Raw genomic sequence first — 115,343 nt, 5'->3', positions numbered from 1 at the left:
CATTTTTAGTCGTTTTATAATGGGATGCTTTGATAAATTATCTGGAACAATAAAATTGATAGAAGGTTCAACAGGATCTCCATAAGGATACATCGAAATAGAGTATTCACGAATAAGCAGCAGGTTATTCAAGGTCGGAAATTGTTTCTTTAATTTATAAGGTGTTTCCTCCATGATTCCATAGGTAGTATAATCATGAAAATTTTCTGTCCAGCGCTGAAACCAGCCATCCGTCACATAAGGAGCAAACTCCTTTCTCGATAGTGTAACCTGCCTTATGCTGAATACGTTATAAACAAATCTACCTGATATGATACCGCTTAATAGCTAAAAACATTAATTTTATAGAAGTCCTCAATACCTATTATTACCATGAAACCCCATATCATGAAAGTAAAAACAAAATCAATTTTATTTATATTGTTTATTTTAAATAATATCTACTGCTATTCTCAAGATTATTCAAGTCAGCAATATGAAAAAGCTCTTAAAATAATTCCTGAAGGAAAAATTTTAGCAGAAAAACATAATGATTATTATTCTCTTGCATGGCTGTATACCCAGGAAGGAATAATTTATAATGCCTTAGGTTATACTAAAAGATCCCGCAAATCACTCCAACAAGGACTATGTTTAGTAAATAAGATTAGTCCTAATGAAGCTCATCTCATAAAAGCAACGGTCTATAGAATTCTACCATTAAACATTAAGAAAGAAAATAAAAATGATAACGATTCTATATTATTATATCTTCTCAAGAGCTATGATGAATCAAAAAAAATGTATAAATCTCCTGTTAGAAACATATGCATTGCATTATCTACCATAGAATTGAGTCAACAGTATTATTATAAAAACGATATAAACAATACCGAAAAGTATTTAGTTCAATTTGAGGCTGCTTTGAAATCTGAAAACGATAAGAGCGAATTTATTAAGTATTATATATTAAAAGGAAATATTGAAAATAAAAGAAAAAGATATTCAAAAGCTTTGGAAAACTTTGATAAAGCATTAGAACTTACTACTCATTATAATGTATATCCATTAACCTTAAAGAAAATTTATACAGGAAAAACTGAATCCTTTCTGGGACTTCAAGATTATAAAAACCAGGCCGTCTATTCTGAAAAAGCTCAAAAGATAGCTGATAGCATCTTAAGTACTGAAAAGAATACTTTGAATACTATTATCTCCAAACAGAATAGTACCAATACTTCTCAGCCCTATGTGAAAGATAAAACTAAATTATTGATCATTATTCTTAGTCTTTCAATTTCTATTACTGTTTTTGTACTATAGACTTTTTATACAAAAAAGAAAAAACACAATAATAATCCTGAGCAATTTACTGACAGTGAAAAGAGTACTGAAGAAAAAAATATTTCACTTTATAAAAAGGATATCAGTAACGAAAATCTAACAGGGCTTAAATTACTTGTCCAAAACAAGGACCAATCCTTTCATTTAAAATTTTCCGAAACATTCCCAACATTTAATAAGCAGTTATTACAAATCAATTCCCAGCTTACTTATTCCGATCTGGAATATTGCGCATTAATCAGATTAAATCTGGATAATAAAGTAATAGCAAACTATAAAAGCATCAGTCCCAACTCTGTTATCAGTAAAAAATACAGGTTAAGAAAAAAACTGAATATAAGTAAAGATGAAAATATGTACACCTGGATGTTAAATCTCAAATAAAATTCAACATTTTCATCTCTCCTTCCCCGGTTGTCTATAAAAATGATAGACATCAATAGCGCATACCATCTCTTTTATAATGCTAAAAAATAAACCCTGGAATACCTTTGCATAAGAATCAAATGATCTATTGAAATAATTGTTTAGAACATTCACTATTCTCATCACTTAAGATTTAAACTCTATAGTTATAAGATAGATTATTGTTAAAGAGGTTTCGATTCTATTAACACAAATGTTATTATATGTTTGATGTGGAAGGAAAGATATTTCCCTCATATCCTTCTATTCCAAATCAAAATTACAAGAAAGAATGATACAGTGTACTTCACTCCAATGACATATTATACACAAATAATAGTTTTTATAATAAGCAAATAGACTAGTTAATTATACAATAACAATGTAAAAATTACACGATGAAAAAAAACAATATCTTTTATTCTGCCTACTAGCGATAAAAGGATATACCCAGGTGGCTATCTCCACAAACCCCAGTGATCATGACCCTCATCCCAATGCAATCCTGGATGTTAAATCAACAATTCCGGCTAAAGCTGTTTTACTGCCTTCAGTATCTCAAATAAGAAATGCTGCTAACCCTGTTGGGGATGATACCTTTAAAGGAGCATTGGTATACAGCAAAAATAATGTATCCATATATGAACATGATGGCACACGGTGGCGTAGTACATATGATTATGTAGTAGAAACCAAACCGCAGTATTTGGCCCATTTTTCAATACCTGCTGATACAAAAATTTACTGTACTGCTAATGTGCTAGCAAACTGTAGCGGTGAAGCACCATTACTCATTACTAACACAACTCCTTCAGACTTTAGCGGTACTTTTATTAATTTATCTTTGGCTAATAATGAAATAACAGTGAATGAGGCAGGATTATATAGAATTACTTACAGAGTTAACGCTACTTATAACGGGCCTACTCCTAATATCAACACGAATATTACTGATCTTCAGATAAGGTTACAAAAGGCTCTGGTATCCGCTCCCAGAACATTTACTACAATTGATTCTCAATCCTTCATTCCTGACAATGCAAAATTTGGATATACTCCTGTATTTAATGGTTCCATTGTCACCAAACTGAATGTGGGTGATAAAATCCGCCTGGCAGGTTATCTGCAATCTGCAACCAATGCATCAATATTTACCACTATATATGTATCAGCAACTTTTACTAATAATCCGGAAATTATTTTTGAAAAAGTGGTGCTTTAATTTTTAAAACATAAAAAATGAAAACAAAAATATTCAGCTTTTTTGGAATTGTCCTGTTTGGGCTTACAATTCCTGCCCAGATTTTACTATCTAAAACTGCTGGGAACCCCAATCCTAACGCCTTACTGGACCTAAAAGATCCAGCAAAAGGAGTAATATTTACAAAGGCCTCCGACATCCTTTCTTTCCCTTTACTTAATCTTTCTCAAGAAGATCAGTTTAATGATCTTCCCGCTCTGGAAGGAGCAATTTTATATAATAAAGCAGATAAGCAATATGATAAGTATGATGGAACAACTTGGATTCCTGCATTGCAGCTAGGTGGATTTTTTAATCCGTTTGAAGCACGTACAAAATCAAGTGGAGCACAGACCTGGTCATGTATTTCACTTATACCAGGTCTTAGTTCCTGCTCATTATCACAGTTATTTTTTGGTACCAATAACAGGCAAACTATTCCAATTTCTAATACAACAAATAGAACCCAATTGCTTGTGAATAATTTAAATGTACAGGTGGGAGCTAATTATATTGTTATTCCTACTGCAGGACTTTATTACATTTCAGGGGTAGTTGGTTTTACTGGTACCAGTTTATTAAGTCTTGGCCAGGATGTATCTTATTGGGTAAATCTGGATGTGAGTTATGACAATGGGACAACCTGGACTACTTTGGCTTTCAAGGAAACTCTTCAAAGTGGAGGATTATTTCTTGATCTTGGACAAGCTGGAAATAAAAGTGCCAGTGTGTCTTCCACAATTACCCTACCAGCTAATGCAAGAATAAGGCTAGCTGCCGCAGTTTCTACCAATTCAGCTCTATCCTCGTATTCCAATTCTACAGATCATACAGATACATACATTAATGTGGAAAAAATAAAATAACATTAAACAAAGCAAGACGATGAAAAATTATATATTATTAGCCAGTATACTAGGTTGTACTTTTATAAAAGCACAAGTAATTATGGGCGGAAGTAATTTACAAACTCTATACACCCAATTAGAATTGCAGAATACAACTGGTCAAAAAGTATTGATACAGCCTGCAGCAAGTAATAATACAGCATTACCCAAATACAATACTGCTCAGGCAGATGGGTACGACGATGATCCTTCTATGGAGGGAATGCTTATGTATGATAAAAATGCAGCAATATCAAAAGTTTATGACGGTACTACATGGAAACAGGCATTTATCCCTCAGGGCAAAGCCACCACATGGACCCGTGCAAGAATTGAAAGCTCGTCTGTTACATGTGTAGGCCCTTTGTGTTTAGGAAATGCTAATCTTCCATTATCAATTCCATCTAATGATAACCAATTTTCAGATTATTTATCTATATTTCAACCATCCAATACATTTCGTATACGACAGAAGGGATTGTATAGAATCAATTTCAATTTGTTATTTAACGGAGCTAATATTGGCTTTACACCTGTAAAAGTGAATATAGCTGTAGCCGTAAACGGAGAGCAAAAGGCATACATGTTAGCAAATTCTGCATTCATTAGTTCCAATAGTTTTTCAGCTTCCTTAGACTCAGTTTTATTTCTTGATATAAATAATGATGTCAATTTCAGAATTAGTATTAATACTGCAGGGTTATCTCTTGCTGCTTTTACTTTTGGAGGAACACCTGACAGCAGTGTCAGCTTAGAAAGAATATTATAAAATAATAAGAGAAGTATTTTTAAACTTTACAATGATTGATTAATGAGTCCAGATTATAAGAAAATATTTGAAGATATAATTAAATATCAGCATCCATTAAAAGCTGAAGTTTGCGAAACGCTCCTGAACAAGGAAAGTTTAACGGGAATAGATATAATTACCCTTAACAATCTTATTTTCGGATCACCAAGCAGTCGGGAGACTGTCAAATTTAACCAAAAGCACCGTTCTTATGATAAGCAATCAATAGTACAAATATTAGATTATCAGAAAAAACATAATCTTAACAATACTCAAATTGCCCTAAAATATAAGCTCAGCAGAAATACCGTTGCTAAATGGAAGAAGCTTTGCCTAAATCAAAACATTGAATAATTTTTTTATCGAGTAGTATTCGCTCTTGTGTTTCTATTTTAGCCTTCCCATGTTGGAAGGCTATTTTAGTATAGTTTTTTGAATATTATTCTTGAATATATAAAAACCCAAGAAATAATGAAATATATATTGATGAAGATGAAGCAATTGTTATCATAGCTTCAAAGAAGATGAAAATACTGAGTTAAGAGGTTGATTGGTTAAAGGAATATTGAACACAAAATTATAGATAATAGACTATTCTAAAGCTGTTATCATTTTTGTTGAACGAAAAATTGAAAAACTCGAACACATATTTATATTGTAGAACTCCAATGTAATTAATTGTAAATCAATACACAAAGCACATAAAAAAAGGAGACGTTAAAAAATAAACGTCTCCCTAAGATGAGAGGTAGTCCTGTCGAACTCTTAATACCATTCTTGAGTTTTTTAGACACAATTAAATAACTGATAGTCAACCAGCTAAATTACACTAATTTAAAATTAAATAAGCTTAACAAAGGTATTAATTAAAAATCATAATTGGCAAGGGAGAAACCCCAAAAAAATCCATATTATCGAAAGCGTCTTGAGGGGTTACAATCGAACACTTGACATCAGGCAAAACAAAAACGCAGTAAAATATTACTGCATTTTGTAGAGCACCAAGCATTAATACCACATTATTTGCAATATCGATTTTACCTTGTCTTCTTACATCATAATTTATTTTCAAAAAATGCTTTACATCTTCTCCTATACCATTCCAGCCCAGCCATTCTGTAAATTTAGAAATAAGAGCTTATAAAATTGTTCATATAATTCAGATGTATAAGTGAAATCATCTATATTTTAAATAAAATACTACTCTTTATACGTTCATATTTCATAAACCCTATACTTATGAAATCAGCGTATTTATATGTCAGAGTTAGCACTGATGAACAAATGAGAAAAGGCTATTCTCTTCCCGAACAGGAAGAAAGATTGGTGAAATATTGTGAACTGAATCAAATTGTTGTTAAGGGAATCTTCAGAGAAGACTTTTCAGCAAAGGACTTTAATCGGCCTGAATGGAAAAAAATAATTAAAACTTTAAAAAATAACAAAAAAAGACCTGCAGAGAATATACTATTCATTAAGTGGGATCGATTTAGCCGTAACATTGAATATGCCTATCAAATGCTTGGTATATTAAGAAGCTTAAATACAAAGCCATTCGCTATTGACCAACCAATCGATTTTGATGTTCCTGAAAGTATAGTGATGCTTGCTGTTTATCTTTCAATACCTGAAGCTGAAAACAACAGAAGGGGGCGAAATGCTTCTGATGGAATGCGTAGGGCTCGAAAAATGGGGAGATGGCCAGGAAGGGCCCCAATGGGATATATAAACCAGTCAACACAAGATGGTAGAAAAATCATGAAACTTAAACAGCCACAGGCTGATTTAATTAAATGGGCTTTTGAACAGTTTGCAACCGGTACTTATTCAATGAGTCGGGTGAGAACGATGGCGGTCCAAAAAGGTTTACTATGTAGTAAGAATAATTTTTGGAAGATATTACATAATCCTATTTATTGTGGGATAATTACAGTTAAAGCAACTAAAGATGAAGAGGTTCAATACGTAAAAGGAATTCATAAGCCGATCATAACAGAGAACCTTTTCCGAACAGTCCAGTTATTACACAAAAGTAAACGTAAACAGAATGAGTCAAAACTTCAAACAAAATTTCTATTCCCTCTCAGAGGAATCATAAATTGTCCTTTTTGTGGACGAAAGCTTACAGGAAGTACATCTCAGGGCAAAAGTAAAAAATACAGATATTATCATTGTAGTACATCTAAATGCAAAGGCAGATTTAGAGCAGATTTTTTGGAAAAATCATACGAAAATCTCTTAAAAAAAATCACCCTCATTCCTAGTGTACATGGACTTTTTAACCTCATTCTCGAAGACGAAAATATACTCACAGCAAGAAGGCAAGCATTGAATGAAAAAAAGGTGTCATTGCAGAAATTTCTCAGAATAAGGAGCTCATAGCAAAAGCAAGAAGATACTTATTGGCTGGAAAAATAGACTTTGAAGATTTCAGAGATACTAAAAAAGAGCATAATCTAATTGCTCACAATTTAAACGAGAGATTACAGCATCTTACACAGAAATTGAATTTGGATTTTTATAAAGACAAAGAAATATGGTCAAAAGATGGGATTAATATTTTTCAAGTCTATAACATTCAGGACTTCGTTGGTAAAAGACACATTACAAGTATGTTTACACCTTCTGAAATAAATATATCCCAAAAGGACTTTAAGACAATACAAATCAATCCAATTCTAAAAAAATAATAATGTATGATGGGGTAATCAATACTAGAACTGATAAAGTTCTAAAAACTATCGAAAAAAACATCAACAGAAGTACAAAATATTTTTCTGGACGAATGGTTTCTACTATCCAAGCGATAAAGATCCTGAGAAAAAATGGAATACATACTGATGAAGATGAAGCAATTGTTATATTAGATTTCTTATACATGTTAGCTGCTTCCTTCAAAAAAGATGATGATCTTGAGCTTCAAGATTGATTGGTTAGAGGAATATCGAACAAATAATAATGGATAATACAATATTCTAAAGGTAAATATCTTTTCGTTTAAGTGACCTCACTGGTACAAAATTCGAACTCTTTATTAGAAGATTTAAGAAAACTAAATGCTCTTGATCATATGTTTTCGCCTTAATAAAATCAATTATTTAAACATTCCCTTTTTTGAGATATTATTTGGAAAATGTAGAATTGATATTTGATAAAATGCAAACTTAAATTGAAAACATAGCTTCTTTCAAATTACGCAGTCTGATAAGTCAGTTTGTTAAAAACCGGATAAACTGATATTCTATAAATTATGTGTTTATTAGCCTACGTAGATTACGTATAAAAAAGATTTTATACAAAGAATCATGCAGCAATATATCCAGCTAAAAAACGATAATAGCCGGATCTCATGAGCCGAAATTTTTAATAAAAGAATATATATTGGTAAGCAGAGTAGCAAATTCGTTTTTAGATTACAATTTATTGTATAGTCTCTTCCATTTTGTAACTGTATTGCGGCTTAATTTAAAATGCGATGCTACACTGACATTACTAAGCTTATTAATTTTCTGATATCGAAGAATTTCCAAAATAGCAGACTCGTCATAAGAACGTAGCTTTTGATTAAAACGATATGATCCATTGCTGAAAAGCAAATTATTTAATTTAATTACATCTAACGCAGATAAAATATCCTTTTTTAATAGAGTTTTACAGCTTACCATTTTGTCCGGATATTTTTGTTCAATAAGATCTTCATAGATCTTACTATAATTGGGATACTGTTTCATTCTTGAAATTTTTTTATCCATTTATACAATGTTGTTTTAGGAATTCTATATTCCTCAATGATCTGTGATTTTGTCTTTCTACCTGACGAAACTTGATCCAAAATAAAGTCAATCACTTCCTTCGAATAAATTGCTTTTCGAAAAACTGGCAGATTTGTCTTATCCTGCTTAATATTCGGTCCCTTAGGTGGAGAATACAAAATCAAATGCTGTGAATAGATACGAAAAAAATCGTATTCAGTTAACTTAGAGAACCTTAACAATGTATCGCAATCAATATTTGCAGACTTATATATTTGATGTAAATCAACGTCCATAACATTTAAAAAATTACAAACCCGGGATATTTCTATTCCGCTTTCTTTAATCTTTTGTTCTATCATTTGTCCAATATGGATATTTTTAAAATTCATAAACAGTTTATAAAGGTATATAGGTAATAAAGATTACAAGTCCAGGTGCTGTTTTGTACTATTGACATCCGACCGGATTACACCGTAATTCTATCAATATGTGTATTTCCAGGCTTTAAATTGCATTGCCGCTTACATCTAGTTTTTGATTACAAGAGACAGTATCAAATAAATTAAGATAATTAAACGTCATTCTCATACACAAAGATTGTTTGTCTGTTAGAGAAAATACATGCCGGAAACCTGAGAATCTGTCTCAAATCTTCGCTCTATCAGAAACTCCGGACTTTATGAGGGAAAATGACTGAAAAAATCTAAATAGAGCAAAGCGTTGGTTGTGTTTTTAGAATATTTTAATTGTAACTTTTCTGATGTAAATAGACTTAGTTTTTAATTTAGATTAGCATCATAAATAAAAAGTGGGTTAATATCAATAGTACTTATCTTGAGCTCAGACAGGTATGCACCTAAAACTCTAGAAGACAAATTTATTAGATTAACACAAAAAAAACTTTACTGCATTTATACCGCACACCATAAAACACTGATTTACTGATAGCATAATTTATTAAAAATTAAAAATTCTGAATCCATTTATAAAGATCAATATCACTGGAAAGTTTTAATTTCTTTCGGAGTCTGTATTTTTTCGATTCAGCAGTTCTAATTGATATATGATCATAATCAGAAATCTGTTTGTTGGACAGGTTCAGTTTAAGAAATGCACATAATTTTATATCATTTGGATTAAGTTCCGGATATTTTGAAATAAGGCAATCATAAAAATCAGAATGCGAATCTCTAAACTTAATCATAAAGGAGGGGTCTGATCGTTTAGCGAGCATGATCAGTTCTTCATATGTAGTAGTTAATTTCCGCTTAAGGTTTTCTGATTCTTTTACTTTTTCATTGATCACGGCATCTTTAATCCTTTCCCGGCTTCTGGAAAATTTAAAAACAAAATATACTATAATACCGCCTAAGAAAACAATACTGAGTATGACATACAATAAAACAAAACCATATTTTTTTTATTATCTGTCTGCTCCTTATGCATCCGTTTAATGATCATGTTAATTCCGGCATTTTCCTCTTGCTGTAAGCTATCATTTAGAACAGAGTATTTTGCGAGATATTCACTCTCTAGTTCGGGTAGATTCAGGCCGTTGTACGCCTCAGCAATCAATTTGTAAGATTCCAGTGTGCCTTTACCTAGTTGAGCTTTTGAAGTAATATTTAAAGAACTGAATAAATAGTTTAAAGCTTTATTGTAATCCTTCTTTTCAATATTCAGCTTTCCAAAAGCCCTGAGTACATTGGCCTTACCTTCAATAGGAATTTGTTGGGTAGTGAGAAGTTCATTCGCTTTATTAATGTAAAATTCAGCAGAGTCTATATTATTTAACTTAAAATGCCTTTCAGCTATCGTAATGAATAACGCTGGCGTTGGAGATTTCATACATTTCCGTTCATTGCTATAAACGGAATCCATTAATCCTAAATACTCAAAACTATTTCTCTTCCAATCATAAATACTGTAGAGCCTTTTTTGTTTTTCTTTTTGGTCTTTAATTTTTTGAGCCAGTACAAAAGCATTATCAAAGTATTTAATTGCCTGCTCATGCAACCCCAGAGAATTATAGTTTTTACCATACACAAAATACATATATGCTTCAAGATCATACTCTTTCTTATCCTTCAACTCTTTCTCAGCCATCTCAAGCATTTGAAGGCTCTCCTTATCTTTCTTCATCAGAATCAGCACATTCGCTAAATTAAGACATCCCCGTATCTCACCGTTTTCATAATTTAACCGCTGACATTCTTTTCGCAGTTTTGTTTCCAACAAGACGATTTTGTACAATTCCCCATTTTTTAAAAGTTTACTAAATACGGTGGTTTGCAAACTATCAATTTTCGCAGTGGTAATTTGGGATTTGAAATTACAGATCAGCAAAAGTAGTAGAACAATAAAAACTTTTTTTAAAGGGGCCATAGGTACTAGAAGAAAAATTAAGGTAATGTTTAAAATGTTATTTTACTCACAGTTACTTCAACGTAAACAGTTATTATTACAACACTAAAATTTAAAATGGTGAAAGCTTATATCGCTATTGGTTTTTTGAATTATAAAAAGCTTCCTAAAGAAATTGAGGCAATCAAAGCTTCTTTAACAAAAACTATTGGAATAGGAATCGAAGCTGGATATGCGAAAGGCTTGGGAAAGAATCTAATTTATATCAGACATATGAATACTGAACATTCCACGATACTTTCGGGCTTAGTGATCATAACGTCCTTTATTGCAGTACTGAAGACCTTTCAGCAAAATTAGATACCATTTTATCCCAACTTAGTTCTTTCCTGAATTTAAAAGACAATATTTGAAATAGTGTATGGGGATTTAACGTTTTTAATTCAACTTGTATTTTAAAAAAGGGAGTAGAAAAATTATTCATAGATATGATATATTACAGATTATATTGTTTAGATTTTGTATCGGTAGTTCGGAGTACCATTTGCTAATTATTAGCAGTACATCCACCCGCATTGAATCTTTGATATGCTATCTTACCTAACACAAATTTCACAAAATTCTCTAATATAATAAAGGAAAAATATTACATATTTTGGCACTTTTGTGACATTTTATCAATATTAAATTTACCTTACTATTTATTTATTATCAAAAAAGTAAAATATACAATTAAGATTGCCTCAGTTACTTTAAAAGGCGATTGTACAATCGCCTTTTCTGCTAAGAATACTTCATATTTGCCAATATAAAAACACGATACATCAATACAAGTACATAGCAATTATCATTTTCAATTTGTCATCCATAAGAGCTATATGCTCCCAACAGTTCCTTATAAATTTTATAGCAATAATTTAATTTATCTTCATAATAACATTTATAGTGCAGTATAAATAATATGCAAAAAAGCATTGCTATGATTATAGCTAGGTCCACCAATACCTGCTTTTGTCTCACAATAAATAACATCTCCCGCATTAAGCAGCTTTACATAAGTCCCGGATAGTATAAAAACATTTCCTTGCTGAGGAGCCCCGCCGAAGGTCCAAAAATTATTACCAGCATGAATATAAAGTCCATAATTTGGTGGGTCAGAAGCATTTTCCAGTCTTACTCCGGCTACAATATGATATATTCCTGTTTTGGCTACTGTATAGCTGCTATTAGCAAAGTTCCAAGTACCTGCACCTGCAGTATTGATATTGACTGTCCCAAATATTACTCTGTTAGCGGCACCATTTCCAGGCAGAGTTGCACTACTGGCAGCTTGCTCAGCATTAAAAACATTATTGGGAGTTTTTAAGGTGTTAATAAAGTCATTACTGGTAATCTGTGAAACAACTCCAGTTCCGTCAGAAAGCAACATATTAGAACTTCCAAGCGTAGTTTGTGTCGGTAACGAGCGAAACCTAGCATTGCCATTTACATCCAATGTGTTGGTTGGAGCATTGGTTCCTATACCAAGTTTTCCAAACGTATCTAATGTCATTCTAGAGCCCACCCCTGTTCCTCCGGTGTAGAAATGCATTGCTGATCCTAGAGTAGTTGGAGAATCCTCTTTTGTTACCAAAATAGATCCCAATGCCCAAGTACCATTATTAACATAACCGTTGAAATTGAAATATCCTACAGTTTGCCCAACAGGTATATTAGTATTGCCGTTAACCCTAGCCAAATCAATACTTACTGGATTAGTACCTGTAGAATTGAGTGAAATTTGAGTGAAATTAGACTCAAATTTTCCATTTCCTCTTACTTCAAGCTTTTCAGTGGGTGCTGAAGTGCCCAATCCAACTCTACTATTGGCTGCGTCTACCGAAAAAGTACTTCCGGCTACAGAGAATGCATTAGGCTGATTGGCTGTAAATGCCAGGGTATTGGCTCCCTGTGTTACAATTCTGTTACTGCTAAGTGCACCATCTGCGGTATAAATATTGACAGGAGCTGCGCCTACAGTTCCTCCGTCGGTAGCTCTCCACCCTGCATTACTGTATACAAATTCCAGTGCTTTTCCATTCGGTATGGTAACCGTGTTTAGTGCTGCACCAAACCCTCCAGTAGTGTTATTAAAAATTACCAGCCTTTGGCCGGCATTGGGAGCAGCCGGAACGGAAATCGAAACTGTTGCAGTAGCACTTCCTGTAAGCTGTGCCTGGCTTGTATTAGCCGGGATATTAGCCGTATTACCTGCAACACTTATGACTGTTTCACGGTTGGTAATAGCTCCATTCACATCAAGGGTTGTACCTGGAGTTGTTGTATTAATTCCTACATTGCCTGTTTGTGCAAAAAAAGCTACACTTACTACCGACAATGCGATTGAAAATAAATTTTTTGTGTTCATTTTTTATATTTTTTGTTAAAGGATATTGTATATTACTGCAGCGGGAAACATTAAAATTGAAATAGATTGAATGTATGCTCAGGGCGAAAATATTATATACATTCCCGCATTGCATCTATATTTTCCTGAGTTCTGCTTAGATTACCTATTATAAAAAAGTAGTAAAGTGGGGATCTATTACCATTCTTCTGCTTGTATGAGTTGATAATCAATAAATATCGGCTTAGGATTGGGCACTTCAGCACCCACTGAAAAGCTTGAAGTAAGAGGAAATGGAACCTTTGTCAGAAAAAATAGTGATAAGCAGTATGGTTTATTTATGATATTACCTATTGTGCCTTTGCAAATACCTGGGCTGTCATTGTTCCATAACCCCAGTTAAAGTTGGGATTACCAATATTGTCCCACATATTGAAAACAATATTTGTAGAAGTGAAACTACCTCCTCCTCCTAGCTCTATATAACCATTCAAATCATAGGTAATCGTTTTAACGGTACTAGTAGCATTTGTTTCTATCGCTATATAGGTAGCTCCTGAACTTACCATGCCTGAAGAGGCACCGCCACCAGCAGGAAGAATTGTATATTTCCGAGAACCTGCAGGATCTTCAGCTCCATCTCTCAAAAACCGTACGCCATAATACCCAAAACCACTTGCATTAGTAGGCACCACATTATATGTTCCTACTGGAACAGAATAAGTAACAATCACCCGGCAAGCACTGTGCGGAGGGATGTCAACAGTCAATGACAATCCCAAAGGCACATTATTAATAGTCGTACTAGGTCCAAGCCCGGTTCTTCTTACTGGAGCTGTAGCCACAGTATTGTAAGTATTATGAAGTACATATTGTGCAGGTGACCATTGCTGGTAAGTTCTCCATAAAGGGGAAGCAGGAGTACCATAATTTACATAGAAACCATCGCCTGTTGTGATAGAGCCTCCATTGCTGTACACCATAAGCCCTGTGGCAGGAGAGACAATGGTAGTTCCGTCTGTCTCACTTCCCAAGGAGGCTTTGGGAATCAGCACCCCTCCCTTTTACTAACAGTAGATTCCACATCTAATATAGCTGAGGGGTCAGGGTTGATTGTATTGATGCCTACTTGAGCAAGTGATATGGTTGACAATGTTACAGTTGCCAAAAGTGTAAAAAATGTTTTTTTCATTTGTTTAATGTTTTGTTATTAACTTATTGTTTAATAAACTTTATAAATATGAGGGAATTATGCTTTGGAATATCTACTACAAAAGTATACCTATTATTAAAAAAATCTATACTGCATTTTTACTGCATTATGTATTTTACTGGTTTACAATATATTAAATCAATTACATTAATCTGTAATATCAAGTTTATTTTAATTAAAGCAGTGGTATTTCGCAAATTAAAAGCGGCAATGGAGAATCGCAGTTATAAGGACTATTTTAAACAAAAGGAGGAAATGTTAATTAAAAATAAGGGGCAAACCAAAAATGGGGCAACATGTCATTTCGATATAATAATCAACTTGCTTTCAACAAGTTAATTATAATCATGGGAAAAAGTGGTTTTTTTATATTTTTTCCCATGCATATTAGCATGCTGTATAGCTACAGCCGTTTACCCCGCTCTGACATCAAAATCTCCGAAGGCGGATTTCTGGGAAAATACTAATCACCATTCTGAGCCAGATGCTTATCATTTAGCTTTCGCTTCTTCTTATACATTTTAAGCATTATTGGTCTTGTATCAGCCATTACCAAACTATTATAAAACAAGATCTCTATCATCCATAACCCCCTTTATAACCAAATTTGGGAGGCAGTTAATTGTAATAGAGAAAAGTTCTAAATATTCTGGAACTTTTCTGACATCTTATTTCTATAGTCAAGCGGAGTTAATTTTTCTTTTTTTCTGAATTGCTTTGAAAAGTATGATAAATCTGCAAAACCAAGATGTTCTGAGATTTTGCAAATGTTCCAGTCAGTATGAACCAACAGCCTTTTGGTCTCCAGTAATACACGTTCCCGAATAATATCGCCAGCCGTCTTTCCAATTACATGTTTGGTAACTTCATTCAGACGATGCGGGGTTAAACCGAGCTGCTGAGCATAAAACTCAATTTTTTTTCATTCAGATAATGACAGTCAACCAGTTCCCGGAACTTTCGAAGCCGTAGACTATTTACATTGTCATAAATATAATCGTGGGTACTGATAATAATACGCTGAAACCTGTTGAGTAAAACAAACAGTAAATGACCGACAATAATTGCTGACTTTTCAGATAGCCCTATTTCATATTCCAACATTTCCATGAGCAGTTTCACCTCATTCACCTTATCATCCGTTAATTTAACGAATGGTTGTATAGTACTGTTATTAAGAAAGCTGAGGGAAAAAAGTTTATCCTTATTATTTGAGGTAAGCAACAAAAACTCTTCAGTAAAAGTAATACTGTACCCCTTCACATTTTTTGTTGTTGACATCTGATGAAGTTGGCCAGGTGAAATAAAAAATAAAGTATTGGGCCCAATTTCTGTTTGGTGATAATCAACCCTATTGACAGCACTGCCTGAAGTAAGCCACAGAATCTCATAAAAACTATGCTTATGGGGCCACTGTAGATCAGGAGGGCGATTAAGATCCTCAAATCTTTCAAACATGAATTCATTTCCTATAGAATTTTCAGACTTAAAATCTTCAATATTGTAAATTTTAAACATAGTGTGTTGATAAAATAATAAGTTTGAAAACTTACAATTTTTGTGAGACACCTCAAAATATTCAATTCAAAAAAAAAATTTTGCATTAAAATTTTTGGAAGGTTAAATACCATCGATGTTGAGCTTTATGTTTTATAACTATCATCTAACTTATTTGTCTTTATTAATTTCTTTACAATTTCTACACAACCTGGAAAATCCTTTTCAAAATTTTGGTTCAGTTCTTCTTCAATTGTGGAATAATCATATTTATCATGTTTTGTACTCTTTGTATTAAGATTCTTTTCACTAAAAATACTTTTTGCACTGTTCTTTTTAAAACGTCGATTTTGGTTTTTATCAAAAAGATAAATCTCATTCTTTCCTTATTGAAAAAATTCTTTATATGTGCTTGTGAAATATAATGGTGGTTCTTGGGTATACTCATAAATAATTTTAATATTTTTCCTTTATCCCTGTTCTTATGAGGTTGTTACGTTTTGTGAGACTTCATTTTGATAGGAATTAATAATTTTTTCGTTTAATAATAGCAAAAACGTTCCCCAATGTTGGGTACAAACACTTAATCGCTCCGACCACTTGGAAGCGGCTTCCATGTCAATATTGATTCTAGCATTTTCTTCAAATACCATTGATTCAGGAAGTATATTATCTTTAATATCAAACAATGCTTGGTAAAATGCTCTTTCCAATTCGCTTTCTAAATAAGCTTTTTCATCTATTGGGAACCTATTTACCCAAAGAACTAGGGAATCAAGCATAGGCTGTAACGACTCTTGTATTTCCGTACAGATTCTCTCTATGTGCTGCCTCAAATCTTCACTTTCAAACTTATCCAGTTTCAATTCATCCAACTGTCGCAAATCATAAAAATGATCTACTAAAAACACCAGCCTGCTATAGCTCGCAGAAGCTTTCAATATTTCATTAAACTTGGGGTATAGAAGAGTCCAACTTTCAATTTTGAGATTTTCTATGATATCATCATCAATCTGTTTCGGCATGGAACTAACAACACCCTGTTCTTCAAATGGCTTTTCCATGACCGTACAGAAATGTACTTCATTGCAAAGATGATTCATACTTTTTCCACGTACTGTTTGGATAAAATACAAATTTGGATACCATAATTCTAGCATAAGGTATTTAAGACTCGTGTTTTCCGGCATCCCAATTATGAGGCAAATAATCTCGTAAAGTTCTGCATATCCGGTAAGTGACAAAAGAGGGCTATCACTATCAATGATGAAAACAGGTTTTCCCCCTGTTTTAGCATTGTTGATATATTTCACAGAAAACAGACTGGATGCAGAGGCATCTTTACAAGCTTTAATAATCTTTTTTTCAAAGTCATCTTTCAGTCTCAGGATTCGTTTGAAAGAATGATCTCCATTAACGCTATCATTCACAAAATCTCTCCAAAAGGTAGCTGCCGTTAGAAGTGCATTGGTTTCTATTTGCGTTTCGTGATGTGAGTCGATATTTCCAAAAGTGCTTTCATAGTTAAGATTATATTGTTTCAATTTTTTGATAGCATCAAATAAATTAACTTGAGATTGATACTCTATTTGTTCATTATGGCTATGTCCTTGTTCAGTCTTTAATTTAATTTTTGAATACAGTGTCTCAGCAGATTGTTGCATAAAAATTTCAAAACTGCTCTTAAAATCAGAAAGATTTCCAAAAAACTTTTCATGTTTAGACTTCAGTTTTTTGTTTACTTCTTCTTTCTCATTTTTTTCGTTTGATTGACTCTTTTCTACCCGATATATACCTAATGGATCGGTAATTGACTGCGGCTCCAAAATTTTTTCCGGCCACTGAAATAATGCATTGTGCATAATAGGGACAACAGGTGCATAAGTTTTACTACCTTTATATAACTGTTTGAAAGCTCTGTTATATTCATTGATCTTTTCCCGAGCCAGTATTTCCCATTGATTTAACATCGTACGATATTCATTCCAATCTGCCGGCCTGTTTTTATAATCATAAAGTTTGATAAAACATGAATTCATATTTACCCATTCTTCCAAATGCATATTTTCAATGGAAATTCTCCTGCGTGTTTCATCGTAATCCATAGAAAGCAACTTAAACCGATGCCCGTGCCCTTGGGAGTTGAACTGCTTTTGATCGGGTAAAGCAGTCCTGATAATATCAAGGATGTTTACGGCAAAATCATTTGTTGATCTTTCAAAATTATACTTAATAATATCAATGATAAAGTGTACATCCACCTGCCCTTCATTCATAGATAAATGGATAATGGCAAAATCTTTTTTTATTCTTTGTATAAAGAGGTCAATATGTCTTTCTCTGATTGCATTTAATACCGGAGAATAGGAATACATCCCCAACATTAATTTCGATAAACTTTTGCTATCCATTGTCTTAAATGCAAATTCAAATTGATACTCCGGAATGTCTGGCACAACATCTTTATCATTAGGAATATTTTTCAGCCAAAATAACGCTTCTCCATAAGATCTCCATTCAAAACTATTAATTGGTAATGCGATCGGAAAAGGAAGTTTATTGATTATAGCCAATGCTAATTTGAAAACGTAATCCTTGGGAAGCAATCTTTCATTAATCTTTTTAATCTTTTCTCTAAACTCTTCATCTGCATTTATCATGTCGAGCATGGCGCTTGGGTCGTAGTTGCTGCCAAATCTAACATCTGTAAACATTATCCATGCTCCTTTGCAAAGATCTCTGCATTCATCTATGATTGTACGATTTTGTTCAACGTATTCACGAATGCCCACCCAGATAAATGCTTTAATAATTGCCGTGTATACTGCCCAATTATTTACAACGACCTGCTGACATATATCCTCAATGAAAAGATAGGGGTCAAAAACTTCTTCATAAAATAATTGCACGAGAAATAAATACAGATCTTCTTCTGCGATTAATGGAATGGATCTATAAGCATATCCAAGCTTACTATTAGTGAAATCATCAAAAAGAATTTCAACTAATTTGGCAGACCTTACTATATGTAAGCCCTGTATGTATTTTCGGTCGGATGATCGCCTAATTAAATATTCATTTTCTAATTTTTCCAGAATAAACTGGTAATCTACATTTGCATCCAATTTGGAAACATCAATTTTTGCTCCATGTGAATCCGCCAAACTCACAATTCTTAGAAATGCAATCTGTTGATTACTGTTATAAGAACCCTCATTAACAATTTGTCGAACCTGATGTTGTAATTTATTATATAAAGAGTCCCCTTGAGTAACAGAATAAACAAATTCCAGTAAGGGAACGTTACCTCCCATTTGTATCCATGCTTCTTCAAAATCAGTAAAATGGCAGATCTTGTTTCTTTTGTTCAAATTGGAATAAATCACTTTAGCTTCATCCTCTGAAAGGGATAAATCCACTTCGTGATGTAGAAATTCTATACCTGCAGCCGTCGCTCTGTACCAATCTTCATTTCTTATGGCAATCAGAAATTTAATATGATTGAAATGCGCCGATTCTTTTACAATCTGAAGCCAATCAGTCGTGTTGGGATTAACATTGATAATAAAAACAACAGGAATTTCTAATTTCTTACTGATGGCAGCTATGGCTTGAATCGATTGCTGGGAAATCACAGGATCTTGTTGAATCTTCAATTCAAAAGAAAGCCAATCATTAATATAATGATATACATAACTGTAAAGCAGGGCTGTTTTCCCCTGCCCGGATGCACCTTTAACCACCACGATATTATTCCCGGTTAAATTGCCTTTTATTTTTTGTAGATAGCCTTCCCTGCTAACATCAAGGCCTAATAAAATATGCTCAAACCTCGTCAACGTTGCATGATAAAACTCTTTTTCCAAAAGTTCCGGATTTACGTCATCTGTTGAAGTCTTATGCAAAGGTTTTAAAACCAGACCATATTGATGGTGTGCCGCAATTCTTTCAGTGATATACGTTGCAAAGTCCTGAACCTTGTTATAAAAGTCTTTTGAAGTAATAGGCTGTTGTTTTTCTGCAATGAGTTGTAGCCAGTTCAATAAATAACCTGCTGTTGGTGTTGGGTCTATTTCTGGGAAGTGTTCTTTCATCATTTTTCTCACTTCCTCAGCAACAGTTTCTTCTGAGATTTCCTGAAACTGTATTTTAGACTTGACTAATTTCCACTCTTCTCCGGAAAGTTTGTATTTTTTTAAAACCTCTTTTTCTTTTTTAGAAATATCCCCTGTGTGTTGATTCCAGTTTCTCAAATCAGCGCTTACTTCACTGTAAGATACCAATACAGGGGTTGCTGAAACATATCGCTCTAAAAATCTTTTTATAAACGAGGTTTTCTTGTCGGATAAAATATCCGATAAGGTAATGGTTTTACCAAGATTCTTTAGTTGTATAGCATAAAGAAGTTCTCCCTTAATATCTAATACGTCCAAATCCTCTTCACCTTCTAGGCGGTAAATCAAATCATTTTCAAGCGTGGATAAAATATAATGTAGAGAATATAAAAATTGGGTTCTATAACCCCGTAAAGCAGCTATGGCAGACATTTAATGTAGTTATATTTAGTGTTTTTATTATATGCACAAATATACCAAAAACAAATGTCGAAACAATTGTGGAAAACCATAATCGATAAATAATACTTTACACCAAATGCAATATCCAAGTCTCAATATGATTGATTAATAAATAGATGAAATAATAGAATAAGCAACCATCTTCTCACTTCTGTCTGTCAAGACCTTAAAGTAGTTTCGTATCTTGATAATATTGAAAAATTTAAAAACATACTTTTCAGATACTTTCAGTTGTTTCTAATACTTATTCAATATTCAAAACAACTTATTCAAAAACTATTTTTAAGCAAACCTTATGTTTGCACCAAGCTGTACCTGTATTTGCTCTTCTGAAAAATCTTGAGGTATAGCTAGACAACAAAGTGACTTAGGACGGGAAAGAGCAACATATAAATTCTTTGTTTTTCATTAGGAAGGCCAGTGGGTTTAACAAAGTCGGATAAGGATATTTGCTCACCATTACTCTTTTTACTCAATACTAATAAAACAGAATAAAAAGTCATCTCTTTAACTTTATGGATTGTTGAAATAGGAAATATCATTTTTACTTTCGGGAACAATAGATCTTTAAGATTCTGGGAATAAAACTTAGCGCCTTTCTGTCTCAATTGTAGGTCTACACTAAATCCAAGATTGTTTGCTGCAGGCAATGTGATTTCTGCAAGAAACATTCTTAGCTCATCAATACAAGTCTTACTATTTCCCATTGAAAATGTCTTTGCGCATTAAGAAGGGTCTTTGCTAAGTTATTCTTCCAAGGTTCTTCTGATACAGGTTTTACACCAAGACGCTCAAGATGTGTACCACCTCTTACAAGAATATAATTTAGAGAATTTTCATCAACAAGCCCCTTGTATTATTTAACTTGAACTACTATCATGAAAAAGACCAGATTCACTGAAACCCAAATTGTACCTATTTTAAAGCAGTATGAAAATGGCTTGGCAATAAGATTACAAATATTTTTCTGGATAAATGCTGTTGTACTAAACAAGCAATAAAAACTGATGAAGATTAAGCAATTTTTACCTTATATTTCCTATATATGTTAGTTACTTCCTTCAAAAAGATAATGACATTGAGCTTTAAGATTAATTGGTTAGAGGAATATCGAACACAGAATAATGGATAATGGGATATTCTAAAGGTTAATATCTTTTCGTTTAAGAAAACATCACAAAACTCGAACACATTTTTTCATCATTTAAAAACAATGTAACAGATTGAAAACCAACACATTATAAGCAAAATAAAAGGAGACGTTTAAAAATAAACGTCTCCCTAAGCGGAGAGTGAGGGATTCGAACCCCCGGACCTGTTACAGTCAACAGTTTTCAAGACTGCCGCAATCGACCACTCTGCCAACTCTCCTGAATAACGGCTGTACCGTCGTTTTCAGTGGTGCAAATATAGAAGGATTTTATTTTTCTGCAAAACTTTTACGGGATAAATTTTAACAAAACTTAATAATAGACTTAAAATCAGGAAGATTATTTTTCCCGGACACCATGCCTATTCCCGGTCTACTATGGCAATGAAACTGTTTTTTAAAAGATCTGCCGGATATACGAACTGGTCTCCGCCTTCACCTTTTACCACAATCGCGCCCTGTTCATCATTCAGGCATTTGTCCAGCTGGGTTTTCATTTCATTGAGCCTCCCTTCGGCAACTTCTATGGTATAGGTTCCGGTAACGTGTGTGATTTTTATGACTTTTGTTTCCATGTTATTTTTTCAAATTGATAACTTTAAATTCAAATATTACTTTTAAATATTATTAGAAATCTCATTTTAATATTAATTGTAACTGGCAACTATAATTTTGAATAATCTTCATTTTAAAATAAATTTTAAAAAAATAAATAAAAGATTTTAATAAGAAAATATTACATAAGATTTTGTTTATTAACAAACCTTTCCAAAGTTGACAAAGAAGGAGGTCTAATACCTGTTGTAACCTCTTTACTTTGAATAAAGTTATAAAAATCCTTAATGTTTAATATTTGGGTAAGATTATTTAAAACTAAATATTCATTATAACAAGAAACAAGATATTCTTGCAGGCCACCGCTATAACTTGGTAAGCTTAAAGAATTACTCTTAATTTGAGAAAATTTTATATCTTTCAATTCTTTATTAATTTCTGAAAGCTGTTCTATGAGAAATTTATCACTCGATAATTCTGTGGTTTCTAATTTTGCAACTGTATATTGACCAAAATCTTTAAGATACATTGAGTGTTTTTCTTCCTTTGATTTTTCATAAGTTGCAATAAGTTTTTTCTTAAGAATTGCTTTAAAAGAAAGAATTTTATGAAATCTTAAATCTCTAGGATATTGTAAATGTTCAATTGGACTTGTATCAAAAGAATATGAAGTTTGATCGTCTTTGATTATTACAGTTGCTTTATCAAAAGCAAGACGCAGCCCTAGCTCAAACATAACATTGGGGTTTTTAGCACTAACATCACAAATTATTATGTTACTACTATAAACATTTTGAACAATTCTTTTATGAATTACTCCAACATCATCTGCTTCACTAACTAATTTTGTTTCAAATCCAGCATCTTCAGCAACTTCAGTTATTATAGATAGGACTTCTTCCCAATGAGATGGAGGACAGCCATCAATTTCAGAAATTGGCATAACGATTCCGCAAGTAGGAATTTCTTCCCTATTTTCTAAATTAGGCAAATCATCTATAGAACCTTCTATGATCTTATTTGGATCACTCATGATTAAAGTTTTAGTAATCAAATATAGTATTTAATTTTTTTAATCCCTTTAAACGTGAATAAATTTTAATTCATATTTTGGTGTGTTTATTAAACTTCAGAAATAAATACTTTTTTCTATATTTGTAAAAAACACAGACATGCCTATGACTATGGAAAAACTAAGAAATTTAAGAAAGCAGAAAGGCCTTACCCAGCAATATCTCGCTGATATTATTGCAACAGATGTATCCAACTACAGCCGTAAAGAAAGTGGCGAGGTTAAAATTTACGATGAAGAGTGGGAAAAACTGGCCCAGGCATTAGATGTTAATGTGGAAGATATCAAAGAAAACAGAACAGGACAAATTCAGAATAATGAAAATCCTACTCTAAACGATAACTCAAGTATCAATTATAATCAATACTGTAGTATTCCAGAATATCTTTTAGAAAACCAACAGGAATACATCAAGCTCCTGAAAGAGCAGATAGAAGCCTTAAAAGAAGAAAACAAAAAGATCAGATCCAGAAAATCCGGTCTGTAAAAAGATAAATTATTATAACAAAAACTGCTTCCAAGGAAGTAGTTTTTTTGTTTATAAAAACCTTTACCCCATCTATAACCGTCCGGAGGCACTTACACAAGCCTCTCTATGCCTTTCCCAAAGGGGTTTTACCACTTACATAAGTGGCTATAGGGGGTTGGGTAAGGGGGTATCACCACTTCATGAAAGGCTCCCGGCCCTTCCCAAAGTGTCTGCAGGCCCTTAATAAGAGCACAGAGACCGTTCCCAGACTACCCGGAGATGCTTCAGAACCGTTCAGAAGCTTAAAAAAATCTGCGTAATCTGCGCAATCTGTGAGAAAATAAAAACATAATCACTTTTTTCTTTGTTTCTCACAGATTACGCAGATCGGTTAAAATTACTAAAGCATAAAAAACCGCTCCTTATAAAATAAAAAGCGCACCCGGTGGGTACGCTTTGTGTTATAATAAGCTGAATATTAATGTAACTCAGCAAGGTATTTCTCTGCATCCATAGCTGCCATACATCCGCTTCCTGCCGCTGTAATGGCCTGTCTGTAGATATGGTCCTGTACGTCTCCTGCAGCAAATACACCCGGAAGATTGGTTCTTGTAGAACCTTTTTCCGTAACGATGTATCCGTTTTCATCAAGATCGATCTGGCCTGCGAAAATATCTGTATTCGGTTTGTGCCCGATAGCGATAAAGATTCCTTCAACGTCAACTGTAGAGGTTTCCTGAGTCTGGTTGTTGATGATCACAGCTCTTTCTACAAGGCTGTTTTCTCCTTCAATGCCGATCAGCTCATGATTGAATTTCACTTCGATATTCGGGGTATTCTCTACCCTGTGGATCATTGCTTTGGAAGCTCTGAACACATCTTTTCTTACCAGCATCGTTACCTTTCGGGTCAGTTTTGCAAGATAAGTAGCTTCCTCGGCTGCTGTATCTCCCGCTCCTACTACCACAACGTCTTTTCCTCTGTAGAAGAACCCGTCACAAGTAGCACAAGCCGAAACACCACCTCCTGCATATTTCTTTTCATCATCAAGGCCAAGGTATTTTGCTGTAGCCCCTGTAGAGATAATTACTGTTTTAGCCAGGATCTCTTTGTTTCCTGCGTATAGTTTGTGAACACCGCCGTTTTCTTTGGAGAACTCTGCTTTGGTGATCATTTCGTAATGAACTTTGGTATCGAATCTTTCTGCCTGTTTCTGCAGATCCATCATCATTTCAGGCCCTGTAATTCCTGCCGGATACCCCGGGAAGTTATCCACCTCCGTAGTGGTTGTCAATTGTCCGCCCGGTTCCAGACCTGTATACAATTCCGGTTTCAAATCTGCTCTTGCTGCATAAATTGCTGCTGTGAAGCCAGAAGGCCCGGATCCGACGATCACACAATCTAAAATATTTTGCTCCATAAATTTACTTGTTCAAAGAATTTTAATTCAGTCCGCTAATTTCGTAATTTTTACCGTTTTATTAAAGTATTTTTGATGATACTTGTCAATATGAGATATGCGAATTGTCAATTGTAGGTTGTGAATCCGTGATGGGTGTTTCGGGTACGGGATACGGGGTATTGATCGTGGTTAAATGATGCGGGATTCGGGATACGTGGTTGGTGATAGAAAAGATTAGCCTACATTCTTCACTTTTCATTTTTTCACTCTATATTCTCAAACCCTCTTACACTTAAACTCTCCCACTCTCAGACTCATTACACCTTCATCTTTATCTTATCCACATTAATGATCTTGTAAACCAGTTCCTTGATCAATTCGGCCTCTCCCATATTTACAGCGCCAAGCCCCTTCCCTTTCATATCAAATTCCCTTAAAATAGAGATAACTCTTGTGGCATGTTTCAACGGGTACAGTCTTGCGCTTTCCGCATAGTCTTTGATGAAATAAGGATTCACTCCCATCTGTGATGCGATTACCTGTGGCGGCTGCCCAGCCATGGTCTGATAGATAATCACATTGGAAAAATAACTGTAAAGGTTGGCCAGCATCATCACAAAAGGATTATTCTTAGGATTCTTACCCATAAAATGAGCAATTCTGAACGCTGCATCTGCATTTTTGGTTCCTAAAGCCTTCTGCAATTCAAAAACATTATATTCCTTACTGATGCCGATATGGTTTTCTACAATTGTTCCATCCAGAATTTCTCCTTCTTTAAGGATAATTTTGAGTTTATTCAGTTCGTTGGCGATTCTTGAAAGGTCATTTCCAAGATATTCTGCAAGCAGATGAGAAATATTCGGGGCCGTTTTGATCTTCAGCTGTGCACATTCATCTGCAATCCACTTGGGAAGGTTGCTGTCCCTCACAGATTCACTTAGGAAGAGGGCTTTTGCCTTGTCCAGAGCCTTGGTAGCTTTTTTACGGCTGTCCAGCTTTTTATGTTTGTGGGCAAAAACCAGCACCGTGGAAGGAACAGGATTATCTACATAAGTTTCCAGAATACGGTTTTCTTCCTCATTGAATTTCAGGTCCTGGGCTTCCTTTACAATAATCACCTGCTTGTCCCCCATCATCGGAAACTGCCTTGCCAGGGAGAGAATCTCCTGATAGGAAGTATCTTTTCCGTACACTACCGTCTGGTTGAAAGCCTTTTCATCTTCTTCCAGAAAATCGTGCTCAAGCGCTTTTACAGCTGCATCAATAAAGTAAGGTTCTTCTCCGTGAAAAAAATAAATAGGTAAAACTTCTTTATTTTTAATATTTTTGAGGATTAAATCTAATTCTTTCATCTTATAAATGGAACTTCCAAAACTGAATTTTCAGGAAACTTTTGATTTTAAATTCAAGAAAGACAAAGATAAGTTTTTTATTTATGACTTGGTCCGCAAAACTTACCTTCTCCTTACCCCAGAAGAATGGGTGAGGCAGCACTGGGTACACTATTATCTTACCGTAAAAGCCTATTCCCCTTCTGCACTGATTACCGAAAAAAGATCCTTCTGAACGGGCTTACCAAAAGAATAGACCTCCTGGTAACCGAAAAAACAGAACCCATTATCCTGATAGAATGTAAAGCCCCGCAAATCAAACTGACAGAGAAAACCTTTGAACAGACTGCGAGATACAATTCCATCATCGGGGCCAGAGAAATTATCCTTACCAATGGTCTGCAGCACATTAATGCTTATTACGAAAACGAGCAGTATCAGTTTTATAAACCTGAGTAACTTTCATTACTATAAAAATCATTATAAGAGATCTGCGTCATCTGCTAAATCTGCGAGAGGCTTTTTTATCTCTCGCAGATTTAGCAGATGACGCAGATTTTTTTGAACTGAAAACTTCTTTGTTATCATGCTTTAAGAAATTGAAAGCTTTTATTCCTTTTTTGGGTCAATAAGAAAGAAAACAATACATTTAAAAAAATTTAAAAATGCATATGGAAATTAAAAATATCATCTTCGATTTTGGCGGTGTATTAGTGGATTGGAATCCGAGATATTTTTTCAAAGACTATTTCAAAGACGATGAAAAAATGGAATATTTTCTACAGCATATCGCCCAATCCGAATGGAATGAAGAGCAGGACCGCGGAAGAAGCCTTGCAGAGGGCACCGAGTTCCAGGTCAAAAAGTTTCCAGAATGGGAAAAAGAGCTCAGAGCCTATTATGATAACTGGACAGTGATGCTGAAAAGCGATATTCCACAGAATGTAGATATTCTAAGACGTCTAGCAGCTACCGATTATCATTTATTCGGACTTACCAACTGGTCTGAGGAAACTTTTCCGTATGCCCTGGAAAACTATGATTTCTTCGAGATTTTCGAAGGTAAAATTGTAGTTTCAGGAACAGAAAAACTTATAAAACCGGACCCAAAAATCTGGCACGTTTTGCTGGAAAGATACAACCTTCAGGCGTCGGAATCGCTTTTCATTGATGATAATCCTAAAAATATTGAAATGGCGGGGTCTTTAGGGTTTAAGACCATCAAAATTAATCCGGATACAGATCTGGAACAGGAACTGGCAGGTATGGGAATTAAAGTCTGAAGAATTTCTGACCTAAAGCATACTATTATCCTCAATACAAGTTATTTTCAGTAATTTAGTTGGAAATTTTATGATTTTAATGAACAATCCGTTTAACAATCCACAAAATTACAAAATATGATACGTACCCTTTTACTAGCAGCTTTCCTGATGAGTACAGGAACTGTTTTCAGCCAGAAACTTAAGAGTGTTCCTTATCAGGACGGTTCACAGAAACTGAATGGCCTGGTAACTTCCAACGCAGGAAAAAAACTTCCGGGAGTTCTCATCCTTCCCGCATGGAAAGGGATAGATGATGAAGCCAAAACTGCCGCTGCCGAACTTGAAAAGCAGGGGTATATCGCTTTTATAGCTGATATCTACGGTGAAGGGAATATCCCTGCTGATAATGCCGCCGCCGGTAAAGCTGCAGGGTATTACAAGCAAAACTATGATGCTTACCAGAAACGGATTTCTCTTGCTTTGGAACAGTTAAAGAAAAACGGAGCGATTTCTGATAAAATTGCCGTGATCGGATATTGTTTCGGGGGAACAGGAGCTTTGGAGTCTGCAAGAGGAAGCCTTCCTGTTGTAGGAGTGGTTTCCATTCACGGAAGCATCGGAAAAGATCAGACAAGAAAAAACGGACCTATTTCCACTAAAATATTGGTCGAAAATCCTGCAGATGACCAAGGTGTCACTCCCGAAGATTATAATAACCTCATCAAAGAAATGAACGAAGGTAATGCAGATTGGCAGATCATCACCTATGCCCATTCAAAGCACACTTTCACAGATCCGAAATCACCGGACTATAATGAAGTGATGGCAAAGAGAGCATGGAACCATACGCTGATGTTCCTGAAGGAGATTTTGAAATAATTTTTTAATAAAGCAATATAACAGTGTAACAGTACTTTAACCAGAACTCAAATTGGTAAATTGTTACACTGTTACACTGTTACACTGTTATATTGTTATATTATTTAAGCTTCTTCTCTGTTGACCAAATCCATAGAAAATGCAGGAAGACAAATGGCAATGTACTCGCATGATTCTGAAAACGGATTACTGTAACGTACTCTTGCTCCTTTTTCTATTAAAATACTCTGCTCTTTTTCAAGGATAATAACTTCTCCGTCTATCTCAAACTGCTTTTTTCCTGAAATGATCAGGGTAAACTCATCAAAATCAGGGGTCTGATGCGGTTCGCTCCAATCCGGCGGTGCTACCATATGGGCAATGGAAACATTTGAATTTCCGGTGGAATTTCCCCAGTGCTCTTCTATCAATTTGCCATCTGTAGTAGGCACTACAAAAGGTGATTTCTGGATTTTATATTTTTTCATGACTGGTCTTCCTTTTTAATTTCATAGACGAAGTTGGTTCTTGAAGGCTCTGCATAGTAAGCCACTTCTTCTTCCGCGATCTTCTTGCCGCCGATTCTTTCCATGGCAATCTGGGAACGGAGATTTTCTTTCCCGACATGAAAATGTACCTTATCTACAAACTGAAAGATATAATCAAGCATTATTTTTTTACCTGTGGGTTAATCCCTTTTCCCCAGGATTTTGTTCCGTAGAAAGTATACCCTATGAAAATATGGTTGTCGTCTTCATCATAATTATAAAAACGGGTGCTTCCCAAAACATCACCGGATGATTTCTCAATAATTTTAAAGGCCCCTTCGCTTTCCATAGCGCCCTTAAAAAAAGATTCAAAAACTTCTCTTTTATAACGGTCCGGATTCGGATGCTGTTCCCAAACCCTTGGATCGGATGCTACTTCATATAAAGACTCGAAATCCCCTTGCTGTAAGGGGATTAATTGATAGTCCTGATTTTCCAGAACAGGTTGAATTGAAAATTTCATTATTTAGCTTTTTGTTTTTGCAGCGTCAGCTTCTATTTTCTTAATTTCTTTCAGCTTATCTGAAATTTTGATGACAGCATCCGGTTTAGCAGGTTTCAAAGCAACTTCTGCCTGAGCCAGATCCCATTTGATCACCAGGTTTCCTGAGTTTTCATCAATTGGGTTTAGTGTAATTTCAAACCACTCCTGTTTGTCGGCCAACTTGTTTACCGGCACGGTTACGTCTACCACATCCTGTTTCGGATCATAGGTATAGGCACCCCACTGCTGGAAATCCTTATTTAATATTACTTTCCATTCTTTTTCTGTAGGAACGATGAAAAGCCCGTATGTTCCTGCCTGAACAATTTTCCCTCCGAAATTAACGGATTGTCCGAATGTGATTTTGGTAGATGAATTGGCTCCCGCTCTCCAAACCTGTCCATAAGGAACCAGTTCTCCGAAGATTTTACGTCCTTTTACTCCCGGTCTCCCATAATCTATTGTAATTTTAGACATAGAAAACTGCTGTTCTACTTTCTGACGCGGACTTACTGCCGGTACCGAGTAATCCTGGGCAAAACTTAAAGCCGAAGCTGATAGGCAAAGTGCAAATAGTAACTTTTTCACGTGTAAATTTTTGCCTAAAATTACAAAAATCAAAATAAAATAGCCTTCTCTAATTCCAATAATTTTTGCTTTCTCCAGATCCCTCCCGCATAGCCTACCAGCTCACCGTTTGATCCTATTACGCGATGGCAGGGAATCAGAATAGCAATTTTATTGATCCCGTTGGCAGTTCCTACCGCACGTATTGCTTTTGGATTTCCCAGAAATTCCGACTGCTGTTTGTAAGTCCTTGTCTCTCCCATCGGAATTTCACGAAGAAGCTGCCAGACCTTTTCCTGAAACTGGGTTCCGGTAATGTATAAGGGTACATCAAATTTTATCCTTTTCCCTTCAAAGTATTCCTGCAGTTCTGTTTCCAGTTGCGGAAAATGTTTATTTTCTCCCTGAACAATCTCTGCCTGTAAAGCTTTGGATAATGAAGAAAATTGTTTATCCATATTTTTCCGGTCTGTGAACTCAAGGAGGCAGATTCCTTCATCTACTGCGCAGGCGAACATAGTTCCGAGCGGGGTTTCTATCCTTTTAAGGTCAATGATCCTCTGTACTTTTGTATTTCCGGGTGAAACTCCTACAATATTTTTGAAACGTTCAGTAAAACCGCTCAGGCTTTCGTATCCGGATTCTATTGCTGCTCCCATGATACTTTCGCCGTTTTTTATCTTTTTAAAGGCTCTATTCATTCTCAATTTTCTCTGAAATGCATGAAAAGTAATGCCGTGATTTTTCAGGAACCACCGCCGAACTGTCACCGGTTCAATATTCCTTTGAAGCAGGTCTTCATCCTTGATCTTCAAAGATGCATCGCTCATCAACTCATTGAGAAGTTCCCTGATATAAGCCGGGGTTTCATTGAGTTTTTCAAGGGGTTTACATACTTTGCAGGGTCTGTATCCATTTTTTATGGCTTCGGTGGTATCCATGAAAAATTCTACATTTTCTCTTTTTGGCTTCCGGGCAGTACAGGTTGGCCGACAAAATATCCCTGTCGTTTTTACAGCCATCCAATACGTTCCTTCAAAGGTGGAATCCTTATCCAAAGAGGCCTGGTACATTCTTTCTTCTGTAAGTATCATCACTAAACAAAAATGGGTAAAAAGCTTTGTTCCGCAAGAATTCTGTGACCTGCATCTTCCAAACGATTATAAATATACTGATTTAAAAAATTACCGGAAGAAATTCTTCTGACACCCAATCTTTTTAAAGTTTCAAAATCAGGCAGTTCAGGCATGCACATGACATTGACAGGAATTTCAGTAGCATTCACAATAATTTTAATATCGCTTTCCGAGGTAATACAGGGAACAAAAATACCGTCTACTCCTAATTCTTCAAAAATTTTAATTCTCTGTACTGTTTCATCAACAGGATTTTCAATTCCTAATAAAAACGGGTCTGTTCTTAAATTGATGAAAATCTCTACAGCATTCTTTTTAAGCTCTGAAATAACCGGTTTAAATTTTTTGTAAAGTTCTTCCTGGGTTAACAGCTTTCTAGTTCCGTCAATAACAATACTGTCTTCGATATTAATTCCAGCCACTCCAATTGCTTCCAGTTTTAAAATATTTGAAATTATTTCATCGGTCGTTTTTCCGTATCCTCCCTCCAGATCTACAGACAAAGGAATATCTACAGACTTCACTATTCTTTCCGCCATATAAAAATATTCCTCGAAGCTGATTTCCTCTCCATCTTCGTATCCCAAACTATGCGCTAATGCTGAACTGGAAGTAGCCAAAGCTTTATATCCTAATTTCTGATATATTTTAGCGCTTTGTACATTCCATATATTTCCCAATAATAAAGGCTCATCCTGATGGTGCAATTGTTTAAAAATCTGAATATTAGTCATTTTTTTCTTTTTGATAAAATTAATGACGTACCGATTATCCTGCAACCGAAAAATGGACAAGTATTTTTTTAATCCCTTTTGCAGTACAAAAATAAAGGGTAATTTTAAATTCCGGATTTTAACCACTAATCACTTTATAATGTTCAAAAAAATAAGTCTTATTTTCATATTCTCTGTGGGTTTTTCCAGCTTGCATGCCCAGCAGAATATTCCTTTCCGAATTACAAAATATAACAATATCATCGTAAAAACCTTGGTCAACAAGAAGGACTCCCTGGATCTGATGTTCCAGATTGCCATGAAAGACGCCTCTGTTTCTCCGGAAAGACAACGCAAAGCAGATCATATTGTTTTCGATAAAGATGGAATCAGTGAAAATAATACTGTACAGATTGGAAAATTCACCCTAAATAATGTACGTTTTTTTGATAATGAACTGACAGGACATGAAGCGGATGGAAAAATCGGAACGTCCATGTTTTCAGGAAAAGCTTTTAAGATCGATTATGACAACAACCGGTTTGTGATTTATGATAAACAGCCTGATCTGGAGGGATACCAGCCTATTATGCTGCTTTATGATCATGAACAGTTTTTCATCGCAGGAGATAATGTGATTGATGATCAGCAGGAGGAAGCTTATTTTCTGCTGCAGTCCGGATACGCAGGAGGACTGCTGTACAGCAATGAGTTCGCTGATGCAAAAGGATTGGACAAAAAGCTAAAGATCACGGGTGAAAAAACTCTGAAAAACTCAAGCGGAAAAAGTGTCGTTACCAGGCAAGGTGTACTTCCTCATTTCAAATTAGGAAATATTGTCTTGAAAGATGTATCGGCAGGATTTTTTGCCGGTGACCTGAAAACCCAGACGGTCAATTATTTCGGGGCAGATATGCTGAGAAGGTTCAACTGGGTCTTTGATGCGGAAAGGAAAACGGCTTATATCAAGCCGAGTAAATATTTTTCCGAGCCTTATTATAAGATCAATTAAATAAGGAAGAAAAAATCATAAAAAAATTAATTGGGATCATTCATCAGAAGAAAGATAGAATACACTATTAAAAGTTCATGAATAACAATCTTTAAGTTAAAAAAACAAAAACCCTGCAAGTTTCTTGCAGGGTTTAATATATCATCCGGTTCCGGAATTACATGGTCTCCATTTTGAAGCTCATGCTTTCAATTACTTTCAGGATGGCTTCTACCGTGTCCATAGAAGTTAAACAAGGAACACCGTTTTCCACGCTCATTCTTCTGATCTGGAATCCGTCTCTTTCTACCTGCTTACCTTTTGTCATGGTATTTACCACATACTGTACTTTTCCTTTCTGGATCAGGTCGATAAGGTTCACATCCTCTTCCCCGATCTTGTATCCTATTTTACAAGGAATTCCTTTTTCTTCAAAGAATTTAGCTGTTCCTTCTGTAGCCCAGATTCTGAAACCAACTTCATGGAATCTTGCTGCCAGATCTGCTGCTTCCTGCTTGTGCTTATCTGCCACAGTGAACAAAATTGAACCGTGCATAGGAACTTTTCTTCCTGCTGCAATCAGTCCTTTGTAAAGGGCTTTCTCCAATGTTGTATCTTTCCCCATTACTTCTCCCGTAGACTTCATTTCAGGGCCTAAGGAGATATCTACTTTTGTCAGTTTTGAGAAAGAGAACACAGGGACTTTTACGAAAACTCCTTCTTTATTCGGAACCAATCCGTTTTTGTAGCCTAAATCTTTCAGCTTCTGACCTAAAATTGCTTTGGTTGCCAGGTTCGCCATTGGAACTTCAGTAATTTTAGACAGGAATGGAACTGTTCTTGATGAACGTGGATTTACTTCGATCACATAGACATTTCCTTCGAACAGAACGTACTGGATATTCATTAATCCTATTACATTCAGACCTTTGGCAAGTCGTTGTGTATAGTCTACCAAAGTATCGATCTCTTTCTGTGAAACATTCTGTGTAGGATATACCGCAATAGAGTCTCCTGAGTGAACTCCGGCTCTTTCGATATGCTCCATGATTCCCGGAATTACTACAGTTTCGCCGTCGCAGATCGCATCGATCTCTATTTCTTTTCCTACCATGTATTTGTCGACCAAAACAGGATGCTTAGGACTTGCTTCTACCGCATTTTCCATGTAGTAGGCAAGTTCTGCCTCACCGTATACGATTTCCATAGCGCGTCCTCCCAATACATAGCTTGGACGAACCAGCACCGGATAACCGATCTCGTTGGCAATTTTTATAGCTTCTTCTTTTGAAGTTGATGTTTTTCCTAAAGGCTGAGGAATTCCCATTTCCTGAAGTGCCTTTTCAAATTTATCTCTGTTTTCAGCTCTGTCAAGGTCTTCCAGTGAAGTTCCAAGGATCTGTACACCGTGTGATGCCAATTTGTCCGCAAGGTTGATTGCTGTCTGCCCTCCGAACTGAACCACTACTCCTTTTGGTTTTTCAAGCTCGATAATGTTCATTACATCTTCTTCCGTAAGCGGTTCGAAGTATAGTTTATCTGAGATTGAGAAGTCTGTAGAAACCGTTTCCGGGTTGTTGTTGATGATAATCGCTTCGTATCCCATCTCTTTGATTGCCCAAACTGAATGCACGGTAGCATAATCGAATTCCACTCCCTGACCGATTCTGATAGGTCCTGAACCCAGAACGATGATTTTTTCTTTATTGGAAACAACGCTCTCGTTTTCTTCTTCGTAAGTTCCGTAGAAATATGGGGTTTCACTTTCAAATTCAGCAGCGCAGGTGTCTACCATTTTATAAACCGGCATTACCCCGTTTTCTTTTCTGAAATTGAAAACTTCACGCTGAGATACTTCCCAAAGGTGGGCGATATTTACATCGGCAAACCCTAATTTCTTAGCCTCAGTTAAAATTTCTTTATCAAATTTATTGGCAGCGATTACTTTTTCGAAATCGACTAATTTTTTCAGTTTCCAGATGAAGAATTTATCAATCTTACTCCATTCTACAATCTGTTCCCAGTCGTAACCTCTTCTTAAAGCATCCCCGATGATGAAAAGTCTCTCGTCATCACAAACCTTGATTCTCCTTTCGATTTCCTCTGCGGTAAGGGCCTCAGCCTGTTTTGTTTTTAATCCCAAATGTCTGATTCCTGTTTCAAGGGAACGGATGGCTTTCTGTAAAGATTCTTCAAAGTTTCTTCCGATAGCCATTACTTCTCCCGTTGCTTTCATCTGGGTAGATAGTCTTCTGTCCGCTGTTTCGAATTTATCGAATGGGAATCTCGGGAATTTCGTTACCACATAGTCAAGGGCAGGTTCAAAACATGCATATGTCTTTCCTGTCACCGGGTTCATGATTTCGTCAAGTGTTAAACCTACTGCAATTTTTGCCGCAATTTTAGCAATCGGGTATCCTGTTGCTTTTGATGCTAAAGCTGATGAACGGGAAACCCTAGGATTCACCTCGATGATGTAGTAGTTGAAAGAATGAGGGTCCAACGCCAACTGTACGTTACAACCTCCTTCGATTCCCAGAGCTCTGATGATTTTTAAAGAAGCATTTCTCAATAACTGATACTCCCTGTCTGAAAGGGTCTGAGAAGGTGCTACCACAATCGAATCCCCTGTGTGAACTCCAACCGGGTCTATATTTTCCATGTTACAAACCACAATCGCATTGTCGTTTGCATCACGCATTACTTCATATTCAATTTCTTTGAAACCAGCAATTGATTTTTCGATAAGACACTGTGTAACAGGACTATACTTCAACCCCAGCTCAGCAATTTCCTTAAGTTCTGCTTCGGTAGAGGCAATACCCCCTCCTGTTCCTCCCATCGTAAATGCAGGACGAACAATTACCGGATAACCGATCTCATCAGCGAAACGAAGTGCTCCTTCTACCGTATTCACAATATCGGATTCCGGAACGGGCTCGTTCAGCTCTCTCATCAGCTCACGGAAAAGGTCTCTGTCTTCCGCTCTGTTGATGGCAGAAAGCTTGGTTCCCAATACTTCTACTTTACACTCTTCAAGGATTCCTGATTTTTCCAGTTCTACCGCCATATTCAGACCTGTCTGGCCACCAAGTGTCGGTAAAAGTGCATCCGGACGTTCTTTTCTGATGATGTGGCTTACAAACTGAAGTGAAATCGGCTCGATGTATACTTTATCTGCGATTTCCACATCCGTCATAATGGTTGCCGGGTTTGAGTTGATCAAAATCACCTTATAACCTTCTTCTCTCAAAGACAGGCAAGCCTGTGTTCCTGCATAATCGAATTCAGCTGCCTGCCCAATGATGATGGGTCCTGAACCGATTACTAAAATTGTTTTTATATCTGTACGTTTTGCCATTTTTCTTTTTATTATAGAGTCAAGATTCTAGAGCCAAGAGCCAAGATTCCGGACTTTTTATTTTAAATTATTTTTAAATGAATAAATCATTCTCTGAATTTCAGAAACTTCATTTAGTAAAGTCATTATTTTTTCTTCAGGTAAAAGATTCAGTTCTCTGACCAGAATCAGCTGTGTCTGCAATTCAAATGCTGATCCCAGAGCAACTGCCAGAAAATGATTGAATTCTTTATTTCCATTTCTACCAGAACCTTCAGCAATATTTGAGGGAATAGAAACTGCAGATCTTTTAATCTGAGAAATTAAACCATACTTTTCATCGTCGCTAATCTCCTGACAAATAATGTAAACATTTTTTGCCAGTATAATAGATTTCTGCCAGAAAAGTAATTTCTCAAAATTGTGCATCTGTAATCTTTTAATCTTAATCTCCGCGTCTTGGTTCTTGTATCTTGATTCCTGGTTCTATTTCTTAAATCCTTCCATTAAATCAATGAACTCATCAAATAAATAGTTCGCATCTTCAGGGCCCGGGCTTGCTTCCGGGTGGTACTGTACTGAGAAGCAAGGGTGAATTTTGTGTTTCAGTCCTTCGTTGGTTCTATCGTTCAGTGCGATGTGTGTTTCAATTAAATCTGTCCCTTTCAAACTTTCCTGATCTACTGCATACCCGTGGTTTTGGGAAGTGATTGCCACTTTATTTTTCTCTAAATCCAATACCGGGTGGTTTCCTCCTCTGTGGCCGAATTTTAATTTGAACGTTTTTGCTCCGCAAGCCAAACCGATCAGCTGATGTCCTAAGCAGATCCCGAAAATCGGAACTTTGCCTAAGATTCCGCGAATCATTTCAAGAGCCTGCTGATTGTCTTCAGGGTCACCAGGACCGTTTGACAACATAACTCCATCAGGATCCATCAGTAAAATTTCTTCTGCGGTTACATCCTGGGAAACTACTGTGATATCGCAGTTTCTTTGAGATAATTCTCTGATAATTCCCAACTTGGACCCAAAATCTACCAATACTACTTTAAAACCTCTTCCCGGATTGGCGTAAGGAGTTTTTGTAGAAACCGTTTCTACCTGGTTGGTAGGGAAGTTTGTAGATTTCAGTTCTGCTGTTACTGCATTTTCATCTGCATCTGCATTCACGATTTTTCCTTTTACCACTCCGTAATTACGCAGGATTCTGGTCAGTCTTCTGGTGTCGATTCCTGAAATTCCTGAAAGGTTTTTCTTTTTAAATAATTCATCTAAAGTCATCTGAGTACGGAAATTGGAAGGAAGATCGCAAAGTTCTTTTACAATAAGTCCTTTAATAGCCGGCTCAATACTTTCATAATCATCACGGTTAATACCATAATTCCCGATAAGCGGATAGGTCATGCAAACAATCTGACCGCAGTATGACGGGTCTGAGATCAACTCCTGATACCCTGTCATTCCGGTATTGAAAACTACTTCTCCGGCAGTTTCCGCTTCTGCTCCAAAACCTTCTCCATGAAATACTTCACCGGACTCCAGTATTAATTTTTTCTTCATTTTATTTATTTAGATTTTCTTTTACTTTTTATTCTATTTAACCACCCCGTCAAAAATTCTTGGAATTTTTGCCACCTCTCCGGAGGAGGGGAATTTTTGTCTTTTCAAGATCCGGAATCCGAATCCCGAACCTTATTATTATTTAAAGGTATAGCCTTCTTTTTCCAAAGTTTTTTTCAAAATGGCCATTCTTGCGAAAACACCGTTCTGCATTTGCTTGAATACTCTTGAGCGTTCACATTCCACGAGGTCCGTATCAATCTCAACTCCCCTGTTGATCGGAGCGGGATGCATAATGATGGCTCCGTTTTTCATTGCTTTTTCTCTTTCTTTGGTAAGACCGTATTTTCTATGGTATTCGGAAGCGGAATAGCTCATTTTGGCGTCGTGTCTTTCGTGCTGGATTCTCAGCAGCATTAAAACATCCACCTCTGCTATTAACTGGTCAACCGGTAAGTAGGTTCCGTTGATCAGGGCTCCTTCATCAAACCAGTCTTCCGGTCCGGAGAAATATACTTTAGCGCCTAATCTTCTTAATGCTTCTGCATTTGAATTGGCGACACGACTGTGCTTTACATCGCCTACGATTCCTATTTTCAGTCCTTCAAATTTTCCGAATTCCTGATAGATCGTCAGCAGATCCAGCATGCATTGGGAAGGATGGTTTCCTGTTCCGTCTCCCCGTTGATCACAGGAATGTTGATATTATTCAGTTCTTCAAAATATTTGTCCTTCTTATCTCTGATCACCACGAGGTTTACCCCAAGGCTTTCAATGGTTTTCACGGTGTCATAAAGACTTTCGCCTTTGTTTACAGAGCTGTGTGAAGCATCAAACGGTACTACCTGCAGTCCCAGTTTTCTTTCTGCAATATCAAAGCTTGTCTTTGTTCTCGTACTGTCTTCAAAGAAAAGATTTGAGCAGAAAACTTCTCCTTCAATTTTTGCAGTTTTACCGTTGGCAAAAGCCATTGCTTCGGTCAGTATACTGTTGATTCTCTCGGTGCTAAGTTCTGTAATCGTAAACATAATTCTTAATTTTTGAGCATAAAAAAAGCGAAGACAACATCTTCGCTTAATAATAATAAATATCGTAAAGGGCGCTTTCGCCCGGTAAATCTAATGATATAAATACTCTTTTATTCATTAGGTGCAAAGATACAAAAATTTCGTGAACCTACAAAACTAAAGTTTTAAATAAATTAAAACCTTCTTATTCTTTCCTTATTTTCATTTATAATTGATATTTTTGTTAAAACTCAAACCTATTCTATGGATTTAAAGGACAAAATGATTCTCAGTATTATTCAGGAAGACTCTACTTTATCGGTGAAAGAAATTTCAGAAAAGATTGGTCTTACGTTTACTCCTACTTATGAACGTATCAAACAGCTGGAGAAACAGGGCATTATTGAGAAATATGTTGGCCTTTTAAACCGTGAAAAACTGGGTCTGAATATTGTGGTCTACTGTAATGTACGTCTTAAGGAGCAATCCCAGAAAGTACTGGAAACCTTTGAGAAAAACATTATGAAATATGATGAAGTGCAGGAAATCATCAGTCTTTCGGGAGAATATGACTATATGCTGAAGATCATTGCAAAGGATATTAACTCTTATAATGACTTTGCGGTGAATGTGATCTCAAACATTCCTAATATTGGCCAGTATCACAGTTCTATTGTGCTTCACGAGGTGAAGAAATCTACTAAATTTAAAATTGATCTGGAATAATTAGCTTAATTAAATCATTAAGTTTTTTTAAGCGATTAAGAATAGTTAAGGATTCGCAAGCGAATTTTGATAAGCTACCTTTCCCCAATCTTAGTTTTCCTAAAAGATGCTTCGACTTCGCTCAGCATGACATTTATAATAGTAAAACGTCATTTTTTGTAAGTCATACGGAGTGAGGCCGAAGCATCTGATAAAATTTTTAATCCATCCAGTGATTAAAAACTATCAACCCAATAATTTGTTTTTCAGCTTATTAAACTGATATTCTATTTTATCGAGACAAAGGTTACCTATACTTCCCTGATGGGTGTGGCTAAGGTTACCGGACTCAAATTCAAATTCATTATTTTCAATCTCCTGCCCTACTTTTACGTAAGCATCGCGGAATGAGCTTCCTTTTTTTACTTCTTCATTGATTTTCTCTACGCTGAAAAGGTATTTATATTTTTCATCTTCCAGAATCCCGTCTTTTACCTGGATATTCGGAAGAGTATAATTTAAAATCTCCAGACATTCTTTCAATGAATCAATTGCGGGAAATAGAATTTCCTTCGTAAGCTGTACATCCCTGTGATAACCTGAAGGCAGGTTGTTGGTCAATAAAATCAATTCATTTGGTAAAGACTGAATTCTGTTGCATCGTGCACGAACCTGCTCGAAAATATCCGGATTCTTTTTGTGGGGCATAATGCTGCTTCCCGTGGTAAATTCCTTTGGAAAGCTTATAAAATCGAAGTTCTGACTCAAATATAAGCAAACATCATATGAGAATTTCCCAAGGGTTCCTGCTAAAGTGGCCATAGCCATGGAAAGCATTTTTTCAGATTTTCCACGGGTCATCTGGGCATAGACAGAATTGTAGTTCATCGACTGAAAACCTAAGTTATAGGTTGTACTTTCTCTATCAATCGGGAAAGATGAACCATATCCTGCCGCTGAACCAAGCGGATTTTTATTGATGATATTCTTTACCGAAAACAGCAGTTCAACGTCATCCAGCAATGCTTCTGCATAGGCACCAAACCATAATCCAAAGGAAGACGGCATCGCTATCTGAAAGTGGGTGTAACCCGGAAGCAATACGTTTTTATGCTGATCTGCCAGTTTAATCAGGATCTGGAAAAATTCATCGGTCAAAGCTGTCAATTCACGAATTTCATCCAGCAAATAAAGTTTGATATCCAGCAAAACCTGATCATTACGGGATCTTGCCGTATGAATTTTCTTTCCGGTATCTCCTAATTTTTCAATTAAAATAGCTTCAACCTGGGAGTGGATATCTTCTGCTTCTTTATCAATCTCAAAGCTGCCGTTTTCGATATCATTTAAAATGTCTTCCAAAACAGAGATCATCTGTGCTGACTCTTCAGCGGAGATAATCCCGGTTTCTGCCAGCATTTTGCAATGGGCCATAGAACCTTTGACGTCATATTTCGCCAAACGCTCATCAAAGTCGAGATCTTTCCCGACAGTAAACTGGCTTACTAATATATTGGTGGCAAGGTCATCCTTCTGCCATATTTTTTTCATAATGTTTTCTTTACAATATTGATTTGTCTTAACCCGCCCAGCAGTCCTTATTATTAACTATAAAAAAACATCTCCACATTAAAGTCTTTCATTTTTAATTTAATCTTTTGCATAAATCTTTATTAAAAATATTCAAACTTCATCACCTGCTGAGCATGGTTAAAACATTATTTAGATTAATAGATTTCAGATGTCAGACATCAGATTTTTTAAATCTGTCCGGATTCTGATATCTGGTCTTTATAAAACTTTTTCTAGGATCTTTATATAAATCTCAATTCCTTCTCCGATCTCTTTTATATAGATGTATTCATCTGCAGTGTGAGAGCGCCTGCTGTCGCCGGGACCAATCTTTACTGATGTGCAGGGAATAATGGCCTGATCGGACGATGTTGGTGAACCGTAGGTTGTCCTCCCGATTTCCAAACCTGCCTGCACAAACGGATGATCCATTTCGATTTTTGAGGAATTTAACCTTAAAGACCTCGCTATTAATGTAGATTTCATCTGCCTCTGAATGATTTCAAATACCTCTTTATTGGAGTATTCATCCGTAACCCTTACATCTAAAGTGAAAGTACAGGATTCCGGAACTACATTATGCTGAACTCCGGCATGAATTCCAGACAGGGTAATCTTCACTTCCCCCAGATAATCTGAAACTTTAGGAAATCTGAAAGCCAGGATATTCTGCAGGTCTTCCATACATTTCACAATGGAATTATCATCGTTCGGATGGGCGGCATGAGAAGGAGTTCCTTTCATTTCACCGTCAATTACCAAAAGTCCTTTTTCGGCGATCGCCAGATTCATTTGTGTAGGTTCTCCCACAATGGCGAGCTCTATATTGGGAAGCTGTGGAAATAAAGCTTCAATGCCGTCAAGTCCTGAGATTTCCTCTTCAGCCGTCAGGGCAATAATTAAATTGTATTTTAAATTTTCTTTTTCATAAAAATGTAAAAAAACCTGAGCCATAGAAACCAGCGAAGCTCCTGCATCATTGCTCCCCAATCCGTACAGTTTTCCGTCCTGCTCAACCGGAAGAAAGGGATCCAATGTGTAGGCCTTATTGGGTTTTACAGTATCATGATGGGTATTGAGCAAGATTGACGGCTTAAATACGTCAAAATTTTTATTAACTGCCCAGATGTTATTTTTAAAACGTTTCGTAGGAATATGATGCTTTTTGAAAAAATTCTCAATTTCCACGGATGTATTGTATTCATCTTTGCTGAATGAAGGAATTGCAATCAGTTTTTTAAGCAATTCAACTGCGTTACTCAACAGCTCTTCATTATTGTAAACGGATTTCAGTTCCTGCATGATGGTTTTCTATATGGTTTTTCAATTGGGTTTCTTTAATTAAGAATACCTTGTTTACATTATTCTTTACGGCTCCGATAGCATTTTCAAGCTTGGGAAGAATGCCTTTGTGGAGTTTTCCTGCTTCTTTTAAAAGAGAAAATTCTTCTTCGGAAACAGTTTTTATAACAGATCCGGGATCTTCAACATTCTCCAAAACCCCTTCTTTATCAAAGCAAAACAAAAGTTCAACATCATAAATATCCGAAAGGGATTGTGCAATTACAGAAGCAATGGTATCTGCATTGGTGTTTAAAAGGTTTCCTTTTTTGTCATGGGTGATCGCTGAAAAAACAGGAATCAGATCGATGTCAATCAGCTGTGAAAGCAGTTTTTCATTAATGCTTTGTTTATCAATATCGCCTACATATCCGAAATCTATTTCAGTGTGAATCCTTTTTTTAGCCTGGATCATATTCCCGTCAGCACCGGAAAATCCAATAGCATTACAGTTTTTTGCCTGTAATTTGGCTACTATATTTTTGTTAATGCTTCCTGCATACACCATGGATACGATATCCAGCGTATCTTTATCGGTAATCCTTCTTCCGTTAATCAATTTCTGCTCAACTCCCAGCTTATCAGCCAAAGTTGTCGCTAGTTTTCCGCCACCATGAACAAGAATTTTCCTTTCATTAATTTCAGAAAACTGCTCCAGAAATTCGTTCAATAACTCGTCATCATCGATTAAAGCTCCGCCTATTTTTATGATGTATAATTTTTCTTTCATTTTTATACATTTTTATTGTTAAACCTCATAGGTTTCGAAAACCTATGAGGTTTAGTTATTACTAAGAATTCAATTCATCTAAGATTTCAGAAAATACAGCCTGAGCAGAGAAAATCCGGTTTTTGGCCTGCTGGTAAATAATAGAATGGTCACCGTCCATCACCTCATCACTCAATTCTACATTACGACGTACCGGAAGGCAATGCATTACTTTTGCGGCATTGGTATTTTCCAGTTTCTGAGCAGTCAGCATCCAGTTTTCTTTTACTTCGGGCATGGCTGCATAATTATCGAAGGAAGACCAGTTTTTTACATAAATAAAATCTGCATCTTTCAATGCTTCATCCTGATTATGAATTACTTTAACGTCTTTTGTAAAGTTTTTATCCAGATCATAGCCTTCGGGATTGGTGATTACAAAATCCACATCCATTTCCTGCATCCACTCTGCAAAAGAATTTCCAACGGCCTGGGCAATTGGCTTGATGTGAGGAGCCCATGTAAGAACTACTTTCGGTTTACGTTCTTTATCCCAGTTTTCTGTAATGGTAATACAGTCTGCCAGACTCTGCAAAGGGTGACGTGTAGCTGATTCCAGGGAAACTACAGGTACTTTTGCATGCTGTTCAAACTGGCTCAGGATACTTTCGTTCACATCGTCTTCTTTGGACTTCATTCCTGCAAAGCAACGCACTGCAATGATATCACAGTATTGGTTCAGAACTTCAATGGCATCTTTGATATGTTCTACGGTATCACCGTTCATTACAGCCCCGTCAGCAAATTCAAGATTCCATGCTTCCTGCGCGGCATTTAAAGTAAGGACATTCAATCCTAAATTCTGTGCTGCGATCTGACTGCTTAAACGTGTTCTTAAACTTGAATTCAAAAACACAAGACCTATTGTTTTTCCCTTTCCTTTTTCTGTTTCGGAATGAGGGTTTTCTTTAATTTGTAAAGCTTTTTTTATGATTTCCTGTAAGTTTTCTACATCGCTTACAGAGGTAAATTTTTTCATTTGATGATTTTTTTCTGATTAATTGCGGTAATCTTAACCACAAAAGACACAAAGTTTTTAATCTATTTTTTAACACTTTAGAACACTTAAATTTTATAAGTTTATTATTTTGAAAACAGTAAGTTAATATAAGTTGAAAATCAAAGATTTTCAAAAACTTAAGTGTTCTTCTTAGGTGTTTAGTAGTTTCTTAACATCGCTAAAGTGTTCAAATCTTTTGTGACTTTTGTGGTTAAATCTCCTCTAAAACTTTTTTCAAAGCCCCTACAAAAAGATCTGTTTCTTCTTTTCCGATATTAAGGGCCGGAAGAATCCTTAAAACACTTTTGTCATTGGAGTTTCCTGTAAAAATGTGATGATTGTACAACAGGCTTTTCCTCACTTCTGCACAATCCTGATCAAGTTCTATCCCGATCATCAGCCCTTTCCTTCGGATGGATTTGATATGGGGAAAGTCTTTAATTTCATCTTCAATATAATCACCCATTTTCTGAGCATTAGCGGTAAGATTTTCTTCTTTCATCACATCCAGAACAGCAATCGCCGCAGCACAGGCTAAATGATTCCCTCCGAAAGTGGTTCCCAGCAGACCATTACTTGCCTGAAACTTCGGATGGATCAGAACCCCACCAATTGGGAAACCATTTCCCATCCCTTTGGCAATCGTAATCATATCCGGTTCGATTCCGAATTCCTGATGGGCAAAGAAATATCCGCTTCTTCCATACCCCGACTGCACTTCATCCAGAATCAAAGCAGTGTCATATTTTTCACACAGTTCTTTAATTTTAGATAAAAATTCTGCTGACGGAATCATAATTCCGCCTACTCCCTGGATTCCTTCGATGATAACGGATGAAATTTCAGTTCCTTGTTTTTCAAAAATCTCTTCCAATTGTTGGATATCATTCCATTCAGATTTAATAAATCTTTCAGAAAAGTTTACCGGGGCAACAATTTTCGGATTGTCCGTCACAGAAACAGCCGCGGAAGTTCTCCCGTGAAATGATCCTGAGAAATACAGCACTCTATTTTTTCCGTTGTGGAAAGATGCCAGCTTTAATGCATTTTCATTGGCTTCAGCACCGGAATTGCACAGGAAAAGATTATAATCTTCGTAGCCTGAAATTTTGCCTAATTTTTCAGCAAGTTCAGTCTGCAATTCATTCTGCACAGAATTGGAATAGAAAGAAATTTTTTCTAACTGATCTTTTAATTTATTTTGATAGTACGGATGATTGTGTCCGATGGAAATCACTGCGTGACCACCATAAAAATCAAGATATTTTTCTCCTTTATCGTCCCAAAGGAAAGATCCCTGGGCTTTTACAGGATTTATGTTGAATAATGGGTATACGTTGAATAAATTCATTTTTTTATTTTTTTATTTTTCTTTTGTCTTGAAACAAAAGAAACAAAAGTTCAAGACCTGGAAACTTCCGCTAAAAATTATTTCTGTTCTCTAAAAATTCTAAAACTTGCGCGATTTCAATATGACTTCTTCGATTCAATAATTGTCTCGCGCTTCAAACACTAGAATTTTCTTAACGTTCACAGAATTAATTTTCTTAACGCTCCATTTTCCTATGTCAAAATAATTCAGATTATAAAATTCACTATTGACTTATTGACAATTCACTTTATTTAATCATTCACTTTTAAAATGCTACCGGTTTCAGGTTCAGGCCCAGGTTTTCTTCCCAGCCCATCGCAATATTCATGTTCTGCACTGCCTGTCCGGAGGCTCCTTTCAACAAATTGTCAATCGCTGAGTGAATAACTGCTGCATTTCCGTTCTTTTCTATGTGAATCACACAGCGATTGGTATTGACAACCTGTTTTAAATCAATTGCATTTTCGCTTACCTTTACAAAAGGCTCATTTTCATAAAAATCCTGATACAACTGACAGATATCTGAAAAAATTAAATCCGTTTTTATCGTCGAACTTGTAAAAATTCCCCTTGTAAAATCTCCCTCCATGGAACAAAATTCAGACTGACATCTTTATGGTTGAAAGCAACCAGTTGTTGTAAAATTTCATCCACATGCTGATGTGTCAGGGTTTTATAAGCCGAAATATTATCGTTCCTCCAGGTAAAATGGGTCGTTGGCTGTAAAGACTGCCCCGCACCCGTTGAACCTGTTATTCCTGTCGTATGAACCTCGTCCAGCAAACCTTTTTCCGCCAGTGGAAGCAATGCCAGCTGAATTGCTGTTGCGAAGCATCCGGGATTGGCAATGCTTTTTGCGCCTGCCAGATTATTTTTATTGATTTCAGGAAGTCCGTAGATAAAATTTCTGTTTCCGAAATTTCCATCCAGACGAAAATCATTGCCAAGATCAATCACTAGGGTTTCATCTTTCACTGGGTTTTGAGTGAGCCAGTTTTGACTTTCTTTGTGAGGAAGGCAAAGGAAAAGGATATCCACCTCTTCGGTTGTATCGGTTAGAACCTGCTCACAAACCGCCGTTAAATCCGGGTACAAATCTGAAATTTTTGCCCCCGAATTGGAACGGCTATATAAAAAACTCAATGTTACATTGGGATGAAAAGCCAGCACACGGACCAATTCGCTTCCTGTGTAGCCGTTAGCGCCTACAATTCCTACTTTTTTCATTTCTGATTTTTTTGACTGATGGAATTCATTCCCATCTCAGGTTAAATTGTTCTTTCGGAACTCTTTATTTTGAATTGATCTGGTGATAGATGTTTAAAGAATTGCTTACAATTTTTGTATATCCTTTTACATCTTCTCCCGTCCATGCTCTGTTGGCTTCACCATAGCTTCCGAATTTATCGGACATCAGGTCGTGTCTGGATTCAATTCCGTTTAAAACAAACCTGTATGGATGAAGGGTTACGAATACTTTTCCGCTTACCATTTCCTGAGAATCCGTTAAAAAAGATTCAATATTTCTCATCACCGGATCCAGAAAAAGAGCTTCATGAAGCCAGTTTCCGTACCAATCGGACAGCTGGGACTTCATCATCTGCTGGTATTTGGAAAGAGTATGTTTTTCCAGTAAATGATGCGCTTTGATGATCACCGATGCTGCCGCTGCTTCAAATCCTACTCTTCCTTTAATTCCGACAATAGTGTCTCCTACATGAATATCACGGCCGATTCCGTAAGCGGAAGCCAGCTCTTCAATCTTTTGGATAGCATAAACCGGATGCTTAAAATTTTCACCGTTTACTGCTACAACTTCACCGTTTTTAAATTCAATTTCCAGCTCTGAAGACTGAGTTTCTTTGATCTGTGACGGAAAAGCTTCTTCAGGAAGATAATTTCTTGAGGTTAAAGTTTCTTTTCCTCCTACCGAAGTTCCCCAAAGCCCTTTATTTACAGAATATTGAGCTTTATGGAATTCCATTTCGTAGCCGTGGCTTTTCAGAAATTCAATTTCTTCTTCACGGGACAAGCTCATATCTCGGATTGGCGTGATGATCTCCTTTTCGGGACACATCACCTGAAAAATTAAATCGAAACGAACCTGGTCATTACCGGCTCCGGTACTTCCATGGGCAATGGCATCAGCACCGGTTTCGATGGCATATTTTGCAATTTCCTGCGCCTGAACTGTACGTTCCGCACTTACAGACAACGGATAGGTATTATTTTTCAGCACATTTCCGAAGATCAGATATTTTACGCAAGAGTTGTAATAATCTTCCTGAGCATCAACGCACCTGTATTCTTTCACCCCAAGATTGAAGGCTTTTTTCTCCAGTTCTTTTTCTTCTTCTTTAGAAAAACCTCCGGTATTTACAGTAACTGCATACACTTCATATCCCAGTGTTTCACTAAGATATTTGGCACAGTAAGAGGTATCCAGACCTCCGCTAAATGCTAATACGACTTTCTTTTTCTCCATTGTAATCAATTTCGGACTGCTGAATTTCAGTCCCGTTTATTTTATCATTATTTTCAGGAACGAAAAGCATAGCTGTACACAGACAGTTTTTACGTTCCTTTTTCATTAAAATTTCATAATTCACACAGTTCCTGCAACCATTCCAGAACTCTTCATCCTGAGTGAGCTCGGAGTAAATTACCGGCTTATAACCAAGATCACTGTTGATCTTCATTACCGCAAGTCCTGTTGTTAAACCAAATACTTTTGCATTCGGATATTTTTCCCTGGATAGCTGGAAAACTTTATTTTTGATCAGGGTAGCTACCCCTCTGTTCCTGTAATCCGGAGATACAATAAGTCCCGAATTGGCCACAAACTGGCCATGCGACCAGGTTTCTATATAACAGAATCCTACCCATTTGCCATTTTCAGTAGCAACCACAGCATTGCCATCCGAAATCTTTTTCGTTAAATATTCGATGGAACGTTTTGCGATTCCCGTCCCTCTACGCTGTGCAGAATCATACATTTCCTGCTGTATTTCACTCACATACATCAAATGTTTGTCTGAGGAAATTTCTATTTCCATTTATTTATCTGAATTTTTTGGCAAATTTAAAGCATAATAACTTTAAAAACCAAATTAAAAAGATATTTTTTTTGTTTAAAAAGAATACACAGGTAATTTTATCTTTATAAATAAATATAATTTTGCTAAATTATTATATATTTGCTAAAAACATATAGCTATGGAAAACAAATGTCCTAAATGCAGCGGAAATAAGATCGTAAAAAGTGGTATCATCAATGAGAAGCAGCGCTTTCTTTGCAAGGACTGCAACTACTATTTTACCGTAAAAAAAATAGGAAAACAGATCGATGATTACTATGTAACCAAGGCGCTCCAGCTCTATCTGGAAGGGTTAAGTTTTCGTGAAATAGAAAGAATTATTGGAGTTTCGCATGTAACCATAAGCTCCTGGATCAAGAAATACAACATTACAAGACCACCGCATTCAGAGTTTCACCCTGTCTATAAAATCCTGAAACAGAATGAGCTGATTGAATATATGTCCAAGGAAGAAAATATTAAAAATTCAGGACTCATTATCACCCAATTTGCGGATAAGTATATGCTGATTAAATGGGAACGATTTAAGAAATAATTATAAGGTCAATGGTGAATCTTGCTTCGCAAGTGAATAGTGAATTTCTTAAAATTAAAATCAGTGAAATTAAGATCATTACAGCAACTCTAGTTTGTCAGCTTCCATCTACAAAAACTCTCAAACTCTCAAACTCTCTCACCCGAATCCCGAATCTCGAATCCCGTAACCTGTAACTAAAAACCAGCATCTTGTAAAATAACTATACCATTACCACTAATATATATTAAATTTTTATAAATAAATTATTAATTACAATTTGGCTTTCACAAAAAACAACGCCAAAAATTGATAATTTATGAAGAAATTACTTTCATTTATTGGATTAGCCTTAATAAGCAGTTCTTTATATTCACAGGGATCTCCTGATTACGGAGGCGGATTGAAATTAAACCTGAATCCTGATGGGGATAAATTCATCAGATTCATTTTATGGGACCAGTTCTGGCTCAGAAATACCCAGATGAACCCGGGAAGTATGGTAGCCAACGAACCTACTGACAACTCCTGGAGCCTGGGAAACAGAAGATTACGTGCTTTGGCTTATGCCCAGATTTCTAAAAGATATATGATTCTGGTGCATTTCGGAATCAACAATCAGACATTCATTAATGGTGGCGCTACAGGAACCACAGGCACAGGAGGGTACGGAAACGGGAAGAAACCTCAATTATTTTTCCATGATGCATGGAATGAGTATGCAGTTATTTTACCTGGAGAAGCGGGAAAATTCAGTTTATCTTTAGGGGCAGGGCTTCATTATTATATGGGACTTTCCCGTATGACGATGGCTTCAACACTGAATTTCCTTACTGTTGACTCCCCTATTTTCACATGGCCTCTGATTGACAATTCTGACCAGTTTGCGAGACAACTCGGAATGTTTGCTAAAGGAAAGTATGGCAAACTGGAATACCGTTTCAGCTTAAACAAACCTTTTGCAACAGACCTTATTCCTGTTAATGTAACAGATCCTGCACGAGCTGTAGCTGTAGACAATAACGGGAACCCAAGCTTCTCAAAAGCCGGTTATGTTGAATACCAGTTTTTTGATGAGGAATCGAATACGCTTCCTTTCAAAGTGGGTTCCTATCTGGGCACAAAAAAGTATTCAATGTAGGGGCAGGTTTTTACCACCAGGCAGACGGAACAAGAACTTCCGTGAATTCCAATATTGAAAAACACGATATTACCCTTGTCGCGGTAGATGCTTTTGCGGACATTCCTCTGGGAAATGCAAAACATAAAATGGCTGTTTCCGCTTATGCCGGATATTATAACTACAATTTCGGGCCTAACTACGTAAGAAATCTGGGAACAATGAATATTGCAGCTTCTGATCCCAATTTTACAGGAAGCAAAGCCATTGCAGGCCCCGGAAATCTACAGCCGGTGATTGGAACAGGTAATATCGTTTATGCACAGGCAGGTTTCCTTCTTCCCAACGAAGCAGAAAAGCCAAAAATCAGGATACAGCCTTTTGCAGCATATACGTATAAGGACTTTGAAGCATTCGACAAGCCTTCTTCACAGTTTGATATAGGTGCCAACTGGTTCATAGACGGGCACCACGCAAAAATCACCACACAATACTCTACAAGACCAATATATACAAGCCCTTCGGAAAGTCCTTCCTCAAAAGGGGAATTCATTGTACAGTTCCATATTTATCTTTAAAACCGGGATGAAATTAATATCTTAATCCATTAACATCAAAACCAAACAACATGAGCGAAAATCACCACGAAAACTACGAGAATATGACCGACCGGCAGAAGAACCGCACCATCTGGAGCGTGATCACAGCCTCATCACTCGGTACTCTGATAGAATGGTACGACTTTTATATTTTCGGAAGCTTAGCCATCGTTTTAGCTACCAAATTTTTCCCTGCCGATAATCCTACCGCAGCATTTTTATCTACGCTGGCTACTTTTGCTGCCGGATTTGTGGTCAGACCGTTCGGAGCATTATTCTTCGGAAGGCTCGGCGATATTATCGGAAGAAAATACACATTCCTTGTTACGTTACTGATCATGGGATTCTCTACTTTCCTGATCGGCTGTATTCCCAGCTATAAAACCATTGGCTTTTTAGCACCGGTTTTAGTTTTAATTCTGAGATTATTACAGGGATTAGCCCTTGGGGGCGAATACGGAGGCGCAGCAACCTATGTTGCGGAATACGCACAGCCACACAGACGGGGATACTGGACCTCATGGATACAAACGACTGCAACGGCAGGTCTTTTCATTTCACTGATTGTAATTCTGGTGACCAAATCTACTCTTTCAGCGGAAGAGTTCGATAACTGGGGATGGAGGGTTCCGTTCTGGATCTCAATCCTGATGGTAGGAGTTTCTTATATCATCAGAAAAAACATGAAGGAATCACCGCTTTTTGCAAAGGCCAAAAGTGAAGGAAAAACTTCAAAAAATCCTTTAAAAGAGAGCTTTGGAAATAAATACAACTTCAAATTCGTCCTTCTGGCTTTATTCGGAGCTGCAATGGGACAGGGAGTCATCTGGTACACAGGACAGTTCTATGCCATGAGCTTCCTTCAAAAGGTAATGAACGTGGAATCTGCACAGGTGGATTCATTAATGGCCACTGCCCTTTTCTTAGGAACGCCTTTCTTTGTATTTTTCGGATGGCTTTCGGATAAAATCGGTCGAAAAGCGGTTATGATGACAGGAATGCTTGTTGCCATTTTAGCGTACAGACCTATCTACGACAGCATGTTCAAAAGTGTCAACCTCGAAAGTAAAACCATTGCCGCCAACGGAATCACCGAGAAAAGAACAGCAAAAATTCATGCAGATATTGCGACAGACAGCTTAATAACTTTCCATAAAGAAACACTTTATACAGACGGAACTTTGATCAAGAAAGACAGCATTACCCACTGGTCACCGTCCGGACCTGTGATGAAAGACGGAAAAGCAGAAGAGCCTAAGGTTTCACAGACTGTAAAACTGGCTGATAATACGAAATGGTATCTTGTTTTCCTGGTATTCATTCAGGTAATATTTGTAACCATGGTTTATGGGCCTATTGCCGCTTTCCTTGTGGAAATGTTCCCTGTAAGAATCCGTTACACCTCAATGTCACTGCCTTATCATATCGGAAACGGAGTATTCGGAGGCCTTCTTCCTGCTGTAGCAACTTATCTTGTAACCACCGGAAAAGAGGCAGGCCATGCAACATGGTATCTCGAAGGATTATGGTACCCGATTGGAGTGGCTACGGTCTGTTTAATCATCGGATTGTTTTATCTTAAAAATAAGAACAATAATATCCACGATTAAGCACTGAATCACTTAATTTTTTATTAATTTTAAAACTACTAAAATGAACGGACTAAAAAAATATTAGGCATACTCTGGATTGCTGTTGCCCTGGTGGTAGGATATTTCGGAATCACTGTTTTAGGAATTCCAAAGATCACTTCCGGAAAGCAGGAAGATCTGGTATTCGGGATCATCATATTATTTGTGCTGATGCCGATTATCTCAGGCGGAATGGCCATTTTCGGATACTATTCGCTAAAAGGAGAATATTCGGACGACAAAATTTAATTTATATACGATAATGATAATTGATGAGCAGCAGGTTACTCATCAATTATCATTTATCAATCATCATTTATGAAAAAAGACACGAACAAAAACTGGTTATTCTAAGTATCGGACTGATGATGGCTTTCAGCATTCCTATTTCACTGCTTTTCAACAGTGAGAAAGAAGTTTTCGGCTATCCAATGATCCTGATTTACCTGTTTGCTGTCTGGATGATCTCCATCATTATTTCTTTTGTAATTGTAAAAAAGTATGATGAGTAGTGTCGCTTTATTTGTAGTTGTTTTACTCTATCTGGCCCTTTTATTCCTGGTTGCCCACCTGGCAGAAAAAAGGAAAAGCAAGCGATGGATCAATAATCCCTACATTTATGCATTGTCCCTTGCAGTGTACTGCACAGCCTGGACTTATTATGGAAGCATCGGTGTTGCGGCTACAAGCGGACTGAATTACCTGCCCATCTACATTGGCCCTATCATGATTATTCCGGCATGGATCTATATCAATACAAGGATCGTAAGAATTTCAAGAATCAATAAAATAAGCAGCCTTGCGGATTTTATTTCTTTACGGTACGGGAACAGCAGAAGCTTCAGCGCTATTATCACTATTGTTTGCTTACTGGCTATTGTCCCTTATATCGGGCTTCAGATCAAAGCTATATCTGAGACTTTCCATCTGGTTACCGAAACATCTATGTCCAACAATATACTCACAGACAATGCAACGTTTGTGGTCGTTTTAATTGCCTTATTTTCTTCCTATTACGGAACAAGATATGTGGACGCCTCGGAAAAACGTTTGGGAATTATTTCCGCCATTGCTTTGGAAAGTTTTTTAAAGCTCTTTTTTATTATTATCCTGGGAGTGTTCGTTATTTATTTTGTATTTGACGGCTTCTCAGACATTTATGAAAAAGCCAGCAAATTTGAAGATTTCAAGCAAAAAAACACCTTCAACGGTATTGAGGGTGCCATGAACTGGATGGTTCTGTGCATGATTTCTGCCACAGCAATCTGCATCCTTCCGAGACAATTTCACACCGCAATTATCGAGAACAGACAGGAAAAACATATTAAAACAGCCATTTGGTTTTTTCCGTTATATCTGTTAATCTTTACGATATTTATTTTCCCTATCGCATGGGGCGGCAGGCTTATTTTTGATGGAGAAAAGGTTAATCCCGAGTTCTACTCTATCCTGATCCCGCAACATTTTGATAATACCTTAATTACCGTTTTTGTTTTCCTTGGTGGTTTGAGCTCATGCATCTCCATGATTATTATTTCAGCCATTACTTTATCCATCATGCTTTCCAACAACCTCATCATTCCTTACGGCTTATTGGGAAAATTCAAATCCGATAATGAGGTACAGAATACCAGAAACATTACAAACATCAGGAAATTCAGCATTTTTGCCCTGATCATCATGGCTTTCGTATTCTACAAATATTTTATTCTGAAAACATCACTGGATTCCGTAGGTCTGATCTCTTTTGTGGTGATTGCACAGCTTGCTCCTTCTTTTTTCGGGGCCATATTCTGGAGAAGGGGAGCTATAAAGGCGCCGTAGCAGGACTTCTTGCAGGGCTGGCCATCTGCTATTTCGGCCTGATTATTCCGCAATATTATTTCTCGTACAACCAGGAATTCAAAGGGATCATCCGTGATATGTATGACGTTTTCGCTTTTTTCAACATTCCCTTTTTAAGCAGGATTTCACAAATATTTTTTTGGTCAATTTTTGTTAATTCCGCTTTGTTTGCCATTATTTCTGTGAGCATAAAAGGAAATTACCGGGAAAGAAATTTTGCAGAATTATATGTGGATATCGACAAGTATATTCAAAATCATGAAAATGCATTTATCTGGCGCGGAACGGCTTATGTTTCGGATATCAGGAATATTCTGGAGAGATTTTTAGGTAAAAATAAAACGGAACAGGCTTTAAGAATCTTCAATTTAAAGTATAATATTGATTCCCAGACTGAAACAGCAGATTCAAGGTTTATTAAATTCTCGGAAAACCTTCTGGCAGGAAGAATAGGAACAGCATCAGCAAAAATTCTCATTGAAGGGGTAACGAAGGAAGACAAAATCTCCCTGAAGGAAGTTTTAAATATTTTAGAAGAATCCAAAGAAAATATTACCCTTAATAAAAAACTGACTGAACAATCTGAAGAGCTGCAAAAGCTATCTGATGACCTGAGAACAGCCAATCAAAATCTGATCATTAAAGACCGCCAGAAAGATGACTTCTTGGATTCCGTAGCTCATGAATTAAGAACTCCCATTACAGCAATTCGCTCTGCGGGAGAAATTCTGGCAGATGACGACGATATTCCGTTTGACATTAAACAGGAGTTTCTGAACAATATCATCACGGAATCTGACAGGCTGAGCGAAATCATCAATGATATCCTTTATCTTGATAAGCTGGAGCATGGCGAAATTGCTTTACACATCAAAGAAAACAACATTCTTGAAACCTACAAAAAAGCCGTCAATCCACTACTCCACCTGATACAGCAGAAAAACATCCATTTAAGCGAAGTCAACCTCCTGAACAAATCCGTATTGGAATACGATGAAGCCAGAATGATACAGCTTTTCCAGAATATCCTTGGTAATGCTTTAAAATTTACAGATGACCAGGGAACTATACAAACCAAGCTGTCTGAAAAAGAAGACCACCTCGTGATCACCGTTTTCAATACAGGGAGGCACATCCCGGAAGAGGATCTTGATATGATTTTTGATAAATTTTATCAGTCGAAAAACCAGAATATTTTAAAACCTACAGGAAGCGGGCTGGGACTGGCTATTTCCAAAAAGATCGTACAGGCACACAGCGGAAGAATAAAAGCAGAAAACAGCGGCCTGGGCGTAACTTTTACAATAAGCATTCCTTACAACATAACAAAAGAGATCAGAAATGAAGTTGAACAAAACCAATAACCATCTATGAGAAAGATTATTATTGCCGATGACGAACACAAAATATTAATGTCGCTGGAATACAGCTTTAAAAAAAACGGCTACGACGTTTATATTGCAAGAGACGGAACAGAAGTCCTGGATTTCCTGAAAACCATGACTCCCGATGTAATCCTTCTGGACATCATGATGCCCAACCTGGATGGATACAGCACCCTGGAAGCCATCAAAGAAGATATCCGGCTGAAGGACACAAAAGTCATTTTCCTGAGTGCAAAAAATAACCCGAAAGATATTGAAAAAGGTATGGAAATGGGTGCCGATGCCTATGTCACAAAGCCCTATTCCATAAAGAAACTGCAGCAGCAGATTGAGGAGATGTTTGAGTAGATGGGAGAAAGAATCAAGAGGTGAGATTTCAGATGTCAGACGTCAGATATCAGATAATAGGCTATGGATAATTTGATATTGATATTAGATAAAAAATAAACACACTGTCATTGCGAGCGAAGCGAAGCAATCTCTTAATCATCTTAACTTCTGAATACATCTTAATGTTTAATTTTAAAACATTTAGGTTTTTATTAAGCTTTTAAGACATCAGGTTAAGCCTTGCTTTAAAAGGCCATTTTCACTCACATTGACAAAACATGAAACACAAAAATTGATATGGACACCGATATACTTTTTAAACAAAGCATAGAAGACAAAGAAAACTTCTGGAAAGAACACGCCAAAGAAATTCAATGGTTTGAGTTTCCACAACAGATCCTTTCTACAGATCAAAACAATTATCCGCAATGGTATTCCGACGGAAAGCTCAATATCTGCTACCTGTGCATCGACCGACATATTGAAGACGGTTTTGGAGATCAGACTGCCATTATTTACGATTCTCCGGTCACCGGTCAGAAAAAAATGTACACTTTTAATCAGGCAAAAGAAGAAATTTCAAAGCTGGCAGGAGGACTTGCTTCCCTCGGTCTGAAAAAAGGTGACACAGCCGTTATTTATATGCCGATGATTCCCCAGACACTCTTTGCAATGCTGGCCTGCGCAAGGATTGGGGTGATTCATAATGTGGTTTTCGGAGGTTTTGCGCCTCACGAGTTGGTCGTAAGAATAGACGACTGCAAGCCAAAAGCCTTGATTACAGCTACAGCGGGAGTAGAAATAGCCAGACGAATCCCCTATTTACCCCTTGTTGAAAAAGCCATTGAACTGGCCCAGGATAAAGTAGAGAATATTATTGTTTACAACAGAAAACTGGTAGATAACCAGCATGAAATGTTTGAAGGCCTTATTGATTATGAAGACCTGGTTCAAAAATCTGAACCCGCAGACTGTGTTTCAGTGGAAGCCACTCATCCTCTGTACCTGCTTTACACTTCAGGAACTACAGGGAAGCCTAAAGGAATCGTACGGGATACGGGAGGTTATGCTACAGCCCTGAAATTCTCCATGAAATATATTTACGGCGTTGAGCCCGGGGAAACCTACTGGGCCGCTTCTGATTTTGGATGGGCGGTAGGCCACAGTTTCAGTGTATACGGACCGTTAATCAACCGGAATACCACTATTATTTTTGAGGGAAAACCCATTATGACGCCTGATGCAGGCACATTCTGGCGAATTATTTCAGAATATAAAGTTTCCGTGATGTTTACAGCCCCTACCGCCATCAGGGCTATCAAAAAAGAGGATCCGGACGGAGAGCTGGTGAAAAAATACGACCTGTCCCATTTCAAAAAGCAGTTTCTGGCCGGTGAACGATGTGATGTAGCCACTTTAGACTGGTTTTCAGAACATATCGGGGTTCCCGCTATCGATCACTGGTGGCAGACGGAATCAGGATGGCCCATGTTAGGATTAATGACCTTTGATGATCAATATAAAATCAAAAGAGCTGCTGCCGGAAAACCAATACCGGGATACGACATTAAAATCTTTGATGAAAACGGATATGAACTTGATGCTCATCAGGAAGGATATCTGATCATCAAACTTCCGCTTCCGCCAGGCGCCCTTCTGGGAATCTGGAACGATTATGAGCGTTTTCAGAGCAGTTATCTTTCGCAATACAACGGATACTATTTCTCGGGAGACGGAGCCATTCGGGATGAAGACGGTTATATTTTTATTACAGGAAGAGTGGACGACGTAATTAATGTAGCCGGACACCGGCTTTCCACTTCAGAAATGGAAGAAATTGTTTCTTCCCATCCCGATGTGGCAGAATGTGCTGTTGTGGGAATTGATGATGAACTGAAAGGTCAGGTACCTTTTGCTACGGTTGTTTTAAAGAATGGTTCTGCAATTACCGAAGAACAAGTTGAAAAAGACATTATCAGAATGGTTCGTGAGAAGATCGGCGCTGTGGCTTTTTTAAAGAACGCCATGGTCGTCAAACGATTACCGAAAACACGCTCGGGAAAAACATTGAGAAAATTAATAAGAACACTTCTTGACGGAAAAGAATTTCAGGTTCCGTCGACAATTGATGATGAAAAAATTATTGAAGAAATTCAGGAAAAAATCAATGATTATAGGGCTTAAGCCATAAATTAAACATATATTTAATATTAATAAAATTCAAATTTCAAAAAAACGAAGGGATATGAGAAATTACTTAATTGAAGATTTGCCACATTATTTTGAAGAGTATAAAAAGTCTATCAAAAATCCTAAAAAATTCTGGGATAAGATAGCCGACCAAAATTTCGTGTGGTACCAGAGATGGAGCAAGGTTGTTAAGTATGATATGAATGAAGCTAAAATCACATGGTTTAAAAATGCCAAATTAAATATCACTAAAAACTGCATCGACAGACATCTTGCTGTAAGAGGTGAAAAAACTGCCATCATCTGGGAACCGAACGACCCTAAAGAAGAGGCACAGCACATTTCCTACAACGAACTGTACAACCGCGTCAATAAAACCGCTAATGTTCTCCGTGAAATGGGAATTGAAAAAGGTGACAGAGTCTGTATTTACCTTCCGATGATCCCTGAACTGGCTGTCACTATGCTGGCCTGCGCCAAATTGGGTGCCGTACATTCCGTCATATTTGCCGGGTTTTCTGCATCTGCTGTAGCTTCCAGGGTTAACGACTGTAATGCTAAAATGATCATCACCTCAGACGGAAGCTACAGAGGGAACAAAGTTCTCGACCTGAAAAGCATTGTGGATGAAGCCCTGGAAAAAACACCAAGCGTAGAATCAGTCCTTGTTGTGAAAAGAACAAACAATGAAATTAAGATGAAGGAAGGCAGGGATCACTGGATGGCTGATCTGTACGAAAAAGCCTCTCCAGACTTCGTTACCGTGATCATGGATGCCGAAGACCCTCTTTTTATCCTGTATACATCAGGTTCTACCGGAAAACCGAAAGGAATGCTCCATACCTGCGCCGGATATATGGTTTACACTGCCTATACTTTCAAAAACGTATTCAATTATAAAGAAAATGATATCTACTGGTGTACGGCAGATATCGGATGGATTACAGGACATTCGTATATTTTGTACGGACCGCTTCTTAACGGAGCTACCACAGTCATTTTTGAAGGGGTTCCTACTTATCCTGAGCCTGATAGATTCTGGGAAGTTATTGAGAAACATAAAATTACCCAGTTCTACACCGCTCCTACTGCCATCCGTTCATTAGCCAAAGAAAGCACGGAATGGGTAGATAAGCACGACCTGAGCTCATTGAAGGTGATCGGTTCCGTAGGAGAGCCTATCAATGATGAGGCGTGGCATTGGTTCAATGATCATGTAGGAAATAAAAAATGCCCTATTGTAGATACCTGGTGGCAGACGGAAACAGGAGGAATCATGATCTCTCCTCTTCCATTCGTTACCCCAACCAAGCCTACTTATGCCACCCTTCCTTTACCGGGAATCCAGCCTGTGCTAATGGATGACAAACGGAATGAAATTACAGGAAATCAGGTAACAGGAAACCTTTGTATCCGTTTTCCGTGGCCGGGAATCGCCAGAACCATCTGGGGAGATCACCAGAGGTATAAAGAGACCTACTTCACTGCCTTTCCGGGAAAATATTTCACAGGGGACGGTGCTTTGAGGGATGAAGTGGGATATTACAGAATTACCGGCCGTGTGGATGATGTAATTATTGTTTCCGGTCATAATTTAGGGACTGCACCTATTGAAGACAGCATCAACGAACACCCGGCCGTTGCCGAATCAGCAATTGTGGGCTACCCTCACGATATCAAGGGCAATGCGCTATACGGATTTGTGATCTTAAAAGAAACAGGAGAAGGCCGTGACAAGGAGAACCTTAAAAAGGAGATCAATCAGCTTATCTCAGATCAGATTGGACCGATTGCCAAGCTCGACAAAATACAGTTTGTTTCCGGCCTTCCGAAAACGCGGTCAGGAAAAATTATGCGTAGGATTCTGAGAAAAATTGCTGAAGGAGATTTCAGCAGTTTCGGAGATATTTCTACGCTGTTAAATCCTGAAATTGTGGAAGAGATTAAAAACGAAAGAATTTAATTCTTAAAATGATATTGAAATAAAGCGGGCTTCGGTCCGTTTTTTTGTTTTATAACTTCCTAAGTAGGTCTTATTGCTTTTGTGTAATTTATCTCTATCACGTTTTACATTAAAATATATCAATAACCTCCCAACACTTCGTTAAAAATACTATTTTTAACAGCTATGAAATATATCGTGATTACCGCTACTCTTGCATTATTATTTTGCTGCAGCAAAGAGAAACAGACTGAGAAGAAAATTATAAAAATTTTCGAAGCTGACCGTTGCTATAAACAGATGATGATCAATGACAGTCTGCCACCGAAAATCTCTTCTCTGAACACAACAGCCTTCAGAGAGAAAATAAAAAAGAGAACCTGAAGCCATTCTACACTGCAGATCTGAACCATGACGGTATAGATGATTACGTGGTTAACATCAAACAGAAAAAGGAATATGCAGACAAGGAAATAGCAATTAATGTTTTTCCACTTAATATTTGTGACGGTATGGGAAATATTGCTATTGCCCTGAGCCAAAAATCCGGAAAGTACAAGATATTCAATCCCTATAAGGATATGAATGAAGAGACTATCGCTGCAAAAATTTCTCCGGACGGAAAGTTCATTCATGTTTTAAGGGTTAAATACACCCCTTCAAGAAATGTAGATGATAAAGATTTTTATGAGACTGATGTTTTAACGATTAAAAATAATGTCAGCACGGAATACATCAAAACACCCAAGAAGCATACAATTAATGAAGTGCAAATAAAACTTGACGGACAATTCTTTATGACACTGGATTTTAAGGAGAAAAAGATGTATCTGGATAATACCCAGCTTAATAAACTGGATACGGAAAAAACGTACTTTAAAAAAATGTCAAAAGAAGATGAAGAACAGCTGCTGATGATTCTGAATGATATGGATTTTACTAATATTGATAATTCAGAAAACACTCCGGTCAAAAACGTTGGAAATTATTTTCTCAACATCAACTATGACCAGAATCTAGACAAAGAGATATGGAACTATGGCAAAAACGGAGGCCTGAGAACCATGAACTTTTATGACCAAATTATCCTCTATATTTACCAGTTGGGCTGGACGGAATACGAATCGACAAACGATTAATAAATTAAAGTCTCATCAAAATCAAACAGCTGTTCAATAGATATTTTCAAATATTTTAACATTATATTATAGATAACATATTAAAATAATAAATTTATTATATTTTTATTAACAATATTAAAAAATATTTATTACCTTTAAGTACAATTTTAAAACTATTGCTTATGTCAAATATATTAGCTGGATTATTTGCACATCACAGCGATTACAAAAAACTAGAAGCTGATCTGGAAAATTCAGGATTTGAAAATTCAGATTACATAGTATACCTTCATAGCGGCTCTGACACCTCTCAATACCTGGCGAGTGTTGTGGTAAAAGATAATAACCAAACTGATGGCGTCCGAAATATTTTCAACCAGAATTCAGTACTGAAAACCTATTTATTGGAGAATATGGGTATTGAAGAGGCTAATTATGATAATATCAAAAGATTTATCGATGCCAGAAACAGAGCCGAAATCCATAACAGCCCTGATGTGAAAATAAAAGCATCAAGCAGTGGAATGGATTCAGAAGTAAAATTCTGATAGAAAACACAAAACCTAATAACCGGAAATCCGCAGAGCGTTCTGCGGATTTTTATGTTTGAAAAGTTTAAAAAATTTCGTATTTTCGTTTAAATATAGGCATTAGCACAAATGAGTTACGATTTAGAACAGGAAAACAAAGAGATCCTTGCCCGGTATAAGGATCTGATTTCGAATACATACAGAACTCTGGACGAGGAAAATAACAAACTCATCCGGAAGGCATTTGATATTGCATTGGATGCCCATAAAGATCAAAGGAGAAAATCCGGCGAACCATATATCTATCATCCCATTGCCGTTGCCAAAATTGTGGCTACAGAAATCGGTTTGGGAGCTACTTCTATTGCCTGTGCCCTTTTACATGATGTGATTGAGGATTCAGATTATACTTATGAAGACCTGAAAAAGATTTTTGGAGAAAAGATTGCCGGTATTGTGAACGGGCTTACCAAGATCTCCATCATGAATCACCAGAATATTTCCGTACAGTCTGAAAACTACAGGAAGCTGCTGCTTACGCTGTCCGAAGATTTCAGGGTTATTCTGATCAAAATTGCCGACCGTCTTCACAATATGCGTACGCTGGAAAGCATGGCTCCGGATAAGCAGAAAAAGATTGCTTCGGAAACAGTTTACATTTATGCTCCTATGGCACACCGTCTGGGGCTGTATAATATCAAATCAGAGCTTGAAGATCTTTCATTAAAATACAATAATCCGGAGGTTTATAATGAAATTACCGAAAAGCTTGAACTTGCCAAAGAAAGCCGTGAAAGATATATTGAGGAATTTAAAACCGAAGTTTCCGAAAGACTGAAAGAAGAAGGCCTGAATTTTACGATTAAAGGCCGCGCAAAGGCCATTTCTTCCATTTACAGGAAAATGCTGAAACAGGGTGTTTCGTTTGAAGAGGTTTTCGACAATTATGCCATCAGGATCATTTACAAATCGGACGCTAAAAACGAAAAATTCCTGGCCTGGAAAATCTATTCCATTGTAACTGACGTATATCACAGCAACCCTTCAAGAATGAGGGACTGGATCACGCAGCCGCGTTCTACCGGGTACGAAAGTCTCCATTTAACGGTTCTGGGACCGGATAGAAAATGGATTGAGGTACAGATCCGTTCCGAAAGAATGGACGAAATTGCTGAAAAAGGAGTTGCCGCCCATTACAAATACAAAGAGGGATACAAACAGAGCTCGGACGACCGTAATTTTGAAAGATGGGTTACTGAAATCCGCGATATCCTTGAACAACAGCAAAACCTTTCTACATCAGAACTTTTAGATAATATAAAACTGAATTTATATTCCAAGGAAGTGTTTGTATTTACTCCAAAAGGGGAAATCAAGATTCTTCCGACGAATGCCACTGCCCTGGATTTTGCTTTTGCCGTTCACTCCGACCTTGGAATGAAATGCCTCGGGGCAAAGATCAACGGAAAACTGGTTCCTATCTCTTATGTTCTCCAGAATGGTGACCAGATTGATATTTTGTCTTCCCAAAACCAGAAGCCTAAATCTGACTGGCTGGAATTTGTAGTGACCTCCAAAGCCAAATCCAAAATCAAAAGTTACCTGAATTCTCAGAAAAACCAACTGGTGGAAGATGGAAAAGAGATCCTCCAGCGAAAACTTCGTCATGCGAAAATCAGCTTTAACGATGAGGAGATCAATAAACTTCAGAAATTCTTTAACCTTAAATCTTCACAGGAACTTTTCCTTAAATTCCAGAGCAATGAACTGGATGTAAGCAGCCTGAGAAAATATATTGAAAGTAAAAACGTATTTAATAATTTACTTTCAAGATTCAGAAAATCACCGTCGAAAAACGTTCAGTTTGAAGAACCGAAAGAGCAGAATCTTGACATGATTGTTTTCGGGAAAGACGAAGAAAAACTGAATTACAGCTACGCCAAATGCTGTACAGTAATTCCAGGAGATAAAATTTTCGGATTTATTACCATTTCCGATGGTATCAAAGTTCACAGCGATAACTGCCCTAATGCCATCAACCTGAGGGCACAATATGACTATCGTGTGATCCCTGCCAAATGGGTGAATGCAGAAAGCTTTAAGAACAGAGTTAAGATCGAAATTGAGGGTCTGGACAGAATGGGAATGATCAATGATATCACCACCGTGATCAGCGGAAGCATGGGAATGGATATGAAAAGTATGTCCATAGAATCCAATGACGGCGTCTTTATGGGCAATATCAACCTTGAAGTTAAAAATAAGGGCCAGCTGGAAGAAACATTTAAAAAACTTAAAGATATTGACGGCGTTTCAAGAGTGAGACGACTACAATCATAAGCATGAATTTATCTCTCTATTTTAAAAAATTTTTCAGCAGCAATCAGGCATCAGGAATTATACTTATTTTTTGTGTACTGATTTCATTATTAATCGCAAATTCTTCTGCCGGTGAAGGTTTCCAGCATTTTTTAGACAAGGAAGTGGGAACTCACCTTTTTCATCTCACATATCCTGTCAGCATCTGGATCAATGATGGTCTTATGGCTGTTTTCTTCCTTCTGGTTGGGCTGGAAATTAAAAGGGAAATGGTAGAAGGAGAACTGTCTTCCTTCAAAAATGCTTCCCTCCCTATATTTGCTGCTGTAGGCGGAATGCTCGTTCCGGCTGTCATCTATACTCTTTTCAATAGCGGCACGGAATATGGCAACGGCTGGGGAATTCCTATGGCCACGGATATTGCTTTCTCACTTGCTATTATTTCAATGCTGGGAAAAAAATCCCGAATTCCATTAAAATATTCCTGGCTGCATTAGCAATTGTGGATGACCTGGGTGCGATTCTGGTAATTGCTGTTTTTTATACCGAACAGATCCACTGGACCTATCTCCTGCTTTCATTTGGAACGGCTGCGTTACTGTTTCTGTTGAATTTCCTGAAGGTTACCCGTCTTATTTTCTATATTATCCCAGGGCTGTTTTTATGGTATTTCCTGCATCATTCTGGAATTCATGCAACCATAGCCGGAGTTTTGCTGGCATTTTCCATTCCTACGAACGTATCTGATGTAGAAATCTCCCCTCTTGAAAAACTGGAGCACAAGCTTCATTTTCCTGTGAGCTTTCTGATCATGCCTATATTTGCTTTAACGAACACCAATATTACTTTTACCAGTGAGATGGTAACGGGTGTGACAAGTACATTAGGCCTGGGAATTATCTGCGGATTGGTATTGGGAAAACTGATAGGGATCAATCTGTTTTCTTTTATTGCTATTAGGTTAAAACTGAGTACACTTCCTCAAAACAGCACATGGCTGCAGATGGTGGGTGTTGGATTATTAGCAGGGATAGGCTTCACAATGTCTATTTTCATAGCGCTTCTTTCCTTTAAAGAGAGTATTCCTATTCAGGATGAAGCTAAATTTGCCATTCTGATTGCTTCTTTCTTAGCAGCAGTTTTAGGATTTGTGATACTGAGTATGAGTTCTAAAAAAGATATAAACGAAGTAGAAAACTAATTATTTTCTCTCTTCCAGCTTTCTTTTATGTTCCTCATCGCTTTCCAGATTAGGTTCTGTAACCGGTGCCTGATAATGAACCGCCTCTTTCTTGATTTCATCAGACAATAGCTTTTCAATTCTAAGTTTTCTGAGAGCCATATTGAGTTCGTTTCCAAACAGCAGAAGATATACATTGACGTTAACCCAGACCATCAGTAAGATCATACTTCCGATGGACCCATAAAGAACGTTATATCTTGCAATATCTTTCACATAGATCGCAAAGATATAGGTAGTCAGGACAAACAGAACCGTCGTTAAAATAGCTCCGGGCACCGCCTGCCTGAATCTGGCAATCTTTACTGTTCCCAACCAGTAAAAAAGCGTTAAAAGAATGAAATAGAAAAGTGGAAAGGATACAAACCCAATGATTTTGGAAAGGTTATTCACCAGCCAGGAAATATCATAGGCCGGGGTAAAGAGCTTCATAACCACTTCCACATAATACACTCCGAAAAGGGCCAGAAAAACAATGGTAATAAAGCCTATGGTTATAAAAAATGAAAGGATAAATTCTTTTACATCAGTCAGTTTTTCATCTGAATTTTCGTTGAAACCGTTGATAAGCGAAAAGGTTCCGTTGGTGGCAAAAACCAATGCCAGAACGATGGTCAGATTACTGATTCCTTTCATATTCGGGATGATATTGGTTTCAATATATCCTCTTACATCGCCTTCCATATTGGAGGGAAAAACATTATGCATCAGAACCTCGAAAATATAAAACTGAAGCTTATCATAATGCGGCATATAAGGCAAAACAGAAAGCAGGAACAGCAGGAAAGGAAACAAACTGATGGTAAAGCTCCAGGAAATGGCAGCCGCTTTTCTCCCTATCTTACCTTTAAAAATTCCGGAAATATAGATCTGAAACATCTGCCAGAGCGATATTCCCAGAACAGGAATATGTATGCTGTCAAAAAATTCTTGAATCTTCAGTATAAATCTGGGAACTTTTATATTCATCTATTTGGTGTATTTTACTTAATAAACCCTCTGTTTATCTTCTGATGGAAAGAAGCTCCAGCTGTTTTTAATAAGTCTTTATACAAATATAAACATTTTCCTTTTCCTTATTTCAATATTGCAGAAACGGATTAATGGCATTTTTTTAATGGTTTAACAGATCTGTTTAGGCAGATCAACATAAATGATACCCAGGAAAAGAATTTAAAAAATAAATAGCCAAAACATTGAAATACCTGAAATCACTGGTTTTTCTATTTTTAACATTTTCAGCCCGGCTTTACTGTCCCCCGGCTGTTTTCCGTCACAAAATGGTATCTTTGCCTTTTGAAATCCTCTATACATGAGAATCAGCTTACTTTGTATCGGTAAAACGGATGATAAGGAGATTACCTCTTTAATCAGCTATTACCTTACCCGTCTTCCCAAGCACTGGAATTTTGAAATCACAGAAATTCCGGATGTAAAAAATGCCAAAAATCTTTCTCCTGATCTTTTGAAAAAGGAAGAATCCAGGCTGTTTCTCAATTATATCGATAAAAATGACCTGGTTGTGATACTGGATGAAAAAGGAAAACAGTTTACCAGCCGCGAATTTGCCCAGAAAATCGACAACTGGATGAATTCTTCAGTAAAAAAGTCCACATCCTTATCGGGGGAGCTTATGGTTTTTCTGAAGACATTTACAGCCGGGCGAATGAAAAAATGTCACTTTCAAAAATGACTTTTACCCATCAGATGATCCGTTTATTCATCGTGGAACAGCTATACCGTGCCGACCAGATTTTACAGGAAAACCCTACCATAATGATTAAATCGTTGTAATTTTTACTATCCGTTAAAATTTTATCCTTACTTAACCTTTAAACCAATCTGTCTTTTTGCCTCGCCTACTACAAAAGCAACGGAATTGGCAATATTAAAGCTGCGGATTAATTTTGACATCGGAATCGTTAAATGGTTTTCAAACTGATCCAGAACTTCCTTACTTAACCCTACACTTTCTTTACCGAAAACCAGCCAGTCACCATCCTGAAAATCATTTTCCAGATACGATTTTTCAGCATGCGAGCTCATCAGGAAAACACGTGACCGATCAGGGATATTTTTCATCCATTCTTCAACATCGGCGTATTCCGTAACGTCAAGATGCACCCAGTAATCCAATCCTGATCTTTTCAGGTTCTTGTCATTGATTACAAATCCAAACGGATGAACGAGATGCAATCTGCTTTCCGTGCCTACACATAACCTTCCGATATTTCCTGTATTATTAGGTATTTCAGGTTCTATAAGAACAATGTTTAACATGTTTATATCTTTATCAGTTTAAAAATTCAAATTATCATCCCGAAACAGTTTGCAAGAAATTCATAGAGTTGTTCCTGTCTGATAAAACAGTACCGGGCCCGGCATTTCATGCCGGGCCCGGTACTTATAATTAAAAAATTATTTTTTCACGCACTTGGCATAATAATCGGCCAGAATAGCTTTTTCATAACCTAAGCTTACCGCCTTATCCAGATTTTCACAGGCTTCTTTGGGCTTTGCCGTATCAAATAAAACCAATGCTTTGGTCACATAAGAATTAGAAAATTTCGGATCTATGGAAATGGCTTTATTGACGTCTGTAAGAGCTTCCTTGGGCTTTTTCATTTTAAGATAAACATCTGCCCTGCCGTTATAAAGAAGTGATTCCGGTTTTTCTGAGATAAGCTGGTTGTAATCTTTCAGGGCCCCTTCCAGATCACCGTTATTTTTTTTCAGATTGGCTAATCCTGTTTTGGCATAGATATTATCGGGTGCAAAGCTCAGAATTTGTTTGAGATCACCCAGCGCAAGGTCTTTTTTCCCTGACTGTCATAGATTTTGGAACGGGTAAGATAAAATTCAGGATTTTCAGCATCGATTTTAAGGCCGGTAGCAATATATTCCAGTGCTTTGGCTTTATTCCCTTTCTGGCTGTTCAGTGAAGCAAGATTAGCATACACAGAAGCCGATAAAGGATTAGCTTTCATAGCAGACTCGTAGGATTTCATAGCTAATGCTGTTTTTCCAAGCCTTCTTTGGGCAGTACCAAGATTATTGTAGTATTCAGACTGGTATTTCTGAATCTGCTCTTTTTCTGCAAGTTTGGTATACTGCTCTTCCGCACATTTATAGTCGGCTTTTTTAAAACATTCTTCTGCTTTAATTTTGTCCTGCGCGTAAAGTGTAAATGAGGAGCATATCAATGCTGTAAGTAATAAAGTTTTTTTCATGAAGGTATATTTTGTTTGTTGATGACTTTTTTGGCGAGTACTCCAAATATTACTCCCAATAAAGATCCAACAAACGCCCCCACCAAAATATCTATCGGGAAATGCACTCCTAAATATATCCGGCTGTAAGAAACTACCACAGCCCATGCAAATATAGCATATGGAAACCAATTGAGCTTCTTTTTTAATAAAATACTTAAATAAGCGGCCAGAAAGAAAGTGTTGGAAGCATGGGCAGAATAAAACCCGTACTGTCCGCCGCACTTCACAATTCTCATATAATGTTCCAGACTCGGATCATGGCAGGGCCTTAGTCTTGCTACTCCAAATTTGAAAACACTTGCCAGCTGATCGGAAACCGTAACCCCAAGTCCAATAAATATAAGGATGAAAATTAAAGACTTTAATTTAAAATTTTTGTATAAAAAGTAAAGGAATATGACATAAAGCGGTACCCAGATCCAGGTACTTGAAATAAGCATCCAAAATTGGTCGAAAGAGGAATCGCCCAAATTATTAAGGTATAGAAAAACCTTTTTATCTTCCTGAATAATCTCCTCCATGAGTTATCTGCTTACAGGCCCTTCGTAGGTTTCATCATCGGCAGGCTTAGGTTTGGGAGGTTCATTGGAAGCTAAAGGTTCCTTTACGATATCTTTTTCAATATCTTTCATGGGATTGAAGTCTTTTGCTGCATCTTTCACCTTCTCGATTTCGCGTTTGATCTCAGAAACCGGGTTATCCGTTTCCTTCATGATCTCAGTTTTAATGTCTTCCACTGCTCCACGCATTTTTCTAACGCCTGCTCCTAAGTCACGCGCTATCTGAGGGAGTTTATCCGGACCGAATAATACAACAATCGCTACTGCGATCAGTGCCATTTCTCCAATGCTTAATTCCATTCGGTAAAATTACGAAAGATTATACATTTATTTACCGTAAACTAAAATTTTAAACAAATTTTAAGAATTTTGAGTAACGGGTGTTCCGGGATCCGGGTTACAAGTTAAAGGTTTGAGCATTTTTATGGAATGGAAGCCTACATACTAAAGTCATTATATTGATCTAAAATTTTCCTGATTTTACATTTAAAAATTCACTTTTCATTTGCAAAGCAAAATTCACAATTGACACCCATAATACATTTTATCCTTCGATTATTTATTCATTTATTAAATTTTCACAACTTTCAATTAACAAATATTTAATTCAATAAATAGAGATTTATAATAAATTTTACTATATTTATTAGACAAAACCATTAAATATTTTATTATGAAAAAACTTGTAACCACCTTTAAGCTTTTTGCCGTTATATTGGTATTAACGCTTACTGCCTGCCAGGATGAAAGCAGCGAAATGCCGGAGGAATCTCCTGCCGCCAAAGTTTCCGCCTCTGACCTGAAAAAGGAAATTACCCCGGGATTAAAGGATGTTCCGGATAATGTTCAGGCTCAGATTAATGATTCAAAGAAAAATCTTGAACAGTATTTGAAAAACGATCTTCAGATCACCGGGATTACCGCTCTGGGAAAGCTTTCTACACAGAGAGGTATTGAAATCTCCCAGGATCTCATCTCAGACAGAGACCAGTTTACAGCAGAAGGAAATATCCTTGAACCAGAAACTGTAAAAGTAGGTAAAATTGGATCACTATTTTCAGGTGACCAATTATCTGAAGCTCAGAAAGGATTGAAAGAATCTGCTTCAGAGCAGATTAAAACGGGAACTGAGGTTCTTGAAATTTCCTGGAACTACAAGGGAGAGCAGTTCAATTCTTTATGCTTTTACAATGAGTCAGGAATTATCTGGGACAATGTATTTGCGGGCCTTGTCATGATAGACACAAGAGGAAATTCTGAAACTTCTCCTATCGATTCTCAGGCTAAGGTAGCTTCAAAATGGTATAAACAATGGTGGACTGCCAACTGGCTTTGGGGTTCTAAAAGAGGTGAAATCGGCTACCAGATCACTATTTACTATTCCGGCTCTACAGTTTCCAATGTGGATGTAAGCGACTGGGGGAATATCAGCCTTGGTAAAGCGAAAAGCGAAAGTAAAGTGACCAAAAGAACAGGAGCTTACGGACAGTGCAGATATGCGCTTGGATTGTGTACTCCAACCGGCTCATTAAGCTTTAACAGCAGTAATTTTTCTGTATCGTTTTCAGGACTGGGAAGTAACATCGTAAGCAACGGTACAAAATCACTTTATCCGTAAAATCTCAAACATTATATTTCAATAGAAACAGGGAAGCTTAAGGGCTTCCCTGTTTTATTATAATTGATTTTCTTTGATTTAGAAATCATTTTTAATCGGTTTTTTATCTTTTTTCTGAAAAGCCGAATAAGTCATTACCACACTTACCGCCATTAAAATAAATGCCAGGAAGAACGGGGCTCCTGAAAATTCAAATGGGGCTTCATCATGGGTGAAAAAGTAGAACAGATTGGTCATCAGTGGCGGTCCGATGATGGAAGTCGCACTCATTAAACTGGTTAATGCCCCCTGAAGCTCTCCCTGTTCATTGGAAGGAACACTTTTCGTGATCACCGATTGCAGCGCAGGTCCGCAGATCCCTCCCAGACAGTATGGCACCAGGAACACAAACATCATCCAGCCTTCGGAAGCAAAAGCAAAAAGAAGCATTCCTATGGCATAGAGAGCCAGGCCATAATATATACTTTTCTGCTCACCAAGCCTTGGAGTTGTCCAGCGTATTAATCCCCCTGGACCAAACCTACCAGTAATCCTACCACACCTAATGAAATCCCTACCATTTTTTCTGTCCACTGAAATTTATACATGGTGAAAAAACTCCAGTTACTTTGTACAGCATGACCGGCTATATAGATTAAGATCAGGGCAAAGATCAGTCCTGAGATTTCCGGGTGCTTTCCTAAAAACTTAAATGAACCAACAGGATTGGCACGTTTCCAGTCGAATTCTCTTCTTTTGCTTTTATCCAAGCTTTCAGGAAGAACGAAGTAACCGTAAAGAAAGTTTAAAAGACATAATCCCGCTGCCGCATAGAAAGGCACTCTGGCACCATATTCTCCTAAAATACCTCCCAATACCGGTCCTATAATAAATCCGAGACCAAATGCAGCCCCAATAAGTCCAAAGTTTTTGGCTCTGTCTTCATCTGTGGAAATATCTGCAATGTAAGCACTTGCAGTTGTTACACTAGCTCCCGTAAGCCCGGCAATAATCCTTCCCACGAAAAGCCACCATATAGTTGGGGCAAGCGCCAGGAAAATATAGTCTACTGCAAATCCAAAAAGAGAAATCAGGATAATAGGTCTTCTTCCGTATTTGTCACTCAGATTTCCTACCACAGGGGAAAAGATAAACTGAGTAAATGCATAGGCAAAACCCAGCCAGCCGCCATATTTTGCCGCTTCACTGATATCGGCATGGATCAGTTCCTCAATTAATTTGGGAACTACAGGAATAATAATTCCCCATCCTGTAATATCGATCAGTAAGGTGATAAATATAAAGCCAATGGCCGCTTTTTTCTTTGAGTTTTCCATAATGCTGCAAAATTAATGAAATCCGAAATATAATGATTCTAAATTGCGAATTTGGAGTTTCGGGTTCCGGGTTTCCGGATTGCGGGTTTCGAGTTACCTGTTTCGGAATGCGGGATGCGGGTTACGAGATTCGGATAGGTATGGTTATAGGTTTTCTGATATTTGTAAAGATAAGTTAAATCATGAATACCCGATATTAATTTTTGAATTAGAATCTAACCATAAAAAATCTGCAAACCGAATCAGTTCTTATCTTGTTGAAACTCGAAACCCGGAACCCCAAACCCGCACCCCGCACCCCGCACAAAAAAGACCGCTTCTTTCGAAACGGCCTTTACTTATTTATTGTAGTGTATATTACTTTGAAGCAAGTACTTCTTTGCTGGTTGTTGTTTTACCATGCACTCCTTCTTCTTTTCCTTTCTTAAGGAAGTCATAAGCGATAGCCGATGCAATAAAGATGGATGAATAAGTACCGAATCCGATACCGATTAACATAGCAAACATAAATCCTCTCAGGTTATCACCTCCAAAAATGAAGATCGCTAAAATTACAAGGATCGTTGTGAATGAAGTGTTGAATGTTCTACCCAGTGTGCTGGAAATAGAGTCATCAAATAATCCTGCTAATGTTAAAGATTTCTTCTCTCTCAGATATTCCCTGATTCTATCGAAGATAATAACGGTGTCATTAATTGAATATCCTAATACAGTAAGGATTGCCGCAACGAAATCCTGATTGATCTCCATATTGAACGGCATAAATTTATGAAGCAACGAATAAGCTCCCAAAATAATTACCGCATCATGGAACAATGCCACAACAGCTCCCAACGAGAATTGCCATTTTCTGAATCTTAACAAGATATAGATAAAGATACCGGCCAAAGCAGCTACTACTGCAAGCACACCATGAGTTTTGATGTCGTCTGCTACCGTAGGTCCTACTTTTTCAGAAGAAATGATTCCCGCATGGTCTTTATCTGCAGATTTGAAATCGCTCAATGTTACATTGGCAGGTAAATGTGTTTTTAATCCTTCGTATAGTTTTTGCTCTATGGTCTGGTCAGCTTTTAAAGATTCATCTTCGATAAGGTAATCTGTAGAGATCTTCAACTGCTTATCGTTTCCGAAAGTTTTCGCTTCAACAGAAGAATTTTTACCATCCTCAGTTTTGAATACTTTTACTAAGTTCTGTTCAACATCTTCAGCATTAACTGCTTTGTCAAATCTTACCACATAGTTTCTACCACCTGTAAAATCGATTCCGTATTTGAATCCGTGAATAGCAATAGATGCAATACAAACAACCGTTAAAACAGCAGAAACGATATAAGCATATTTTCTCTTTCCGATGAAATCGATCCAAGTATTTCTGAATAGATTTTTTGTAGGAGGTGTCCATACAGAAAGGTGTTTTCCTTTATTCAGTCTTGAGAAGATCATTACTCTTGAAAGTAGTACAGAAGTAAAGAACGTCATTAAGATACCAATTCCTAAAGTCAAAGCAAATCCTTTAATAGGTCCTGTTCCGAATAAGAAAAGTACACCAGCTGTTAATAATGTCGTTAAGTGACCATCAACAATCGCACTTAGGGCATGCTTGAAACCGTCTTTATAAGCTTCAAGAATGCTCTTACCCGCAAATAGTTCTTCTTTGGTTCTTTCGTAGATAATTACGTTCGTATCCACGGCCATGGCCATTGTAAGAACGATACCCGCGATACCAGGAAGCGTCAGTGTAAAGTCTCCGGAATCCATAATTCCGAAAATATAGAATAAGTTAATAATCATTGCAATTACCGCGTACACCCCTGCACCACCGTAATAGAAAATGATGTAAACAATAATGATTAAAAATGCGATAGCAAATGAAATAACCCCTGCATTAATAGATTCCTGTCCTAATGAAGGCCCTACTACCGTAGCCTGAACTACTTTTGCGCCTGCCGGTAATTTACCTGCTCCTAAAACGTCTACCAGTTCTTTAGCTTCTTCCTGAGAGAAGTTACCGGAGATCTGAGTTCTACCGTTAGGAATAGCGTTGACAACGTTTGGTGCAGTATACACTCTTCCATCTAACGTTACCGCAACCGGCTTACCAACGTTTTTCTCGGTTAAAGTTTTCCATTCTTTAGCTCCTTTGGAATCCATCTGCATATCTACCACAACTCTGCTCAGCTCGTCATAGCCAATGCTTGCAGTTTCTACAGCACCGTCTACCGGAGCTTTCTGGTTGATATTCCCTCTGATCGCATACAATACTAAACTTTCAGTATCTGTAGCTTCAGGTTTGTAGCCCCACATGAACTGGGTATATTTAATGTTGGCAGGACGTAATGACTGACCAACTTTGCTGTTAAGAATTTTATTTACAACAGCAGTATCAGAAAGTTTTACGCTGGCAACACCATTTGATCTTAATTTGTCAAGGTGTAAAAGGTTCATGAAGTTGATATTCTTCGCAACTCCCATAGAATCTCCTTTTATAGCCACCATTGTAGTCAATGTCTGGAAATACGGCGCTATTTCAGGAACCTGCTGTACTTCCCAGAACTGAAGTTTTGCAGAAGTCTGAAGCATTTTCTTCACCTTATCGATGTCTTTCATACCAGGCATTTCAACAGAAATTCTTGCCGTACCAGGTACTCTCTGAACGTTAGGCTGCACAGCACCCATTTTATCGATTCTGGTTCTGATTACCTCGAAAGCTGTTCCTACAGAAAGATCAATTCTTCTTTTGATAATGCTTTTTACCTGATCATCAGAAGTATTGTACTTGATTTCTGATAAATTGGTATTCCCGAAAAGCTCAGGATCTGCCAGCTTAAGGTTCGTCCCTTTTGCCTTGTTGATCGCTTCAAACTGGTCGAAGAAATTATCAATATAAGATTTTGTGGAATTCTTCTGAACTTCATCAGTCTTGTTTAAAGCCTCAATAAGAACAGGATTGGTAGAATAATTGGTTAAATCATTTACCAGGTCTCTCTGGTTGATTTCCAAAAGAACGTTGATCCCTCCTTTCAAGTCAAGACCAAGTTTCATTTCCTTGTCTTTGGCTTTTGTGTAATAAAGTTTTGTGAATCCCAGGTTCAAAGTATCCTTAGAAAGTTTTGCAATTTCTTTCTGATACTTTTCCGGATTGTCTCCTGCAACAGCAGTCGCCTGCCTTTCAATTTTGCTGGCGTACCAAGTTGGTAATAGCTCATTTAAGCAAATTAACCCTAGTACAATAGCAACAATTGTAATAAGTCCTTTTCCTTGCATTTTGTTATAACTACGTTAAATTAAGTCGGCAAATATAATGATTTTATTATTATTTTATGAATTTTTTAACAGCAGAAACGGTTTATTTTCAGATATATCCGAGTTTTAACTTCTATTTAAGATTTAATAATTTTTTTCCTTATTGTAATGAAATTTTCAAATTTCAATTGGTATAAAATTTTCATTCATTTATCAATACACTAAATATCAAAATATTATGAAAAAACTATTTTTTACCCTCTGCGTTTTTTCTTCTTTAATTGTTAATGCCCAAAGCATTAATTTAGTAGAATTTGCGTCCGGGCTCACCAGTCCCGTTGAAATTACGAATGCCAATGATACCCGCCTCTTCGTGGTACAGCAGAACGGAATCATCAAGATTATCCAGCCCAGCGGAGCAATCAATGGTGCTGATTTTTTAAATATCAGCTCTAAAGTTCTTTACGGTGGAGAAAGAGGCCTTCTCGGGCTTGCATTTCATCCCCAGTACTCTGCCAACGGATATTTTTTCGTGTATTACAACAATGTCTCGAACGGAAATATTACAGTTGCAAGATATTCTGTAAGTGCTACCAATCCGGATATTGCAGATCCTGCTTCCGAAAAGATCATTCTGAACATTCCCAAACCGTTTGACAATCACAACGGAGGGAGCATTCATTTTGCTCCCGACGGATACCTCTGGATCGTTACAGGAGATGGCGGAAGCGGCGGCGACCCCAATAACAATGCTCAAAACATCAATTCACTTCTGGGAAAAATGCTAAGGATCGATGTAAATGCTACAGGACCGTATAATATTCCACCCGGAAACCCTTTTGCAGGAAACCTGGTAACCGGAGCTGACGAAATCTGGGCCTATGGACTTAGAAATGCATGGAAATTTTCATTTGACACCACCACAGGAAATGTGATGATTGCTGATGTGGGTCAGGGAGCGATTGAGGAAATCAATAAAATGCCCATTACACAAGCAGGGATCAATTACGGATGGCGTTGCTATGAAGGAAACAATGCTTACAATACGGCAGGATGCGGCAGTATGGCCTCCATGACTTTTCCGGTCGCTGTTTATGATCATTCCGGCGGGAAATGCTCGATTACCGGAGGCTATGTTTACAGAGGAAGCCAGTATCCCGCACTCCAGGGAAAATATTTCTTCGCCGATTATTGCTCTACTCAGGTCGGTTTTATGAATCCTGACAATTCTATTGTTTGGGGACCGGCAAGTTCAGGCAATAATTTTTCCACTTTCGGGCAGAATTCTCAAAAAGAGCTGTTTGTGGCCGCTGTAAACAGCGGAAAAATATTTAAAGTTACAACCGGATCTCTGGCAACGGACGAAACTTCAAGTCCCACTTCTATAAATATCCACCCCAACCCGGCTTCAGAGAAAGTTTTCATTGAAGGTCTTTTGGACATGAATAATACCATTGATCTCATCAGCACAGAAGGAAAAATAGTGCTTGAAAAAGCAAAAATTGAAAATGACGGCAGCGTTGATATTACAGGAATTCCTCCCGGAGCGTATTACCTTATTATAAAATCAGGAGACGTGAAATCTTACAGCCAGAAACTAATTATCAAATAATATGACCCATTTTGATTTTTTTAAACACCTTTAAATAAAACAAAAAGCGACTCAGAATCTGAATCGCTTTTTGTTTTTATATCGTCATAGAGAAAATTCTTGTTTCCGGCTTGTTCCTCATCATTCTGAGGTCAAAAACCATGGCAACGTTTCTCGTAAATGCCCGTCCTTTTTCAGTAATTTTGATCTGATGATTGTAGATTTCCACCAATTCGTCCTTTTCCATTTCTTCCAGCATTTCAAAGGCGTTTTCAAGCTCAGGGAAGGAATTTTTATCAGTAAAGGTAGTCTCAAGCTGGCACATCAGGTTAAGGATATGTCTCCTTACGGTAAGATCTTCCTCGTTAAGGATATGTCCTTTTACTACAGGGATTCTGCCTTCTTCCACCATTTTCTGATACTCCTCCACCGTTTTTACATTCTGGGCGAAAGCATACCAGGAATCTGAAATAGCAGACATTCCAAGGCCAACCATCAGTTGGGTCTTACTTGAAGTATACCCCATAAAGTTTCTGTGAAGTTTTTTATGGATCAGGGATTGGTACAGATCATCATGTTCCAGGGAAAAATGGTCCATTCCCACTTCAATATATCCTAAGTCTTCCAGCAGCTTTTTCCCGTCTTCATACAAACGACGTTTTTCTTCACCGCTTGGCAGGTCATTTTCATCAAAACCTCTCTGTCCTACTCCTTTCACCCATGGAACGTGGGCATAAGAATAGAAAGCAAGTCTGTCCGGCTTCAGTTCCATTGTTTTCCTGATCGTATATTCCATCGCCTCCCAGGTCTGGTGCGGAAGTCCGAATACAAGATCATGGCTGATCCCTCTGTACCCGATTTCCTTAGCCCATTCCGTCACATTTTTTACATTTTCAAAAGGCTGTATCCTGTTGATGGCCTTCTGGACCTTAGGATCATAATCCTGAACTCCAAAGCTTACTCTTCTGAATCCAAGATCATATAAGGTCTGAAGGTGATCTCTTGTTGTATTATTCGGATGTCCTTCGAAAGAGAACTCAGGTTGTTCCGCTATTTCTACCGTATCAAAAATACCCTGTAATAATGTTTTTAAGTTCTGAGGTGAAAAAAGGTAGGGGTACCTCCACCAAGGTGAAGCTCTTTCAGCTTCGGTTTCTCGTCAAAAAGCTCAAGATAGAGTTTCCATTCCTTTAAAACACTTTCCAGATAAGGAATTTCAACGCTATGCTGTTTGGTTATACGTTTGTGGCATGCACAAAACGTACACAGGGCCTCACAGAAAGGCAGGTGAATATAAATAGAAATTCCCTCCTCTGAATTACTTTCGTGAAATGACCGGATCACGGTTTCTTTCCACTTTTCAGCCGAAAACGTAGTTTCGTCCCAATAAGGAACAGTAGGGTAAGACGTGTAACGGGGTCCGGGAATATTATACTTATCTATTAAAGAATTCATTTCAAAAATTAAAATATTATCGAAACTGAGCCTAAATCAGTTTCATCCTGCAAAATTAACCATTACGAATGAATTTTAAACCATGAAATATATTAGCCTGTATTTTATAATGAGTCTAAATACGATGGTTACTGAAATCTTTCGAATAATGATAAATTCTATACCTAAAATTTAAAATTTTAATTTCATTACAGAGATTCTGCTATTTCCTGCAAAAACTATGGTGTTTCCATTCACCCAGCTGCAGACAAAAAATCCTTTTTCATCAGAAATTTTCTTCCAGGTTTTCCCGAAATCAGAGGAATAGCTGATATGCTTATCCCCTACTGCAATGATTTCTTTTCCTTTTGAACCCGGCTTGATCTTCACACAGGTCGTATAACCTGCATTTTTCCCCGAAGCCTGTATCTGCCATGTTTTCCCGGCATCATGGGTTGTTGCAATATTGTTGATGTTTTCATCCTGTTTGGTATAATCTCCACCAACTGCAATCCCAAATTTATCATCATAAAAATCTATGGAATACATTCCCTGTGAAGATTCTCCCTGGATGAAAGGGGTTTCAAAAACTTCCAGATTTTCTTTTTTCAGATCCATTCTTAAAATTCTTGATGCTTTGCCGCCTGTTGCAATCCATAAGAAATTTTTGGAAGAAGCCATATTGGTGTTGCTGGCAGCAAATGCGGCTTCACCGCTGTTCAGTTGTACATTATTCTTGAACACCCCCATTTTCCGTTACGGTAAACAGCCAGCTTCAACAAATTATCTTTATCTGCATCGCTGAAAGTGAAAGCCAATTTATCATTCACAAAGTGAAGGGCATCATAAAAAGCAGTTTTCGCAGTATCTGTAAAAACGATTTCCGATTTCAGGTCTTTCTTATTGATTTTAAAAAAATTAGCGGGACTTTCAATATTAATGGCATAAAAAGCATTATTATCCTGCGCCAGTGTCCTGAACTGTGATTTTTTATCAGAAAGACTTATCTGTTTCTGATTTTCATGATTTTTAAGGTCCACAAAACCGAATTTTGAATCCGTTCCGCTGTACCAGACTTTGTTATCATACAATTCGAGAGCTCTTATACTGATTTTATCATTCAAAATAGTAGTAAAGCTCTCGATCTGCTGGGAAAAGGCTATTACTCCCAAACAGAAAAACAGGATAGAAAATGTTTTTTTCATAAGTAACAAAAATAAAAAATCCGCAGAATATCTGCGGATTTGTGGTTTATATTTTTTAATCTAAGTCAGGTTTTTCCAATGGCTCCTGTTCTGCTTTGAAAGTTTCCCCAAATTCTCCGTTCTGAAGTTTTGAGTGTTTTTTACTGTACAAGAAGTAAACAAAGAATCCAATGATCAGCCATGCAAAAGAATACATCTGTGCCTCTTTGCTCAGGTTAAAAATCAGGTAAACGTTGATCGCGATACCTAAACAGGCAATAAGAGGCAAAGCAGGAACTTTAAAGTTTCTCTGTAAATTAGGCTCTTTTACTCTTAATACCCAAACCGCCACACATACCATGGTGAATGCAAATAATGTCCCGAAACTGGTCATATGCGCAAGGTCATTGATTGGGGTAAGAGATGCGATAGTAGCAATTACGATTCCTAAAATAACAAGGTTTTTCGTAGGTACACCTGTTTCAGGGTTTACTTTTGAGAAAGTAGCAGGGATCAATCCGTCCTTAGACATTCCCAAGAAGATTCTTGACTGTCCCATGATCATTACCATCAATACAGAGATCAATCCAACAGTAGCGGCGATAGTAATAATGTATCCTGCCCATGCATAGCCGGCAATATCAAATGCATACGCTACAGGAGCTTTAATGGCATCCGGATATTTACCCAGCGGATTAAAGTCTGTATAATGCATCATTCCTGTTAATACCAGAGATACAAGGATATATAAAAGTGTACAGATAATCAGCGAAGCGATGATGGCAAATGGTACATCTTTTTTAGGATTAATAGCTTCTCCTGCCTGCGTGGAAACAGCATCGAAACCTACATAAGCAAAGAAAATAGCAGATGCTCCGGCCACTACTCCGGCAATACCGTATGCGGAATGCGAGACCCCATTTTCTGTAATGGTTGCAGCTTCAGGAATGAAAGGAATCCAGTTTTTAAAAGGATCAGCAGAACCGAAAATAATAAAAGCTCCCGCAATAATTACAAAAATAATAGCTGAAACTTTAAGAATTACGATGAAGTTATTGGCTTTTGCGGCACCCTTGGTTCCCCGTACAAGAATAGAAATAACGAAGAAAACAATTAAAAATGCAGGTAAATTCATCGAAAAACCTGAATTTCCTGCCGCAATATAAGTCTGCGGATCTGTGGTAAGATAAGCAGGAAGATGCAGCCCGAACATTTTGAGAAGTTTTCCAAAATATCCCGACCAGGATACGGCGACGGTCATAGATCCCATGGCGTATTCCAGTATCAGTCCCCAGCCTATGATCCAGGCAAAGATCTCCCCCACTGTTCCATACGCGTAAGCATATGCTGAACCTTCTACGGGGAGTATGGAAGCAAATTCTGCATAGCAAAGTGCTGCAAATACACAGGCAATCCCCGCAATTACGAATGAAAGCGCCAAAGCCGGCCCTGCATTATAATAAGCACCCGTTCCCGTAAGTACAAATATTCCTCCTCCAATGATTGCTCCGATTCCGATAGCAGTAAGGCTCCATTTTCCCAGAACGCGTTTCAGCTGACTTTTTTGATATCAGCTTCATAAGCGCTCATTGGTTTCTTAACCCAAATTTTAGACATGTTTTATTATTTAATTAAAGATTTACGAAAATATAAAAATTTTACAAACCTTAACGTTTATTGATAAACTTTCCTAATTTATTTTAAATAAAAGTCTTTAAAAATCTGATATCCACATTATTTAATTTATTTTCAAAACTGCTAATTTTTGCGTATTTTTGATCGCATGAATTTATATGATCTTTTCGTAAAGCCGTATGAAAACTACAGTAGCATACAAATTCTACTGGAAGCCAGCGGTGCATTTTTCGGAATTTTGAGCGTCTATTTTTCAATTAAAAAGAATATCTGGGTTTACCCTACCGGCATCATTTCTACCCTGATCTATGTGTATATTCTCTTTAATTTCGGACTGCTTGGCGACTGTATGATTAACGTATATTATACAGCAATGAGTATTTATGGCTGGATTTTATGGTCAAAAAATTCTGAAGACCATGTACATGTAGAGGTAAGCTGGGCTACCAACAGGGAAAGGTTATATGCCGGCGGCCTGTTTATTTTAAGCCTGGCATTGGTTACGCTTATATATTATTACAAACCTTATATAGATAATCAATTTTCTATGGAAGGTACAAATTTAGGATTGTATCATCTTGACTGGGCCAATTGGCTTGATGTGATCACCACTTCTATATTTTTAGTAGGAATGTGGTTTATGGCGAAACAACGCATTGAGAACTGGATTTTCTGGATTATCGGAGATTTTATTTGTATCCCTATGATGATTTTTAAGGAACTTGGTATCACTTCGGTTCAATATTTGGTATTTACTATTATGGCTATCTCAGGATATGTCAATTGGAAAAAAGTTTAAAAGAAAAAAGTACAATAAAGTCATGAAAAATTTATTTAAAATAGCTTTCAGTATCGTAGCTATCAGTAGTTTAACATCATGTTTGGCATACTCCGACGGGTATGCAAACAACGGCTACGGTGACCCATATTATAACAACGGATATTACTATGCTCCTTCCGGATATTACGGAAGCGGAGGTTACTACGGAAATGACGGCTATTATTACAGAAACGACGTTAATTATTATTACGACAACGGTGTTCCTTATTATTACTATAACAATGGAAACGACCGAAGAAAAGTATATGTAGAGAGAAGAACTACTACCTCTTCAAGACCAAGTAACGGATTCCGTAATACAAGTAACAACGGAAGTTATAATAACGGCGGATTCAATAATAACAGAACCGGCACAAGAAATAGCAGTACGAATGGCGGATTCAGAAATTCGAACAGCGGAAACTATAATAATAACAACCAGAGACCACAAAGCAACCAGAACAGCGGGGGCTTCAGAAATAGCGGAAGCTACCAGAACAATCAGGGAAACCAGAACAATCAGAGCAGCGGAGGCTTCAGAAATACGCAGCAGCAGAACCAGAACAGCAACAGGACGGAATCTTCCGGCGGCGGTTTCAGGGGAAGTTCAAGCACTCAGCAAAGCACTAGCTCTTCAAGACAGCAGTCCAGCGGAGGCGGATTTAGATAAAACAATTATAAATAAGAAAACGGGCAGCTAACACTGTTCGTTTTTCATTTTAAATATATTAATTTTGCTCGTTAATTTTAGACTAAAAATATGGAATTTTATAAATATCAGGGAACAGGAAATGATTTTGTAATGATAGACAACCGTGACCTGCAGTTTCCCAAGAATAAAGATATTATTGAAAAATTATGTGACAGACGTTTCGGAATCGGTGCAGACGGACTGATCCTTCTTGAAAATGATAAGGATTACGATTTCAAAATGGTATACTATAATTCTGACGGCGGCGAAAGCACCATGTGCGGAAACGGTGGAAGATGCCTTGTCGCATTTGCCTTCTTTCTGGATATTTTTGAAGACAGATGTAAATTCATTGCCATAGACGGTGAGCATGAAGCGGAAATCCATAACGGTATCATCAAATTAAAGATGATTGATGTAGATACTATTTCCGGTGACGGAGAAGACACTGTCATGAATACGGGATCCCCTCACTATGTAAAATATGTGGAAGATCTGGTGAACTACAATGTTTTTGCAGAAGGTCACGGCATCAGAAATTCAGAAAACTATAAGGAAAATGGCATCAATGTGAATTTTGTTGAAAAAATTACGGATGATGAAATTTTTGTAAGAACCTATGAACGAGGCGTTGAGGATGAAACTTACAGCTGCGGAACAGGAGTTACTGCTTCTGCTTTAACTTTTCTGCAAAAAAACAATCTAATTTCTGTAAAAGTTAAAACTTTAGGAGGAAATCTTAAAGTTCATGCTGAAAAAAACGGAAATTCTTTCCAAAACATTTGGCTTGAAGGTCCTGCAAAGCAAGTTTTTAGAGGTAAAATAGATCTTATTTAAAAACTAAACTTTTAATCAACATTTTAATAATGAAAAAAACTGTTCTTATTATCGCTCTCATTATTGTTGGAGCGGCAGGATTTTTTGGTTTGAGATTTTATAATAAATATTATGGAAACAACGTGGAAAAGGATGGCTATGTTCTGATTCCGCATAAAGCGGATTTCAAGCAGATTCTTGATTCCGTGGCTCCATATTTAAAAGATAAGGAAGCTTTTGAAGCAGTGGCAAAGGATAAGAATCTGGACAGGTTCTTTAAGCCGGGCCGCTATCATTTCCAACCGGGAGCAGGGAACACCAACCTTGTGAATATGATTAAGGCCGGAAACCAGTCTGAAAACACCTTCAGAATAGGAGATTTCGGAGACATGTACCAGATGATAGGAAAGGTTACCAAAAAAACGGAGCTGGATTCTTTACAGTTTGTGAATGACCTGAATAAAGTAGCCGTAGAAAAAGGCTATAACAATGCAGAAGACTTAAAAAAGTATTTTTTCATAGACACTTATAATTTTTTCTGGACAGTAAGCCCGAAAGATTTCTTTAAAAAGTTTGATGAACAGTACAACGAATTCTGGACAAACGAAAGAAAAAACCGCGAGCAGCAATCCGGACTGACCAGAGACCAGATCTATGCCCTGGCATCGATTGTCTACAAAGAATCCGGCGGGAAGAAGGATGAAATGAAAACAATTGCAGGATTATACCTGAACCGTTACAGAAAAGGCATGAAACTTCAGTCGGATCCTACGGTAATTTATGCCATTAATAAGCAGACTAATTTTAAGGAGCCTATTAAAAGAGTATTGTACAAACATTTATCAACTCCATCGCCCTACAATACCTATGCCAATGCAGGCATTCCTCCGGGACCTATCTGTATCGTTGATAAAAACTCTGTAGATGCGGTTTTGAATGCAGAAAACAATAATTATATCTTTATGTGTGCTGATCCCGCAAGATTTGGCTATCATAAATTTACAGCAAGTGCAGAAGAACATGCCATTAATGCAAAAGCTTATCAGGACTGGCTGAATTCCAAAAATATAAAATAAAAGATAAATTTAACTTTTATTAACAATATGATAATTAACTTTTAACACTTCTATACGACTTATACATCTATAAATAATACATAAATCGTAATATCTGAAATCATACCCAATTAAAGATTTCACAATATTAAGACTTATACCTTTACGATTTTACACAAAAAATACCTTATGAATCAGACGGAAATTGTCAACATTTTCACAAAAAAACGCTAGCACTTACTTTTGTACTTTCGGCAGCAGCAATGGCATTTGCCCAGGAGAAAGCAGGAGTTACGGGAATGATCGTCAACAAGAACAATCAACCGGTTCCTTATGCCTCTGTGACGTTCAGCAATAAAGCGAACAAGACCTTAAGTGACGCTGTATTGACCGACGAAAAAGGACAGTACAAACTGGAGCTGGCACCTGGAAATTACGACATTACAGTAGAAGCAATCGACTACAAGAAAAGTGTAGTCAATAAAAGTATTGCAGGCCCGGGAAATATCGGTGCATTATCCATACAGCCGGAAGCTGCAACCACTCTGGACGGCAAGACCCAGGAAATACAAGGTGTGGTGATTACTGCAGCGGCAACAAAACCGTATAAAGTGGAACTTGACAAAAGGACTTACGACCCTTCCCAGGATATTGTAAGCAAGGGAGGAAATCTTCAGGATGTGCTTTCCAATGTTCCTTCCGTTTCTGTGGATACTGACGGTACTGTTTCGATGAGAGGAAGCTCCAATGTGAAGTTTCTGATCAACGGGAAACCTTCTGCCCTTCTTGGGATAGATGATGGTGCCAACGCCCTTCAGAGTATTCCTGCTGACCAGATCGAGAAGATTGAAGTAATTACCAACCCTTCTTCTAAATTTGAGGCTAGCGGTACTGCAGGTATTTTGAATATTATTTTAAAGAAAAGCAAGAAGACCGGTTTTAACGGTAGTGTTATCGGAACTCTGGGCTATCTTCCCCAAACCAACCTTAATGCGAATCTTAACTGGAGAAAAGGAAACTTTACATGGTTTCTAAATGGTGGCGGAGGCTACAGGGAATCAAAAAATACCAGTAGAAATGATGATTATTTTAACAATGCCAAATTAGCTGATGATTTGGTACAAAGAAATACCGACTCTGAAACCAAAAGTAAAAATAACAACTATAACGCTTCCGCAGGTATCGTTTATGACATTTCCGAAAAAACCTCAGTAAATGCATCCGGAACCGTAAGAACTTTTGACAGTGAAAACTTTGGTAATATTGATTATCGCTACACTCCTCTTACAAATCCTTTTTATACATCAAACAGAAGTACTTTCGGCACCAATAACAACCTGGCCTTTCAGGGTGATTTTGGATTAGATCATAAATTTGATGACAAAGGACAAAATTTATCATTATCATTAAGTTTACAGAGAAGCCGCTCATACAACGATACCAATATTGATGATACCATTGACAATCTGAAAAATATTATTAACCAGAATACCATTAACAGATCTATTATCGGTAAGGCTGATTATGAATTACCGATTGGTGAGATTTCAAAATTGGAAGCAGGATACAGGATTGATATCAATACCAATGATTATAGCAATGATGTTCGTGAAAGCACCTCAACCAAGCCATTAGATTTTCTTAAGCCATACACTTATGATGCAACATATAAGGAGACTTTCAACGCCTTTTATTTGCAATTCAAAAGTAAAATCGGAAAATTGGGTTACCAGGTGGGTGTAAGGGATGAATTGTCGAATGTAGATATTAATTACCTAAGCCTTGATCCCAAGAAAAGTGTACCTGCAACTACTAAAAATTACAATAACTTATTCCCAAGCGTCTATTTAAGCTATGAATTCGCGAAGGATAATCAGTTGCTATTAAACTACACAAGAAGAATAGACCGCCCAAGATCATTCTTTATGATTCCTAACCCGAGTTATAATGACAACCAAAATATTTTTGATGGAAATATTGATCTTAATCCATCATATGTGGACTCTTTTGAATTCGGATACAGCATTTCAAAAAAGAAATTCACGATCAACCCTACATTATATTACAGACATCAGACTGATGATACAAAAATGCTGGTGTATAATATTCTGGCGACGGATGAAAATGGAGCTATTATTGATCCAAAACGTATAGAATCTCACACAAAACCTATTAACCTGGGTACAGATGACCGTTTTGGTTTGGATTTAAACTTCAACTGGGATGCAACAAGCTGGTTGAAATTCTTAGGAAATGTAGATATGTTTGGTTACAATACAAAAGGCAGTACTCTATATGACACCTTTGATAAAGATTTAAATCCTACCCAAGCTGTTGCTGATTTTAGTGGTAAAGGTTTTTCAACAAGAGCAAGACTTTCTTCAACGATTAAGGTGGATAAAACATTCAGCTTCCAGCTGCAAGGATTCTACAGAGGAGGCCAGAAAACGGCTTACCAGGATAGAAAAGATATGTATGCCATCAGTCTCGGTGCTTCCAAAACAATCTGGAAAGGTGACGGAACTTTAGCATTCAACATTCAGGATATTTTCAATACCAGAGCAATGAGGTCTACAACATATACAGCAAACAGTATAAGAGATTCTTATATGCAATGGCAGCCAAGACAGTTCTCAGTTTCTCTGACTTACAGATTCAAACAGGGCGAGAAGATAGAACAGCCTAAAAAGAAAAAAGACATCAACTCCAACGCGAATGGAGACGAGCAGCAAGCTCCGATGTAATACACAAAAAAATCCCGAAAACATTTTCGGGATTTTTTTATTTTACGGCTTCTGTTCGTTCCAGTTTTTCTTTTTCTGCTTCATAGATTCTTCTTCTAAGATCGCTGGTGGAAAACCTGTGGTCTCTTTTATTGTAAAAGATCTCAATTCCTTTCTCTTCACAGTATTGTTTCCCTGTAAAGTCTCTGTCCATATAATCGTCCCCAATGATTCTTACATCGATCACAAAGGATTTCAAAATATCAAGAAGATCTTCTTCCGTATAGTAAGGGATGATCTCGTCTACAGCACTAACTGCCTTTAACTGAATATACCTCTCAACGATGCTTTGGCTGGGCTTGTTTTTATTCGGACGGTCATGGGAAGGATCTACCTGGAGCCCGACAATTAAATAATCACAAACCGTTTTAGCTTCTTCAAGCATTTTGATGTGTCCTGCATGCAGCAGATCGAATGAGGAAAATGTAATACCTATTTTTTGTGTTTTCATAACAGTGTCAATTAAAATTCCGGCATATCAGCTATTTTAAATCGTTAAAAAGCTCCTATTGCAGGAAAAGATTGTTATATAATTGTTTTTAAAATTCTTTTTAAACAGCTCTTGAATCAAGATACTGCTGCCATTTCCATACCGTTCTTAAAGATTCCTCCAATGAAGTCTCAGACTTCCAGTGAAGCTCTTTTTCAGCCTTATCCGCATTAGCATAGGCAATGGTAATATCCCCCTCTCTTCTCGCACAGATCTGATAAGGAACTTTCACATCATTAGCTGCTTCAAAAGCTTTCACAACTTCCAGTACGGATGAACCCTTTCCTGTTCCAAGGTTAAATATGTCAATCACCGTTTCATCGCTACTCTGTAACAAGTTCTTAAGGGCGCTTACGTGGGCTTTAGCCAAATCAACAACGTAAATATAATCACGAACCGCAGTTCCGTCTTCCGTATCGTAATCATCACCCCAGATACTCAGTTTTTCGCGAATTCCGGCAGCTGTTTGAGTAACATATGGAATTAAATTATTAGGAATTCCCAATGGAAGTTCGCCTAATTTTCCGGAAGGGTGAGCTCCAATAGGATTAAAATACCTTAAAAGAGAAATTCTTCTGTTGTAGGCTTTTGCAAAATCAATCAAAATTTCTTCACCCATCTGTTTTGTTTTGCCATAAACACTTTCAGGCATTTTCAGCGGTGTATTTTCATCAATCGGCATTTTCTCTGCCTGCCCGTACACCGTACATGAAGAGCTGAAAATAAAATTTGAAATCCCTCTTTCCTTAAATTCCTGAAGAATATTGATCAGCGTAAACAAATTATTTTCGTAATAATCTATCGGCTTTATCTGGCTTTCTCCAACGGCTTTGGAAGCTGCAAAATTGATGCATCCTTCAATCTGATGGGCATCAAAAACCTGGGTAAGAAGCTCTTTTCTCTTCAGGTCAAAAGGATAAAAAACAGGTTTCTTCCCTGCAACTTCCTCAATATTTTTTAAAATAAATTTTTCAGAATTGGATAGATCATCAACAATGACAACATCAAAGCCATTATTCAAAAGTTCCACAACTGTATGAGAACCAATATATCCAAGTCCTCCTGTGACTAATATTGCCATTTTTTTGTATTTTTTTAATCTGTGTGTTTTCCTATGTTTTCTAAACCTTCATATTCCACTTTTGGAACTTTAAATTTATTAACAATAAAAAGTGAAGCTAATATAAAAAGAATTCCCGTAACCATTCCGTTTGTACCTTGATCGTAAGTTCTGTAAGCAATCAGATAAGTGATCAGTTCAAAGATCATAAAACAAAGTAACAATACAAGATGAATGTTGGTAAGTAAAATACCCTTTCTATTTTTTACAATAAGAAAATAAGACTGAAATAATGATAAACTCAAAATAAGAAATATTAAAGTTAAACCTAAAAAATTTATTTCATTACTTATCCTGACAACAATCGCCATTAAATATAGTATTGCTGAAAAAAAGGTCAACATTAAGCTAACAACATATACAATTTTTTTAGAAAATAACTTTTTATCTTTCATTACATTATCTCATGAATTCCAGCACCGCATCCGTAATATACTTCAGCTGCTCTTCATCCAGTTCCGTATGCATCGGCAGGGAGATTACCTGATCCAGAAGCTTGTCGGTATTCACAAAATCTGCATCATTGCTTTCCTGGAAATAGGCTTTCTGCTTTCTCAATGCTACCGGATAATAGATCATTGCCGGAATTTCCTTTTCTGCAAGGAATTTCTGAAGCTCGTTACGCTTTCCGTTCAGAATTCTTAACGTATACTGGTGGAATACATGCGTTGAGCTTTCTGATCTTTGTGGAGTAAGAATATCTGCATGTCCTGCAAATGCCTCATCATAATAATCAGCAGCTTTTCTTCTTGCTTCATTGTAAGTATCCAGATGAGGAAGTTTTTTCTCAAGACTGCCGCCTGAATACTGTCCAATCTGGAATTCACTCCTACCTCATCATGATAATATCTCTCGTACATTCCGTGGTTAACGATTCCTCTCAGACGGTGTGCCAGTTCATCATTATTTGTGAAAAGAGCCCCGCCATCTCCATAACAGCCTAAATTTTTGGAAGGGAAAAATGAAGTAGTTCCCACCGTTGCCATTGTTCCTGCATATTTCTGAGTTCCGTCAGAGAATGTATACTGTGCTCCTATGGCCTGTGCATTGTCTTCAATAACATACAGATTATGTTCTTCCGCAATTTTTAAGATCTCTTCCATATTTGCGCACTGTCCGAAGATATGGACCGGAATAATTGCCTTTGTTCTTGGAGTGATTGCTTTTTTAATTTCTTCCGTAGAAATTGTGAATGTATCGTAATCTACATCTACCAATACTGATTTCAGTTTAAGCAGATGAATAACTTCTACTGTAGCGGCAAAAGTAAAATCTGCAGTGATTACTTCATCCCCTTCTTTCAGGTCTAAAGCCATCAGTGCGATCTGCAAAGCATCCGTTCCGTTAGCACACGGGATTACATGCTTTACCTCTAAATAAGATTCCAATTCATTCTGGAAAGACTTTACTTCAGGGCCGTTGATAAAAGCCGCAGAATCCATTACATTTAAAACCGCATTGTCTACATCATTCTTTATTTTGTAATACTGACTTTGCAAGTCAACCATCTGAATTTTTTCATAAATAAATATTTGTGTAAAAATAAGGAATTTAAAATCCTATCAAAAATTTTATTGATTTTGTTTTATCTTTATAGAAAATAACTTTATGAAAAAACTTTTACTCTTTTGTCTTTTAGTGGGTTACTCTGCCGCAAATGCACAAACAGAGCTTGTTTTTGTTTATTTTACAGACAAACCGAATAAAGCTGCTTTTTATGCCAATCCACTATCTGAACTGAGTCAAAAATCCCTCAACAGACGTACTTCGCTGGGTATTGCCCTGAATGACCAGGATGCCCCTATCGAGCAGTCTTATATCCAGAATCTTCAGAACCTCGGCTTTACCGTTACCGATTATTCCAAATGGCTTAACGGTGCAGCAGTAAACGCAACTCCGGCTCAGATCACAACTTTACATGCACAGCCTTATGTATTATCGGTAGAAAGTTTTGCAAGAAATAATACCTCTGTCCCTAAAACAGTGGCTCAGAATAAATGGAACCCGGTTTCTGAAACTCAAAAAACACTGACTGTTTTCGATTATGGCTCCGGGTCTGCACAGATCGACCAGATCAATATAAGACCTCTTCATCTTGCCGGTTTTACTGGTACAGGGGTTTCCATAGCGGTTATCGATGCCGGTTTTCCTTATGTGGATACCGGATCTGCATTTGAAAGATTACGTAGCAACAATCACATTAAAGCCGTTTATGACTTTGTCACCAAAACAGCCAATGTATACAATACTGCCATCAGCAATCACGGATCTGCCGTGTTAGGTGCTATCGGCGGTTATATCGAGAATACTTTTGTAGGCTCTGCCCCGGATGCCGATTTTTACCTTTACAGGAGCGAAAATGCTGTCGGTGAAATCCCCGAAGAGGAATTGTACTGGATAGAAGCAGCTGAAGAGGCGGACAGAAAAGGCGTTGATATTATCACATCTTCTCTTGGCTACAATGTCTTTGACGACTCCCGGTACAGCTATACGTACTCGGATATGAACGGAACTACTTCTTTTATTGCCAGAGCTGCTGAAATAGCTGCCAATAAAGGGATTTTTGTTCTCGCAGCAGCAGGAAATTCAGGAGCCCAGCCCTGGCATTACATTATGACCCCTGCAGATAATGCCAAGGTGTTCACTATAGGATCGGTAGATGCAGCAGGAAATTCTTCAGGATTTTCATCTTATGGACCGAACTCCCTTGGGATGGTAAAGCCTGACGGAAGTTCAAGAGGAAGCGCTGCGGCAACGGTGACCAACAGTACATTAACCTCAGTCAGCGGAACATCTATTGCAACGCCCATTGCTGCAGGTGGTGTAGCATGTTTTATTCAGGCTTTTCCATCAATGAACAGGGAACAGATCAGGACAAAACTCCGCCAGACCGCTTCTCTTTACCCCGGCCACACGGACCAGATGGGATATGGAATTCTTAATTTTGGAAACCTTTACAATCAAGTCCTGAATACTTCTGAAATAGTGAAGAAAGAAAAGTTTGCTATATTTCCCAATCCTGTAAAAAATATTCTGAACATTGCTTCTGAAGGTGAAATTATATCCCTAGAAGTTTATGATAATTTAGGTAAACTGATCAGGAAAAACAGCGGACAGAAATCTGTAAAAGTTGAAGATTTTCCGAAAGGAACCTATTACCTGAAAATTAAGATGAAGAATGACACTTTTTATGAGAAGTTTTTAAAAGAGTAATTAATACTGATCAAACTGCTGCTGATCGGCAGTTTATTTCACACAGATTGCTCAGATCACTCAGAGTTTTACGGCAACAAATATATTCAATAGGGACGGCTTCAGCCCGTTCATTCGTTCAATAATTTAAACATTTTACCAAAGGCTTTAGGCAAAATTTTAATCAAAAAAACGCCTTCCAAATTGGGAGGCGTTTTATATATCAGTTAAGCTGAATTTCTGCTCGCATTAATATTTCCGAATAATGACCTTGTCACCAGCTTTTCGTAAGCTTCCCTGTTCCCTTCTTCTTTCTGGATTTTCATTAAGGCATATTGCTGAATACTCAATAGAGGTAAAACAATCTTTTCCCTTATTTTCACAGATTTTCTGGATAACGGATCTTCTTCCTGCAGCATCTTGAAGCCGGTAAGTTCCAGCATAATATCCTTTGAAAGAACATATTCATCATAAAGGACATTCCAGAATGTTCCGAATTTCGGATTATTTTTAATGTAATATGTAAGCGGGAAATAAGACTTGTTCATACTCATCATCGAGTTCAGGACTAAAGTTTTAAAGAAATCAGAGCCTTTATACAGCTCTTTCACTTCATCCAGCCTTCCCTGCTCTTTCATCTGCTGCATGGCAAATCCAAACCCGAAAAACCCGGGAACATTTTGCTTCAGCTGTGACCAGGATCCTACAAAAGGAATAGCTCTTAAATCTTCAAATTTCAGTTCGCTTCCGTTCCCTCTTTTGGACGGACGGCTTCCGATATTGGTCTTACCATAATATTCAAGGGTACTCATTTCCTGAAGATAAGGAACAAACATAGGATGTGCTTTCAGATCCGAGTATTTTTTATAACTGATCTCTGCCAGTTCAATGATGAGTTGTCTTTCTTTTTCCGTAAGGTCTTTTTTGGAATTTTTAAAAACATCATTTTCAACTCCGGCAGTCAGAAGCTGTTCAAAATTGTATTTGGCCTGTTCTTTATTTCCAAAGATACTGGTGATCGTCTGCCCTTGTATGGTGAGTTCGATTTTGTTGTTCGCAATGGTATTTCCCTGTGATGCATAGAAATCGTGGGTTTTCCTCCTCCCCTTGCCGGCGGACCGCCCCGGCCATCGAAGAACACCACTTTAATTCCATTCTGCACGGAAAGTTTAGTCAGGACTTCTTTGGCTTTATAAATTTCCCAGTTGGCTTTAAGATAGCCCCCGTCTTTTGTTCCGTCTGAAAAACCAAGCATAATCGTCTGTTGGTTTCCTCTGCTTTCAAGATGCTTTTTATAGACTGGATTCCGGTAAAGCTCACTCATTACGTTTTCAGCGTTGGCAAGGCCTTCCATCGTTTCAAAAAGCGGAACAATATCCATTTTGATCTCTTCATCCTTATAGCCGCAGATTTTAAAGAATGCATACACATTCATCACATCTTTTACAGCATCGGAATTGGAAATAATATAGCGGTTCATTCCTCTCTGCCCATTGAGATCCTGAATTTCAGAAATCTGGCAAACAGTTAATAAAGTATCTTTAACAATATCTTCAAACTGATCTGCGTCAACTTTATTACCAAGCTGGATCAGTTTATTGAATTTTTCTTCTTCACCGGCTTCGGCATTACCATAAACTTTTGCAAAAACATCATCAATCACTTTCTGATGAATCCTGCTGTCCTGGCGTACATCCAAGGTAGCAAAATGGGTCCCGAAAATTTTCACACGGTCTCTGAAATTTACCAGAAGGTCTAAAAACAGGGAATTGTGTTCTTTCACCAGTATTCTTTCTGCTTCATCAGCTTTTTTCAGAATATCATCTGCGGTAATCATTTTACCATTGAAAATAGCACTGTAAAGCTCATCACTCAGCTGGGTCAACACTTCAGATACGCCTCTGAAACTTAACCTCCTTCTGATAAATTTCAAATGGCTGTAGTAAGATTTCAGAATGGCGGAACGGAGTTCTTCTGCGACTCTTTTGGTAACATCTGCAGTCACAAACGGATTTCCGTCTCTGTCTCCACCCGGCCAGAAACCAAGCTGAATAATATCTTCATGGAGATGGAAATGACCGTTTCCAAAGGTCTTTTTGATCTTGGTAAATAGTTCTCCGATTGTATCGTAATAAACATATCTTAAATAAGAAATAATGCTCAGTGCTTCATCAATTGGAGTTGGCTTTTCCTTATTGACAAAAGGGGTTTTCCCCAACTGTTGCAGAAGCATATCAATCTGGGTAACGGAATCGCTGGTAATAGCTCCCCTCAAATCCTGGATAATCCTCTGCACCGAACTTGGATAAAACTGGGTCGGGTGTGCTGTAAACACAACTTTTACTGTGAAATCCTTTAGTTTCTCGCGGACTTTTTCAAGTTTGTGGTCCTGGTATGAACGTTCGAAAAGATTGGTAACCGTCCCGTTGTCGCTTTCGGAATGGAGGCTTGGAAAGGCAGCATCTTCAATACTGTCAAATAAAACCACCTGTCTTTCGATATATTGTATGATCTTGAAAAGGAGTTCTACTTTCTGCTCCTCCGTCTGAAGGTCGGTATGGTTTTTAAAGAATTCTTCAATAATTTCCTCAGGAGTCTTGCCTTCTTCATATCCGTTTCGGCTTTCCTCGTAAAGGAACGGGAGAAGCATCCCGATATTGGTCATTTTATCATAAGGCAGGCTCATAAATAATGAATTGTAGATCTGGAACTTATTCTCCACGATCTGCCTGAATTTTTCTGCTCGTTGGTCGTGTATCATATAACAAATGTAATGGATTTTGGAATTAATTTAATTGACAAATAGCAAAAAATGCAGAAGCAGGACCAAAATTATTTTTGAATACAGCAGTTTAATGATTAATTTTACTTTTAACAGAATTAATCCATATCTCATGAAAAATATTTTCATATTCCTTTTAATGACTTTTATTTTCACGGCCTGTGGTGAAGATTGTTATAATGCTCCTCAGACAATAGCTTTTAAATTCGTTAATTCCGACGATGAAAATCTGATCACCAACGGAACGCTCACCGCTTATTCTATCAAGGATGAAGACCAGAATGGAGTACAATTAACCAAAACATCCGACGACATGGTTATATTAGAAAATGTGGGAGCCTATAATGGGACAAAAAATTACAAATTCCAGTCTAATATCAAAACTTTTGACTTTTCAATACAGTCGTCAGAGTTTAATGGAGGCTGCGATGGGTACCAGATCAATAAATTAACATTTACAGGCATAGGGATTGATGTAACTGATGAAAAAGGATATTATAAAATTATACTGAAATAATTGAGTCAGTATTTATGCTATTTAAGAAAATAATAATTATGAAAATTATTTCGATCATCTCTTTTCTGATCCCGGGTTTTCTACTGTCTCAAAATACGGTTCCCGCCGATTTCAAAAAAATTCCTGAGATCCTTGACAATATTGAACTCCTCTATCCATTCATTGTTCCTGATAAAGATTATGGCTACTGGAGGGTACTGACTAATGATCCGGATCCTGATAAAGCAGTTGTCTATGAAAGCCAGATGCCGGATTTCATGACCATCAATGAGCCTTTTCCTGAGAAAGGTTTTTCCAGAAATGCGTTGGTGAAAAATGTTTCACCTATATTCTGGCCTGCAAAAAAGACAGATCTGTATATTTTGCCAGTGAACAGCAATTGAGGGATTTCATTGGAACGGTTGACAATCTTCCGGAAGCTATTCTGCTGGCTAAAACTTATGGTTTTTCAGTAGATACCAGTAATAAGCTTAGCGGATCCTATAAAATTGAAGACAAACATATTAATCTTTATCTTTCAAAGTCTAAAGGCTGCCCGGAAATTAAAGAATCTTATTTTATAAAGATCAACAGAAAAAACGGAAAGCTTGAATCAAAAAACAATGGTATTTACTTTAAAGGTGAAAATTGTAATGAAGCTGTTTCTCAGTAAGAGGGAGTTGTTTTATTAAAAAAAACAGAAAGTATATCTTTATTTTGTATTTAATTCTCCCGCTGATTGGGCAGATTACGCAGATTTTTTTGTAGTATTTTTAATAGACTGCTTCATCGAATCAACTTTGTTGATTTTCCTCTTTGCTTTCTTAAAATATATAGGATGAAACATCATCTTTGCGTTTAAAAAAATTCTCTAGCCCAAAATAATTCCTGAAGCTCTTTATGCAAAAATATTATCAAGACAAGCTAATGAAATTTATATTGTTATTATAAAACACTTTGATAGGAATTTTAAAATTTCATTAACTCAGTTTTCGTATTGCATTGCGTAAATTTGAATCAAATAAATTTAGAACAATGCTTAATTTCGAATTTAAAAATCCTACAAAAATACTTTTTGGAAAAGGTGAAATCGCTAAAATTTCCCGTGAAGTTCCAAAAGATGCCAGAATATTAATGATTTACGGAGGTGGAAGCATCAAGAACAATGGTGTTTACGATCAGGTAAAAGAAGCTCTGAAAGATCATGATTTATATGAATTTGGTGGTGTTCCTGCCAATCCTGAATATGAAGTACTGCTGGATGCTTTAAGCTTTATCAAAGAAAAAACATCAATTACCTTCTGGCTGTAGGTGGAGGATCTGTTATTGACGGAACCAAATTCCTTTCGGCTGCTGCTCATTACGAGGGTGAACCGTGGGATATTCTTAAAAATTCAGTGAGAACGTTCGAAGGTGAAGGAATGCCTTTCGGAAGTATCCTGACTTTGCCTGCAACCGGCTCTGAAATGAATTCCGGTTATGTGATATCAAGAAGAGAAACCAATGAAAAGCTATCTTCCGGCGGTCCTGGTCTTTTTCCACAGTTTTCGGTTCTCGATCCGGAAGTGATCAGAACAATCCCTAAAAACCAGATTGTGAACGGAATTACAGATGCTTACACCCATGTTCTGGAACAGTATATGACCGCTCCTTCTTCTGCCGATCTTCAGGAAAGAATTGCAGAAAGTATTCTGATCAGCCTCCAGGAAACGGCTCCTAAAGTTTTGGCTGATGATTTTGATTATGATGCTGCCGGGAATTTTATGTGGTGCTGTACGATGGCTCTAAACGGCCTTATCCAGAAAGGAGTGATCACAGACTGGGCTGTACATGCTATGGGCCATGAACTGACCGCCTATTTCGGAATCGACCATGCAAGGACTTTAGCCGTTATAGCTCCTTCCCATTACCGTTATAATTTTGAAACAAAGAAAGGAAAGCTGGCTCAGTATGCTGAAAGAGTATGGGGAATCAAAGACGGAACAGTGGAAGAAAAAGCAGAACAAGGAATTAAAAAGATGGAAGAATTTTTCCACAGTCTGAACATCAAAACCAAGCTTTCGGAATATACAGAAGACTATAAAGGAACTGCAGAAAGAGTGGAAAAAGCATTCACGGACAGAAACTGGTCAGGCCTTGGTGAATACAAAAAACTGACGCCTCAGGATGCTTATAAAATTGTGGAGATGAGTTATTAGAGTTGCGGGATGCGGGTTTCGAGATTCGGATTTGAGTATGAAAGTTTAATTTCCGGGCTTGAAAGTTTATTTATTCAGTTTTCAAAACCTGAAATTTGTAACATGAAACCCGAACCTCACATCCCAATCCCTATAAAATTCTTTTATTTATAAACATTCGTTTAAAAAAGCTGGATTTCATTACAGATATTTCAAATTTATTTATATTTTAGCATATTCTTAAATTTGTGAAAATGAAAAAACAACTACTTTTATTTGCCTTTTCTGCTTTAGCACTAACTTCCTGTAAAGATGACAATATCGAAGCCTATGAATTAGAAATGATGAGCGGCGACTGGAAGGTAAGCAAAATAGAAATTATTTCCGGAAAGGACAATAAAACAGTAATTAAGACCGAAACACCTACTGATTGTGAGGCTAAAAATATACTCCATTTCAGAAGTGATTATTATACAAGCTATACTTACTATTCCGAAGTTGGTCTTGAGTGCCAGCTGGCAGGAAAAACTGAAGGTAAGTACACTTACACTGAAGAGTCTAAACTGCTAAGTATAAAAAATGACAATGATACTGAAAGATGGTACAGAGTGGAAGTGCTTACCAGCCATGATCTGAAGCTGGCACAGTTATTCAACACCTTTGATCAGGACGGTGATGGTGTTGCCGATCTGACTTACGTTAGCTACAAAAGATAAATACAAACTCCCGATTTTCGGGAGTTTTTTATTACATTTATAAGATATTTAAAAATTGATTACAATGAAGAAGATTCTTTCAGCATTTCTCTTGCTGTATTTTACCCTATCCTTTTCGCAGGACAAAAAACCGATGTTCTGGCAGGACATTCAGAATTTCAAAAAAGCTGATCAGGAAAATCCACCGCCTAAAGATGCTATCTTATTGATTGGAAGCTCCTCCTTCACCAAATGGACGGATGTTGCCAGCTATTTCCCCGGAAAAACAATCATCAACAGAGGTTTTGGAGGATCAAGATTAACAGACCTGAATTACTTTTCAGATGATCTTTTAAGCCCTTACCAGCCTAAACAGATCATTATTTACTGTGGTGATAATGATTTTGCGGATAATCATGACCTGAAAGCCAAGGTAGTGGTCAACAGATTTAAAACATTCTATAAAAAGATCCGTGAAAGATTCCCCAATATTGAAGTCGATTTTATCTCCATAAAATATTCGCCAAGCCGCGAAATTCTTTGGCCAAAGATGAAGGAAACGAATAAAAAAATTGCCGCTTTCATGAAAAAAGAGCCTAATGCCGAATTCATTGATATTACAAAAGCGATGGAGGATGCCAACGGAAATGTAAGAAGAGACCTTTTTGTGGAAGATATGCTTCACCTGACCCCGGAAGGATATGCAGTCTGGGCGAAGGTGATGAAACCTTATATGAAATAACATAAAAATGATAAAAAAACCAACAACCATTATAATTTCAGTTTTTATTTGTTCATTAGTTTTTGGACAAAAAGACAAAGGTCTTGATAAGCAAAAACTTATTAAGGAACTTTCTGATAATTCCTGTAAATGTGCAGATTCAATTACACTCTTTAATAGAGATAAAAAAGATATTTTAAAAGATATACATGATTGTATTGATAAACAGGCAGAAGCATTACAGCTCGGAACATTACTGGGAAGCGTTGAAAATTTAAAAAAAATGCATCTGAAGTAAATGGCAAAAAGCAGGTCAATCTCACCTTTAACACAGATAAAAGTTCCCAGCAATACATTGATAGTTATAATGAGCTTGAACGTTATCTTATGGAAAATTGTGCAGCTGTAAGAAATGCAGCCATGGTATCAGAAACAAAAACTGAAGGGCTTTCAAAAGATCCGATTGCCTTGGAATTTTATCATAGGGCCCTAGATGCCTCGCAAAAAGAAGATTGGAAAGAAGCTATTCAAAACGGTGAGAAAGCCGTAAAAAAAGATCCTAAATTTATTTATGCCTGGGATAACTTGGGCATAAATTATAGAAGAATAAGCGAATACGATAAATCTATAGCTGCTTACAAAAAATCTCTTGAAATAGATCCAAAAGGGAAAATGCCTTTGCAGAATATTCCACTTGTTTATGTATACAAAAAGGATTTTCAAAAGGCTATTGACTCTTATTTGGCTCTAGAGAAAGTATACCCTGAAGATCCTGAAATGTATTACGGAATTGGCCAGGTATATTTTTCAGGTATTAAGGATGACGAAAAAGCATTGGATTATATCTGCAAAGCTTATAGAATTTATACCAATCAGAAATCTCCTTACAGAGCAGATGCAGAAAATATGATATCACTTATTTATCAAAATATGAAGGAAAAGAACAAAATTGAAAAATTTAAAGAAATCCTGAAAAAAAACAATATAGAATTTTAAATAAAAAAAATCCCGTTAAGGGATTTTTTTATTTCTTTCTTTTAGATTTCGATATGGCTTTCTGCTGGGCCCTGTTCGCTCCGAATTTTTTGGGAGCTTTTCTTTTGGATGGTCCGCCCCAGTTTTCTTTTTTATTCTTGTCCTTCTTCTCATGAAATGCGGCTCCTCCTTCATTCAGCTTTACCTGAGCAGGATTTTTCATAATCACCACATCTTCTTCAGAAGCGATCTTTTTAGGGTTAATTTTCACCTCTGCAGGGAAATCGGCAAACTTAAGGTCTTTGTCCATTAACAGCTCGATATCAAGAATGGAAGCTTCTTCTTTTTTAGTCACAAAAGTAACCGCTTTACCATCTTTATCCGCTCTACCCGTTCTTCCTATTCTGTGGATGTACTGTTCAGGGATTTCAGGGGTTTCAAAATTGATGACGTGGGTAATATTTGAAATATCAAGACCTCTGGCCATTACATCGGTAGTAATCAGTCCTCTGATCTCTTCATTTTCAAATCTTTTCATAGCTTTAAGCCTGTAATTCTGAGATTTATTAGAGTGAATCACATCAAACTGTTCAGGGAAAAGCTCATCAATTTTGGCAAACAGAAGATCAGAATTTTTCTTGTTATTGGTGAAAATCAACACCTTGGACATGTCTTCGTTGTTCTTCAGTAAATATTCAAGAAGATTGATCTTGGTATTAAAGTTTTCTACTTTATAACCGGTTTGTTCTATTTTTTCAAGAGGTGTTCCTGATCTTGCCAAAGAAATTTCCACCGGACTCGCAAAGTACTGGTCCAGCATCTCATCAACAGCTTCCGTCATGGTAGCAGAGAAAAGGATATTCTGTCTCTTCGGCTTCATCATTTCGAAAATATGGGTAAGCTGCGGTCTGAAACCAAGGTTCAGCATTTCATCAAATTCATCAATGATCAGCTTCTGCACTTCTTTCAGTGAAATTGCATTGTCAATGGCAAGGTCCATTACCCTTCCCGGAGTTCCTACCAGAATATCACATCCGTCATTAAATAAGAGTTTCTGTGTATTGATATTTTTTCCTCCATATATTCCGATCACCCTTGCGGTCAAATTTTCTGTCAGTTTCTCAAGAATTTCAGCAACCTGAACCACCAGTTCTCTTGTAGGAACAAGGATCAAGACAGTAGGATTCCCTGTTTTGTTGTATTTCCATGTTTTAAGAACGGGCAGAAGATAGGCTAATGTTTTTCCGGTTCCGGTTTGTGCAATCCCCATCACATCTCTTCCGGAAAGTATAGGCCCAAGGCTCTTTTCCTGAATGGGTGTAGGTTCGAACAATTCCAGATCCGCTAAAACATCAAGAATTTTAACCGGCAGGTCAAAATCCGCAAAAGTGAGTTTTTCCATGGTGCAAAGATAGGTATTTAAATTTTGTTTCGGGTTTCGGGTTGCGAGTTTTGAAGATGGTTTGAGGTCTCGGGTTGCGGGTTACGAGTTTCGGGTTACGAGGTGTGAGGTTCAGGTTGAAATTAGTTGTAAAATTACAATTCTTCATTTCATTAGCCTAAACTAAGTTCTGTATCCCTTATCCCGGAACTTAAAACCCGTAACTCGAAACCCGCAACCCGAAACCGCTTCTTATTTCCTCGTCACTCTCAGTAAAAGTACTAAAACCAGTATAATGGAAAATACAAAGCCCAAAACCGCAACCAAAGACAGTTCTCCGATCCTTGGGCCGGATTCTGAAACAAAAACGATGGCTGTAGCAATGATATTGGCTCCAAGAATCATGGCAAGAATTAAATTGACCACACTTGACTTGATCAGCTGGTTGGTTTTTTCAATATTTTTAATCTCGCTGGAAACGGTGAATTTGTTATCATCCAGCTTCTGAAGTACGGATCTGAGCTCTTTGGGAATTTCATCAACATTATCTGTGAAATTCATCATCCGGTCCATTCCTGTTTTCAAAAGATTTTTGGGTTTGATCTTTTTGGTCAGGATTTTCCTGGTGTAAGGATGAAGGCTCTTCACAATATCCAGATCAGGATTGATCGTTCTTCCGACTCCCTCTATCAGGCTGATTCCTTTAAATAAAAGATAAAAATAGTCCGGCATATGGAGCCTGTTGTCTTTCAGAATATCTTTCATTTTATTGATGATCACCTGAACGTTGATATCCTGCAGCGATGAACTGTGCACAAAGTTCAGAATATCTTCCACATCGTTTTCAAACCTTCTTTCATCCGGAATTTCGTAGCTGACGGCCATTTTTTTGAGCTGACGTACAATTTTATGTGAATTTTTAGCCACAAAGCTTACGATAAGGCTTTCAAGGATTTCCTTATCGTTCGGCTGAATCTTTCCTACAGCACCAAAGTCAATAAAAACTATTTTCCCGTCTTTTTTCACCAGGATATTACCGGCATGCGGATCAGCATGGAAAAACCCATAATCCAGGATCTGGGAGACAAACAGCCTCAATCCTACTTCGGATACTTTTACAGGGTCGATATTATGGGCTAAAAGAGCTGTTTTATCAGTTACCTTGATCCCATCGATAAATTCCATGCAGAGAATATTGTTATTGGAATATTCTTCATAGATTTTTGGAACATAGGTTTCTTTATTGTTCTTGAAATTCCGTGCAAAATGCAGGATATTTTCTTTTTCGTTGACCAGGGAAACTTCTTCCAGCAAAGATTTTTCAAAAGTGGAAATGGCCTGTTTCAGATTAAGCTTTTCTCCAATTTCAGAATAGGCGGAAACGATCTTCTCCAGGTCTTTGATAAGGAGTAAGTCATCTTCAATAACGGCCTGTACATCGGATTTTTTAGTTTGAGGATCACAGGACTTCCATCAAGCAAAACCGCTTTATAAACCTGGGCGATGGACGCAGTGGCTAAAGGCTGCTTCTGAATTTCCTGAAAATGATCTTTAACGAATATATTGAACTCGTTTTCCAGGATTTCTTCAACGTTCATGTCTACCGTATCCACTTTATCCTGAAGTTTTTGCAGCTCCTGGATAAGCTCCGGCGGAAGCAGGTCTTCCCTGTTGCTGAAGGTCTGTCCCAGCTTTACAAATGTAGGTCCAAGCTCTTCCAAAACAAGCCTGATCCTTTCGTATACTGTTCCTTTAGAAATAACCTCATCCGGATCAACAGAAACCGGTTCCTGCTTATTCCCTGTGTTCATTCTCGCCAGCATATCTTTAAACCCGTATTTACTGAGTACGGAAATAAGCCTGGCCGATCTTTTCAGTTTTCTTTGCTGCTTGTCAAACATATATTTCTAAATAGTTGCTGCAAATTACTCCAAAAACTGTTCCTATTGCTATTTTAATTTAAATTGATCGTTTCCCAATAATAACTTCGTCTCTGTTTATAAAAAAAGCTGCCTTAAACGGCAGCTTTATTAACAATATCTTAATAAGCTTATTATCCTACTACTTTAACATTGTCTGCTTCAGGACCTTTTTTTCCATCTTTAAGGTCAAACTCTACAGATTGTCCTTCCTTTAAAGATCTGAGGCCTGATGCCTGAATGGCTGTATGATGGCAAAAAATATCATTTCCGCCCCCGTTTGGTGTAATAAAACCAAAACCTTTTGTTTCGTTAAACCATTTTACTGTTCCTGTCATTATATTTTATTTAAATTGATTAGTGAATATAGTGAATTTTAAGAACAAGTTGAAAAAAAACATATATTCTTCAATTATTTTTTGCTAACAGACGGAGATTTTATTTAAAATTCAAAGAAAAAAATTCTATTACTGCTATTATTTACAGGATTTTTTTATCTTTATAACTACAAATTCCAAACTAACCTATAAATATTAAAAAATGAAAAATTTACGTAACAACAAACTTTCAAGAGAGCAATTAAAAGGAATTAACGGAAGCGGTATCATTATCGGCGGTAGCTGTTCAAATGAATGCTGCCCTACAGACGGAAGACCTAGATGTCCAAGACTGATCTGCCCGGCCGTAGTCTGCCCTCAGTATTTGTAAAAACCTGAATTCAATTTCAACATAGAGCAGGCATTGATCTGCTCTTTTTTATTTTAAAATATCCTGCCCAGACGGACAGGATATTTTGTATTAAACTTTGAAGTTTTTATTTAAGATAGGTTTCATAAAGGTCTTTTCTACGGTCATTCATCACCTGAACGGAGCCGTTGTGGTGAAGGTCTTTAAGAAGATTAAGATCTACATCCACAATAAGGGTCATTTCCGTGTTGGGAGTCGCTTCTCCTTTCACAGCATTGGAAGGGAAGGCAAAATCCGAAGGGGTGAACACAGCAGCCTGCCCAAACTGGATATCCATATTATTCACCCCCGGGAGGTTTCCTACACAGCCTGCGATGGCAACATAACATTCATTTTCAATGGCCCTTGCCGCGGCACAGTGACGTACCCTGATATAGGCATTCTGGGTATCGGTAAGGTAAGGAACAAAGAGAATTTTCATTCCCTGGTCTGCCAGAATTCTTGGGAGCTCGGGAAATTCGACGTCGTAACAGATGACAAGGCCTATTTTTCCGCAATCGGTATCAAAGACACGGATTTCGTTTCCGCCTTTCATTCCGTAATATTTTCTTTCGTTCGGCGTGATATGAATTTTACGGTATTCATCGATACGGCCGTCACGATGAAGTAAATAGCTTACGTTATACAGATCATTGGTTTCAGTTTCAAAAACAGGCATACTTCCAGAAATAATATTGACATTGTAACTGATGGCAAGTTCGGAAATCCTGTTCTTGATCTCTTCACTGAGCTTAGCCAGCTCTATCATACTGTCTCTTTCCGAAAGTTTATTGAACGGGGCCAGCAGCGGTGTATTGAAAAGCTCCGGAAAAAGAACAAAGTCGGATTTATAATCTCCCATTACATTCACAAAAAACTCTACCTGCTCATAAAAGGTATCAATATTTTTGAAATGCCTCATCTGCCACTGTACCAATCCGAGACGGATGATGCTGTCCTGCATGGTGTTGGGCTTTTTGCTGTAATAAATATTGTTCCACTGGAGCAAAACGGCATTTTCCAGTGATGATTCGTCCTCAGGAAGGTATTTTTTGAGAATTTTTATCGGGAGAAAATTATTGGAAAGCTGGAAAGACAGTACGGGATCATAGATTTCCTTATCTCTTACCCTGCGGATGTATTCCCTTGGGGACAATTCGTTGCTGTATTTATGGTAGTTCGGGATTCTTCCGCCCAGAATGATGGATTTGAGATTAAGCAGCTCACATAATTCTTTTCTGGCATCGTAAAGCCTTCTTCCCAAACGCAGTTCACGAAATTCGGGATCTACAAAAATTTCAATTCCATAGAGTACGTTTCCGGTTGATGAATGGGTATTGAATGTATAATTTCCGGTAATATCCACATAAGTATGATCGTCTCCAAAATCATCATAATTGACAATAATGGAAAGGGCTACAGCAGCTAGTTTTCCGTCTACCGTAATGCAGATCTGTCCTTTAGGAAATATTTTAGTAAGTTTTTCGATGCTCTTTTTAGACCATATTGATTCTGACATCTGCGGGTAAGCACGCTTCATTGTAACGACCAGTTCATCATAATCCTGAACCGTCAGGGGTCTCGTTTCTATTTGCATTTGATGTAATTTTACTTAAATTTAGGGAAAATATTACAGATCATAAGATCCTGTCAATGAAAAAAAGCTTTAAACTCATTATTATATTTACAATCATCATTCTATTTGTTATGTTTGTATTCTTTCCCCATGTTTCAAATTTTATTGGGTGGTATGGTTATAGAAAATGGCAATACAGGCACGGGACTGATAACATAGCAGAATCTAAAAAGAGAAACGTTTTTGTAAAAGAATTGAATTATAAAATTGTAGACTCAGCAGGATTTAAAAATATTCACTTTATTCCTTACCTGGAAAAAGGATTCAAATATGGTAAACATTCTTCAGAAGACACCAGAATCATGAGTCACACTGACTTTCCTTACAATATTAGCTACGAAAGAAATCTTAAAGACTCTTTGGTTTTATATTTTATTGAAAATGATCTTAAAAAATTAGATAGTTCGGATACCGTTTGGGGATATTCAAAAACACCCTATTTAAAAGATACCTTAACTTTGAAAATTGAGGGAACGAATCATGGTTATGGATTGATACAAATATGGTAATCATCTTTGGTAAAGATCCTGAAAATCCTTTACAAGATAAAAACAAAATCCCACCCAAAACGGGTAGGATTTATATGTAAATTCAAGGCAAAGATTATTCCCACTCAATAGTTGCAGGCGGTTTGCTTGAAATATCGTAAGCTACTCTGTTGATTCCTCTTACTTCGTTGATGATTCTGCTTGAAACAGTATCTAAGAACTCGTAAGGAAGTCTGCTCCACGTTGCCGTCATAAAATCGATCGTGTTGGCAGAACGAACAACTGCTGTGTATTCATATGTTCTTTCGTCACCCATTACTCCTACAGATTTTACAGGAAGAAGAACTACGAAAGCCTGGGATACTTTTTCGTAAAGATCGTTTTTATATAATTCCTCGATGAAAATATCATCTGCTTCCTGAAGAATTCTTACTTTTTCTGCATCTACAGCTCCCAATACCCTGATTCCTAATCCAGGACCCGGGAATGGATGTCTGTGTACCAAATGATGCGGAATACCTAACTCCTCACCTACTTTTCTTACTTCATCCTTGAAAAGCTCTCTCAATGGCTCTAACAATTCGAATTCCATGTCTTCAGGAAGTCCTCCTACATTGTGGTGTGATTTGATCACGGCAGATGGTCCGTTGACAGACTGGCTTTCGATAACGTCAGGATAAATGGTTCCCTGAGCTAAGAATTTAGCGCCTTCAATTTTATGGGATTCTTCATCAAAAACATGGATAAACTCATTTCCGATGATTTTTCTCTTCGCTTCCGGATCGTCTACTCCGGCTAATTTTGAAAGGAATCTTTCTTTAGCATCCACCATTTTAATGTTCATATGGAAATGTTCCCCATAATTATCCATTACTTTCTTTCCTTCATCTTTTCTTAATAGTCCGGTATCTACGAAGATACACGTCAGCTGATCACCGATAGCCTTGTGAATTAAAACCGCGGCTACAGAAGAATCAACCCCTCCTGAAAGTCCAAGGATTACTTTATTGTTTCCTACTTTTTCACGGATTTCTTCAACTGTTTTATCGATATAGTTCGTCAGTTTCCAGTTTTTTCAGCATTACAGATTGCGAAAACAAAGTTTTCAAGCATTTTCCCGCCTTCTTCTGTATGGGAAACTTCCGGGTGGAACTGAACGCAGTAGATTTTTTTGTCTTCATTGGACATGGAAGCCATTACCCCTGATTTTGCATTCAATTCAAAACCAGCAGGCATCTCTCCTACTTCGTCAAAGTGACTCATCCATACGATAGAATTCTGGGTAACTCCTTTTAGTAAAGAACTTTCTTTAATAATATCCAAATGAGCTTTTCCATACTCTCCTTTTTCTCCTTTGTTTACTTTTCCGCCTAAAAGGTGTGCTGTAAGCTGCATTCCGTAGCAAATTCCCAAAACAGGAACTCCCTGCTCATACAGTTCTTTTTCAACAAGGTGAGCGTTTTCTGCATTCACAGAGCTTGGTCCTCCGGAAAGGATGATTCCTTTTGGCTTTCTGGCTAAAATATCCTGTAAAGGAGTGTTAAAAGGGAGAATTTCAGAATATACACCCATTTCACGGATTCTTCTTCCGATAAGCTGGTTGTACTGTGATCCGAAATCTAATATGATAATACCGTTGTTCATTTTATAAATGATAATTGATGATTGATAAATGATGATTTAAAAGCTTCAGGCAATAAGCCCGAGGCAGTAAGCTTTTTATTATAATAGTCTAAAGCCTATTTGCTTACTTAATTGTTTTACAAAAAAAGACTTGGAAACTTTCCAAATCTTTTTTCGTGATTTATTTTAAAACTTTCCGATGTCTTCTCTGTAGAAACCGTAATCGAAATGTATATGACTTGCGTCTTCGTAAACCTTTTTGCGGGCATCGTCGTAAGTAGCCCCCGTAGCCACGATATTCAGAACTCTTCCGCCGTTGGAAACCACTTTGTCGCCTTTTCTTACAGCTCCGGCATACAGAAGTTTAGCATGTTTCATCTTGTCTTCGCCTACAATTTCGTACCCAGTTTCAATATTTCTAGGGTAACCTCCCGAACACATCACAAGGCATACTGCTTTTTCGTCTTTAAACTTAAGCTGGATGTCTTTACCGTCCATACAGTCCTGGATCACATCAAGAAGATTGTTCTCCATCAATGCCATCAGCACCTGAGTTTCAGGATCTCCGAATCTCATATTGTATTCAAGAAGGTAAGTTCCGTTCTTAGTAACCATCAATCCGAAGAAAATGATTCCTTTAAAGCTGAATCCTTCTCCTTTAAGACCGTTGATGGTAGGCTGTAAGATATTCTGTTCAAAATCCGCATAGTGTTCCTGTGTAAAATCAGGGCTTGGAGCTACAGATCCCATACCTCCTGTATTCGGTCCCGTATCACCGTTTCCGGCTTTTTTGTAATCTTTTGCCGCAATACAAGGGAAAATCTTTTCACCGTTTGAGAATGCAATAATGGAAGCTTCAAAACCTTCTAAATATTCTTCAATAACCAGACGGATTCCGGCATCTCCATAGATTCTTCTGATCATGAAGTCGTGGATCGTAGCTTCAGCTTCTTCAAGGTTGTCGCAGATTACTACCCCTTTTCCGCCTGCCAGACCGCTTGCCTTAATTACCAAAGGATACTGCTGTGTCTGAACATATTCTTTAGCATCGTTGTATGAATCAAATACTACCGCTTTAGCTGTTTTGATATCATAGGTCTGCATAAATTTCTTAGAGAAAGCTTTACTTCCTTCCAGGCTTGCTACTTTTTGATTCGGACCGAAAACTTTAAGATCGTGCTTTTTGAATTCATCCTTAAGCCCGGCTACAAGAGGTGCTTCAGGACCTACGATCGTAAGGTCTATCTTTTCTTTGATCGCGAAATCTCTCAGTTCCTTGATCTCTGACAAATGAACATTTTTCCCTATAACATCGGTGGTAGCATTACCATTAGCAAAAAACATTTTAGAAATTCTCGGGTCATTCTGAAGCTTTGCCGCTAAAGCAGATTCTCTACCGCCTTCACCTATGATTAATATTCTCATACTTTATTTATTATCTAGTCTATTTTACAAATATATAATTTTGAATGCTATAAATACAATCCCAAATTATTTTTTAATTCTATTTTAATTAGTGTAAAAAATGTCTTACTCCGGTAAACATCATTGGGATACCGTGCTCGTTGGCAGCTTCTATACTGTCCTGATCTTTTACACTTCCACCCGGCTGGATGATAGCTTTGATGCCTTCTTTGGCGCAGAAATCTACCACATCACGGAAAGGGAAAAATGCATCGGAAGCTAAAACAAGATCTCCTGAGAATTTCTCTTTTGCTCTTTCAATGGCCTGTTCGGTTGCCCAGATTCTGTTTACCTGCCCGCCACCGATTCCGAAGGCCTGAATACCGTTGGAAACCACAATAGCATTTGATTTTACATACTTCACAACTCTCTGGGAGAATAGAAGGGCCTTTTTCTGCTCTTCTGAAGGCTGTACATCAGTTACTACTTTGATATCGTCAGAGAAATGGTTATCGTTATCCTGAACCAGGATACCCCCATCGATCTTCACCCATGTCTGCTTATCGGAAACAGGGTTTACAATCTTTATGATTCTAAGGTTTTTCTTTTTTCTTAAAATTTCAAGAGCTTCTTCATCAAAATCCGGAGCCATTACGATCTCAAGGAACGTTTTGTTCAATTCTTCAGCTGTTGCTGCATCGATTTTGTAGTTCATTGCAACAATTCCGCCAAAGATGGAAACCGGATCACATTCGAAAGTTTTCTGGTAAGTTTCCAGGGCTGAAGTTCCGATAGCTACACCACAAGGAGTAGAGTGCTTCACAGCGCAACAAGCCATTTCTTCTTTAAACTCAGTAACTACTTTCCAGCAAAGGTCCATATCACGAAGGTTATTGAAGGAAAGCTCTTTACCGCCAAGCTGTTCGAAATCTTTCATCGCTCCGTTCTCGAATGTTGAAACGTAATAAGCAGCAGTCTGGTGAGGGTTTTCGCCGTATCTTAAGTCGGATACTTTTTTGTAAGATGCATTAAGATAAGTCGGGTATTCTTCATCTAAAAGCATTCTTGAGATAGCAGCATCATATGCTGAAGTCAGGTTGAACACTTTCCCGGCCAGCTTTTTACGGGTTTCGATGTACGAATCACCGTTCTGTTCCATTTCCAGTCTTACGGTTGCGTAATCTTCCACATCGGTAATTACGGTAACGGAGTCAAAATTCTTGGCTGCCGAACGAAGCATTGAAGGGCCTCCGATATCGATAAACTCTACTTTTTCATGTAAAGAAATGTCTTTATTTACATTTTCAAAGAAAGGATAAAGGTTGACAATAACCATATCGATCAGCTCTATTCCGTGCTCCTGAACGGTTTTCATATGCTCTTCGTTGGCACGTACAGCCAAAAGGCCTCCGTGAACTTTAGGGTGAAGGGTTTTTACTCTTCCATCCAGCATTTCAGGAAAATTGGTCACTTCATCGATCTGAATCGGATTTAAACCAGCATCTTTCAAATGTTTGAACGTTCCTCCCGTAGAAATCAACTCATAATTCTGGGCTTCCAAAAACCGGGCGAATTCGATCAATCCGCTTTTGTCAGAAACACTGATTAAAACTCTCTTTTTACTCATTACTTTCAATTTTTTACTTTTTACAGCTATTTCAAACTGTAGCCGGGTCTTTCACCTCCGGTTTACTTTTATTTTACTTAGATTTTTTAGCTTTTTTCGAAATATTTTTAAAAATCTAGCGTGTTTTTTTAATACTTTGGGTATATGACCACCCCGTCAAAAATTCTTTGAATTTTTGCCACCCCTCCAAGGGAGGGGAATCTGATCCTACGAATTGTTTCCCAAGACTTTGTTGATCGCTTTTGGAAATATTTCGTATTCAATATGGTGTACTTTTTCTGCTATGGTTTCGGGAGTGTCTTCTGCTGTTATTTCAAATGATTTCTGAAGAATAGCTTCACCTTCATCAATTCCCGGGGTTACAAAATGTACTGTTGCACCACTTTCTTTTTCTTTGGCTTCAATCACCGCATGATGAACATGATGCCCCCACATTCCCTTTCCTCCGAATTTCGGAAGCAAAGCAGGGTGAATATTGATAATTTTCCCGTTCCAGTTTTCACAGAATTCAGGTTTTAAGATGGATAAAAATCCTGCCAATACAATAAGATCTGTATCTTCCGGGATCGCATTTTCCAATTCACTGCTGAAGTTCTTTCCTCTTGGAATCAGTATGTTTTCTATATTATGATTTTTTGCTCTTTCAAGTCCGTAGCATTCTCTGTCTGCCACTACCAGAGATACTTTTGCATTTTGGATCTCTCCGTTATCAATGGTATCTATGATTCTCTGCAGATTGGTTCCGGAACCTGAAACGAGTACAACTAAATTTTTCATGTGGTAATAATATGATGATGTGATGATATGTTAATTTTGATGATGATATGCCTGCCGGCTCAATCGTCGAATCATCAAATTATCAGATCGCCAGATCAATCTTCTCGTTTCCTTCCGTGATCTCTCCTATTTCGTAAGCATCGTCTAAAAGGTGTAATACTTTTTCAGCATGATCCGCATCTAAAACGATGATCATTCCTACTCCCATATTGAAGGTTCCGAACATTTCTTCACGGGATACTCCGCCTCTTTTTTCCAGCTCAGTCATGATACTAGGAATTTTAATTTTCGCAGCATCGATGGAAGCACATAATCCTTCCGGGATAATTCTTGGTACGTTCTCGTAAAGACCACCTCCTGTGATATGGGCAATACCGGAAACCTTAACTTCTTCCAATACTTTGTGAATGTCCTGGTAATAAAGTCTTGTAGGTACCAAAAGGGTTTCGTATAAAGGTTTTCCTTCAAATTCTTCTTCAAAATTTGGAAATACTTTTCTTACCAGTGAAAATCCATTGGAGTGGAATCCTGAACTTGGCAGAGCAATAATTTTATTTCCGGCTTTGATCGCAGAACCGTCAATGATCTGGTCTTTTTCAACGATTCCTACACAGAACCCTGCTACATCATAATCTCCGGGCTGGTACATTCCGGGCATTTCGGCTGTTTCTCCACCAATCAGTGCACAGTTGTTATCTTTACAAGCTTTTACCATTCCAAGAACGATTTCGGCAGCGATTTCAGAATCAAGCTTTCCGCAAGCCAGGTAATCTAAGAAGAATAAAGGTTTTGCACCGTGGCACAGGATATCATTGGCACACATGGCAAAGCAATCGATCCCGATAGAGTCGTATTGTTTGGTATCCAGGGCTACTTTCAGCTTTGTTCCCACACCGTCTGTTCCGGAAACCAGTACAGGATTTTTGTATCCTCCGATTTCATAGAAAGCACCAAAGCTTCCCAGATGGTTCAATACGTTTGAATTGTGAGTTTCTCCCACTGCTTTCTTGATCTTGTCAACCGTTTTGTATCCTTCTTCTTTGTCTACGCCTGCTGATTTGTAAGTGTTGCTCATTTTAATTAGATTTTTAGATGCTAGATTTCAGATTCCAGACTATTTGTAAATCTACTTCCCGACATCTGATGGCTTTATCTTTTTTATTACTTTTTATTCAAATTTAGAAAATAAAAAAGCCGACAATCTTGGTAGATTATCGGCCGTTATTTTATCTCAGAATTTCAGAGCCCATAGTTTTCCCTTTCTTTGAAAAACATTCTTTAAAAGTGGTCTGAATTTTCATCTTTTTTCTTTTTGCAAAAATAGTAATTTTAAATTAATATTCAAACTCTATTTTTCAAGGATCGATTCAAGGGCCGCCATCTTCTTTATTTTTTCCTTTAATTCATTGTCTTTCTCTTCATTAGAAATTTTCTGTGCCGCTTTATCAAAGTTGTCATTAAAGAAAGGGAGTGAGAAAGTTTCTACAATATTTCCCCCGTGGAAAGGAAAACGCTTGGTTGCAGCTTCCAAAACTCCAGCTCCGCCTCTTCCTCCCGGTGCCGCAGACATCAGCAACATAGGCACTTCATTCCATACGGTTCTGTCTTTGATTCTGGATACCCAGTCGAACACATTTTTAAATGCTGTGGAGTAAGTTCCGTTGTGCTCGGGTAATGAAACCAAAAGGAGGTTAGCCCCATCAATTTTTGAAGCAAAATCATGGGCCTGCTGTGGAACACCACCCGCCAGTTCTCTTTCATGCTTATAGATAGGCATTTCAAAAGGGTCAAGGTCTATTACTTCTACTTCCGCATTTTCGAAAAGTGATGATGTGTAGGCCACCAGCTGTCTGTTCATGGAAACTTCTGAGTTGCTTCCTGCTATTGCTAAAACTTTCATGTATTGTCTATTTTAATTTATATTGTGTTCTGTTTTTACTGCAAAGATCGCTAAGTTTTTTAATGAATGTCCTACTTTTAAAGATCACAAAGGTATTGACATTCAAAAACAGGACAATCATCATTTTTTATTATTTTAAATATGCCGGCAATTCCATTGGGACTTCCATTAACAGGACTTCCGTATCTTCCACGGCTTCGATGTTGAAGCTCTGGGTATCCCAGATTCCAAGACCGTCTCTTTCATTCAGGATTCTGTCTCCTACTTTGGCGCTGCCTTTTAAAACAAATGCATAAACTCCGTTTCCTTTTTTGTTCAACATATAGTTTTTACCGTTTCCTGCTTTAAAATTTGCCAGATTGAACCAGGCATCCTGATGGATCCAAACTCCGTCATCATTTTTATTTGGAGATAAAATCTGCTGGAATCCGTTAATTTTTTCACCTTCTTTGATGCTTTTCTGGTCATACCGCGGCTCAACATTCAGTTCTTTTGGAAAAATCCAGATCTGAAGAAATTTTACTGCTTCATCTTTATTTTTGTTGTATTCGCTATGCATTACGCCTGTTCCGGCGCTCATTACCTGGATCTCTCCTTTTTTGATCACGGCAGTGGTTCCCATTGAATCTTTATGTTCCAGATCTCCTTCCAGAGGGATAGAAATGATTTCCATGTCCCTGTGCGGGTGGGTACCAAATCCCATTCCCTGAGAAACGGTATCATCATTCAATACTCTCAATACCCCAAAATTCGTTCTGTCTTTATTCTGATAGTTGGCAAAGCTGAATGTATGGTAGCTGTTTAACCATCCATGGTTTGCATGGCCTCTTGAATCTGCTTTATGATATACTGTTTTCATATTGTGATTATTTATAGTACAAATGTAGGGAAACCGGCATTTGAAAGTGTTGATGTAGGTTAAGAAAGGATTTCAGGCTTTATTAAAGGGATAAATTGCTCTAGAAAGCTTCTTTTATTTTAGAATTTCTTTTCAGATAGAAAAATAAACCGCAGATGATAAGCAGACAAAGGATCAGAAACTGGAAAACAGTGGTATTTTCATTGGAAAAATGCCCCAGAACATTGGTTATGCTTCCTGTTCCAACCTGATTGGCTGCCATCAGAAATCCGGAAACCAATACTGAAAGGGTGGGAAATTCTACGGTTCCCCAACCAATAGATCCCGGAAATATGCTTCCCATAAAGAAACCGATAAGAAACATTACCAGCAGAACGATCCCCGGATTGGTATATACGAGCAATAAGAGCAATAATCCCGCTACTAATAAAGGAGAAACAAGGAATAGTCCGGACAGGTTATTCTTTTCTGAAAAGATTCCAAAAAGCAGGCGGTTCAAGGCAATTCCGCCCCAGAACAAGGAAAGTCCCAGACTTGCTTTACTGCTGTCTATCCCCTGATTGGTAAGAATAATAGCTCCAAAGCTTCCGAAAGTTCCTTCCACAAAGCCATAAAGAACAATGGCCAGAAAAAAGCCCCACAGTTTCGGGGGAATCTTAAAATGTCCGGGAAGTTCGAAAAAATTTCTTTTTTCTAATTTTAAAAGCAAAAAAGCCGTAAGTGCAATGCTTACCAAAACCAATATGCATCCCGGAAGGTACATCCAGTTTTTTACGTTTCCTATCAGGTTCATCATCAGCGGAGCAGCAGATGTTCCTAATCC

Annotated in this window: 95 protein-coding genes, 1 tRNA gene and 14 pseudogenes (2 of these 110 running past the window's edge); 50 read left to right on the top strand and 60 right to left on the bottom strand. The window is 37.4% G+C overall.

Annotation, left to right across the window (positions count from 1 at the left end):
- A protein-coding gene (locus N4G44_RS07285; protein WP_474928292.1) for a terpene synthase family protein crosses the window boundary here: on the bottom strand, window positions 1–279 show its 5' portion. 345 nt of this gene lie to the left of the window's left edge; 279 of the gene's 624 nt are visible here — the first part of the coding sequence; its start codon is at window positions 277–279; the stop codon falls past the left edge of the window.
- A gap of 108 nt (window positions 280–387) precedes the next feature.
- On the opposite strand from N4G44_RS07285, the gene N4G44_RS07280 reads away from it, so the two are divergent.
- From N4G44_RS07280 to N4G44_RS07245, 8 genes are all read left to right on the top strand, one after another.
- Window positions 388–1,302 carry a tetratricopeptide repeat protein gene (locus N4G44_RS07280; protein WP_474925571.1) on the top strand — a complete coding sequence of 305 codons (915 nt, stop codon included), beginning with the start codon at window positions 388–390 and terminating at the stop codon, window positions 1,300–1,302.
- 880 nt (window positions 1,303–2,182) lie between these two features.
- Window positions 2,183–2,950, top strand: coding sequence for a hypothetical protein (locus tag N4G44_RS07275; protein ID WP_474925570.1), 768 nt, complete (start codon window positions 2,183–2,185; stop codon window positions 2,948–2,950).
- A gap of 17 nt (window positions 2,951–2,967) precedes the next feature.
- Window positions 2,968–3,834 carry a hypothetical protein gene (locus N4G44_RS07270; protein WP_474925567.1) on the top strand — a complete coding sequence of 289 codons (867 nt, stop codon included), beginning with the start codon at window positions 2,968–2,970 and terminating at the stop codon, window positions 3,832–3,834.
- A 19-nt stretch (window positions 3,835–3,853) separates the two neighbouring features.
- Window positions 3,854–4,624, top strand: a complete 771-nt coding sequence (locus N4G44_RS07265) for a hypothetical protein (RefSeq protein WP_474925566.1) — start codon at window positions 3,854–3,856, stop codon at window positions 4,622–4,624.
- A gap of 42 nt (window positions 4,625–4,666) precedes the next feature.
- Window positions 4,667–4,999 (top strand): helix-turn-helix domain-containing protein, encoded by a 333-nt coding sequence (locus tag N4G44_RS07260; RefSeq protein ID WP_474925565.1) that lies wholly within the window; start codon window positions 4,667–4,669, stop codon window positions 4,997–4,999.
- 885 nt (window positions 5,000–5,884) lie between these two features.
- Window positions 5,885–7,027, top strand: a complete 1,143-nt coding sequence (locus tag N4G44_RS07255) for a recombinase family protein (protein ID WP_474925563.1) — start codon at window positions 5,885–5,887, stop codon at window positions 7,025–7,027.
- Window positions 7,028–7,047: 20 nt separating this feature from the next.
- Window positions 7,048–7,335 carry a hypothetical protein gene (locus N4G44_RS07250; protein WP_474925562.1) on the top strand — a complete coding sequence of 96 codons (288 nt, stop codon included), beginning with the start codon at window positions 7,048–7,050 and terminating at the stop codon, window positions 7,333–7,335.
- Window positions 7,336–7,337: 2 nt separating this feature from the next.
- Window positions 7,338–7,574 (top strand): hypothetical protein, encoded by a 237-nt coding sequence (locus N4G44_RS07245; protein WP_474925561.1) that lies wholly within the window; start codon window positions 7,338–7,340, stop codon window positions 7,572–7,574.
- 798 nt (window positions 7,575–8,372) lie between these two features.
- Here N4G44_RS07245 and N4G44_RS07240 read toward each other — a convergent pair.
- Together N4G44_RS07240 and N4G44_RS07235 are read right to left on the bottom strand one after the other, a co-directional pair.
- Window positions 8,373–8,789, bottom strand: a complete 417-nt coding sequence (locus N4G44_RS07240; RefSeq protein ID WP_474925559.1) for a transposase — start codon at window positions 8,787–8,789, stop codon at window positions 8,373–8,375.
- 979 nt (window positions 8,790–9,768) lie between these two features.
- Window positions 9,769–10,785: a hypothetical protein gene (locus N4G44_RS07235; protein WP_474925557.1), complete on the bottom strand. Its 1,017-nt coding sequence runs from the start codon at window positions 10,783–10,785 to the stop codon at window positions 9,769–9,771.
- A gap of 96 nt (window positions 10,786–10,881) precedes the next feature.
- Here N4G44_RS07235 and N4G44_RS07230 point away from each other — a divergent pair, with 96 nt between their 5' ends.
- Window positions 10,882–11,124 (top strand): hypothetical protein, encoded by a 243-nt coding sequence (locus tag N4G44_RS07230; RefSeq protein WP_474925556.1) that lies wholly within the window; start codon window positions 10,882–10,884, stop codon window positions 11,122–11,124.
- Between the two features lie 580 nt (window positions 11,125–11,704).
- Here the strand turns inward: N4G44_RS07230 and N4G44_RS07225 are convergent.
- The 9 genes from N4G44_RS07225 to N4G44_RS07185 all read right to left on the bottom strand — a co-directional run bounded on the left by N4G44_RS07225 (window position 11,705) and on the right by N4G44_RS07185 (window position 23,175).
- On the bottom strand, window positions 11,705–13,171 hold the full coding sequence (locus tag N4G44_RS07225; RefSeq protein WP_474925554.1) for a hypothetical protein: 1,467 nt from the start codon (window positions 13,169–13,171) through the stop codon (window positions 11,705–11,707).
- 329 nt (window positions 13,172–13,500) lie between these two features.
- Window positions 13,501–14,205 carry a hypothetical protein gene (locus N4G44_RS07220; RefSeq protein WP_474925552.1) on the bottom strand — a complete coding sequence of 235 codons (705 nt, stop codon included), beginning with the start codon at window positions 14,203–14,205 and terminating at the stop codon, window positions 13,501–13,503.
- 798 nt (window positions 14,206–15,003) lie between these two features.
- Complete coding sequence (locus tag N4G44_RS07215) at window positions 15,004–15,213, bottom strand: helix-turn-helix domain-containing protein (protein WP_474928291.1); 210 nt, start codon at window positions 15,211–15,213, stop codon at window positions 15,004–15,006.
- Between the two features lie 35 nt (window positions 15,214–15,248).
- A complete protein-coding gene (locus tag N4G44_RS07210; protein ID WP_474925551.1) occupies window positions 15,249–15,881 on the bottom strand; it encodes an AraC family ligand binding domain-containing protein in 633 nt (210 codons plus the stop codon).
- Window positions 15,882–16,342: 461 nt separating this feature from the next.
- Complete coding sequence (locus tag N4G44_RS07205; RefSeq protein ID WP_474925549.1) at window positions 16,343–20,407, bottom strand: hypothetical protein; 4,065 nt, start codon at window positions 20,405–20,407, stop codon at window positions 16,343–16,345.
- 380 nt (window positions 20,408–20,787) lie between these two features.
- Window positions 20,788–21,144: a hypothetical protein gene (locus N4G44_RS07200; RefSeq protein ID WP_474925547.1), complete on the bottom strand. Its 357-nt coding sequence runs from the start codon at window positions 21,142–21,144 to the stop codon at window positions 20,788–20,790.
- A 579-nt stretch (window positions 21,145–21,723) separates the two neighbouring features.
- Window positions 21,724–21,808: transfer RNA gene (locus N4G44_RS07195), tRNA-Ser, on the bottom strand.
- A 141-nt stretch (window positions 21,809–21,949) separates the two neighbouring features.
- Window positions 21,950–22,162 (bottom strand): glyceraldehyde-3-phosphate dehydrogenase, encoded by a 213-nt coding sequence (locus tag N4G44_RS07190; protein WP_474925545.1) that lies wholly within the window; start codon window positions 22,160–22,162, stop codon window positions 21,950–21,952.
- A gap of 161 nt (window positions 22,163–22,323) precedes the next feature.
- The gene (locus N4G44_RS07185; RefSeq protein WP_474925543.1) at window positions 22,324–23,175 is read right to left on the bottom strand and encodes an RNA helicase; all 852 of its coding nucleotides are present in this window, start codon (window positions 23,173–23,175) and stop codon (window positions 22,324–22,326) included.
- Between the two features lie 151 nt (window positions 23,176–23,326).
- On the opposite strand from N4G44_RS07185, the gene N4G44_RS07180 reads away from it, so the two are divergent.
- Window positions 23,327–23,701: a helix-turn-helix domain-containing protein gene (locus N4G44_RS07180; RefSeq protein ID WP_474925540.1), complete on the top strand. Its 375-nt coding sequence runs from the start codon at window positions 23,327–23,329 to the stop codon at window positions 23,699–23,701.
- 460 nt (window positions 23,702–24,161) lie between these two features.
- On the opposite strand, the gene trxB is transcribed toward N4G44_RS07180, so the two are convergent.
- Both trxB and holA read right to left on the bottom strand, forming a co-directional pair.
- Window positions 24,162–25,103, bottom strand: a complete 942-nt coding sequence (trxB, locus tag N4G44_RS07175) for a thioredoxin-disulfide reductase (protein ID WP_474925536.1) — start codon at window positions 25,101–25,103, stop codon at window positions 24,162–24,164.
- A 299-nt stretch (window positions 25,104–25,402) separates the two neighbouring features.
- Window positions 25,403–26,440 (bottom strand): DNA polymerase III subunit delta, encoded by a 1,038-nt coding sequence (gene holA / locus N4G44_RS07170; RefSeq protein WP_040996256.1) that lies wholly within the window; start codon window positions 26,438–26,440, stop codon window positions 25,403–25,405.
- 7 nt (window positions 26,441–26,447) lie between these two features.
- Between holA and N4G44_RS07165 the strand changes: the two are divergent.
- The 3 genes and pseudogenes from N4G44_RS07165 to N4G44_RS07155 all read left to right on the top strand — a co-directional run bounded on the left by N4G44_RS07165 (window position 26,448) and on the right by N4G44_RS07155 (window position 28,563).
- A pseudogene (locus N4G44_RS07165) lies at window positions 26,448–26,878 on the top strand (type I restriction enzyme HsdR N-terminal domain-containing protein).
- Between the two features lie 212 nt (window positions 26,879–27,090).
- Window positions 27,091–27,702, top strand: coding sequence for an HAD family hydrolase (locus tag N4G44_RS07160; RefSeq protein WP_474925534.1), 612 nt, complete (start codon window positions 27,091–27,093; stop codon window positions 27,700–27,702).
- Window positions 27,703–27,819: 117 nt separating this feature from the next.
- The gene (locus tag N4G44_RS07155; RefSeq protein ID WP_474925532.1) at window positions 27,820–28,563 is read left to right on the top strand and encodes a dienelactone hydrolase family protein; all 744 of its coding nucleotides are present in this window, start codon (window positions 27,820–27,822) and stop codon (window positions 28,561–28,563) included.
- 104 nt (window positions 28,564–28,667) lie between these two features.
- On the opposite strand, the gene N4G44_RS07150 is transcribed toward N4G44_RS07155, so the two are convergent.
- The 5 genes and pseudogenes from N4G44_RS07150 to N4G44_RS07130 all read right to left on the bottom strand — a co-directional run bounded on the left by N4G44_RS07150 (window position 28,668) and on the right by N4G44_RS07130 (window position 32,011).
- On the bottom strand, window positions 28,668–29,030 hold the full coding sequence (locus N4G44_RS07150) for a cupin domain-containing protein (protein ID WP_040996249.1): 363 nt from the start codon (window positions 29,028–29,030) through the stop codon (window positions 28,668–28,670).
- A pseudogene (locus N4G44_RS07145) lies at window positions 29,027–29,553 on the bottom strand (GNAT family N-acetyltransferase). The gene N4G44_RS07150 and the pseudogene N4G44_RS07145 overlap by 4 nt, the downstream one beginning before the upstream one ends.
- Before the next feature lie 3 nt (window positions 29,554–29,556).
- On the bottom strand, window positions 29,557–30,162 hold the full coding sequence (locus tag N4G44_RS07140; RefSeq protein WP_474925530.1) for a DUF2911 domain-containing protein: 606 nt from the start codon (window positions 30,160–30,162) through the stop codon (window positions 29,557–29,559).
- 29 nt (window positions 30,163–30,191) lie between these two features.
- Window positions 30,192–31,235 (bottom strand): bifunctional transcriptional activator/DNA repair enzyme AdaA, encoded by a 1,044-nt coding sequence (locus N4G44_RS07135; RefSeq protein ID WP_474925527.1) that lies wholly within the window; start codon window positions 31,233–31,235, stop codon window positions 30,192–30,194.
- A gap of 2 nt (window positions 31,236–31,237) precedes the next feature.
- On the bottom strand, window positions 31,238–32,011 hold the full coding sequence (locus tag N4G44_RS07130) for an isocitrate lyase/PEP mutase family protein (protein ID WP_474925525.1): 774 nt from the start codon (window positions 32,009–32,011) through the stop codon (window positions 31,238–31,240).
- Between the two features lie 139 nt (window positions 32,012–32,150).
- Here N4G44_RS07130 and N4G44_RS07125 point away from each other — a divergent pair, with 139 nt between their 5' ends.
- Window positions 32,151–33,002, top strand: a complete 852-nt coding sequence (locus N4G44_RS07125; RefSeq protein ID WP_474925524.1) for a hypothetical protein — start codon at window positions 32,151–32,153, stop codon at window positions 33,000–33,002.
- 157 nt (window positions 33,003–33,159) lie between these two features.
- On the opposite strand, the gene carB is transcribed toward N4G44_RS07125, so the two are convergent.
- The 4 genes and pseudogenes from carB to N4G44_RS07105 form a co-directional block, all read right to left on the bottom strand.
- Entirely contained in the window at window positions 33,160–36,342 is a 3,183-nt protein-coding gene (gene carB, locus N4G44_RS07120) for a carbamoyl-phosphate synthase large subunit (protein WP_474925522.1), read from the bottom strand.
- Between the two features lie 57 nt (window positions 36,343–36,399).
- Window positions 36,400–36,750, bottom strand: a complete 351-nt coding sequence (locus tag N4G44_RS07115) for a four helix bundle protein (RefSeq protein WP_474925521.1) — start codon at window positions 36,748–36,750, stop codon at window positions 36,400–36,402.
- Between the two features lie 57 nt (window positions 36,751–36,807).
- Window positions 36,808–37,881: a carbamoyl phosphate synthase small subunit gene (locus N4G44_RS07110; protein WP_474925519.1), complete on the bottom strand. Its 1,074-nt coding sequence runs from the start codon at window positions 37,879–37,881 to the stop codon at window positions 36,808–36,810.
- Between the two features lie 138 nt (window positions 37,882–38,019).
- Window positions 38,020–38,909, bottom strand: a pseudogene (locus N4G44_RS07105) (aspartate carbamoyltransferase catalytic subunit).
- 243 nt (window positions 38,910–39,152) lie between these two features.
- Here N4G44_RS07105 and N4G44_RS07100 point away from each other — a divergent pair.
- Window positions 39,153–39,614, top strand: a complete 462-nt coding sequence (locus N4G44_RS07100) for an Lrp/AsnC family transcriptional regulator (protein WP_040996232.1) — start codon at window positions 39,153–39,155, stop codon at window positions 39,612–39,614.
- A gap of 225 nt (window positions 39,615–39,839) precedes the next feature.
- On the opposite strand, the gene argH is transcribed toward N4G44_RS07100, so the two are convergent.
- The 8 genes and pseudogenes from argH to N4G44_RS07060 form a co-directional block, all read right to left on the bottom strand.
- Window positions 39,840–41,144: an argininosuccinate lyase gene (gene argH, locus N4G44_RS07095; RefSeq protein ID WP_474925518.1), complete on the bottom strand. Its 1,305-nt coding sequence runs from the start codon at window positions 41,142–41,144 to the stop codon at window positions 39,840–39,842.
- A 240-nt stretch (window positions 41,145–41,384) separates the two neighbouring features.
- Window positions 41,385–42,467, bottom strand: a complete 1,083-nt coding sequence (locus tag N4G44_RS07090; protein ID WP_474925516.1) for a M20 family metallo-hydrolase — start codon at window positions 42,465–42,467, stop codon at window positions 41,385–41,387.
- Entirely contained in the window at window positions 42,439–43,236 is a 798-nt protein-coding gene (argB, locus tag N4G44_RS07085; protein ID WP_474925514.1) for an acetylglutamate kinase, read from the bottom strand. The genes N4G44_RS07090 and argB overlap by 29 nt, the downstream gene beginning before the upstream one ends.
- Window positions 43,237–43,297: 61 nt before the next feature.
- The gene (locus N4G44_RS07080) at window positions 43,298–44,254 is read right to left on the bottom strand and encodes a Rossmann-fold NAD(P)-binding domain-containing protein (RefSeq protein WP_474925512.1); all 957 of its coding nucleotides are present in this window, start codon (window positions 44,252–44,254) and stop codon (window positions 43,298–43,300) included.
- A gap of 232 nt (window positions 44,255–44,486) precedes the next feature.
- Window positions 44,487–45,626: an aspartate aminotransferase family protein gene (locus N4G44_RS07075; RefSeq protein WP_474925511.1), complete on the bottom strand. Its 1,140-nt coding sequence runs from the start codon at window positions 45,624–45,626 to the stop codon at window positions 44,487–44,489.
- A gap of 286 nt (window positions 45,627–45,912) precedes the next feature.
- Window positions 45,913–46,874: pseudogene (gene argC, locus N4G44_RS07070) on the bottom strand (N-acetyl-gamma-glutamyl-phosphate reductase).
- 64 nt (window positions 46,875–46,938) lie between these two features.
- Window positions 46,939–48,132 (bottom strand): argininosuccinate synthase, encoded by a 1,194-nt coding sequence (locus tag N4G44_RS07065; RefSeq protein WP_474925510.1) that lies wholly within the window; start codon window positions 48,130–48,132, stop codon window positions 46,939–46,941.
- The gene (locus tag N4G44_RS07060) at window positions 48,101–48,703 is read right to left on the bottom strand and encodes a GNAT family N-acetyltransferase (protein WP_474925508.1); all 603 of its coding nucleotides are present in this window, start codon (window positions 48,701–48,703) and stop codon (window positions 48,101–48,103) included. The genes N4G44_RS07065 and N4G44_RS07060 overlap by 32 nt, the downstream gene beginning before the upstream one ends.
- 160 nt (window positions 48,704–48,863) lie before the next feature.
- Between N4G44_RS07060 and N4G44_RS07055 the strand changes: the two genes are divergently transcribed.
- The 16 genes and pseudogenes from N4G44_RS07055 (at window position 48,864) to nhaA (ending at window position 65,472) form a co-directional block, all read left to right on the top strand.
- Window positions 48,864–49,280: a transposase gene (locus N4G44_RS07055; RefSeq protein ID WP_474925505.1), complete on the top strand. Its 417-nt coding sequence runs from the start codon at window positions 48,864–48,866 to the stop codon at window positions 49,278–49,280.
- Between the two features lie 298 nt (window positions 49,281–49,578).
- The gene (locus tag N4G44_RS07050) at window positions 49,579–50,400 is read left to right on the top strand and encodes a hypothetical protein (protein WP_474925503.1); all 822 of its coding nucleotides are present in this window, start codon (window positions 49,579–49,581) and stop codon (window positions 50,398–50,400) included.
- Between the two features lie 41 nt (window positions 50,401–50,441).
- On the top strand, window positions 50,442–50,957 hold the full coding sequence (locus N4G44_RS07045; protein WP_474925502.1) for a hypothetical protein: 516 nt from the start codon (window positions 50,442–50,444) through the stop codon (window positions 50,955–50,957).
- Between the two features lie 50 nt (window positions 50,958–51,007).
- A complete protein-coding gene (locus N4G44_RS07040) occupies window positions 51,008–52,588 on the top strand; it encodes an MFS transporter (RefSeq protein WP_474925499.1) in 1,581 nt (526 codons plus the stop codon).
- A gap of 60 nt (window positions 52,589–52,648) precedes the next feature.
- Window positions 52,649–52,858 (top strand): DUF6814 family protein, encoded by a 210-nt coding sequence (locus N4G44_RS07035; protein WP_474928290.1) that lies wholly within the window; start codon window positions 52,649–52,651, stop codon window positions 52,856–52,858.
- Window positions 52,859–52,881: 23 nt separating this feature from the next.
- A complete protein-coding gene (locus N4G44_RS07030; protein ID WP_474925498.1) occupies window positions 52,882–53,121 on the top strand; it encodes a hypothetical protein in 240 nt (79 codons plus the stop codon).
- On the top strand, window positions 53,111–54,433 hold the full coding sequence (locus N4G44_RS07025; protein WP_474925497.1) for an SLC5/6 family protein: 1,323 nt from the start codon (window positions 53,111–53,113) through the stop codon (window positions 54,431–54,433). The genes N4G44_RS07030 and N4G44_RS07025 overlap by 11 nt, the downstream gene beginning before the upstream one ends.
- A gap of 203 nt (window positions 54,434–54,636) precedes the next feature.
- Window positions 54,637–55,818, top strand: a complete 1,182-nt coding sequence (locus N4G44_RS07020; RefSeq protein WP_474925496.1) for a sensor histidine kinase — start codon at window positions 54,637–54,639, stop codon at window positions 55,816–55,818.
- 6 nt (window positions 55,819–55,824) lie between these two features.
- Window positions 55,825–56,187, top strand: coding sequence for a response regulator transcription factor (locus tag N4G44_RS07015; RefSeq protein WP_474925495.1), 363 nt, complete (start codon window positions 55,825–55,827; stop codon window positions 56,185–56,187).
- A 279-nt stretch (window positions 56,188–56,466) separates the two neighbouring features.
- Window positions 56,467–58,353: an AMP-binding protein gene (locus N4G44_RS07010; protein WP_474925494.1), complete on the top strand. Its 1,887-nt coding sequence runs from the start codon at window positions 56,467–56,469 to the stop codon at window positions 58,351–58,353.
- Between the two features lie 40 nt (window positions 58,354–58,393).
- A complete protein-coding gene (gene acs / locus N4G44_RS07005; RefSeq protein ID WP_474928289.1) occupies window positions 58,394–60,322 on the top strand; it encodes an acetate--CoA ligase in 1,929 nt (642 codons plus the stop codon).
- A 165-nt stretch (window positions 60,323–60,487) separates the two neighbouring features.
- On the top strand, window positions 60,488–60,685 hold the full coding sequence (locus tag N4G44_RS07000; protein ID WP_474925492.1) for a hypothetical protein: 198 nt from the start codon (window positions 60,488–60,490) through the stop codon (window positions 60,683–60,685).
- Window positions 60,686–60,732: 47 nt separating this feature from the next.
- On the top strand, window positions 60,733–61,440 hold the full coding sequence (locus N4G44_RS06995) for a hypothetical protein (RefSeq protein WP_474925491.1): 708 nt from the start codon (window positions 60,733–60,735) through the stop codon (window positions 61,438–61,440).
- A 164-nt stretch (window positions 61,441–61,604) separates the two neighbouring features.
- Entirely contained in the window at window positions 61,605–61,970 is a 366-nt protein-coding gene (locus tag N4G44_RS06990; protein ID WP_048503637.1) for a hypothetical protein, read from the top strand.
- Between the two features lie 111 nt (window positions 61,971–62,081).
- Window positions 62,082–64,292 carry a RelA/SpoT family protein gene (locus N4G44_RS06985; protein WP_474925489.1) on the top strand — a complete coding sequence of 737 codons (2,211 nt, stop codon included), beginning with the start codon at window positions 62,082–62,084 and terminating at the stop codon, window positions 64,290–64,292.
- Window positions 64,293–64,294: 2 nt separating this feature from the next.
- A pseudogene (gene nhaA / locus N4G44_RS06980) lies at window positions 64,295–65,472 on the top strand (Na+/H+ antiporter NhaA).
- On the opposite strand, the gene N4G44_RS06975 reads toward nhaA, so the two are convergent.
- On the bottom strand, window positions 65,473–66,480 hold the full coding sequence (locus N4G44_RS06975) for a YihY/virulence factor BrkB family protein (protein ID WP_474925487.1): 1,008 nt from the start codon (window positions 66,478–66,480) through the stop codon (window positions 65,473–65,475).
- 343 nt (window positions 66,481–66,823) lie between these two features.
- On the opposite strand from N4G44_RS06975, the pseudogene N4G44_RS06970 reads away from it, so the two are divergent.
- A pseudogene (locus N4G44_RS06970) lies at window positions 66,824–67,295 on the top strand (23S rRNA (pseudouridine(1915)-N(3))-methyltransferase RlmH).
- A 37-nt stretch (window positions 67,296–67,332) separates the two neighbouring features.
- On the opposite strand, the gene N4G44_RS06965 reads toward N4G44_RS06970, so the two are convergent.
- The 5 genes from N4G44_RS06965 to N4G44_RS06945 all read right to left on the bottom strand — a co-directional run bounded on the left by N4G44_RS06965 (window position 67,333) and on the right by N4G44_RS06945 (window position 69,643).
- Window positions 67,333–67,791 carry a tRNA (cytidine(34)-2'-O)-methyltransferase gene (locus N4G44_RS06965; RefSeq protein WP_474925484.1) on the bottom strand — a complete coding sequence of 153 codons (459 nt, stop codon included), beginning with the start codon at window positions 67,789–67,791 and terminating at the stop codon, window positions 67,333–67,335.
- A 138-nt stretch (window positions 67,792–67,929) separates the two neighbouring features.
- On the bottom strand, window positions 67,930–68,136 hold the full coding sequence (locus N4G44_RS06960) for a hypothetical protein (protein WP_474925483.1): 207 nt from the start codon (window positions 68,134–68,136) through the stop codon (window positions 67,930–67,932).
- A gap of 155 nt (window positions 68,137–68,291) precedes the next feature.
- Window positions 68,292–68,741 carry a tetratricopeptide repeat protein gene (locus N4G44_RS06955; RefSeq protein WP_474925481.1) on the bottom strand — a complete coding sequence of 150 codons (450 nt, stop codon included), beginning with the start codon at window positions 68,739–68,741 and terminating at the stop codon, window positions 68,292–68,294.
- Window positions 68,738–69,304 (bottom strand): phosphatase PAP2 family protein, encoded by a 567-nt coding sequence (locus N4G44_RS06950; protein ID WP_474925479.1) that lies wholly within the window; start codon window positions 69,302–69,304, stop codon window positions 68,738–68,740. The genes N4G44_RS06955 and N4G44_RS06950 overlap by 4 nt, the downstream gene beginning before the upstream one ends.
- A 3-nt stretch (window positions 69,305–69,307) precedes the next feature.
- Window positions 69,308–69,643, bottom strand: coding sequence for a Sec-independent protein translocase subunit TatA/TatB (locus N4G44_RS06945; protein ID WP_474925477.1), 336 nt, complete (start codon window positions 69,641–69,643; stop codon window positions 69,308–69,310).
- Between the two features lie 373 nt (window positions 69,644–70,016).
- On the opposite strand from N4G44_RS06945, the gene N4G44_RS06940 reads away from it, so the two are divergent.
- Window positions 70,017–70,961, top strand: coding sequence for a hypothetical protein (locus N4G44_RS06940; protein WP_474925475.1), 945 nt, complete (start codon window positions 70,017–70,019; stop codon window positions 70,959–70,961).
- 78 nt (window positions 70,962–71,039) lie between these two features.
- Here N4G44_RS06940 and N4G44_RS06935 read toward each other — a convergent pair.
- Both N4G44_RS06935 and secD read right to left on the bottom strand, forming a co-directional pair.
- Window positions 71,040–72,277 (bottom strand): annotated as a pseudogene (locus N4G44_RS06935) (TCR/Tet family MFS transporter).
- Window positions 72,278–72,634: 357 nt separating this feature from the next.
- Window positions 72,635–75,544, bottom strand: coding sequence for a protein translocase subunit SecD (gene secD / locus N4G44_RS06930; protein WP_474925473.1), 2,910 nt, complete (start codon window positions 75,542–75,544; stop codon window positions 72,635–72,637).
- A 217-nt stretch (window positions 75,545–75,761) separates the two neighbouring features.
- On the opposite strand from secD, the gene N4G44_RS06925 reads away from it, so the two are divergent.
- Window positions 75,762–77,135, top strand: coding sequence for a PQQ-dependent sugar dehydrogenase (locus N4G44_RS06925; RefSeq protein WP_474925472.1), 1,374 nt, complete (start codon window positions 75,762–75,764; stop codon window positions 77,133–77,135).
- 76 nt (window positions 77,136–77,211) lie between these two features.
- Here N4G44_RS06925 and hemN read toward each other — a convergent pair.
- The 4 genes and pseudogenes from hemN to N4G44_RS06905 form a co-directional block, all read right to left on the bottom strand.
- A pseudogene (gene hemN / locus N4G44_RS06920) lies at window positions 77,212–78,569 on the bottom strand (oxygen-independent coproporphyrinogen III oxidase).
- A gap of 171 nt (window positions 78,570–78,740) precedes the next feature.
- A complete protein-coding gene (locus N4G44_RS06915) occupies window positions 78,741–79,298 on the bottom strand; it encodes a WD40/YVTN/BNR-like repeat-containing protein (protein ID WP_474925469.1) in 558 nt (185 codons plus the stop codon).
- Complete coding sequence (locus tag N4G44_RS06910) at window positions 79,268–79,753, bottom strand: hypothetical protein (protein ID WP_474925467.1); 486 nt, start codon at window positions 79,751–79,753, stop codon at window positions 79,268–79,270. Before N4G44_RS06910 ends, N4G44_RS06915 begins: the two co-directional genes overlap by 31 nt.
- Before the next feature lie 55 nt (window positions 79,754–79,808).
- Window positions 79,809–81,349, bottom strand: a pseudogene (locus tag N4G44_RS06905) (APC family permease).
- 166 nt (window positions 81,350–81,515) lie between these two features.
- On the opposite strand from N4G44_RS06905, the gene pnuC reads away from it, so the two are divergent.
- The 5 genes from pnuC (at window position 81,516) to N4G44_RS06880 (ending at window position 87,493) form a co-directional block, all read left to right on the top strand.
- A complete protein-coding gene (gene pnuC / locus N4G44_RS06900; RefSeq protein ID WP_474925464.1) occupies window positions 81,516–82,166 on the top strand; it encodes a nicotinamide riboside transporter PnuC in 651 nt (216 codons plus the stop codon).
- A 22-nt stretch (window positions 82,167–82,188) separates the two neighbouring features.
- Window positions 82,189–82,857 carry a hypothetical protein gene (locus tag N4G44_RS06895; RefSeq protein ID WP_474925463.1) on the top strand — a complete coding sequence of 223 codons (669 nt, stop codon included), beginning with the start codon at window positions 82,189–82,191 and terminating at the stop codon, window positions 82,855–82,857.
- Between the two features lie 90 nt (window positions 82,858–82,947).
- Window positions 82,948–83,715: a diaminopimelate epimerase gene (dapF, locus tag N4G44_RS06890; protein WP_073064373.1), complete on the top strand. Its 768-nt coding sequence runs from the start codon at window positions 82,948–82,950 to the stop codon at window positions 83,713–83,715.
- Window positions 83,716–83,744: 29 nt separating this feature from the next.
- Window positions 83,745–84,770, top strand: a complete 1,026-nt coding sequence (mltG, locus tag N4G44_RS06885) for an endolytic transglycosylase MltG (protein WP_474925460.1) — start codon at window positions 83,745–83,747, stop codon at window positions 84,768–84,770.
- 242 nt (window positions 84,771–85,012) lie between these two features.
- Window positions 85,013–87,493: a TonB-dependent receptor domain-containing protein gene (locus N4G44_RS06880; RefSeq protein WP_474925458.1), complete on the top strand. Its 2,481-nt coding sequence runs from the start codon at window positions 85,013–85,015 to the stop codon at window positions 87,491–87,493.
- Between the two features lie 37 nt (window positions 87,494–87,530).
- Here the strand turns inward: N4G44_RS06880 and N4G44_RS06875 are convergent, their stop codons facing one another.
- The 4 genes and pseudogenes from N4G44_RS06875 to N4G44_RS06860 all read right to left on the bottom strand — a co-directional run bounded on the left by N4G44_RS06875 (window position 87,531) and on the right by N4G44_RS06860 (window position 90,650).
- Window positions 87,531–87,983 (bottom strand): adenylyltransferase/cytidyltransferase family protein, encoded by a 453-nt coding sequence (locus N4G44_RS06875; protein WP_474925455.1) that lies wholly within the window; start codon window positions 87,981–87,983, stop codon window positions 87,531–87,533.
- Window positions 87,984–88,083: 100 nt separating this feature from the next.
- A complete protein-coding gene (gene galE, locus N4G44_RS06870) occupies window positions 88,084–89,103 on the bottom strand; it encodes a UDP-glucose 4-epimerase GalE (RefSeq protein WP_474925453.1) in 1,020 nt (339 codons plus the stop codon).
- Window positions 89,104–89,117: 14 nt separating this feature from the next.
- The gene (locus tag N4G44_RS06865) at window positions 89,118–89,537 is read right to left on the bottom strand and encodes a hypothetical protein (protein ID WP_474925451.1); all 420 of its coding nucleotides are present in this window, start codon (window positions 89,535–89,537) and stop codon (window positions 89,118–89,120) included.
- A gap of 4 nt (window positions 89,538–89,541) precedes the next feature.
- Window positions 89,542–90,650 (bottom strand): annotated as a pseudogene (locus N4G44_RS06860) (DegT/DnrJ/EryC1/StrS family aminotransferase).
- A 100-nt stretch (window positions 90,651–90,750) separates the two neighbouring features.
- Here N4G44_RS06860 and N4G44_RS06855 point away from each other — a divergent pair.
- Window positions 90,751–92,355: a S8/S53 family peptidase gene (locus N4G44_RS06855; protein ID WP_474925449.1), complete on the top strand. Its 1,605-nt coding sequence runs from the start codon at window positions 90,751–90,753 to the stop codon at window positions 92,353–92,355.
- 206 nt (window positions 92,356–92,561) lie between these two features.
- On the opposite strand, the pseudogene N4G44_RS06850 reads toward N4G44_RS06855, so the two are convergent.
- Window positions 92,562–94,984 (bottom strand): annotated as a pseudogene (locus N4G44_RS06850) (phosphoenolpyruvate carboxylase).
- Between the two features lie 244 nt (window positions 94,985–95,228).
- Here N4G44_RS06850 and N4G44_RS06845 point away from each other — a divergent pair.
- The 8 genes and pseudogenes from N4G44_RS06845 to N4G44_RS06810 all read left to right on the top strand — a co-directional run bounded on the left by N4G44_RS06845 (window position 95,229) and on the right by N4G44_RS06810 (window position 100,201).
- Window positions 95,229–95,633: a hypothetical protein gene (locus tag N4G44_RS06845; protein ID WP_474925447.1), complete on the top strand. Its 405-nt coding sequence runs from the start codon at window positions 95,229–95,231 to the stop codon at window positions 95,631–95,633.
- A gap of 38 nt (window positions 95,634–95,671) precedes the next feature.
- Window positions 95,672–96,016: a hypothetical protein gene (locus tag N4G44_RS06840; protein ID WP_474925445.1), complete on the top strand. Its 345-nt coding sequence runs from the start codon at window positions 95,672–95,674 to the stop codon at window positions 96,014–96,016.
- Window positions 96,013–96,285: a hypothetical protein gene (locus N4G44_RS06835; RefSeq protein WP_474925443.1), complete on the top strand. Its 273-nt coding sequence runs from the start codon at window positions 96,013–96,015 to the stop codon at window positions 96,283–96,285. The genes N4G44_RS06840 and N4G44_RS06835 overlap by 4 nt, the downstream gene beginning before the upstream one ends.
- A 362-nt stretch (window positions 96,286–96,647) precedes the next feature.
- A pseudogene (locus N4G44_RS06830) lies at window positions 96,648–97,810 on the top strand (iron-containing alcohol dehydrogenase).
- A gap of 233 nt (window positions 97,811–98,043) precedes the next feature.
- Window positions 98,044–98,505: a lipocalin-like domain-containing protein gene (locus tag N4G44_RS06825; protein WP_474925441.1), complete on the top strand. Its 462-nt coding sequence runs from the start codon at window positions 98,044–98,046 to the stop codon at window positions 98,503–98,505.
- A gap of 64 nt (window positions 98,506–98,569) precedes the next feature.
- Window positions 98,570–99,226: a GDSL-type esterase/lipase family protein gene (locus N4G44_RS06820; protein WP_474925439.1), complete on the top strand. Its 657-nt coding sequence runs from the start codon at window positions 98,570–98,572 to the stop codon at window positions 99,224–99,226.
- A 7-nt stretch (window positions 99,227–99,233) separates the two neighbouring features.
- Complete coding sequence (locus N4G44_RS06815) at window positions 99,234–99,503, top strand: hypothetical protein (protein WP_474925437.1); 270 nt, start codon at window positions 99,234–99,236, stop codon at window positions 99,501–99,503.
- Window positions 99,504–99,592: 89 nt separating this feature from the next.
- Entirely contained in the window at window positions 99,593–100,201 is a 609-nt protein-coding gene (locus tag N4G44_RS06810; protein WP_474925435.1) for a tetratricopeptide repeat protein, read from the top strand.
- A 28-nt stretch (window positions 100,202–100,229) separates the two neighbouring features.
- On the opposite strand, the gene N4G44_RS06805 is transcribed toward N4G44_RS06810, so the two are convergent.
- The 3 genes and pseudogenes from N4G44_RS06805 to N4G44_RS06795 form a co-directional block, all read right to left on the bottom strand.
- Complete coding sequence (locus N4G44_RS06805; RefSeq protein ID WP_474925433.1) at window positions 100,230–101,582, bottom strand: DEAD/DEAH box helicase; 1,353 nt, start codon at window positions 101,580–101,582, stop codon at window positions 100,230–100,232.
- 231 nt (window positions 101,583–101,813) lie between these two features.
- A pseudogene (locus N4G44_RS06800) lies at window positions 101,814–103,159 on the bottom strand (ABC1 kinase family protein).
- A 455-nt stretch (window positions 103,160–103,614) separates the two neighbouring features.
- The gene (locus N4G44_RS06795; RefSeq protein ID WP_474928288.1) at window positions 103,615–103,821 is read right to left on the bottom strand and encodes a cold-shock protein; all 207 of its coding nucleotides are present in this window, start codon (window positions 103,819–103,821) and stop codon (window positions 103,615–103,617) included.
- Between the two features lie 199 nt (window positions 103,822–104,020).
- Here N4G44_RS06795 and N4G44_RS06790 point away from each other — a divergent pair, with 199 nt between their 5' ends.
- Complete coding sequence (locus N4G44_RS06790) at window positions 104,021–104,188, top strand: hypothetical protein (protein WP_474925432.1); 168 nt, start codon at window positions 104,021–104,023, stop codon at window positions 104,186–104,188.
- Between the two features lie 106 nt (window positions 104,189–104,294).
- On the opposite strand, the gene N4G44_RS06785 is transcribed toward N4G44_RS06790, so the two are convergent.
- The gene (locus N4G44_RS06785; protein WP_474925430.1) at window positions 104,295–105,803 is read right to left on the bottom strand and encodes a nitrilase-related carbon-nitrogen hydrolase; all 1,509 of its coding nucleotides are present in this window, start codon (window positions 105,801–105,803) and stop codon (window positions 104,295–104,297) included.
- Window positions 105,804–105,859: 56 nt separating this feature from the next.
- Here N4G44_RS06785 and N4G44_RS06780 point away from each other — a divergent pair, with 56 nt between their 5' ends.
- Window positions 105,860–106,351, top strand: coding sequence for a hypothetical protein (locus N4G44_RS06780; RefSeq protein WP_474925427.1), 492 nt, complete (start codon window positions 105,860–105,862; stop codon window positions 106,349–106,351).
- A 94-nt stretch (window positions 106,352–106,445) separates the two neighbouring features.
- On the opposite strand, the pseudogene guaA reads toward N4G44_RS06780, so the two are convergent.
- The 8 genes and pseudogenes from guaA to N4G44_RS06740 form a co-directional block, all read right to left on the bottom strand.
- Window positions 106,446–107,974, bottom strand: a pseudogene (gene guaA, locus N4G44_RS06775) (glutamine-hydrolyzing GMP synthase).
- A gap of 165 nt (window positions 107,975–108,139) precedes the next feature.
- Complete coding sequence (gene purD / locus N4G44_RS06770) at window positions 108,140–109,378, bottom strand: phosphoribosylamine--glycine ligase (protein WP_474925426.1); 1,239 nt, start codon at window positions 109,376–109,378, stop codon at window positions 108,140–108,142.
- 88 nt (window positions 109,379–109,466) lie between these two features.
- On the bottom strand, window positions 109,467–110,984 hold the full coding sequence (gene purH / locus N4G44_RS06765) for a bifunctional phosphoribosylaminoimidazolecarboxamide formyltransferase/IMP cyclohydrolase (RefSeq protein ID WP_474925425.1): 1,518 nt from the start codon (window positions 110,982–110,984) through the stop codon (window positions 109,467–109,469).
- A 207-nt stretch (window positions 110,985–111,191) separates the two neighbouring features.
- Window positions 111,192–111,761, bottom strand: a complete 570-nt coding sequence (gene purN, locus N4G44_RS06760) for a phosphoribosylglycinamide formyltransferase (protein ID WP_474925424.1) — start codon at window positions 111,759–111,761, stop codon at window positions 111,192–111,194.
- 82 nt (window positions 111,762–111,843) lie between these two features.
- Window positions 111,844–112,836 (bottom strand): phosphoribosylformylglycinamidine cyclo-ligase, encoded by a 993-nt coding sequence (purM, locus tag N4G44_RS06755; protein WP_260545501.1) that lies wholly within the window; start codon window positions 112,834–112,836, stop codon window positions 111,844–111,846.
- A gap of 273 nt (window positions 112,837–113,109) precedes the next feature.
- A complete protein-coding gene (locus tag N4G44_RS06750) occupies window positions 113,110–113,661 on the bottom strand; it encodes an NADPH-dependent FMN reductase (protein ID WP_474925421.1) in 552 nt (183 codons plus the stop codon).
- Between the two features lie 130 nt (window positions 113,662–113,791).
- A complete protein-coding gene (locus N4G44_RS06745; protein WP_474925419.1) occupies window positions 113,792–114,520 on the bottom strand; it encodes a pirin family protein in 729 nt (242 codons plus the stop codon).
- A gap of 100 nt (window positions 114,521–114,620) precedes the next feature.
- On the bottom strand, window positions 114,621–115,343 hold the 3' portion of the coding sequence (locus N4G44_RS06740) for an MFS transporter (protein WP_474925417.1). It continues 444 nt past the right edge of the window; the window shows 723 of its 1,167 coding nt (coding positions 445–1,167); the start codon falls outside the window, past its right edge; its stop codon occupies window positions 114,621–114,623.

Source organism: Chryseobacterium sp. GTID13 (genome assembly GCF_056172655.1).
Note: the sequence above shows the minus strand (reverse complement) of the source record. Positions and strands in the feature narration are given on the sequence as shown.

Excerpts from the sequence above, each read along its gene's own strand:
- N4G44_RS06945 (WP_474925477.1), bottom strand. The coding sequence starts at position 69,643 with ATGGAATTAAGCATTGGAGAAATGGCACTGATCGCAGTAGCGATTGTT.
- N4G44_RS07060 (WP_474925508.1), bottom strand. The coding sequence starts at position 48,703 with ATGGAAATAGAAATTTCCTCAGACAAACATTTGATGTATGTGAGTGAA.
- N4G44_RS06990 (WP_048503637.1), top strand. The coding sequence starts at position 61,605 with ATGTCAAATATATTAGCTGGATTATTTGCACATCACAGCGATTACAAA.
- N4G44_RS07210 (WP_474925551.1), bottom strand. The coding sequence starts at position 15,881 with ATGTTTAAAATTTACAATATTGAAGATTTTAAGTCTGAAAATTCTATA.
- N4G44_RS07280 (WP_474925571.1), top strand. The coding sequence starts at position 388 with ATGAAAGTAAAAACAAAATCAATTTTATTTATATTGTTTATTTTAAAT.
- N4G44_RS07255 (WP_474925563.1), top strand. The coding sequence starts at position 5,885 with ATGAAATCAGCGTATTTATATGTCAGAGTTAGCACTGATGAACAAATG.
- N4G44_RS06880 (WP_474925458.1), top strand. The coding sequence starts at position 85,013 with ATGGCATTTGCCCAGGAGAAAGCAGGAGTTACGGGAATGATCGTCAAC.
- N4G44_RS06910 (WP_474925467.1), bottom strand. The coding sequence starts at position 79,753 with ATGAAAAAAACATTTTCTATCCTGTTTTTCTGTTTGGGAGTAATAGCC.
- purM (WP_260545501.1), bottom strand. The coding sequence starts at position 112,836 with ATGAGCAACACTTACAAATCAGCAGGCGTAGACAAAGAAGAAGGATAC.
- N4G44_RS06750 (WP_474925421.1), bottom strand. The coding sequence starts at position 113,661 with ATGAAAGTTTTAGCAATAGCAGGAAGCAACTCAGAAGTTTCCATGAAC.
- N4G44_RS07125 (WP_474925524.1), top strand. The coding sequence starts at position 32,151 with ATGTTCAAAAAAATAAGTCTTATTTTCATATTCTCTGTGGGTTTTTCC.
- N4G44_RS06820 (WP_474925439.1), top strand. The coding sequence starts at position 98,570 with ATGAAGAAGATTCTTTCAGCATTTCTCTTGCTGTATTTTACCCTATCC.
- argB (WP_474925514.1), bottom strand. The coding sequence starts at position 43,236 with ATGAAAGAAAAATTATACATCATAAAAATAGGCGGAGCTTTAATCGAT.
- N4G44_RS07190 (WP_474925545.1), bottom strand. The coding sequence starts at position 22,162 with ATGGAAACAAAAGTCATAAAAATCACACACGTTACCGGAACCTATACC.
- N4G44_RS06780 (WP_474925427.1), top strand. The coding sequence starts at position 105,860 with ATGAAAAAAAGCTTTAAACTCATTATTATATTTACAATCATCATTCTA.
- N4G44_RS07185 (WP_474925543.1), bottom strand. The coding sequence starts at position 23,175 with ATGAGTGATCCAAATAAGATCATAGAAGGTTCTATAGATGATTTGCCT.
- N4G44_RS07225 (WP_474925554.1), bottom strand. The coding sequence starts at position 13,171 with ATGAACACAAAAAATTTATTTTCAATCGCATTGTCGGTAGTAAGTGTA.
- N4G44_RS06940 (WP_474925475.1), top strand. The coding sequence starts at position 70,017 with ATGAAAAAACTTGTAACCACCTTTAAGCTTTTTGCCGTTATATTGGTA.
- N4G44_RS06925 (WP_474925472.1), top strand. The coding sequence starts at position 75,762 with ATGAAAAAACTATTTTTTACCCTCTGCGTTTTTTCTTCTTTAATTGTT.
- N4G44_RS07115 (WP_474925521.1), bottom strand. The coding sequence starts at position 36,750 with ATGCACAATTTTGAGAAATTACTTTTCTGGCAGAAATCTATTATACTG.
- N4G44_RS07075 (WP_474925511.1), bottom strand. The coding sequence starts at position 45,626 with ATGAATTTATTCAACGTATACCCATTATTCAACATAAATCCTGTAAAA.
- N4G44_RS07080 (WP_474925512.1), bottom strand. The coding sequence starts at position 44,254 with ATGAAAAAATTTACCTCTGTAAGCGATGTAGAAAACTTACAGGAAATC.
- N4G44_RS07040 (WP_474925499.1), top strand. The coding sequence starts at position 51,008 with ATGAGCGAAAATCACCACGAAAACTACGAGAATATGACCGACCGGCAG.
- argH (WP_474925518.1), bottom strand. The coding sequence starts at position 41,144 with ATGAAAAAAATATGGCAGAAGGATGACCTTGCCACCAATATATTAGTA.
- N4G44_RS06985 (WP_474925489.1), top strand. The coding sequence starts at position 62,082 with ATGAGTTACGATTTAGAACAGGAAAACAAAGAGATCCTTGCCCGGTAT.
- purN (WP_474925424.1), bottom strand. The coding sequence starts at position 111,761 with ATGAAAAATTTAGTTGTACTCGTTTCAGGTTCCGGAACCAATCTGCAG.
- N4G44_RS06855 (WP_474925449.1), top strand. The coding sequence starts at position 90,751 with ATGAAAAAACTTTTACTCTTTTGTCTTTTAGTGGGTTACTCTGCCGCA.
- N4G44_RS07100 (WP_040996232.1), top strand. The coding sequence starts at position 39,153 with ATGGATTTAAAGGACAAAATGATTCTCAGTATTATTCAGGAAGACTCT.
- N4G44_RS07135 (WP_474925527.1), bottom strand. The coding sequence starts at position 31,235 with ATGATACTTACAGAAGAAAGAATGTACCAGGCCTCTTTGGATAAGGAT.
- N4G44_RS07110 (WP_474925519.1), bottom strand. The coding sequence starts at position 37,881 with ATGAAGAAAAAATTAATACTGGAGTCCGGTGAAGTATTTCATGGAGAA.
- N4G44_RS07260 (WP_474925565.1), top strand. The coding sequence starts at position 4,667 with ATGAGTCCAGATTATAAGAAAATATTTGAAGATATAATTAAATATCAG.
- N4G44_RS07230 (WP_474925556.1), top strand. The coding sequence starts at position 10,882 with ATGGTGAAAGCTTATATCGCTATTGGTTTTTTGAATTATAAAAAGCTT.
- pnuC (WP_474925464.1), top strand. The coding sequence starts at position 81,516 with ATGAATTTATATGATCTTTTCGTAAAGCCGTATGAAAACTACAGTAGC.
- N4G44_RS07010 (WP_474925494.1), top strand. The coding sequence starts at position 56,467 with ATGGACACCGATATACTTTTTAAACAAAGCATAGAAGACAAAGAAAAC.
- N4G44_RS07050 (WP_474925503.1), top strand. The coding sequence starts at position 49,579 with ATGAAGAAATTACTTTCATTTATTGGATTAGCCTTAATAAGCAGTTCT.
- N4G44_RS06745 (WP_474925419.1), bottom strand. The coding sequence starts at position 114,520 with ATGAAAACAGTATATCATAAAGCAGATTCAAGAGGCCATGCAAACCAT.
- N4G44_RS07160 (WP_474925534.1), top strand. The coding sequence starts at position 27,091 with ATGGAAATTAAAAATATCATCTTCGATTTTGGCGGTGTATTAGTGGAT.
- dapF (WP_073064373.1), top strand. The coding sequence starts at position 82,948 with ATGGAATTTTATAAATATCAGGGAACAGGAAATGATTTTGTAATGATA.
- N4G44_RS07030 (WP_474925498.1), top strand. The coding sequence starts at position 52,882 with ATGAGCAGCAGGTTACTCATCAATTATCATTTATCAATCATCATTTAT.
- N4G44_RS07240 (WP_474925559.1), bottom strand. The coding sequence starts at position 8,789 with ATGAATTTTAAAAATATCCATATTGGACAAATGATAGAACAAAAGATT.
- N4G44_RS06895 (WP_474925463.1), top strand. The coding sequence starts at position 82,189 with ATGAAAAATTTATTTAAAATAGCTTTCAGTATCGTAGCTATCAGTAGT.
- N4G44_RS07200 (WP_474925547.1), bottom strand. The coding sequence starts at position 21,144 with ATGGGAAATAGTAAGACTTGTATTGATGAGCTAAGAATGTTTCTTGCA.
- N4G44_RS06950 (WP_474925479.1), bottom strand. The coding sequence starts at position 69,304 with ATGGAGGAGATTATTCAGGAAGATAAAAAGGTTTTTCTATACCTTAAT.
- N4G44_RS07265 (WP_474925566.1), top strand. The coding sequence starts at position 3,854 with ATGAAAAATTATATATTATTAGCCAGTATACTAGGTTGTACTTTTATA.
- N4G44_RS06840 (WP_474925445.1), top strand. The coding sequence starts at position 95,672 with ATGAAAATTATTTCGATCATCTCTTTTCTGATCCCGGGTTTTCTACTG.
- purD (WP_474925426.1), bottom strand. The coding sequence starts at position 109,378 with ATGAGAATATTAATCATAGGTGAAGGCGGTAGAGAATCTGCTTTAGCG.
- N4G44_RS06785 (WP_474925430.1), bottom strand. The coding sequence starts at position 105,803 with ATGCAAATAGAAACGAGACCCCTGACGGTTCAGGATTATGATGAACTG.
- N4G44_RS07245 (WP_474925561.1), top strand. The coding sequence starts at position 7,338 with ATGTATGATGGGGTAATCAATACTAGAACTGATAAAGTTCTAAAAACT.
- N4G44_RS06960 (WP_474925483.1), bottom strand. The coding sequence starts at position 68,136 with ATGAAAAAGCCCAAGGAAGCTCTTACAGACGTCAATAAAGCCATTTCC.
- holA (WP_040996256.1), bottom strand. The coding sequence starts at position 26,440 with ATGAAAGAATTAGATTTAATCCTCAAAAATATTAAAAATAAAGAAGTT.
- mltG (WP_474925460.1), top strand. The coding sequence starts at position 83,745 with ATGAAAAAAACTGTTCTTATTATCGCTCTCATTATTGTTGGAGCGGCA.
- N4G44_RS06845 (WP_474925447.1), top strand. The coding sequence starts at position 95,229 with ATGAAAAATATTTTCATATTCCTTTTAATGACTTTTATTTTCACGGCC.
- N4G44_RS07270 (WP_474925567.1), top strand. The coding sequence starts at position 2,968 with ATGAAAACAAAAATATTCAGCTTTTTTGGAATTGTCCTGTTTGGGCTT.
- purH (WP_474925425.1), bottom strand. The coding sequence starts at position 110,984 with ATGAGTAAAAAGAGAGTTTTAATCAGTGTTTCTGACAAAAGCGGATTG.
- N4G44_RS06875 (WP_474925455.1), bottom strand. The coding sequence starts at position 87,983 with ATGAAAACACAAAAAATAGGTATTACATTTTCCTCATTCGATCTGCTG.
- trxB (WP_474925536.1), bottom strand. The coding sequence starts at position 25,103 with ATGGAGCAAAATATTTTAGATTGTGTGATCGTCGGATCCGGGCCTTCT.
- N4G44_RS06865 (WP_474925451.1), bottom strand. The coding sequence starts at position 89,537 with ATGAAAGATAAAAAGTTATTTTCTAAAAAAATTGTATATGTTGTTAGC.
- N4G44_RS06825 (WP_474925441.1), top strand. The coding sequence starts at position 98,044 with ATGAAAAAACAACTACTTTTATTTGCCTTTTCTGCTTTAGCACTAACT.
- N4G44_RS07180 (WP_474925540.1), top strand. The coding sequence starts at position 23,327 with ATGGAAAAACTAAGAAATTTAAGAAAGCAGAAAGGCCTTACCCAGCAA.
- N4G44_RS07000 (WP_474925492.1), top strand. The coding sequence starts at position 60,488 with ATGAAATATATCGTGATTACCGCTACTCTTGCATTATTATTTTGCTGC.
- N4G44_RS06790 (WP_474925432.1), top strand. The coding sequence starts at position 104,021 with ATGAAAAATTTACGTAACAACAAACTTTCAAGAGAGCAATTAAAAGGA.
- N4G44_RS07130 (WP_474925525.1), bottom strand. The coding sequence starts at position 32,011 with ATGACTAATATTCAGATTTTTAAACAATTGCACCATCAGGATGAGCCT.
- N4G44_RS07150 (WP_040996249.1), bottom strand. The coding sequence starts at position 29,030 with ATGAAAAAATATAAAATCCAGAAATCACCTTTTGTAGTGCCTACTACA.
- N4G44_RS07155 (WP_474925532.1), top strand. The coding sequence starts at position 27,820 with ATGATACGTACCCTTTTACTAGCAGCTTTCCTGATGAGTACAGGAACT.
- N4G44_RS07055 (WP_474925505.1), top strand. The coding sequence starts at position 48,864 with ATGGAAAACAAATGTCCTAAATGCAGCGGAAATAAGATCGTAAAAAGT.
- N4G44_RS07015 (WP_474925495.1), top strand. The coding sequence starts at position 55,825 with ATGAGAAAGATTATTATTGCCGATGACGAACACAAAATATTAATGTCG.
- N4G44_RS06815 (WP_474925437.1), top strand. The coding sequence starts at position 99,234 with ATGATAAAAAAACCAACAACCATTATAATTTCAGTTTTTATTTGTTCA.
- N4G44_RS06915 (WP_474925469.1), bottom strand. The coding sequence starts at position 79,298 with ATGGGGGTGTTCAAGAATAATGTACAACTGAACAGCGGTGAAGCCGCA.
- N4G44_RS07065 (WP_474925510.1), bottom strand. The coding sequence starts at position 48,132 with ATGGAGAAAAAGAAAGTCGTATTAGCATTTAGCGGAGGTCTGGATACC.
- N4G44_RS06805 (WP_474925433.1), bottom strand. The coding sequence starts at position 101,582 with ATGGAAAAACTCACTTTTGCGGATTTTGACCTGCCGGTTAAAATTCTT.
- N4G44_RS06965 (WP_474925484.1), bottom strand. The coding sequence starts at position 67,791 with ATGTTAAACATTGTTCTTATAGAACCTGAAATACCTAATAATACAGGA.
- N4G44_RS07025 (WP_474925497.1), top strand. The coding sequence starts at position 53,111 with ATGATGAGTAGTGTCGCTTTATTTGTAGTTGTTTTACTCTATCTGGCC.
- N4G44_RS06955 (WP_474925481.1), bottom strand. The coding sequence starts at position 68,741 with ATGAAAAAAACTTTATTACTTACAGCATTGATATGCTCCTCATTTACA.
- N4G44_RS06810 (WP_474925435.1), top strand. The coding sequence starts at position 99,593 with ATGGAAAATTGTGCAGCTGTAAGAAATGCAGCCATGGTATCAGAAACA.
- N4G44_RS06975 (WP_474925487.1), bottom strand. The coding sequence starts at position 66,480 with ATGAATATAAAAGTTCCCAGATTTATACTGAAGATTCAAGAATTTTTT.
- carB (WP_474925522.1), bottom strand. The coding sequence starts at position 36,342 with ATGGCAAAACGTACAGATATAAAAACAATTTTAGTAATCGGTTCAGGA.
- N4G44_RS07235 (WP_474925557.1), bottom strand. The coding sequence starts at position 10,785 with ATGGCCCCTTTAAAAAAAGTTTTTATTGTTCTACTACTTTTGCTGATC.
- N4G44_RS07205 (WP_474925549.1), bottom strand. The coding sequence starts at position 20,407 with ATGTCTGCCATAGCTGCTTTACGGGGTTATAGAACCCAATTTTTATAT.
- N4G44_RS07090 (WP_474925516.1), bottom strand. The coding sequence starts at position 42,467 with ATGCAGGAACTGAAATCCGTTTACAATAATGAAGAGCTGTTGAGTAAC.
- galE (WP_474925453.1), bottom strand. The coding sequence starts at position 89,103 with ATGGCAATATTAGTCACAGGAGGACTTGGATATATTGGTTCTCATACA.
- secD (WP_474925473.1), bottom strand. The coding sequence starts at position 75,544 with ATGCAAGGAAAAGGACTTATTACAATTGTTGCTATTGTACTAGGGTTA.